Below are 115,343 nucleotides of genomic sequence, written 5' to 3'. Positions count from 1 at the left end.
GCTCACGTGATGGCCTGGCCGCAGCGCGTTCAGTCTGGCGCAACGCCGCTTGATTTTACGCGCATGGGGGCAATGACCTTTGCCGAGCCGGATTATGCACGCTATCCCTGTCTGAAGCTGGCAATTGATGCCTGCGAAGCAGGGCAGGCGGCCACCACGACGCTGAACGCCGCAAATGAAATTGCCGTAGCGGCATTTCTTGCCGGGCAGATCCGCTTTACCGATATTGCAGCGCTGAACATGACCGTGCTGGAGACGCTCTCCATTGCAGAGCCAGAGAGCGTTGAGGCGGTGCTGGAAATTGACCGGCAGGCGCGGGCAGCCGCATCGGCCAGCCTGGCTGGCTACGCGGTCGGTCGTTAATTCGCGGGCATGCTCCTGCCGCTATTTGTGGGGCGGGGGCGGAGATGGTATAGTCTTGGCCCGCTAATTAAAATCTGCGTTGCGGTAAAGCAGGCCGTGTAAGACACGGCTTTTTTGTGTCGGGCGGGTAAGATATTTCAGAAGCCACATGATTTCTGAGTAAAGGAAATAATTACGCGTTATGTCGTCCGAAAATCGAATAAACAGCGATGAACTGCTGGGGGAGAACCCCCGTCACGTGGCCATCATAATGGATGGCAATGGTCGCTGGGCTAAAAACCAGGGAAAACTGCGCATTTCGGGCCACAAAGCTGGCGTAAAATCCGTGCGTCGTGCCGTGAGTTTTGCCGTCAGCAGCAAGCTTAAAGCGCTGACGCTCTACGCATTCAGCAGTGAAAACTGGAACCGTCCGCCGCAGGAAGTCATGGCGCTGATGGAGCTGTTTGTCTGGGCGCTGGACAGCGAAGTAAAAAGCCTGCATAAGCATAACGTCCGCCTGCGGATCATTGGTGACATTGGCCGGTTTAATGGCCGTCTGCAGGAGCGAATTCGCCGTGCAGAAGAACTTACTCAACAAAATGATGGACTCACTCTCAACATTGCCGCGAATTATGGTGGCCGTTGGGATATTATTCAGGGCGTCAGAAAAATCGCTGAGCAGGTGCAGGAAGGTCTGATTCGTCCAGACCAGATTGAGGAAGCGTCCCTTAGCCCTCATCTTTGCCTTAACGAGCTGGTGCCGGTGGATTTAGTAATAAGGACAGGTGGTGAGCATCGGATTAGTAACTTTTTGCTGTGGCAGGTCGCCTATGCAGAGTTCTTTTTTACCGACGTTCTCTGGCCTGATTTTGATGAACAAGTTTTTGAAGGTGCACTGAATGCTTTTGCACAACGAGAGCGTCGCTTTGGCGGCGCAGCACCCGGCGGCGCCTGAGCGCACTGGGGGTAATCTTTGCTGAAGTCTCGCCTGATTACCGCGTTTATACTTATCCCAATTGTCATCGCTGCGCTCTTTTTGCTGCCGCCACTGGGATTTGCGCTCATCACCCTGGTGGTCTGTATGCTGGCCGCCTGGGAGTGGGGACAGTTCGCAGGCTTCGCCTCACGTTCCCAGCGCATCTGGCTGGCCGTGCTGTGCGGCTTGCTTCTCGTCTTCATGATGTTCACCCTGCCTGCCTGGCAGCACTCTGTTCACCTTCCTCAGATTGCCGTTTCACTCTGGGCGGCGATGGTCTGGTGGGGGGTGGCGCTGATTATGGTACTCCTGTACCCCGGATCCGCCGCCTTCTGGCGAACCTCCCGCCCGCTGCGCCTGCTGTTCGGGCTGCTGACCATCATCCCATTCTTTTGGGGCATGCTGACGCTGCGCCAGTACCACTACGATGCCGACCATTTTGCCGGCGCCTGGTGGCTGCTGTATGTGATGCTGCTGGTCTGGGGAGCCGACTCCGGCGCCTACATGTTTGGCCGCCTGTTTGGCCGGCATAAGCTGGCGCCAAAGGTCTCCCCGGGTAAAACCTGGGAAGGCTTTCTGGGGGGGCTGGTGACGTCGCTGGTTATCGCCTGGCTATTCCGCCTCTGGACGCCGCTTAACGTACCAATCGTCACGCTGCTGAGCTGCACGGTGGTCGCCGCGCTGGCCTCGGTGCTGGGCGACCTGACAGAAAGCATGTTTAAGCGTGAAGCGGGCATTAAGGACAGTGGAAATCTTATCCCAGGCCATGGCGGTATCCTCGATCGTATAGACAGCCTCACCGCCGCCGTACCGGTGTTTGCCTGCCTGCTGCTGCTGGTCTTCGGGACGCTATAAGGGACGTTATGCTGAGCATTCTATGGAGTTTGGGCGCGTTTATCGTCGCACTGGGCGTGTTAATTACCGTTCATGAGTTTGGCCACTTCTGGGTGGCGCGCCGCTGCGGCGTTAAGGTTGAACGCTTCTCCATAGGTTTTGGCAAAGCCCTCTGGCGACGCCGTGATGCGCAGGGAACCGAATACGTTCTCGCCCTCATCCCGCTCGGCGGCTATGTGAAAATGCTCGATGAGCGCATTGAAAGCGTGCCGCCCGAGCTTCGCCATCGCACCTTCAATAACAAAACGGTCCTGCAACGCGCTGCCATTATCAGCGCAGGCCCCATCGCTAATTTCCTCTTTGCCATCTTTGCGTACTGGCTGGTTTTTATCATCGGCGTTCCCGGTGTAAAACCGGTAATTGGTGAGATAGTAAGCAATTCGCCGGTTGCGGCAGCCCAAATTACACCTGGAATGGAACTTAAAGCCGTTGACGGTATCGAAACGCCAGACTGGGATGCTGTGCGTATGGCACTGATATCTAAAATTGGCGACACGCAAATGACGTTGAGCGTCGCCCCATTTGGCAGTACACAGATATCGGAAAAGCGGGTCGATCTTCGCAACTGGCAGTTCGAGCCAGACAGACAGGATCCGGTCACGTCACTGGGTATTCAGCCACGCGGCCCGCAGATTGAAACCGTACTGGCTGAGGTACAGGCTAACTCGGCAGCAAGTAAGGCGGGTTTGCAAGCGGGCGACAGGATCGTTAAAGTCGATGGTCAACCGCTGGACCAGTGGCAACATTTTGCCGCCCTCATACGGGAAAATCCCGGTAAAGAGATGGCGGTAGAAGTGGAAAGGCAGGGCGGTTCAGTGACGGTAATGCTGACCCCGGAAGCCAGGGTGGGCAATAAGGCTCAGGGTTTTGCGGGGGTTATCCCGCGCATCGTTCCGCTTTCAGCTGAATACAAAACGGTGCGTCAGTATGGCCCGTTTGCCGCGACAGGCGAGGCCAGCGCAAAGACCTGGCAGCTCATGAAGCTGACGGTCAACATGCTGGGCAAGCTGATTGTGGGTGAAGTGAAGTTAAATAATCTCAGCGGGCCGATTTCAATCGCCCAGGGCGCTGGGATGTCGGCAGAATATGGTTTGATCTATTACCTGATGTTTCTCGCATTAATCAGCGTAAACCTCGGTATTATCAATCTGTTCCCTCTGCCGGTACTAGATGGTGGACATTTGTTGTTCCTGGCGATCGAAAAGATCAAAGGTGGGCCGGTGTCTGAGCGAGTTCAGGACTTCAGCTATCGCATCGGCTCTGTATTGCTGGTGCTGTTAATGGGGCTTGCACTTTTCAATGATTTCTCGCGGTTATAGGCGTTCAGAAATAAGCGAGCGAAGGCCAGAAAAGACGAAGCCCGGTGCAAAAGTGCGGTTTACTCAGGTAGACGCGCAGGTTGAGCAAGGTTTCTAAGCAGGATGGCCGATGTGTAGCAATTTCTCCTCTAAGCGACGGGAACCAGTTAGGAAGAATGCATAACAACGATGGCGATGAAAAAGTTGCTCATAGCGTCGCTGCTGTTTAGCAGCGCCACCGTATACGCGGCAGACGGCTTCGTGGTGAAGGATATTCATTTCGAAGGCCTGCAGCGAGTCGCCGTCGGGGCGGCATTGCTCAGTATGCCTGTCCGCGTGGGAGACACCGTCTCCGATGATGATATCAGTAGCACCATTCGTGCCCTTTTTGCGACCGGGAACTTCGAGGATGTTCAGGTTCTGCGCGACGGCAATACGCTGATCGTTCAGGTTAAAGAGAGGCCAACAATTGCCAGTATCACCTTCTCCGGTAACAAAGCGGTGAAGGAAGATATGCTAAAGCAAAACCTTGAAGCTTCCGGCGTGCGGGTAGGGGAAGCCCTCGATCGCACCACCCTCTCATCCATTGAGAAAGGGCTTGAGGATTTCTACTACAGCGTAGGTAAATACAGCGCAAGTGTGAAAGCCGTGGTCACGCCGCTTCCACGCAACCGCGTAGACCTGAAGCTGGTATTCACCGAAGGTGTTTCTGCCAAAATCCAACAGATCAACGTGGTCGGCAACAAAGCCTTCAGCTCGGAAGAGCTGATCTCGCGCTTTCAGCTCCGCGATGAGGTGCCATGGTGGAACGTCGTGGGCGATCGCAAATACCAGAAGCAAAAGCTGGCGGGCGACCTTGAGACCCTGCGCAGTTTTTATCTGGATCGCGGCTATGCCCGTTTTAATATCGACTCCACTCAGGTCAGCCTGACGCCGGACAAGAAAGGGATCTACATCACCATTAACATCACCGAAGGCGACCGCTACAAGCTGTCTGGCGTGGTGGTGAATGGCAGCATGGCAGGTCACTCAGCGGAAATAGAAGCGCTGACCCGGATCAAACCTGGCGAGCTGTACAACGGTGCTAAAGTCACCAAAATGGAAGACGACATCAAGAAGATGCTCGGTCGTTACGGTTACGCCTACCCACGGGTGATGACGCAGCCAGAAATTAACGATGCGGATAAAACCGTTAAGCTGCACGTCAACGTTGATGCGGGCAACCGTTACTCCGTGCGTAAAGTCCGTTTTGAAGGCAACGATACCTCGAAAGATTCCGTCCTGCGCCGTGAAATGCGCCAGATGGAAGGCGCATGGCTGGGTAGCGATCTGGTCGAGCAGGGTAAAGAGCGTCTGAACCGTACCGGCTATTTCGAAACGGTTGAAACCGATACCCAGCGTGTACCGGGATCGCCCGATCAGGTCGATGTGGTTTACAAGGTGAAAGAGCGTAATACCGGCACCCTGAACTTCGGCGTCGGCTACGGCACCGAGAGCGGCGTCAGCTTCCAGGTTGGGGTAACCCAGGAGAACTGGCTGGGTACCGGTAACACCGTTGGCATCAGCGGGACCAAGAACGATTATCAGACCTATGCGGAATTCTCACTGACCGATCCGTACTTTACGGTTGATGGCGTGAGTCTCGGCGGACGCGTTTTCTATAACGACTTTAAGGCTGATGATGCCGACCTGTCTGACTATACCAACAAAAGCTATGGTTTAGACGGCACGCTGGGCTTCCCGGTTAATGAAAACAATACGCTGCGCGTCGGTCTGGGCTATGTGCATAACGACCTGTCAAATATGCAGCCGCAGATTGCCATGTTCCGCTATCTGCGCTCGGTGGGTCAGAACCCGGATCTTTCCGGTCGTGCCGACTACTCTGCCGATGATTTCACCTTCAACTATGGCTGGACGTATAACGACCTTGACCGCGGATTCTTCCCAACCTCTGGTAACCGTACCAACCTGAACGGTAAGGTCACCATTCCCGGTTCGGACAACGCCTTCTATAAGGCCACGCTGGATACGCAGCAGTATGTGCCGCTGAACCAGGACCGTACCTGGGTGCTGTTAGGACGCGGACGCGTTGGCTACGGTGATGGACTGAATGGCAAAGAGCTGCCGTTCTATGAAAACTTCTACGCCGGTGGTTCAAGCACCGTGCGTGGTTTCCGTTCCAACACCATCGGGCCGAAAGCGGCTTACTACAATAACAACTCGTCTACCTGCTCAGGCGCTTATGCCCTGTGTAGTTCTGATGATGCGGTGGGCGGTAACGCCATGGCAACGGCCAGCGCGGAGCTGATTACGCCGACGCCGTTCCTCAGCGAGAAGTACGCTAATTCGGTGCGTACCTCCCTGTTTGTAGATGCGGGTACGGTCTGGGATACCAAGTGGGAAAACACCGCAGATACGCGTGCGGCGGGTATTCCTGACTACAGCGATCCGGGCAATATTCGAATGTCTGCAGGTCTGGCACTTCAGTGGATGTCCCCGCTGGGACCCCTGGTGTTCTCGTACGCGCAGCCATTCAAAAAGTATGATGGAGATAAAGCCGAGCAGTTCCAGTTTAATATTGGTAAGACCTGGTAATCTGGCTTGCACGGAAGCGATTAAAGTAGCGCGCTGTTCCCCGGCAGCCCTCAGGGCTGCCTAAACGCGCAACACCTGTGTCGAAGACACAAACGTTGATGGTAAGGAGTTTATAGTGAAAAAGTTGTTGTGTGCCGCAGGCCTCTCTATCGCTCTGGCGGTTTCCGCCGGCGCCCAGGCTGCTGATAAAATCGCAGTGGTGAACGTTTCCAGCATTTTCCAACAGTTACCGGCGCGTGCGACAGTTGCGAAGCAGCTTGAAAATGAGTTTAAAGGCCGTGCAACCGAGCTACAGGGTATGGAACGCGATCTGCAAACTAAAATGCAGCGCCTCCAGCGTGACGGCTCTACCATGAAGGCCAGCGAACGCAGCCGCATGGAAAAAGACGTTATGGCACAGCGTGAAGCCTTCTCGACTAAAGCTCAGGCTTTTGAGCAGGACAACCGTCGTCGCCAGGCTGAAGAACGTAATAAAATCCTGAGCCGTATCCAGGATGCCGTGCAGAAAGTGGCCGATAAAGAAGGCTACGACGTTGTTATTGATGCAAACGCTGTTGCTTACGCAGGTAAATCCAAAGACATCACTGGTGATGTTCTGAAACAGGTTAAATAATCAATGTCTTCAATTCGACTGGCTGATTTAGCCCAGCAGTTGGATGCAGATTTGCACGGAGATGGCGATCTCGTCATCTCCGGCATTGCTTCTATGCAATCCGCCCAAACCGGTCAAATCACTTTCCTCTCTAACAGCCGTTACCGCGAGCAGCTCGCAGCCTGCCAGGCATCCGCCGTGGTGCTGACGGAAACGGATCTGGACTTTTTCAACGGCGCGGCGCTGGTGGTGAAAGATCCCTATCTCACTTATGCCCGCATGGCGCAGATCCTGGATACCACGCCTCAGCCCGCTCAGGATATCGCGCCCGGCGCGGTCATTGATAGCAGCGCTCAGCTTGGCAACAACGTTTCCGTTGGCGCGAATGCCGTGATTGAATCTGGCGTTATCCTGGGCGAGGGTGCCATTATCGGCCCTGGCTGCTTTATCGGCAAAAACACCCGTATTGGTGCCGGTTCACGTCTGTGGGCCAACGTATCAATCTACCACGACGTACAGATTGGTGAACGCTGTCTGATCCAGTCAGGTACGGTTATCGGTGCTGATGGTTTTGGTTATGCCAACGATCGCGGTAACTGGGTAAAAATTCCTCAGCTCGGCACGGTCATTATCGGCGATCGGGTGGAAATTGGTGCCTGCACCACCATCGATCGCGGTGCGTTGGATAACACTCAGATTGGGAATGGTGTTATCATTGATAACCAGTGCCAGATTGCGCACAACGTTGTGATTGGCGACAATACCGCTGTTGCGGGTGGCGTCATCATGGCGGGCAGCCTGAAAATTGGCCGTTACTGCATGATTGGTGGTGCAAGCGTAATTAATGGTCATATGGAAATTTGTGACAAAGTTACGGTCACCGGAATGGGAATGGTCATGCGACCAATCACCCAACCTGGGGTATACTCCTCCGGGATTCCACTGCAACCCAATAAAACCTGGCGCAAAACGGCAGCGCTGGTGATGAATATTGATGAAATCAGCAAACGTCTGAAATCCATCGAACGCAAGGTCATTAAAGACTAAGCGGCTTATTGCCGGCTCAGCTCCAGCTTTCACTATCAATTTGGTCCGGCGCACTGCGTCAAATCAGAAAGATATAAAAAAAAATGTTAAGCATGGAAAGCCTGGCGCACGGGAACTGATTCGCGGCCTGCGTATGATCTGAGGATCTTTGCAGGCCGTGTTATTGATGCCATCAGAATTTTTTTTAGGACAGGAAGAGTATTTTGACTACTGAAACTCATACTCTGAAAATTGAAGAGATTATTGAACTGCTGCCGCACCGCTATCCGTTTCTGCTGGTCGATCGCGTACTTGACTTTGAAGAGCACAAGTTCCTGCGGGCAGTGAAGAACGTCTCGGTTAACGAACCGTTTTTCCAGGGCCATTTCCCTGGTAAACCGATTTTCCCAGGCGTGCTGATTTTAGAAGCCATGGCTCAGGCGACCGGTATTCTGGCTTTTAAAAGCGTCGGTAAGCTTGAACCCGGCGAGCTGTACTATTTTGCCGGTATTGACGAGGCGCGCTTCAAGCGTCCAGTCGTGCCAGGCGACCAAATGATCATGGAAGTCACCTTCGAGAAAACACGTCGTGGTCTGACCCGCTTTAAGGGCGTGGCGACCGTTGACGGCAAAATTGTCTGCGAAGCAACGATGATGTGTGCCCGCAGCCGGGAGGCGTAATTCGTGATTGATGAAACCGCAGTTATCCACCCCTCTTCCATTATTGAAGAGGGGGCCGTTATCGGCGCCCGCGTAACTATTGGTCCCTTTTGTTTTGTTGGGGCTAACGTGGAGATTGGAGAAGGTACCGTTCTTAAGTCTCATGTGGTGGTCAATGGACACACCCGTATTGGCAAAGACAATACCCTTTATCAGTTTGCTACCGTTGGCGAAGCTAACCAGGACCTGAAGTATGCCGGTGAGCCTACTCGCGTTGAGGTGGGCGACCGCAACAGCATTCGTGAGAGCGTAACAATTCATCGTGGTACGACACAGGCTGACGGCGTGACGCGTGTCGGCAGTGACAACCTGCTGATGGTCAACGCCCATATTGCTCACGACTGCGTGATTGGCGATCGCTGCATTCTGGCGAATAACGCGACTCTGGGCGGGCATGTTACGGTAGATGACTTTGCCATTATCGGTGGGATGACGGCGGTTCATCAGTTCTGCATTATCGGCGCCCACGCAATGGTGGGCGGCTGTTCCGGCGTTGCGCAGGACGTGCCGCCGTTCGTGATTGCCCAGGGCAATCATGCCACGCCGTTTGGTATCAACCTGGTGGGTCTGCAGCGCCGTGGCTTCAGTAAAGAGGGGCTGCACGCGATTCGTAACGCCTACAAAATCCTTTATCGCAGCGGTAAAACGCTGGATGAGGCAAAGCCTGAGATCGCCGATATCGCGCGTGAGCATCCTGAAGTCCAGCCGTTTTACGACTTCTTTGCCCGCTCGACGCGAGGTCTGATTCGTTAACTCATGCCTCAGCCATTAACGATTGCCCTTGTCGCCGGAGAAACTTCCGGCGATATTCTTGGTGCCGGTTTAATCCGTGCGCTAAAACAGACGCACCCGGATACCCGTTTTGTCGGGGTGGCCGGGCCGCTGATGCAGGCCGAAGGGTGCGAAGCCTGGTACGAAATGGAAGAGCTGTCGGTGATGGGCATCGTCGAGGTGGTGGAACGTCTGCCGCGTCTGCTGAAAATTCGCCGCGACCTTACCCGGCGTTTTAGCGAGCTAAAGCCGGACGTCTTTGTCGGTATTGATGCGCCTGATTTTAATATCACCCTCGAGGGGCGACTTAAAGAGCGCGGTATCCGGACTATTCATTACGTCAGCCCTTCCGTATGGGCCTGGCGGCAAAAGCGCGTTTTTAAAATTGGCCGCTCAACCGACATGGTGCTGGCCTTCCTGCCGTTTGAAAAAGCGTTTTACGACCGTTTCAATGTACCCTGCCGGTTTATTGGTCATACTATGGCTGATGCCATGCCGCTCCAGCCCGATAAGCTCGCGGCGCGACGGGCGCTGGGTATCGCCGAAGGGGCTCGCTGTCTGGCCCTGTTGCCCGGCAGCCGCAGTGCAGAGGTTGAGATGCTAAGCGCTGACTTCCTGCGAACGGCCGAAATACTGCGAAAAAAATGGCCCGATCTGGAAATCGTGGTGCCGCTGGTGAATCCGCGGCGTCGCGAGCAGTTTGAAAAAATTAAGGCCGGGGTTGCGCCCGACCTACCCATGCATCTGCTGGATGGGCAGGGGCGACAGGCGATGATTGCCAGCGATGCGGCGCTGCTGGCTTCTGGCACCGCTGCGCTGGAGTGTATGCTGGCAAAATGTCCGATGGTGGTGGGCTATCGTATGAAGCCGTTCACCTTCTGGCTGGCGAAGCGCCTGGTAAAGACCGACTACGTTTCGCTGCCGAATCTGCTGGCAGGACGCGAGCTGGTCAAAGAGCTGTTGCAGGAAGAGTGTCAGCCCGAGCGTCTGGCGGCGGCGCTGACACCGCTGCTGGCAGAAGGTGAAACCCGTCAGCAGCTGCTGGCAACTTTTGCGGGCTTGCACCAGAAAATCCGCTGGAATGCCGACGAGCAGGCTGCTTCGGCCGTACTGGAGCTGTGCCCATGAGTCATTTTATCTACCCGCTCGCCACCTGTATTGCCGGCGTGGACGAAGTGGGGCGCGGGCCGCTGGTAGGCGCGGTGGTTACTGCCGCTGTGATCCTCGATCCGGCGCGGCCCATCATTGGGCTGGCTGACTCGAAAAAATTATCGGAAAAGCGCCGTCTGGCGCTCTACGATGAAATCTGCGAAAAGGCACTGAGCTGGAGCCTGGGGCGGGCAGAGCCGCAGGAAATTGACCAGCTGAATATTTTGCACGCCACGATGCTGGCGATGCAGCGCGCGGTGGCCGGGCTGCATATCACGCCAGATTATGTGCTGATCGATGGCAACCGCTGTCCGGCGCTGGCGATGCCTTCACTGGCCGTCGTGAAAGGAGACAGCCTGGTGCAGGAAATTAGCGCCGCCTCGATAGTCGCTAAGGTCACGCGCGACCGCGAAATGGCCGAGCTGCATCTGCAATTTCCCGAGTATGGATTTGCGCAGCATAAGGGCTATCCAACGGCGCTGCATCTTGAGAAACTACGCCACTACGGTGCCACGCCTCATCACCGCCGCAGCTTTGCGCCAGTGAGAAATGTGCTGCTGGACGCCGACGTGGCGGCCTCTGCCGGACGCGTACGCTAATTTTCACTCCTTAGCTTTTGATGGGATCAACTATGGCCGAACCTCGTTTTATTCATTTACGCGTTCACAGCGACTACTCCATGATCGATGGCATAGTCAAAACGGCGCCGTTAGTGAAAAAGGCGGCGTCACTCGGCATGCCTGCGATGGGTATCACTGATTTCACCAATCTGTGTGGGCTGGTGAAGTTCTACGGCACGGCACACGGTCAGGGCGTGAAACCCATTATCGGCGCTGACTTCAACGTCGCCAGCGAGGCGATGGGCGATGAACTGTCACACCTTACCGTACTGGCCGCTAACAACACCGGCTACCAAAACCTCACGCTGCTGATCTCACGTGCCTACCAGCGCGGCTACGGTGCCGCCGGCCCGGTCATTGATCGTGACTGGCTGATGGAGCTGAGGGAAGGGCTGATCCTTCTTTCTGGCGGGCGTCGCGGCGACGTAGGTAAAATGCTGCTGCGCGGTAACCATGTACAGGCCGCAGACTGTCTGGCGTTTTATCAGCAGCATTTCCCGGACAGCTATTACCTGGAACTGATCCGCACCGGCCGGCCGGACGAGGAGAGCTATCTCCACGCGGCCGTTGAGCTGGCGATTGCCCAGGGCATTCCCGTTGTCGCCACTAATGAAGTCTGTTTCCTTGAGGCGGAAGACTTCGATGCGCACGAAATTCGCGTAGCCATCCATGATGGCTTTACCCTGGACGACCCTAAGCGCCCGCGAAACTACAGCCCTCAGCAATACTTACGCACCAGCGAGGAGATGTGCGAGCTGTTCTCGGACATTCCTGAAGCGCTGGAAAACAGCGTGGAAATTGCTAAGCGCTGTAACGTCACCATCCGCCTGGGGGAATATTTTCTGCCGCAGTTCCCGACGGGGGAGATGACCACCGAAGACTTTTTGGTGATGAAGTCCCGTGAGGGCCTGGAAGAGCGACTGGCTTTCCTGTTCCCCGATCCTGAGGTCCGTGCAGAGAAGCGCCCTGAATACGACGAGCGCCTTGAAATCGAGCTGAACGTTATTAATCAGATGGGTTTCCCCGGCTACTTCTTGATCGTGATGGAGTTTATCCAGTGGTCAAAAGACAATGACGTACCGGTAGGGCCGGGACGCGGCTCCGGTGCAGGTTCGCTGGTTGCCTACGCGCTGAAAATCACCGATCTCGATCCCCTTGAATTTGACCTGCTGTTCGAACGTTTTCTTAACCCCGAACGCGTGTCGATGCCCGACTTTGACGTCGATTTCTGCATGGAAAAACGCGACCTGGTGATTGAGCACGTCGCCGAAATGTACGGGCGCAAGGCGGTATCGCAGATTATCACCTTCGGTACGATGGCCGCGAAGGCGGTTATTCGTGACGTGGGGCGCGTACTGGGCCATCCCTACGGCTTTGTAGACCGTATTTCTAAGCTGGTACCGCCCGATCCGGGCATGACGCTGGAAAAAGCCTTTGCCGCCGAACCTCAGCTGCCGGAAATCTACGAGGCGGATGAAGAGGTAAAAGCGCTGATCGATATGGCGCGCAAGCTGGAAGGTGTGACGCGAAACGCCGGTAAGCACGCCGGTGGCGTGGTGATTGCCCCGACGCAAATTACCGACTTTGCGCCGCTCTACTGCGATGAAAACGGCAACCATCCGGTTACCCAGTTCGACAAGAATGATGTTGAGTACGCCGGTCTGGTGAAGTTTGACTTCCTGGGGCTGCGAACGCTGACCATTATCGACTGGGCGCTGGAGATGATCAACGCCCGTCGGAAGAAGCAGGGGGAGCCGCCGATAGATATTGCGGCCATCCCGCTTGAAGATAAGAAAAGTTTCGATATGCTACAGCGCTCGGAAACCACGGCGGTTTTCCAGCTTGAATCGCGCGGCATGAAAGACCTGATCAAACGCCTGAAGCCAGACTGCTTTGAGGATATGATCGCGCTGGTGGCCCTTTTCCGTCCCGGTCCGCTGCAGTCAGGCATGGTGGATAACTTTATTGACCGTAAGCACGGGCGTGAGGCTATCTCTTATCCTGATATTCAGTGGCAGCACGAATCACTGAAGCCGGTACTGGAGCCGACCTACGGCATCATCCTCTATCAGGAACAGGTAATGCAGATAGCCCAGGTGCTGGCGGGCTACAGCCTGGGCGGCGCGGATATGCTGCGCCGTGCGATGGGTAAAAAGAACCCTGAAGAGATGGCTAAACAGCGCGGCGGCTTTGAAGACGGCGCGAAAGCGCGCGGTATTGACGGCGAGCTGGCGATCAAAATCTTCGACCTGGTGGAAAAGTTCGCGGGTTACGGTTTTAACAAATCGCACTCCGCCGCTTATGCGCTGGTCTCCTATCAGACGCTGTGGCTAAAGGCCCACTATCCGGCCGAGTTTATGGCGGCGGTCATGACCGCCGATATGGATAACACTGAGAAAGTCGTCGGGCTGGTGGATGAGTGCTGGCGCATGGGGCTTAAGGTGCTGCCGCCGGATATTAACTCCGGCCTGTATCAGTTTCACGTTAACGATGACGGCGAGATCGTTTACGGCATTGGCGCGATCAAAGGCGTCGGCGAAGGCCCCATTGAAGCGATTATTGAAGCGCGCAACAAAGACGGCTATTTTCGTGAGCTGTTCGACCTCTGCGCCCGTACCGATACCAAAAAGCTGAATCGCCGGGTGCTGGAAAAACTGATTATGTCGGGCGCGTTTGACCGGCTTGGTCCACACCGTGCCGCGCTGATGAGCGCGCTGGGCGATGCGCTGAAGGCTGCGGACCAGCATGCGAAGGCAGAAGCGATTGGTCAGGCAGATATGTTTGGCGTGCTGGCAGACGAACCCGAGCAGATCGAGCAGTCCTACGCCGATGTGACGCCGTGGCCGGAACAGGTCCAGCTGGATGGCGAACGCGAGACGCTTGGGCTTTACTTAACCGGGCACCCAATCAATCAGTATCTGAAAGAGATTGAGCGTTACGTAGGCGGAATGCGCCTGAAAGACATGCATCCGACCGACCGTGGCAAAATGACCATGGCCGTCGGTCTGGTGGTGGCGGCCCGCGTGATGGTAACAAAGCGCGGTAACCGGATAGGCATCTGTACGCTGGACGATCGTTCCGGTCGGCTGGAAGTGATGTTGTTTACAGATGCACTCGAAAGGTTTCAGCACTTGCTGGAAAAAGACCGTATTCTGATCGTCAGCGGGCAGGTCAGTTTTGATGACTTTAGCGGGGGGCTTAAAATGACCGCCCGCGAGGTGATGGACATTGATGAAGCCCGTGAAAAATATGCACGCGGGCTTGCTATCTCGCTGACGGACAGGCAAATTGATGACCAGCTTTTGAACCGTCTCCGTCAATCCCTGGAACCCCATCGTTCGGGGACCATTCCGGTACATCTCTACTATCAAAGAGAGGATGCGCGGGCGAAGCTGCGCTTTGGCGCAGCGTGGCGCGTGTCGCCCAGCGATCGTTTATTAAATGAATTGCGATCGCTGATAGGGTCGGAGCAGGTGGAACTGGAGTTTGACTAAAACAGGATTATTATGAGTCTTAATTACCTGGATTTCGAACAGCCAATCGCAGAGCTTGAAGCGAAAATTGATTCGCTCAAGTCGGTTGGCCGTCAGGATGAAAAACTGGATATCAATCTGGATGAAGAGATACAGCGTCTGCGCGAAAAAAGCGTCGAGCTGACACGTAAAATCTTCTCTGATTTAGGGGCATGGCAGGTTGCACAGCTGGCTCGCCACCCTTTACGTCCTTATACGCTGGACTATGTTCGCAATGCTTTTACTGACTTTGACGAACTGGCTGGCGATCGCGCCTATGCGGATGACAAAGCCATCGTGGGCGGCATTGCCCGCCTTGACGGGCGTCCGGTGATGATCATTGGTCATCAGAAAGGGCGTGAAACGAAAGAGAAAATTCGGCGTAACTTCGGTATGCCAGCCCCTGAGGGCTACCGCAAAGCGCTGCGTCTGATGGAGATGGCTGAGCGTTTTAATATGCCGATAATCACCTTTATCGACACGCCGGGCGCTTATCCGGGCGTCGGCGCAGAAGAGCGCGGACAGAGTGAGGCCATTGCGCGCAACCTGCGTGAAATGTCTGGCCTGACCGTCCCGGTTATCTGCACCGTTATCGGTGAGGGCGGCTCCGGCGGCGCCCTGGCGATTGGCGTGGGTGACAAGGTTAATATGCTGCAATACAGCACCTACTCGGTTATTTCGCCGGAAGGCTGCGCCTCGATTCTGTGGAAAAGCGCAGATAAAGCGCCGCTGGCCGCCGACGCGATGGGGATAATTGCACCGCGCCTGAAAGAGCTGAAGCTGATTGACAGCGTGATACCTGAACCGCTGGGTGGGGCGCACCGCAATCCGCTCGCTATCGGTGAGTCGCTTAAGGCGCAGCTGCTGGAAGATCTGGCAGAACTTGATGAGTTGAGCAAAGACGAGCTGCTCGATCGCCGCTACCAGCGTCTGATGAGTTACGGCTACGCCTGATCCCGCCATCCGCTGCGGTCAGCACTTATCTGACTGCATCGGTGGTCCGGCAGCCTGAATTTGGCTGGAGGGGGATCAGCAGGGCGCAGCCTGATCCAGGTTGGAGTGGTTACCCACAGAGTCAGGATAATTTCTGGCTACGTCTGACCGGGCACGTACGCCGGGCGATATGGCCGGGCGATATGAGGTGTGACAACAGAATCAGGCTGTCGTTAAGGCGGGTTTGAACCAGCGTACTGACGGGAAATATTCCGGTGACGAAGCCCTGGCTTAAGCCCGCCTTTTTGCTCTTATAAACTTGCGGCATTCACTTCTGAGCCACCCTCTTTCAGCTCCATCTTCAGCTCCACCTTCCTCCTTCAGCTTCCTCCTTCCTCCTTCACCTTCCACATTCACCTGCTACTGCTATTAGCCACCTTTCACCAAATAACTGACTTAATCTGCGCTTTTATCAACCATCACTCGCCACGCCTCACGGGGCAGGATAGAAAAACCTCTTATTTTCAGTCCGTCAGCGAGAGCATGATTGCGGCGATCGCTGGTCACTTCGGCCAGCCCCTCGCGCAGCGCCGCCACGCTTTCCGCCGGTAGGGCGGCGGAGGCAATCAGCGGCAGGCCAGGTACGCTGGCGGTCTGACCGACGATCTTTAGCCCACTCAGCTCATCGGCAAAATCCTGGCTTAGCAGCGCCCAGCTCACGCAGTCAATGGCTGCAATGTCTGCTTCCCGATTTCGTAGCATCGCCAGCGAGCGATGGTGGCTTCCTGATGCCCGTGCGGTGGTGAAGAAAGCCGGGCCGCCGGTCAGCCTCATCAGAGCGTGCCAGCCTGAGTGCGACTCCTGGCTGTTATAGGCCAGGATGCGCCCGCGAAAATCCCGCAGTTCACGACCCGACTCCTCCCTGCGTACCACTATCCAGCTACGATAATTCGCGCCCTCGCAGCCCGGCGCAGCATAGTGAAATGCACCTATGACCTGCACCTGTGGCAGTGCTGTCATAAGGGGATAGCCGCAGGTCTGACTCAGCAGCAAATCGCTGCGCTGCCAGTGGGGGAGCAGCTCATCAGGCCAGCTCAGGGCGCACGGTAGGGAGATAGCAGGCGCGGCGGCCCTCAGCCGCTGCCAGAAAGCGTCCAGCTTCTCAGGACGAAATGGATACATCGGCAGCGAGGCTATCATTATTATTCCTTACGCGTAGTAGGTGGCGAAAGAGCGTTATAACCAAGGATAGCGCAGAGGGAGGGAGAGCCGCCTTAACAGCACGCTGAGTGTAAGCAGATGTTACGCTTTTGAACGAATATCAATTAGCAATTTTAATGGTTTGAGCACCCTCTGGTGAAAACCTCGAAAAAAGCGGGGTTAATAAGAATAGTCTGCTAATTATTAATTGTTTCAGCTTAATTATTTTAGTGGAGTCAGGTTTATGATGAAGGTTGTTAATGGGCTTTTCCTTACATTTCATGAATATTTGCTGTTGGCTAAAATGTGGTGCCGCTCCGGTGTATAGGCAATTATATTAGTCGCGTTAATGTGCATAACGCAACCGTTGTTTAAGCCCCACACAAGGAAGCTAAAAATGAATCCAATTACCCGTCGCAGTTTTGTCGCATTCGCCGCCGGTGGCACGGTCGCGCTGGCCGCAGGTAAGGTCCATGCTCACGATGGCACCGTCAATGCTCAACCCTGGACCGGCCAGATGGGCGGCAGCGATCCTGGCCCTCAGGATCCCATCCGTCAGGCGGAAAATCCGGACATTGTTAACCCGCCTGCGACCGACAGCGGCACTCTGCCAAATCTGCGTTTCTCTTTTAGCGATTCGCACGTACGCAAAGGGACCGGCGGCTGGACACGACAGATTACCGAGCGTGAACTGGGTATATCTAAAAGCATCGCCGGGGTAAATATGCGCCTCAATAGCGGTGGCATCCGCGAGCTTCACTGGCATAAGGAAGGCGAGTGGGCCTATATGCTCTACGGCAAGGCGCGTATCACCGCGCTCGATACCGATGGCCACTGGTTTGTGGACGATGTCGGCGTGGGCGATCTGTGGTATTTCCCGCCCGGCGTACCTCATTCGATTCAGGGGCTGGGTCCGGATGGCTGTGAGTTCTTGCTTGCCTTTGACAATGGCGGCTTTGATGAAGACAGCACATTCCTGCTTAGTGACTGGTTCAAACACGTCCCTCCCGGGGTGCTGGCAAAAAACTTTGGTGTCCCGGCTGAAACGTTCAGCAAGCTGCCGTCCCCCTCGGATGAATACATATTTGCAGCTCAGGTTCCCGGCCCACTCAGCGGAGATGCCATCGCTGGCGCAACGCGTTCCAGCACCGCGTTCAGCCACAGAATGATGGCGCAGCAGCCCATTACGCTGAAGGGCGGCACGGTACGTATCACCGATTCCTCGGTGTTCAAAGTATCGAAAACCATCGCGGCGGCGCTGGTTGAACTGGAACCCGGTGCCATGCGTGAACTTCACTGGCATCCGAATACCGACGAGTGGCAGTACTACCTTGAAGGGGAAGGGCGAATGGGCGTATTTGCGTCTTCCGGGCAGGCCCGCACCTATGATTTTCGGGCGGGAGATGTCGGATACGTGCCGTTCGCCATGGGTCACTATGTTGAAAACACCGGCACGAAACCGCTGCGCTTTCTCGAACTGTTCAAAAGCAGCTACTACGCGGACATTTCTCTTAACCAGTGGCTTGCCTCAACCCCGCCGGCACTGGTAAAACAGCATTTGCATCTGGATGACACCTTTATGCATGCGCTGGATAAAACCAAAAAGCCCGTGGTGGAATAGCCTTAACGCCAGGCGGGCGCGCTGCGCGTCTGCCTGAATAGCGGGACGAATTGCGTCTGCCTGATTGCGGGCGCAAATCGTTTCTGCCTCCTGTGTGTCATCCCTCTGTCACCTTTTAGCAGTAGCCTGGCCTGCGGCAAGATATCCCTCAACTTAAAAAAGGAACTGCAATGCGCATTCGTTACTCACTGCTGGCCGTTGCCCTGACGGTCAGCCCGCTGACCCAGGCCAAAACGTCAACCCTGACCCTGGACCACCTGCGCGTCATCGCTGATATGACGACCCCCGGCAGCGAAAATATGCAGTTTGTCGCACTTGAGTCGGCTGTCCAGCAATCGCTGATTAACGCGCTAAAAGGCGATGCCAGCACCCTCACGCGTGACCAGCCTGAAAAGGTCAGACAGGGTGAAACGCTGGCGGATAAAAAGTGGCTGGAAGAAAGCGATTATGACTTTGGAAAAAAGGAGAACCAGCAGGCGGGCATTGCGCTACTGAGCGCGTTTCCCGCCCTGCCGAAAAGCACCCTCGCCGCCAGCCTGCAAACGGTTGAAGAGGTTAACCTCAACGCGAGCGCCAGCCTGCGCCATCAGGCGCTGGTGGATGCAGAAGGGCAGGATCATCTGTTCTTTCTGGGCGATGCGCTGGGGCCAAAGCTGGGCCAGGCTTTTCTGGCCGCCTATAAAAAAGGCGAGCTGAGTAAGGCGGCTGCGCTCATTAAAGCCAGCGAGGTCAGCACCAGTGCGGCAAAAAAACAGTTTAGCAATCCGCGCCCATTTCTGATCCCCGGAAATACCATCCATCTCGTGCCGGATACGGTGATAGTGAAAGACAATAAGCCCTATAGCGCGAGTGAGGGGTCTTATCCCAGCGGGCATACCAATACCGCCTATACCGATGCCCTGCTGCTGGGGGAGATGCTGCCGGAGCGCTTCGTGCCGCTGATGGATCGCGCGTCCCGCTACAGCTATTCGCGCATGGTGCTGGGCGTACATTATCCCATCGACCTGATTGGTTCACGCATGGTGGCCCAGCGCAACGTGGCGCATTATCTTAACGACGCGCGGTATCAGGCGCTTTTCGTTCAGGCTAAGCAGCAGCTGCGGCGCGCGCTGGAGAAGGAGTGTGGCACTACGCTTGCGATCTGTGCAAAGTCTGCCGGGGTCGCCGATCCTTATACTCAGCCGCCGTTGCAACAGTTCTGGCGCTTCAGCATGACCTGGGGGCTGCCGCGTGACCCGGTGACGCCATCACCCGTGGTGGTGCCGGCGGGTGCAGAAGTGCTGCTGGAAGGGCCTCTGCCACACCTGAGCGCGGCTCAGCGTCGTCAGCTGATGGTTTCCACCGCGCTGGCTGGCGGCTACCCGCTATCGGGCACCACGCCGGAACAGAACTTCTGGCAGCGACTTAACCTGCCCGATGCCGTCAGTGCGGCGCAGTAATACCCGGCTTGCTGAAAACAAAAAACCCACGCAGGGTGGGTTTTCAACGCTACCGCTAACAGGCCACGCGCAGCGGCGCGGCGCAAAAATCAGGCCTGAGGCGCGTTGCCGCTGCTCATTTTCATCAGATCTTTGTCGACAAAGAACAGACCTTCGCCGCTGTCGCTCACCAGCGCCAGCTTATCCAGCACGGATTTAAACAGCTTCTCTTCTTCATGCTGCTCGGCGACATACCACTGCAGGAAGTTGAAGGTGGCATAGTCCTGTGTGGTCATAGCGGCATGGACCAGCTCGTTGATTTTTGAAGTGATCAGCTGCTCATGCTCGTAAGCCTGTTGCAGCACATCATTCAGGGAGTTGAAGGTAACCGGTGGGGCAACGATAGTGCCCAGCACCGGCATGGCGCCGGTATCGCTCAGGTAGTTGAAAAGGCGCTGCATATGCTGCATCTCTTCGACTGAATGGTCGCGCAGGAATGCGGCTGCGCCTTCAAATCCTTTATCGGCTGACCAGGCGCTCATCTGTAAATAGAGGTTGGCAGAATAGAATTCAAGGTTTAACTGATCGTTCAGTTTTGCAGTCATATCGGCAGTCAGCATGGTGGCTCCATTAGCAAAAGAGGGGGTGAATCGGTAACAGGTGAATTGAGCGCATTATGCACGGGTGTTGCCGAAATAAAAACCGTTAGTTTTATTTTTTACCCTTTTTGAGAGTATTGATAACCTTATGATAGTTAACTGATAATTATTATCGCTCAGCTGTGAATAATTCCATTTTGTGAATGGGTCTGATAATTATTCTTATTGCGAACCTGGAGGGAAAATAATATCCGTTACCGATAACAGTAAAGGGGCAGGGCGCTATTTTAAAGGGAGAAAACGTATTCCCCCCTTCGTCAGCAGGCAGGGTCAGGAGGCAGCGATCAGGCGGTCAAGAATCGCCTGAGCCGTCGTGACATCGGTCACCAGCGCGTTAATCATTTTAGCGCGAACGGCACCGATAATTCCGGCAGCCTTCTCCGGCGTGGCCGCCACGCCAATCGATAACGGCGTAGTGCGCAGCTGCTCCGGTGAGGCCGCGATCATCCGCGTTTCCCCCTCCCAGTGCAGTATGTCTCCGCTTTCCGTCACATAGTGGCGCAGGACATCCCCGGCCGCCTGACTGAGCGCCTGTTCATCCGGCGTTACCGTGGAGCTTTCCGCCGGATGGTGGGCGTGAGTAAGGCCTACGCCGACTATGGCGACGTCGAGCCTGTCCCACAGTGAAATAATTTGCTGGACGCCGGGGTCGCGCAGAAACGCATCACGAAGAGAGGATGAAGAGATATAGGGCGCATGCAGAAAATGCGGCGTCCCACCCATCTGTCCTGCAGCCTGGCGAACAAATTCATTAATTTGAAAATGGGCTTCCGCCTGCTGCATCCCGCCATTGAGCGCAACCGTCAGCACGCCGGGAAGCCGAGGCAGTCCGGCCAGCGTCACCTCGCGCACGGCGCGTCCCCAGCCAATGCCGACCACCGAACCGGCAGCCACACCGGCCTGCGTCAGCAAACCGGCCAGCGGCGCGCTCAGCGAACCCAGCACGTTAGCGGGCGGCGCATCCACCACCGCGGCGCGCTTCAGGCCCAGCTCCTGAATCAGCCTGGCAGTTAAATCCTCAGACGAGGTCAACTCGATAACCTCAATCCTGACGATCCCCGCTGCTTTTGCCTTCGTCAGCAGGCGCGAAATGGTGGCGGTAGACACCCCCAGCTTCTTCGCAATATCGACCTGTGCCATATCGGACTGATAGTGCAGTTTGGCCACCATATGCATCATCGCTCGCGTAGTCGCGGCGTCTTGTAAAAGAGGCTCTTTCAGCTTGTAATTCCTTTCTGCAATGTATTACACCCCCACACGTTGATTGGAGAATTATTGCGCAACCCCTGTGAAATTGCAATGTGCTGAACCGGCTAAACCCTGATGGGGCGCCGCATGTCAGCGTAAGTCCCTCAGGGTTTAGCCGCGGCAAAACGATTAAAGAGGCAGTAAACATGTAGTCAAACTCAAACCATCTAAGGAGTTTTTAATGTCCCATATGTCTACGTCAGAATTAAGAGGGTATCAACAAATCTGCGGCAGTAATGGTGCCATGCTGGTAATCGCCTGCGATCAGCGGGGCGCCATGCGCAGCCTGCTTACCGCCGACCCTGACCAGCAGAAAGCGATTTCCGAACGGCAGCTGGGCCGTATCAAAGCAGATATTACGCAGTGTCTGGCCAGTCAGGCGTCGTGCGTACTGGTCGATCCGGTCTGTACCGTTCCCGGCCTGGTGGACCACGGGATAATCGCCCGTGATACTGCGTTACTTATCGGCCTTGACGCCTCCGGCTGGGATACGACTGCGGCAGGTTATCGTCACTCCCGGCTGGTGGAGGGGATAACGGCACGACGGGTACGCGAGCTGGGAGGCAATGGCGGAAAAATCATGGTGTGGCTACGCGCCGACCGTCCGGAAGCGAATGAGCATAATATTGCTCTCCTGCGCCAGTGTATTGCAGATTTCAGTCGTGAAGACTTGCTGCTGGTGGTTGAATTCCTTACCTACCCGCTTGAAGGTGAAAGCGAGACGGATTATAAACGTCGTATTCCCTCTTTAATCTATGAAGGCACGAAAATTTCGCTGAAATGTGGCGCAAAAGTGCTGAAAATCCCCTACCCTGGATCGGCGCAGGCCTGTGCTGAGATTACCCATCTTGCCGGTGACGTGCCCTGGGCCGTACTCTCGGCAGGCGTCGATCACAGTACCTTTCTGGGGCAGGTAGCCGACGCTATGAGCAATGGCGCTTCCGGCGTGATCGCTGGCAGAGCCTTATGGAAAGACTGTATTTCGCTGGACAGCAGTGAAACCCGTAAAAAACTGCAAACCGTGGCTGTACCCCGGCTGAAAGAAATTCAGGCGGTGATTGGCCAGTATTTTCCCGGGAGCGATCGCATTCCTGATAACACTAAGGAGTCAGTGAATCATGTCTGATCGGCAGCTGGCGCACGCCCACCAGGACAGTCCACAAAGTAAGCGTGTGGTTATGGTTAATGGTATTCCCGCCTCGGGTAAAAGCAGCATTGCCCGCGCCCTTGCCAACGCCACCGGCTGGCCGCTGCTTTCTGTGGACGGTATTAAAGAACCCTTTATGCAGCAGCTGGAAAATGTCGACCGTGTGCTTAACCGTCGTCTGGGTCTTGCCAGCTATCAGGCAATTTGGCATATCGTGGCTTCAGCGCCGCCAGGCTGTACCTTTATTGTCGATGCCTGGTTTGGATCCCAGCCAGAGCAGCGCCTGCGGGAGTTTTTGCAGGGTGCCGAAGTAACAGCGCTGGCAGAAATCTGGTGCCATATTTCCGGAGAGCTGGCCGCGCAGCGTTATACCTCACGACTGGCCCAACGGCTACCCGGCCATCCCGGCGCGGAATATATTCCCGAGCTTATCGCACTGGCCGAATGTGCGGGCCCCATGAAAATAGGACCAGTTTTTATTGTGGATCAAATGGGTGATATCGACATTAATGACGTCATTAGCTGGACAGGGGAGGCCTTGAATAAAAGTTATTAATTAATTATTTTTATTTGTCAGGGCTGTTAACTTCTCTGAGATTAATTGCTATATGTATTTGACTGGGTTTTGATTTTATTACCAGCAGGACGTCGCGTTTCTAATTTTAAATCCCCAATTCGATAGCGATTCATTTTAAATAGTAAATGTGTAAGTTGATCGCGTTTTTAATTTTTCAGGTCCGTATATTAAATTATTATTTAATTATATGAGTAGAACAATGATGCTGACTGACTGGATCAATGAAAGCAATTTGAATATGTTCATACGGGTCAACGACTGGCAGCAGGCCGTCGCGCTGGCCGTAGAGCCGATGATTGCCAGGGGGGAAGTGGAACCTCGCTACCTCAACGCCATTTATGCCATGCACCGGGAGATAGGGCCTTACTACGTGCTGGGCGAGGGCATTGCCATGCCCCATGCCCGACCGGAGGAAGGCGTGATTAACACCGCGCTTTCACTGGCAATCGTTTCTGAAGGCGTGAGTTTTAATAGTCCTGACAACGATCCAGTTTATATCATTTTTGCGCTGGCGGCGAAAGACAGTCATTCCCATATAGCGATGATAGCCAGTCTGTCACAGCTATTTTGCGAGGAGGAGATCGTAGAAAAAATGAGAAATGCCGGGAGCAAAAAGGACGTATTGAAAATTCTTAGTCAGTTTTAACAGGCGTTAAAAGATAAAAGGTAAGCTTAAAATAAAAAAATCAACCCGCGTTAGGTCGTAGCGGCAAAAAACTGAAGACGAAACTACAAGGAACTTCTAATGAAAAAGTTATCTATTCTTGCAGTCTGCGGGGCCGGACTGGGCAGCAGTTTTGCCTGTGAAATGAGTATTAAGGCTGCGCTTAAAAATCTTGGTGTCGATGCGGATCTCTCACACTGTGATATTTCAAGCGCCTCATCATCAGGAGCCGATATTATTATGACCGGAGAGAATTTCCGTACTCAGTTTCAGCATTACACCATCAGTGCGACAATTATTTATCTCAAGCGGCTGGTGTATAAAAATGAAATAAAATCAAAGCTGGAACCTGTTTTAAAAGAGAAGGGCTTTCTTAGATGATGATATTTAAAAAAATCGTTACCTTATGCCGCGAAAGTAAACAGGGGGTTTATTTATGTCTTTTCTTAACTTTATTGTCCACGATGTGCTGGGTCAGGCAGCAATATTAATCGCACTTATCGCCATGATTGGTCTTATCTCACTGAAAAAAAGCCCCGGCCAGGTCATTACCGGTACGCTTAAAACGCTGCTGGGGTTTCTGGTGCTGCTGTCGGGCGCGAATATTATCGTCGCGACGTTAACCTTTCTGGGGGATATATTCCAGAAAGGCTTCAGCATGCGCGGTGTGGTCACCGATGTAGGATCGATTGCCGGTATCGCTCAGCAGACATTGGGGCGTGAAACGGCGCTTATTATGGTTATTGCCTTTATTGTTAATATCGCTATTGCGCGCTTCACCCGCTTTAAATATATCTTTCTTACTGGTCAGGCTTCCTTATGGATGGCGACCGTCTGTTCCGTCATTGGCTATATGGGCGGGCTGCGTGGTGTGGAGCTGATTGTATTGGCGGGCGTACTTGCCGGGCTGATGGCGGTATTTATGCCCGCGCTTGCCCAGCCCATTGTACGTAAAATTACCGGGGGAGATGACTTCGCCCTTGGGCACTTTTGTACGCTTGGCTACATCGTACAGGCGGGCGTTGCAAAGGTCGCGGGTAACCCGGAAAAGAGCACCGAAGATCTGGCCTTGCCGCAGGCGCTCTCCTTTTTACAGGACACCTATCTGTCTATGATGGTGGTAATGATCCCGATCTATCTGGTGCCGGCTATTGCCGCCGGGCCAGAGGTCGTTGGCCTCTCGTCGAATGGGGTAAACTACCTGGTATATGCCTTTCTGCAGGCCATCCAGTTTGTGGTCGGGGTCTATGTGCTGCTTGCCGGAGTACGCCTGCTGCTCCCCCTTTTAGGACAGTTCGGCATGGAGAACGTGACCTTTAGCGATTCCGATGTCATTGGTATCGGCCTGATATATGGTCATATTCTTAACTTCTTCCACTGATGTTAACGGTAAAGAGGGTACAATGAACCCAGAAATCAACGAGATTTTGCAGCGCGGCATGCCTGCTCAGGCCTGTGCAGAAGCCCTGAATGCGCTGGGCAAGCGCTATGCAGATCGCCAGGATACTGATGCAGCCATTCTGTGCTGGGAGAAAAGCGTCGAGTGCTACGGTAAGCCCGGCTTTGCGCAGGCCCAGCTGATGAAAGCCTGGAATGCGAAGCGGCGCGCCTGTTCACTGGCCGGCGATGGTGCAGGCGTTGAGCATTACTCGGTCAAAATCGATGCGCTAATGCAGCAGAGTAAGGATGCTATTCGTTACGGATCCTGATGTTTAATCTGACCGGGAGCCTGGCTGCCCGGTTTTTTACCCCTGAGTTTTAAATTCCTGCAAAATATTATTCTCTATTACTCGTTGTTTTTATGCGTGTCAATCGTTCACCGACGAGCAGGATATTTTTGTGGTGGGGGAATGATAACCTTCAGCTGCGGAGCTATTTATTTTTAATGTGTGTTAAATTCCTGCCCCCCGAAAAAACAAAATAATTTCGTCGGGTGCAGTAAGGGAAGCTTTTTTTGCATGAGCTTGCGGTTAAAGGAGGGAGTTTATTTTCAATCTAATGACTAAATGAGAGATAAAATAAATTATTTACAAGGCGTGTCAGAATTCGATTAAATGCTTTATTTCCATTTCCAGTCCTCGCGCAATAATAGCGATAACTTCAAGGGTGGGATTTCTTAAACCTCGTTCAATTCCACTGACATAGGTACGATCCAGGCCACATTTATGTGCAAACGCTTCTTGAGATAAGCCTGCCTGTAGCCTGAGCTGTTTTACTCTTTTACCGAAGAGAACTTTAGGGCTATTTAGTGTTTCCATGTCCTCATCATCACCTTAAGTTGTCAATAAGTCCACGGACTATTAGTCACATTTAGTTAAGAGCATGGTATAGTGTGATGACTATAGTCTACATAACGGTTCTTTTTTAAAATAAACCTGAGGGAAATTATGAACAGAGAGGATTGGCACCCGGCAGACATTATTGCTGCATTAAAGAAAAAAGGTACCAGCCTGTCCGCCTTATCACGAGAATCGGGGCTGGCCTCCTCAACGTTATCTAATGCACTGCGCCGTCCCTGGCCAAAAGGGGAAAAGCTTATCGCCGACGCGCTAAACGAAAGACCGGAAAGCATCTGGCCGACGCGCTATAAAAATAACCTGTGAAACGGTAGCGGTCAGCATACCCTGTCTCTGTCTGCAGGCCGCTCACGGATAGGGTGCTGACAGCGCCCTCCATGTGAGGGCCAAAACCGAGTCATCTGGTGTGGCGCTGTAGGTTGCGTTGGTACCGCCTGTCTCAGGGCGTAAGAGGAAAATTACTTAGCTGCCACCAACATTCAGGGTGGTGCGCCAGCTGGCGATAATACTTTCTGATCGAAATGGGTGACAGCTGCGCAAATGAGTCTGCGGTTAAAGCGGGCAGAGCGAGCTGTCTTTGCTGCCAGTCAGTCAGGCAGTATGCTGTAGGGTTGAAGACGGCTTCGTGCAGGCCCTCGCGTAGCGGCAGGGAGACATCCCTTATCGCTTCTTCGGTTAACCCGTCAATCCCCTCAGCCCTCTGCATGATAAATTCCGCAATATAACCCAGCAGTTCCTCAACCGACCGCGATGGAGACTGTAGGGCAAACAGCAACCCGGCAACGCCCGACACCTGATGAAAACGGCAGCTGACCACGTAGCCAATATTTTTCTCTACCCGGTACTGTTGAAAAAAGCGGGGTTCAAACAGAACGGCCATCAGCTGCCAGGCGGCCAGGCATGCCGCCGTCGACTCCGTTAACGGGCAGAAGACCACTGCAGCGGCATCCCGACTTTCGGTGGGGCATTGCAGTGATCTTCCCGGCACCCGGGCAGCTGGTATGAGCGGCTCAGGGTTCACTTCGGCCGGAAAGCGGGACAGCAGCCTGGCCAGTGCCAGGCTCAGCGCCTTATCCCCGCCGTAAAGCGTTGCAGACCAGCGCAGGTGGGGCAGGTGGGGGCCATTATCCTCCGCTGCACCTTCACCACGAATCAGGCCGGGAAGCTGCGCCAGCAGACAGCGTACTGCAATATCTGAGGTCAGCCGCTGTCGGGCACGCCGGGCCAGCCGCTCCCCTGTACGGATAGCGGAGGCGCTGGGGGCAATCAGCTGCGGGATCACGGCATTCAGCGCGGAGGGCAGCAACTCTGAATTCCCCCGCAGCTGGAGCAGCCAGATCCCCTGCCGGCGGCTGAAGCTGAGTTCGCCGCCGTTATGCAGGCAGTCGCCGCTTACCGTCTGGAGCGAAGAGGTAACAATGGCCGCCACGCGCGGTGACAGCGGCTGATCGGGCAACGGGCTGAGTAGCAGACAGGGAATACCGCTGCCCGGGACGCTGTGCAGCGCGACCGACTCTGACGGCAGGATGGATGGCGAGGGCAGGGATGCGCCGGAATAAAATGCCATCACCGGCAGGGCGGCAACCCCAGGCCCGGCGTTTAACAGCGGGTTAGCCCCCCCGGACTCTGCGTTCATTAGCGGGTTATCTCCCCCGGACCCTGCGTTCTCCTGTTGGCAGGCAACCCCAGGCCACTCAACCGCATTGAGTTCCAGCCAGAAGCCCTGCACCTCTCTCCGATCGGCGATAATCTCGGGTGATACCTCTAACCGGGTCATCCGCTCCGGGCGCAGCTGGCTCAACAGATGTTGCCAGCGTGCCGCAAGTCGCTCCGCTTTTGATTCCGGCGGCGGCAGGGAAAAGGCCCGCGCCCGCAGCTGATCGAGAGGTTCATGCTGCCTGAAGCGTTGAAGGGCCAGGGCAGCATAGTGGCTTAGCCCGCCAGCGGGGAGATCCTGTAGCATCACCAGCCAGCGGGTAAAAAGGACCTCAAGAGAGCGTCGCAGCGTAGCGCTCTCGCCAGCCGGTTCGCAGAGCTGGAATTCAATGGTCAGCACCGACTGAACCGGACTGCGCCAGGGTTCCAGCAGCCGTAAATCGTCGCAAAGTCCCGCGGCCCGTAGCGTAGCCAGCAGGCTGTACGCGGCGGTATCCTGCAGCAGCGCCTGCAGCAGAGAAAAGGTTTCGACGGCGGGATCGTCAATAATAAAGCTGTAGAGCATCAGGTGGGCAGCGGCGTGATGCAGCGCGAACGCCCGGTGGGGTTGCAGCGCAAGCCGGGGAACGTCGTCAGTGCACGGGGTACGCCGCGCAAGCCGGGGGGCGTTGCTGATGCAGTGGGTACGCGGCGAGCTGCTATTCGCCATTCCGTCTGCGGGAGGACGCGCGCCCGCCATAGCGGAGCCGGAAGCCGTAAGCGGTATGCGCAATATCCGGCGCGGGGGTGCCAGTGCCGGGTCCGGGCGAAACAGATTGCCCCACCGTTCCGCCAGCGCGCGCTGCTCCGCGAGCGGCTGCGGCCCCTGGAGCCAGAGCGTCAGTCTGCCAGCGTGAAAGAAGCGTCGGTGGTAGGCGCGCAGCGCACGCTGTAGCGCCGCGTTGTCTTCGCCAAAGCTGGCCTGATTACCTACCTGGAAGCGGTGAAGGGGATGCGGCTGCGCAAAGGCGTGGCTCAGCGCCGCGCTGGTCAGGGTCTCGGTGTGAGAAGCCAGCATACGATATTCCGCGTCAATCACCGCCACTTCCTGGGCGATAGCTTCAACGGCCATCAGAGGAAAAGCCAGCATATCGACCAGACGTGCCAGCGCCGCGTCCAGCTGCGCCGGATTGACCCCGACAAACCAGGCGGTGGAGGTGGTGAGGGTGGTCGCATTCAGCTTTCCACCCTGCGCGGGTACCCAGGCCATCAGTCGGTCGCTTTCCTGAAAGCCTTTACTGCCGGTAAACAGCACGTGTTCCAGCAGATGGGCCAGGCCCGGCCACGCAGCGGGCTCATGATGGCTGCCCGCTGCGAGCTGCAGTAGGGCCGCCGATTGCGTGGCGGCGGGATCCTCGATCAGCCTGACGCGTACGCCGTTAGCCAGCCGGATCCTCTGCTGCCTGTCAGCCGGGGCCATATCGCGCGATCAGCCTTTAAAGATCAGCTGGGAGTTGACGCGATTGCGGAACTGCAGCTGGTTGATCTGGATATTGGTGCAGTTGGCCTGTTCGCGCGCCGCAAGGATTTTGCCATGGTGTGGCGATTTGCCACACACCGGATCGGTATTGTCCGCATTGCCGGTCAGCATCCAGGCCTGGCAGCGGCAGCCGCCAAAATCGCGATCTTTCTCATCACAGGAGCGGCAGGGTTCCGGCATCCAGTCAAAGCCGCGGTATTTGTTAAAACCGAACGATTCATACCAGATTTCCTGAAGGGAATGCTCGAGCACCGACGGGAACGCGATCGGCAGCTGACGGGCGCTGTGGCAGGGCAGAGCCATCCCCTCCGGCGTGACGCTGAGGAAAATCGCTCCCCAGCCGCCCATGCAGCCTTTTGGCCGCTCTTCATAGTAATCGGGCGTCACAAACAGCAGGTTAGCCAGATTGCCGCTGGTGGTCATGGCCTCGCGATAGCGCTGGACGACTGCCTCCGCGCGGGCAATCTGATCGCGCGTGGGCAGCAGCCCCTCGCGGTTAAGCTGCGCCCAGCCGTAAAACTGACAGGTCGCCAGCTCCACGTCATCGGCTTCCAGCTCAATGCTCAGATCGATAATACGGTCTGTCTGATCGATATTGTGCCGATGCAGCACAAAGTTCAGCACCATCGGATAGCCGTGAGCCTTAACCGCTTTGGCCATCGCCAGCTTGGTCTGGAAAGCCTTTTGCGATCCGGCCAGCGCCGCATTAAGCGTCTCATCGCTGGCCTGGAAGCTGATCTGAATATGATCCAGCCCCGCCTCAGCAAAGGCGTCAATTTTCTTTTCGGTCAGGCCGATGCCGGAGGTGATCAGGTTGGTATAGAAGCCCAGATCGCGCGCGGCGCGGATCAGCTCGGGCAGATCCTTACGTACCAGAGGTTCACCGCCGGAGAAGCCCAGCTGAACGGCACCCATCGCGCGGGCCTGTTTGAAGACGTCGATCCACTGCTCAGTCGTCAGCTCTTTTCCCTGCCGGGCAAAGTCCAGCGGATTAGAGCAGTAAGGACACTGCAGAGGGCAGCGATAGGTCAGTTCTGCCAGCAGCCAGAGCGGCGGATTGACCTGGGGTTTAAGCAGGTTCACGGAAAATAATCCACTTTTGTTCAACGGCCTGAACGAAGAACTCTTTCACATCTTCGTCCACGCCGCCGGCGTCAGGAAACTGTGCGTTAAGCCCGGCGATCAGGGTGGCCAGCGAACGCGCGCCGTCAACCCGCTGTAAAATCGCGGCGGCGCTGTCATTCAGCTTTGCCATCCCTTCCGGGTAGAGGATAACGTGGCATTCCTGGGTTGGCTCCCACTGTAGCCGGTAGCCACGGCGGAAGGAGGGAATGTGCTGTTCGTTAAGGGACATTATGGCAGTCTCTCATTGTGCCAGACGATCTTGTCGGTCACGGTGTGATACGGAGGCCGGTTCATCTCATAGGCCATGGTCATAGCATCCAGCATGCTCCACAGGATATCCAGCTTGAACTGGAGGATCTCCAGCATACGCTGCTGTTTCTCAACCGTGGTGCACCATTCAAGCGCCAGCTGTAAACCGTGTTCGACATCGCGATTCGCCTGGCTCAGACGGCTGCGGAAGTAGCCGTAGCCTTCCTCTTCAATCCAGCTATAGTGCTGCGGCCAGCTGTCGAGCCGCGACTGGTGGATCTGCGGCGCGAAGAGTTCGGTCAGCGAGCTACAGGCCGCCTCCTGCCACACTGCCCGGCGGGCAAAGCTGACGTAGGCATCCACGGCGAAGCGCACGCCCGGCAGCACCATGCGTTCAGAGAGCAGCACGTCGCGATCCAGCCCGACCGCCTCGCCCAGGCGCAGCCAGGCTTCGATACCGCCTTCGCTGCCTTCCTGACCATCGTGATCGAGAATACGCTGGACCCATTTACGGCGGGTCAGCGGATCGGGACAGTTCGCCATGATCGCCGCATCTTTCAGCGGAATGCTGGTCTGGTAATAGAAGCGGTTCGCCACCCAGCCCTGAATCTGCTCGCGGGTACATTTCCCGTTATGCATCGCAATATGCCAGGGATGATGGATGTGGTAGTAGGCGCCTTTGGCGCGCAGGGCCTGCTCAAAGGCCGCGGGGGTCATTGGCTCGGCAGGTAGGTTATCTGGCTTCATCTTCATCTCGCTAAAGGTCAATGCGCATACCATCCCAGCTTACCTCGATTCCCAGCTGCGTCAGCGCCTGACGTTCAGCCGAGTCCGCATCAAGGATCGGGTTGGTATTGTTGATATGAATTAAAATTTTGCGCGCAGCAGGCATCGAGGCCAGCAGCGCAATCAGCCCCTGCTCCTCGGCCAGGGCCAGGTGACCCATGTCCTTACCGGTATTGCGGCCGACGCCGGTAGCGGCCAGTTCATTGTCGTGCCACAGCGTACCGTCAATCAGCAGGCAGTCAGCCTTTTTCATCCAGCCCAATAGCTCGCTGTCCGGTTCGCCCAGGCCGGGCGCATACAGCAGCGTTTTACCGCTGCGGGTATCTTCGATAAACAGCGCGACATTGTGGCCAGGCAGCGGTTTTCCCCGGTACTGCGAATAGGGCGGGGCGTTGCTCAGCAGGGGGATCGCGGTAAAGGTTAGCGCCGGGCAGACCGCCACAGAGAATGGCTCGCCGGGGTTAATCGCATGATGGACAAGTCCGCCGTTCCAGTGCGTCAGCATGGTGAAGACCGGGAACCCCTGGGTCAAATCGTCATGGACTTCCGGCGTGCACCAGACCTGATGCGGACAGCCTTCACGCAGGCTCAGCAGTCCGGCACTGTGATCGATCTGACTGTCGGTCAGAATGATGGCGCCGATAGCAGTGCCGCGCAGCGCGCCGGTTTTATTGAGCGCCGGTGTGGCTGCAATTTGCCGGGCGATATCCGGCGAGGCATTACACAGCACAAAGTTTATGCCGTCGTCACTCAGGGCGATAGAGGATTGCGTACGCGCCGTGGCGTTCAGGGTGCCGTTACGCACGCCCTGACAGTTGCTGCAGTTGCAGTTCCACTGGGGAAACCCGCCGCCCGCCGCAGAACCGAGAACGTTAATCTGCATGTGGTAACCAGAAAGAGAGTAGAAAAGAATGCCCACGGCAGGCCGCGGGCATAGGGAGATTAACGGTTAGAGATATACAGCGTAACTTCCAGACCTAAGCGTAAATCAACAAATTTAGGTTTAGTCCACATGGTGAAGCTCCTCATGGTGTTAACAGATAGTTAAGGTTCTGCGAAGGTAAGTTCAGCAGGGTTGGGCCTGATGTCAAATACCGAAATTCCGGCGCGGCAAATGGTGCGCCTATGCCAAAACGATATCAACCCTGTATGCCGCAGGGGTATTGCCTAAGGATAGTGCAAGATGTTCCATTTGGTTCATTTTCCCCAGGTTTTCTTTAATACGGCCAGCCAGTTCTGCCAGCTGATTTTCTCAATCAGCGACTCAGCGTAGCCGGCAGCGCGCATCGCCGCTATCAGTCGCGGCAGTCCGGCCACATCGCCAAGGGCATCCGGTACGCTGATGCCGTCAAAATCGGAGCCAAAGCCCACCCGGTCTTCCCCAAGGATCGCCATCAGCCCTTCCAGGTGGCGGAGGATATCCCCCAGCGGCGTGTCACCGTTGCGCTGCCCATCCTCGCGTAAAAAGGCGGTGCCGAAATTCACCCCAACAAAGCCATCGCTGTCGGCAATAGCCTGAAGCTGGGGCGCGAGTAAGTTTCGCGGCTGCGGGCAGAGCGCGTGCACGTTGGAATGGGTGGCGACCAGCGGCGCGGTACTGTGACTGGCGGTCTGCCAGAAGGCTTTCTCATTCATATGCGACAGGTCAATTAGCAGCTTCTTCTGATTACAGACGCGGATCAGATTAAGGCCTTCCGCCGTCAGGCCCTCTCCGCTGTCGGGCGAGCCGGGGAAACCACCGGTCACGCCGGTGCCAAACCGGTTTTGCAGATTCCACAGCGGACCAATGCTGCGCAGGCCAGACTCAATCCAGCGGTCAAGCTGGCTCAGCTCGCCGTCAAGCGCCTCTGCCCCCTCGATATGCAGCACCATCGCCAGCACGCCCTGCGTAATACAGTGCTCAATCTCGTGGGCGTTACGGCAAATTTTTGCCCGGCCGCCCGAGCGCGCTTCAACTGCCTGCAACAGCGCTATCTGCGCATCCGTAATGGCCAGCGGGTCGTGCAGCCGTTCACCCTGGCCGGCCTGATGCTGTTGGGTAAAGCTTGCGGGCGGGACAAAAACCGCAAACAGCCCACCCGCAAAGCCGCCCTGACGCATACGCGCTAAATCGAGATGACCGCTTAGCGCGCCGTCAAGAAACCGTGCAACGGGATCGGAGGCGCTATCCTCCAGCCACAGACGCAGCAGCAGGTCGTTATGGCCATCGAAAACCGCCTGAGGGCGTGCAGCGAGGTTGTCAGTCATCATAGTGAAACCCAGGCTTTGTTAAGTGCGAGACAAAATTACGTGTAGCCGTAAATTATAGGGGTTTGGTGCTCAACGGAACGGCTTCACACGTTAAGGACCTTTTTCCGGGATATCAACATATTATCGACCATTAAATACACGCAAAAAATGGCGTCTTTTAATCAAAAAATGACATTTATCGGACATTGCTATCCGCAAATTCATTTTCCAGGTAGCCTTTCTCACCTAACGTGATTTTTCGCTCGGTTGAGCATCAGACCCCTTAAAGGCCGAGTTTTCTCATACCACGCCTGACACCCGATTCCGCTTAGGCAGTTCGCTCCAGGCCGGGCTGTATGCAAGATCCTCCGTTCAGCCCGACGGCTGTTTCAGCATCAGGAACAGCTTCTCTACCGGCTGAGGGGGGCTGAGCAGAAACCCCTGGAGCTTATCGCACCCGGCTGCTGCCAGCGCCAGCCGCTGCGATTCCGTTTCGACACCCTCAGCGGTGATGCGCAGGCCCAGCGAATGCCCGAGGGCAATTACCGATTCAACAATAGCGTTCGCCTGAGCCTGAATACCCAGAAGCTGAATAAAACAGCGATCAATCTTCAGGGTGTCGACAGGAAACTGCATCAGATAGTTCAGGCTGGAGTAGCCGGTGCCGAAATCATCGAGGGCGATGCGATAACCGGTGCGGCGCAGGCGTTGTAGCAGCTCCAGCACCTGCTGTTGCTCCCCAAGCAGCACGCTTTCAGTGATCTCCAGCTCAAGCTGGTGCGGGCTGATGCCGTGCTGCTGTACCGATGCGCTGAGATGCGCAAAAAAGTTGGGCGACAAAAACTGTAGCGGGGAAACATTAATCGATATCGTCAGCCCCGGACAGCGCTGCGCCATCAGACAGGCCTGGCGGATCACCCAGTCTCCAAGCGGCAAAATCAGCCCTGTCTCTTCGGCGACCGGGATAAAATCCGCCGGGGAAATACTGCCCCAAACGGGATGCGTCCAGCGTAGCAGCGCCTCCACGCCGAGCATGTTCTGCCCGCTGCTATCCATAATCGGCTGATACCACAGCGCCAGATCGCCGGATCGGTTTAGCGCCAGGCGCAGTTCTTCCGCCAGCAGCTGGCGCTTCTGGATGGCTTTCCCCAGCGGAGGGGCATAAAGGCGATAGCATCCGCGCCCGTCAGATTTCGCCGCATAGAGGGCAATATCCGCCATACGCATCAGTTCAAGCCGGTGTTTGCCGTGTCGCGGCGCCAGGGCGATACCGATACTGACTCCCACCCACAGATGGATCCCCTGTAGCGTAATGGGTTCGGTGAGCAGCGTGATAATTTGCTGACACAGGCGCGTGACGCTTTGTTCGTCCTGCCCAAGATCAACAATCATCACAAACTCATCGCCGCCCAGTCGGCCGATAACGTCCTCTCCGGTCAGCAGACCTGCGAGTTGCTGACTGACGTTGATCAACAGCGCATCCCCCATCTGATGGCCGTAGGTATCGTTAATCATTTTGAAACGATCGAGATCGAGTAGTAGCAGAGCAAACTCGCCGCGCCCAGCAGGCAGTGCTGCCAGCCGACGCTCCAGCTCCGCTTCAGTAGCGTTTCGGTTTGGCAGTCCGGTCAGCCCGTCCCGCATGGCCAGCTGCTGCGCATGAGATTCGCTGGCCCGAAGCCTGTTCAGCGAGTCCGCCAGTCGCTGCTGCGAGTGCCACAGCCGCCGGGTCATCAGAATGCACATCAACGTGATCGCCAGTACGGCCAGGCTGACCAGCGGCGCGGTAACCAACAGCATCTGGCTGCCTGGCCGCATCGGCTGCCAGGAGACGTCACTGACGGGCAGATTCTGCGACGAGGTAAGGGTAAATCCGGCGCTGTTAGGCATATCGGGTGAACGGGAAGTAAAGCGAAAGTCCCTGACTACGCCACGATGCTCCAGAAAGTCGATAAAACTGTCGTGCAGATAGCGAATGAAAATCAGTTTTTGGCCGTGGCCCGCCGGTATGACACCGGCGGCCATTTCGGCCACGCGCTGGCGAACGCGGACAACGTCGCCGGTGAAAGGGGATGCGTCCCCGGCACCGGACGCACTCAGCTGCGCCAGCCACGGGGTCAATGAGTCTGCCACCTCCTGGTAACGTTCGGCAGAAACGGATTTCCCCGCCAGCCAGGCGGCCAGCGGGCGGTTCCGGGCATCCAGCAGGTAAACCTCATCGTCCCCGGCAAGCCTGTAAAGCCAGCTTCCCAGGGAGAGCGGGGCAGACTGAGGTGAATGAAGCTGCGTGGGTAGCGCTTCCCAGTTAAGCAGGTGACGGTGCTGCTGCAGGAATTCACTCAGATGCTGGGCGAAGATATTTTCGATGACCTGCTTTTGCTTTTCCAGAGCTTTAGCATTGCTCAGGGTGGTGACCCACCAGGCGGTAAATCCGCAGCCAGTAAAGGCAAACAGCACCACGGCCACCATCGGCGAAAGAACGCTGCGGATAAACTGGCGTCGTAATCCAGCAGTCTGGTCCTGAACATCGGTCATTTCTCGTCCTGCACAGACATGTCTGTCATCGCTTAGCCCTGATACAACATGATAATGACATTACCTTATTATGCACTTTCATTAAAGTTACCTGCTGTTTAGGCAGGTAACTCACGGCCAGGGCGCGGCGGCAGAAGGAGGACAGGGGCGAACGGACGGACTGGCCCTTAATGTGCGGTCTGGTTGCTCATGGGATCGGCGGTGACCGGCATGGGGGCCACGTCTGGCGGCAGGAAGATATGATCCATAATATTTCTCACCAGCGGGGCGGCGGTGACGCCGTTGATGCCGCCGTTTTCGAGGATCAGCGCCATCGCCACTTTCGGATCGTTAAAGGGCGCGAACGCGGTATAAAAGATGTGGTCACGCAGCCGGATGGGGATCATTTTCGCGTTGTAGATCTGGTTCTGCTTCAGCCCAAATACCTGTGACGTGCCGCTTTTCGCTGCGATGCCATAAGGGGCCGTATGGAAGTATTTATAGCCGGTGCCGTTGCTGGCGTTTGCCATACCGAACATCGCGTGGCGCACCAGGCTCCAGTAAGGCGATTTGGCATCGCCAATCTGCTGTGGCGGCAGGGTGGGTTTCCAGGGGATAACGGTGCTGCCCTGTTTTTCCTCGTAGAGCAGGTGCGGCTGGATCGCCCGGCCATTATTAATAAGCGTAGCCATTGCTTTGACCATCTGTACCGGGGTGGCTATCCAGTAGCCCTGACCAATCCCCACGGAGACCGTATCCCCCTGATACCAGCCTTTTTTATGCACTTTAAGCTTCCATTCGCGACTCGGCAGCAGGCCATTGTACTCTTCGTTAAGATCGATGCCGGTGGACCTGCCGTAGCCGAACTGGCTGAGCATAGTGTGGATACGATCGATGCCCATCATAAAGGCGACCTGATAGAAAAAGGTATCCGCCGACTCCTCAATCGCGCGGGTGACATCCAGCATGCCGTGGCCGGTTTTTTTCCAGTCGCGATAGCGCCGTTCGGTACCCGGCAGCGTCCAGGTGGGCGCGCCGAAAAAGGTGGTTTGCGGCGTGATCACGTGGTTTAGCAGGGCAGACATCGCCATATAGGGTTTAACGGTGGAGGCGGGCGGATAAAGCCCCTGGGTAACGCGGTTAATCAGCGGCAGGTCTTTATTTTCCAGCAGCGCCCGGTAGGCTTTGCTGCTGATACCTTTCACAAAGGGATTAGGATCGTAGCTGGGGCTGGAAACCATCGCCAGTACGCCGCCGTCGCGGGGATTTTCAATCAGCACGGCCGCGCGCTGGCCGACCAGCTGGGATTCCACATACTGCTGAAGATGCAGATCGAGCGTCAGAGTGATATTTTTCCCCGCCACCGGCGGCACCTCTTTCAGCACGCGGATGACCCGACCGTGGTTATCCACCTCGACTTCCTGATAGCCCGTTTTCCCGTGCAGCACGGATTCGTAGTAGCCTTCAATGCCCTGCTTACCAATATTATGATCCGCCGCGTAATTCTCGCCGACGCCCGCTTTGTCCAGCCGCTTAAAATCATTGTCGTTAATTTTAGAGACGTAGCCCACCACGTGAGCCAGGTCAGGTCCGTAGGGATACTGCCGGTCTTCGTAACTGTTGATTGTCACGCCGCTGAATTTGAACTGATTGACCGAGAAGCGGGCCACCTCTTCATCGCTCAGCTCGGTTTTCAGCACCACGGGCTTATAGCGGCTACTGGCGCGGAGCGATCGGGTAAAGGTGTCGATGTCATCGGGCGAGAGGTTGATAAGCGGCGAGAGCTGGTTCAGCAGGGCCTGTATATTCTGGATTTTGTACGGCAGAACCTCAATGTCGTACCAGGTGACGTTTTTTACCAGGGGAATGCCGTTGCGATCGAAAATGAGCCCACGGGTTGGCGCAATAGGGATCATTTTGATGTCGTTCTGGTTGGAGCGGGTTTGGTAATACTGATTTTGCTCGATTTGCAGGTGCCAGAGATTGACGACCAGGGCAGTGAACCCGGCCAGAACCAGTGCAAAAGCCACTAATGCCCTGCGAACAAACAGCTTTTCTTCTTCTGCAAAATCTCTGAATTTCATTACCCGGCAGTCGCATTGTTCTTTATTGTTAAGCGGGCTAATGATAGAGATACCCTCACAAATCACGACCTGAAAGATGCATATCCGGCCGCTAAAGTGTGTCATTTGTTATCCATGTTACAAATCAGACACGTTATTCGCGCGGCAGAGGCACATACGGTAAAACCCGGATCCCGTCTATGCTTTACCCTGGTCCGCAATGACGCCACCCTTATCTGCGGGTGGTGCATGCCGTTTTTCAATCCGAACATCGATTCAGAGGCTTCTATGTCTGCGCTTTTTACCCCATTCACACTTAAAGACGTGACCCTTCGCAACCGCATCGCGGTGCCGCCTATGTGCCAGTACAGCGCCGTTGACGGCGTCAGCAACGAGTGGCATCGGGTGCATTACAATGCCCTTGCGCGCGGAGGTGCAGGGCTGGTGATCGTTGAAGCGACCGCCGTATCGCCGGAAGGACGGATCACTCCCGGATGCCTGGGGATCTGGAATGACGAGCAGGCAGAGAAGCTGGCGCAGATCGCGCGTGAAATTAAGGCCTCGGGGGCAGTGCCGGGCATTCAGATTGCGCACGCCGGACGTAAAGCCAGCGCGAATAAACCCTGGGAAGGCGATGACCATATCGCCCAGGGCGACGCACGCGGCTGGGAAACCCTGGCGCCTTCTGCGGTGGCGTTTGGCGCGAATCTGCCTCAGGTTCCCCATGAAATGACGCTGGACGATATTGCCCGCGTTCGTCAGGACTTTGCGGATGCCGCCCGCCGCGCACGTGAGGCGGGCTTTGAGTGGCTGGAGCTGCATTTTGCACACGGTTACCTGGCCCAGAGCTTCTTCTCGGTCCACTCCAATCAACGCCAGGATGGCTACGGCGGGAGCGCCGAAGGGCGCGGTCGCTTCCTGCTGGAAACGCTGGCGGCTGCGCGTGAGCAGTGGCCGGAAAACCTGCCGTTCACCGCTCGCTTCGGCGTGATTGAGTTTGACGGTCGGGATGAAGAAACCCTGTCAGAATCGATTGCGTTGACCAAACAATTCCGCGCGGGCGGCCTTGACCTGCTGAGCGTCAGCATTGGCTTCTCTACGCCGGAGGCGAATATTCCCTGGGCCCCGGCCTTCCTGGCGCCGATTGCCGCTCGCGTGCGCGAAGAAGCGCAGATCCCGGTCGCCACCGCGTGGGGTATTGATTCACCGCCGATTGCCAGTCAGACCATCGAAAAAGGCGAGCTGGACCTGGTGATGGTCGGCAAGGCGCATCTGGCTAACCCGCACTGGCCGTACCAGGCCGCGCTGGCGCTAAAGCAGGATCAGCCCTCCTGGGTCCTGCCAGCGCCTTATGCTCACTGGCTAAACCGCTATCGCGTTAGCGAGTAGTCGCCTCATCGGCGGGGGCGTTGATCGCCCCCGCTATTGCCCGACCCAGATCTCCCGTCTTCCCCGTCCCGCCCATATCCGGCGTCAGTGCCTGTTTATCCGCGCTGTTGGCCAGTACGTTTTCAATGGCTTTCACCACCGCAGCGGCGGCCTCATCGTGGCCCAGATGCTCCAGCATCATTGCGCCGCACCAGATCTGCCCGACCGGGTTAGCAATCCCTTTTCCCGCAATATCCGGTGCGGAGCCGTGTACAGGCTCAAAGAGGCTGGGAAAGGTGCGCTCCGGGTTGATATTGGCCGACGGCGCGATGCCAATCGTCCCGGTACAGGCTGGACCGAGGTCAGAGAGAATGTCACCAAACAGATTGCTGGCGACTACCACGTCGAAGCGATCAGGATGCAGTACAAAGTGGGCCGTGAGGATGTCGATATGGTACTTATCCATTCTGACCTCAGGATAATGGCGACTCATCTCCTCCACCCGACCATCCCACCAGGGCATGGTAATGGCGATGCCGTTGGATTTGGTCGCGGAGGTCAGGTGCTTCGCCGGGCGCTTTTGCGCCAGCTCGAACGCAAATTTCAGGATGCGGTCAGTCCCTGTACGGGTCATCACGGTTTCCTGGATAACAATCTCGCGCTCGGTGCCGGGGAACAGGGTGCCGCCGACGCTGGAATACTCTCCCTCGGTATTTTCGCGCACCACGTAGAAATCTATTTCACCTGGCGCACGGTTCGCCAGCGGCGCTTTTACCCCGTCCAGCAGGCGGACCGGGCGCAGGTTGACGTACTGATCGAACTGACGGCGAAACTGTAGCAGCGATCCCCACAGGGAGACGTGATCCGGTACGATCGCCGGCCAGCCAACCGCGCCAAAGTAGATAGCATCAAAGGATTTTAAGGTGGTAAACCAGTCATCGGGCAGCATTTTGCCATGCTGCTGGTAATAGTCTGCGCTGGCGAAGTCAAACCACGTCCATTCCAAGGTGATGCCAAACTGCGCCGCAGCGGCGTCCATCACCCTGACACCCTCCGGCATCACTTCTTTACCAATACCGTCTCCGGGAATAACGGCAATTCTGTATGTGGCAGCGGTCATAGCGGGCTCCGTGATGAAAAGGGTTCAACCTGAGTACGGATTATTATTATGCAGAAATTGCGCGGTGGGTATCGATAGGATTGTCGCGAAAAGTAGAAAATTCAGCCGTTTTCCGGCTCAGAACGGAATTTTATGCGCGCCTGGCGCAGCCAGGGCGCAGAGGAATACCACGTTACTTTTTAGCGCCGTCGGGAATAAAAACGTTCAGGCAGCGATCGACGCCCTGCTGCATTTCACGCTTCTGAGCGGCACGCATTTTTTGATAGTGGGTAATGGCGTCATTGGCGGAGGCCACGTCAAACTCCACCTTATTCACCGCGTAAGAGGAATTTTCATTCGCAATCACCTCATTGAGCTTCTCTCTGAACGCATCAGGCCCTGGCGGCACGCCAATATCATTGATCACCACGCAGGCGGCGGCGTAGTAGTGCGGGTCCGGCTTATGGGGTCTGAAATTAACGTAAAGCGCGACGGCGACGGCAATCACCAGAATAAGGGTGCTGAGGGTACGGGTGTTGATCATAGCGGTGGTCCTGGGAAATGAAGCGGTAAAGCTTAGCGCTTCATGACGGGGGCAGCCAGTGATAATCACGCCGCTGCGCCAGCGGCATTCAGCGACCCTGGCGGTTTATTGTGCGGTAGCGTCCGGGACTTTGCCCGGTGATGCGTCTGAACGCCGAGCTGAACGCTGTGTCTGAGCCATAGCCCACCTTTTCGGCAATAGTTAAGAGAGCCTGCTCGCTATGGACCAGTTCATGGCTTGCAACGGCCATGCGCCAGCGGGTCAGATACTCCAGCGGCGGCAGCCCGACCAGCGTTTTAAAACGCTGACTGAAAGCGGTGCGCGACATGCCGACATGCTGGGCCAGCTCTTCCACTTTCCAGCTTTTGGCTAAATCTGCGTGCATCTGCGATAGAGCGGCAGCGATACGGCGGTCGCGAATGGCGCTAAGCCAGCCCGCTGCGTCGTCAGAGGAGGCCAGATAAGCACGCAGAAGCTGGACCAGTACGAGGGTTGCAATACTCGACGCAGAGATAGCCGCGCCCGGCTGAGCTGACTGCGTTTCGCTGGCGAGCAGGCTCATAACGGCGGTGAGCGGGCCAGTGCGCAGGCGGTTTGCCGGGAGATGAATCAGCGGAGGCAGCTGCTTAAGCAGAATATCACTGGTGCGATCGTCAAAGGTGAATTTTCCCCCGGTCACCACCACCCGATTATCGCCATTGCCATAGCGCACCACGCCATCTGCTTCACGGCAGGATGCAAAAATGCGGCGCCCATCAAGCGGGATACAGTGGGGATCGGTCGCGGTATAGTAGGTCATCTCGCCGGTTAACAGGTAGAAGTCACCGGTTGCAATCTTCACCGGCGATTTCAGCCCGTCGATCCAGAGCCAGAAACCGCCTTCCAGCGCGCAGCCAAACTTCATCTGCTGTCGGGAGGGGAAGGACATTGCCCACCTGCCGCAGCCCTCGAAACGGGCTGAAAGTGCGCTTTTCACTTTAAGCAGCGCAAGAACGTCGGATAGCGGATCCATAGTCAGACCTGAACGATGCCATAAGAAAAGCGGTGAATTGATTATAGTTTGTTAAGTGCAGGCGTGTCACTCTGGTTTTTTCTCTGACGGAAAAGGCTGATACGATGAAATATGCACAGTTGGGAACCACGGGCGTTTTTGTTTCACGCCTTTGTCTGGGTACCATGACGTTTGGCGGTGCCGAAAATGCCGTAACTACCGCAATGGGTCGTCTTACGCAAAAGGAGACGGAGGTCATTGTTGGCAGCGCTCTTGATGCGGGCATAAACTTTATTGATACCGCCGATGTATACGGGGGAGGGGCGTCAGAGGAGCAGCTGGGACAGGCGCTGAAGCTTCGCCGCCACGAAGTGGTGCTGGCTACCAAAATGCATGCCCGCGTTGGACCGGGTCCAAACCAGGTCGGGCAGTCGCGTATCCACCTGATGAATGCGCTGGAAAACAGCCTTCGACGACTTAAAACCGATCATATTGATCTCTATCAGCTGCATAATTTCGACCCTTATACGCCGCTGGAAGAGGTGCTCCGCACCCTGGACGATGCCGTCAGTCAGGGCAAGGTGCGCTACATTGGCTGCTCTAATTTTGCTGGCTGGCAATTGATGAAAGCCGCGGGGATCGCGGAGCTTAGGGGCTATACACATTTTGCCTCTGTCCAGTCATGGTACTCGCTGGCGGGTCGTGATATTGAGCGTGAGCTGATCCCTGCCGTGGCCGATTCAAACGTAGGTTTGCTGTGCTGGAGTCCGCTGGCGGGTGGCCTGCTTTCCGGGAAATTCGACCGCAGCGGTACGTCGGATCCGGGTGCAAGACGTGCGCAGATCCAGTTTCCACCGGTGGATGAAGACAAGGCACTGGTCATTATCGACCAGCTGAAAATTATCGCTGAACGGCATCAGGTCAGCGTTGCGCAGATTGCGCTGGCATGGGTACTGGCTCAGCCTGCCGTGACCAGCGTGATAACCGGCGTCAAACGTCCGGATCAGCTCGCCGATAACCTCGGTGCCCTTGATGTAACGCTAAGCGATGACGATCTGGCCTTGCTGGATGAGGCCAGCAGACCCCCAGTCAGCTACCCGGGATGGATCCAGAGCTATAACGGTAAAGGGCGGGTACCAACGGGTTATACGTACGACGGTGCGTCATGGCAACTGGGCGAACCGCCATGCTGACAGTCTGCTTGCTCAGGATGGCTTTACCCTGCTGAATGAAGTGAACATCGTTGCCGCAGCGTCCGGCGGGCGGCAACAAAATCATTCGGCAGACGCTACTGGCGAATAAGCCGTCCTGCGGGCGGCACCGTGTCAATGTTGTTGCGGTTTAATGCGCGCGGCAGGGTTTCCAGTAGCTGCGGGGAATAGCGCTGGATATAGTCCGTTTTAGTGCCGGGCAGGGTCAGCGAGCTTTTCATATTTATTTTTCTCTCCTTTCATCAGACAGAAATATATTTCCTGAACAGGGCGCGTGTGCCATAAATAGGGCCGGTTCCTGCGATGGCATAGACCATTTTAATCAGGAACTGCGAGATGATAATCGACTTAATGACGTCGGCGCTCAGGGTGTTATAAAACGCCAGCGTGCAAAATATAATGCTATCAAGCGCAGCGGCAACCGTTGAGCTGGCGATAACGCGAACGAACAGATAGCGCGATTGCATCAGGGCTTTAATTTTGCATAACAGCCAGGAGTTGACGTTTTCAGAGACGATGTAGGCCACGGAAGAGGCAATCAGCACGGCGGCGATACTGTCGACGATTTCACTCCAGGCCGCGCCCAGTCGCCACTCCTGCAGGCCAGGCAGCGCGGCGGTGACCATCAAACCCAACACAAATAATATATTGGCGATAAAGGAGAATATAATCGCTCTGCGCGCCAGCCGTAGCCCGTAAAATTCATTGAGGATATCTACCAGAATAAAAGTGAGCGGGTAAAGGAAAACGGCTGGTGGAACTATCATATGCAGCCAGGGAATATTAACGGGCTTTACGCCGGTAACCGTACAGAATATATAAATCACGCTAAGCGAGAGCGCGATAATCATATACGCAAACCATGAACGATCGCGCCGGTCCTTCATATCGTAGGCGGTGACGGTGTTTTCTCCGGCATACATTCGTCGGTAAACTTCCCGGAGTTCATTGCGGTTGAGATCCTCTGAAATCTCACTGGTTTCCAGTTCGCTTAACGGAATGCTTACTCTCTTACCGGTGGACAGTATCATCACATTCGCCCGCACCGCATCAAAAGAGCGGCTAAATCCCAGCAGTTTATATATTTGGTTATCTGACAAAATAGCTTCCTTTTTACGCGATGCGTTCTTCGACCACGGTGCCTATTAATCTACTCTCTTCACGGGGAATAACGCTTACGGAGCCCGGTACTTCCCTGAGGTAAAAGCCCTTTCCGGCAGAATAGAGCAGGGAAGGTTGATGATTATCCGGCAGGGAATACCGTTTGATGATTAGCGTGTCACCGGGAAAGAAGGTGTTACCTATCGACGTCTCCACTTTTATGCCAATCAGATTGGGGCCCTCAGCAAAAGCCCAGGTGACGGGATAGCGCATGATTAGCTGGCCCACCCGGGTCTCCATGCATGCTAGCAGGTGTGACTGCGGAATAAGGGGAATAGCGGCGGGGTTCTTATTACCGTCAACGGACAGCAGATTATCAATTCTGTCCAGCTCCTCTATGGAGCAGTGCTCGATAACATCGCAGGCGACGCCAAAAAAATCTGCAATACGGGTCACCGTCGAGGGCTGGACCCGATTGATTTTGCCGTCGAGAATTCGATAAAGCGTGTTGCGCGTGACGCCTGCGCGTAACGCCAGCGAGGATTTATTCTCCCCACGCTTCCTCATCATATACTCAATATTACTGATAATATTAGATTTTCTTTTTAGTGCTGATATTTTCATCAATGTCAAACGTGCTTTTTGTAAACGCTTTGTTATGACAGTACAGGATACGATAAGGGTTTTCCATGTGAAAGTTTAATGGGATACGCGTATCTCATTCTGCCATTAAAAATAAATACTTAAAAAACAGTATATTAATTAATACGTGGTCATTTTGCTATGCTTTTTGACCACTTTGTTGTTGACCAGATAACATGACTGATGCTTAACTGATTCATAAGGCATGACAAAACAGATCCAGTAATTATCCTAACTAAAATAAAGACATATGATCGTAACGAGCGATACTTTTAAGCCACACCAGGGAAATTTTTTTTAAAGCCGCACTATTTAGCCCGACAGGCGGCGAGTGAGAATTCATTTGCGGTGGCGAAGCCGCGCAGGCCGCCGACCAGCACCGACATAAGCTGGGTACCGACCTGCTTCTCCGTCAGGCCAACGGTATCAAGCAAATCGAAAATTTCACGCGGATCAAAGAGGATATTCCACAGAAAAACCGCTTTATCGCCAATATCGGGAAGGTCCATTTCCCCCATCGCTTCCCTGAGTGCAGGGCGTACGGCATCAGCCTGGACCAGAAGATATTCGGCCCCTTCCCACAGCCGCTCCAGGTAACCCCGGCGGTTACGCATCGGCACCATTGCGGCACCGCGTTCCCGTACCAGCTTAATCCAGTAGCGGCTGACGTTTTCCAGCTTCTCCAGCCCGGCACAGGTTTGTCTGCGGCTGAACTCCAGTAGCAGCAAACCCACATCATGACGGTAGGTATTTAGCACTTCTTCAACAGAGGTAAACTGACGATAGGCGGTGGCGACGGAAACGCCCGCCTCGGCGGCAATTTCCGTCATGCTTATCGGATTTTCAGAGCGTTCAAAGAGCCTGGCCGCCGCCTGAATCAGGTTTTTACGATTTCGTTCTGTATCGCTGCGCATCATTTTTCCCGTCATTGTCGATCCTTGTTAATCATCCCTTACTTCAGCCCGGCCAGCCCCCGCTTCAAACGGCGGACACCTTCGCTGATCGCTTCACTGCTGGCGGCATAGGAGAGCCGCAGATAGCCCTCACCCGCAGCGCCAAATTCACTGCCTGGCCTGACGGCAATGCCCTGTTCACGCAGTAATGCCACCATATCAATAGCGGGTATCGGCAGCGAATAGGAGGGGAAGCAGTAAAATGCGCCTTCCGGCTCGTTCAGCGCCAGTTCCGGGATGCTCCGCAGGCCGTTCATCATCAGCTGGCGACGTTCGCGGTATATATCATACATACGTTTGACGTCATCTTTACACTCCCGGATAGCGACCAGCGCGGCGCGCTGAACGGCACTGTTTACCGAACCGTTTACAGTATTATGCACGCGTGCGGCGGCTTTGATCATCGCGGATGGCCCCGCGAGGTAGCCGACTCGCCAGCCGGTCATGGCAAAACTTTTTGAAAACGTCTGGCAATAGAGCGTCCGGCCTCTGAATTCCGGCACCTGGAGCACCGAGGTAAAGGGGCGGTCGGTGAAAACCAGATCGCTGTAGGCTTCATCGGCAATCACCCGCGTATCGTGCAAGGCCGCCCATTTTGCCAGCGCCTCAATTTCATCGCGACGGTGGACAATCCCGGTCGGGTTGCCAGGGTTACAGAAGATAAACAGCTTTGCCCCCTCCAGCACCTGGCCGAGACGCGTCAGATCCCAGTGTAGATCGGCCTGGCACGGCATGGGCACGCAAATACCGCCCGCCATATTGACCAAATCGGCATACAGGGAGTAGGTCGGATCGGGGATCACTACCCGGTCGCCGGGATTAACCATGGAGAGTATTGCCGCAGCCAGCCCGGCAGTGCCGCCGTGAGTAACCAGAATCTCGCCGTCAGCCACGGGATTACCGCTCTGTGCCGCGACCTCTTCTGCCAGCGCCTGGCAGAGCGCCTTATCACCCAGCAGGGGAGCATAGTGCGTATAGCCGTCGTTCAGGGCATCCACCGCCGCCTGCACGATGCGCGCCGGCGTTGCAAAATCGGGTTCCCCCATTGCCAGCGAGATCATATCGCCGGTTGAGGCCGGTTGCTGCACGCGTAGCGAGCTACGCTCAATGCGAAGTACCGCCTCAGCGGCCTTAAAGTCAGATACAGACATGGTTTTTACCTCTGCGTAATGTCGGGTTCAGCGGCTCTTTTCGCGCTCGGCCTGGCACGAAGGGGGGGCATTTTTCCAGCGACTCACCTCAAGATCGCCGGAAATATCCCGCTGGTAGGTCGGTGCAACAATCAGTTCTTCAATGACCGTGCGTGACGGGAGGCTGGCGCAGAGCAGGATGGCTTCAGCGACATCCTCCGGCTGAACCATATTTTCGCGAATGTGCACGTCGGGCGGGTTGGCACGGTTATCCATAATCGGCGTATTCACCTCGCCGGGCAGAATTGAGGTTGAGCGAATGCCCTCGTTGCGGAACGTGTTATGCAAATAGGTCATAAAATTTCGCACGCCCGCCTTGGCCGCACCGTAGGCTGCGCCGCCCAGCAGATTGGGTCTTAACGCGGCCAGTGAGGAGACGGTAATAATAGTGCCGTTCTGTTGACTGAGCATGCCGGGAAGGACCGCCTGGGTCAGCAGAAAAACCGCTTTCAGATTGACCTCCTGCACCTGATCCCACTCCTCCTCTTCGATCCATCGGGCATTAAGCGTCCTGCTGGCGCTGCCGGCGTTGTTAACCAGAATATCGACCCGGCCAAACTCACCGATCGCCCAGCCAATGAGCGCGTTAACCTCGGACCTGCGGGCAATATCCGCCGCGAAGGCCCACAGCTGGCCCGGGCGGCGATTTTTGGTATTGAAATCACTCTTAACATTCTGACTATTATGACTGTTTAGGTCGTTCTGCCCGCTCTGCAAACTCGCGCTCAATTCGGCCACCACCTTATCCAGCACGGCCTGGCGGCGCCCCACCAGCACCACGCGCGCGCCGCGCGCCGCAAAGGCCGCCGCTGCTGCCTTGCCGATACCGCTTCCGGCACCGGTGATAATCACAACTTTTTCCGTCAGTGATTGCATACTCGTTAACCCCTTTTTAAGTCGTTGCTGTCCACGCCGTAATCCCGTCGTGCACCTTCGTCGGTAATGTAGCCCTCCTGGAGATCCCAGAGCATGGCACTGTGGCAGCGTTCGGCCACCGGCATTTTCCCCCCGCCGCCCGGCATCTGTATGGTCACTTCTCCGCCTGCGGGGATATCATGACGGCCGACTGGTTTTTCCAGCGGCTCGCCGCCGATCGCCACATAGTTAGGTGCGCCCGGGGCCGCGCCAAGTACGCCTTCCGCGGGATGTCGCTGCCGCGAATAAAACATGCTGTGCGATACGGGAAAACGGCTGGTATTACGGATAACCATGCGCTGCGCCACGCCGCCCCGGTAGCGACCTGCACCGCCGGAATCCGGCACAATCGCCTTCTCCAGAAACAGCAGCGGGGTGGCGGACTCGATCAGCTCCACCGGCGTGGAGGACATATTGCCGGGGAACCCGGTTACGATGCCATCCGCCGCCGGACGCGCGCCGGTTCCGCCGTTTACACACAGGCTTTCAACGAAGCGCTGCCCGTCGTCAAACTGACCGGCAAATACGTCGCAGGTGACCGGCGCACTGCCGGAGTGGCCCATGACGCGGTCAGGCATAATATCGGCAAGGGCAGAGAAGATGGCGGCGTGGGCCATATGCCCCACGCGGTTACGCATTTCCACGGCACAGGGTGGCCGGGCGTTGGCAATAGAGCCTTCCGGCGCGGTGACGGTAATAGATTTAAAGCAGCCCTCGTTATTTGGCAGGTTTGGCTCAAGCAGGCACTTCAGCGGATAGACGCTGTAGGCATAGGTGAATGACATGGGGCAGTTGCTGCCAAAGGGGGATTCCGCCGAGGATCCGGCATAATCAATCACGATCTCGCTGCCATTAACGATAACGGCCACGTTAAGGTGAATGTCTCCTTCGTAATCACCGATATCGACAGCCGCTTCATAGCGACCATCCGGTACGGCCTCAATCGCCCTGCGCATAGCCTGTTCGGTCAGCGCATGAATCTTTTCTGCCAGTGGCGTAACCGAGGTGATGTTGAGATCGTCCATCAGCCCCAGTATCCCGCTGGCACCCACCTGGTTGGCGGCCAGCATGGCATGCAGATCGCCCTCTACCCGATCGGGGGAGCGAACGTTAGCCAGAAAGAGATCGAGCAGCTGCTGATTGACTTCTCCCTCATGCATCAGTTTGCTGGGTGGGATCAGAAAGCCTTCCTCGAACATATCCCGCGATGAGCCCATATTCAGCGAGCCGCCGATATCCGACATATGCGCAGCCGACCCGGTAAAGGCGACCAGCTTCCCGGCGCGAAACACCGGGGTGACTACGGTGACATCATTAAGATGACCCGTGCCCAGCCAGGGATCGTTGGTGATCAGGCTGTCCCCCGGCCTGAGGGTGTCGGCCGGAAATTTCGCCAGCAGATGCCGCACGGTCGCCGGCAGCGTGCCAATAAACACCGGCACGCTGGTTTTAGGCTGAGCCAGAGAGCTGCCGCTTTCATCCATCAGCAGGCAGGAGTAATCGCCCACTTCGCGAATGATGCTGGAAAAGGCCATATTGACCAGGGTGGCCGCTGCCTCTTCAGAAATGCTTACCAGCCGATCCCAGGTGATGCGTAAGCCGACAGGATCGTCGAGAAACTGTAAATTATCAGGGGTTGCAGAAGTCATCAGTTCAGCTCCATCAAAATATTACCTTGCTCATCCAGCCAGGCCGTCGCGCCGGGACCAACATAAATCGCACACTCTTTTTCCTGTAGCAGCGCCGGGCCGGAGATGGCCTCACCCACAACCAGCAGGCTGCGCGGGATCACGCGGCAGGGAGTGAACCCTTCCTCGCGACCGGAGTAAACCTGTAACCGCTTCTCCTGCGCTTCGGGTTCTGCGTGATGCAGGCGATCGGAGGTATTCAGCGCGGGCGGGGTCATCTGTACGCGGCCACGCCAGTTCACCACCTCCACTCCCTGACCCGGCAGGGTGCGGCCAAAACGGGCAAAGTGCGCGGTTTCGAAGGCTTCGGTCAATGCCTGAACGTCGCCGTTCTCCAGAAAGCCCGCGGGGAGGGGAACGGTCAGTTCCGAGCCCTGACCTATATAGCGAACCCCGGCCAGTCGCTGCTGGCTGGCGCTGGCCGGATCAACATTGGCTGCGGCCAGCGTGCTAAATGCTTCGTCAAACCCTTCGGCAAATACGGCCCGGATACGGGCGATATCTACATCCTGCTGTAGAGAGCAACGATCGCTGCGAACAAAATCGGCGCTCGGTGGGGCGGTCAGTAGACCAAATGCGGAGTAGACCCCCGCGCCATTAGGAAAACTAACGCGCTTTATGCCCAGCTGTTTTGCCAGTGACCAGGCGTGGCTGGGACCGGCGCCACCAAAGGCCAGCATGGTCATTTGCGAGGGGTTAACATTCTTCTCAACCGAGTGGGTGCGCAGCGCTTCAGACATCTTGCTATTCGCCACTTCGTGGATGCCCCAGGCCGCATCTTCAATGCTCAGGCCCAGCGGTTCCGCGACCCGACGAATCGCCTGGCGCGCCGCCGGGACGTCCAGACGCATCCGGCCTCCAAGGAAGGCGTCCGGGTCCAGCAGCCCCAGCACCAGATTGGCATCGGTGACCGTCGGGTGCTCGCCGCCGCGACCATAGCAGGCCGGACCCGGCCAGGCGCTGGCGCTTTCCGGGCCAATCTCCAGCAGACCCAGCGAGTCAACGCGGGCAATGCTGCCGCCGCCCGCGCCGATTTCAATCATATCCACCACCGGTAATTTGACTGGCAGGCCGCTCCCCTTAAGCAGACGGTCCGCGCGGCCCACCTCATAGTCGGTAGTAATTGAGGGTTCCCCCCCGTTGACCACGCAGGCTTTGGCGGTGGTGCCGCCCATATCAAATGCCAGCAGCTGTTTGATCTGGTTACGACGGGCAAAGGCTGCGCTGGCGACGATACCGCCTGCCGGCCCTGATTCGATGATGCGGGTCGGATAATCTGCCGCGACCTGCGGCGCCATCAGACCGCCGTTGGAGCCCATCACCAGCCACTCACAGGTGAAGCCCCCTTCGCGCAGTTTGTTCTCGAGGCTCGCCATATAGCGGCGGGCTTTCGGCTGCACAAAGGCGTTCATCGCGGTGAGCACGCCGCGATCGTATTCGCGGATCTCGCGGGAGACTTTGTGCGAAACTGAAATTGAGACGCCGGGCAGCGCGCGGCTGAGCAGCGATTCCAGCTGATTTTCATGGTCGGGCCAGGCATAAGCGTGCATACAGAGTATGGCAACGGCCTCATAGGCTTTTTCATGCAGCTCCGCCGCCAGTGCTGCCACCTCTGCCGGATCGAGGGCCGCGATGACCTCACCCCGCGCGGTCACACGTTCGGTAATTTCGTACGCCTGCGATCGCGGTAACAGGGGCTGAGCGGGAGCGCCGTTCAAATCGTAGATGTCGTAGCGATATTCGCGTCCGAGCACCAGCACATCGCGAAAACCCCGGGTGACCACCAGGGCGGTTTTGGCACCGCGCCGTTCAAGCAGCGCGTTAATCGCCAGCGTGGTGCCGTGCGTGAGGGTATGAATATCACTGGTTTTCAGTCCGGCAAGCGCGACCAGCTGCGTGAGTCCGGTATAGGCGCCTTCGGAGGGATCCTCCGGCGTGGTCAGCGTTTTATGCCGGATCGTTTCGCCGTTACTGTCATTGATCAGCACCAAATCGGTAAAGGTGCCGCCGATATCAAACCCGATACGCCAGGGGGACGCATTTTTCATAATGACCTCAGAGTGCAGAGTGGTTGCCGCAGCATGCAGCCGTTATTCATCGTTAAGCGGTTTGCCAGCCGTTTCTTTCAGATAGATCGCACTGATCAGGGTCAGGGCAGCGGTAAATATCACCATATAGCTCGGGATGCTGGCGATGCCGGTCAGGCCAATCAGCCACGTCATCAGCAGCGGCGCCGAGCCACCGAAAATCACGGTCGAGAGATTGAAGCCAATGCTATAGGCGCTGTAGCGCACGTTAGTGGGGAACATCTCCGCCAGCGTGGCCTGAATGACGCCCGCATGACCGGCAAAGGCCAGCGCCAGCAGGATGGCCGCCATACAGGCCAACGGCATCATGCCCAGCGTTAGCAGCCAGAAACACGGCCAGGCCAGCACGGCCATGGCGATGGCCGAGGCAATCAGCAGCGGTCGACGCCCGAGGCGATCCGAGAGCCATGCCATCATCGGAATAGCAGCGATAATGGTCAGCAAGCCGCAGGCGGTAACCATCAGACTTTGTACCTGCTGAAAGTGCATCACCTTGTTCAGGTAGGTCGGCATATAGACGAACAGAATGTAGTAGCCCGGTCCGTTAACGGCGGGCAGGGTGATGGCCAGCCCAATCGCCTTCAGGTGGCGCTTTGAGGTCAGGACTTCACGGATAGGATTGCGCTTTACGCGCTGGCTGGCTTTCACCATCTGAAAGTGGGGTGTGTCCTGGATGCGGGTGCGGATATAGACGCCGATCATCGCCATCGGGATCGCCAGAAGGAAAGGCACGCGCCACATCCAGCTGTTTACTGCTGCAATACCGAAGACGTTGATCATGCTGACGATCAGCAGGCTGCCGAACAGAAGGGCGATAAAGGATCCCATCACCAGCGGCGACATCACCACTGCCCGTCGGTGATCCTCGGCGTATTCGGCCACAAAGGATCCGGCACCGGAGACTTCCCCACCGGCAGAAAAGCCCTGCACGATACGCAGCAGAATTAGCAGTACGGGTGCGGCCCAGCCAATGGTCTGGTAGCCAGGCAGCAGTCCGATGGCGGCGGTCGCCAGTGAGATCATCAGCAGCAGAATAGCCAGCAGCTTCTGACGACCCAGACGATCGCCAAGGTAGCCACAAATCAGTCCGCCAAAGGGCCGGACCACAAAACTGACCGTGAACCCAAGATAGGTCAGCATCAGCCCCGCATCGGTCATGCTTTTATCGCTGGCGGAGAACACCAGCACCAGCGAGCTGACCAGTAAACCGTAAATGCCGTAATCGTACCATTCCACAAAAGAACCGACGCCGCCGGCGAGCGAGGCGCGGCGTACGACGTTATTTTTCGTCACTCCATTCCGTGGCAACGCGTAACGCATGGGTACTGCATGTGATTTATTCATCGTTTTGCCCTGTGTACGTGTTGAAAAGCGGCCGGGCCTGCTGTTAAAGCCGGTCGTGGGGGTATTGTTATTGGTATTGACGGGTGACTTCTGCCGTCATTTCTGCTTCACGTCTCGCAACTTCCTTCACGGCCATTAACACCGCTTCGGCACGCCAGAGCGGGATAATGATGATGCCGTCATCGTCGCCAACCACAATGTCCCCGGCGGCGCAGACTACGCCACCAAGCGCAACGGGTTCCCCGATGACGCCCGGCCCATTTTTAAACGGACCCGCGGGCGTAATGCCGCGGCTGTAGGTGGGAAGCCCGGTAGCGGCAATAACTTTGCGATCGCGTACCGCGCCGTCAATGACCTGAGCCGCTGCGCCTGCATGCTGGAAACGCTGCGTTAACTGTTCGCCTACCAGCGCGCGGTCGGTGTGGCCCTGACCGTTGATCATCACCACATCGCCCGGCTGGATAACATCCAGCGCTTTAATCACGGCGGCGTTATCACCGGGCGTAACCAGCACCGGCAGAGCAAAGCCGACAAAATGCATGCCTTCACACAGCGGAACGATGCCGGCATCGCACATATTTAGCCGCTCCATCGCATCGCCGATGTTAGCGACGGGGAAATCAGCAAAGGCGGCCAGCCATTTTTTATCCGGGCGTTGCCAGGTTTGGGAAATACGAATTTCAGCGGTTTCCAGTGACATTTCTGTTGCCCTCAAAGTGAAAAGAAATTATCAACTGAGAATCTTTTATCATTTTAAAAATTCGCTTTGCAACGTATTTTTTTTGAGCGGCGAGGCGTTAAGCGAGGCGGTGCATACTGACGTTTACTCTTTCTTGTGTTGTGTAATGTGTTGAATTATAGGATTTATTTTATTTATTCTGAGCATGTTTTGGCCGGATTTTATATTTATTACCTTTAATTTATAAAAATAATAACCCCCATATTTTTTACTTATAATAACTTTTGATTTAGCGCACAAAATAGGTGCGAAAAAACTATTTATAATGATCTCTCTCACATTTATGGTGCAAAAAAATACGGCCTTTAAATTATTTGCTGTGCAGGTCGCTAGTTGTCGTGGAGAGGAGATAATTTTTTGTTGCGATAGCGGCACCAATATAGTGCATAGCCTTTGTCGCCGCAGGGCCTCGGGCTACGCAGACGCAGTTAAAAACCTCTCCACCTCCGGGCCCAGCGTATAAAACGTTCGGCAGTGAAGCCCCTGGGAGGGGTTTACGGCGTCCCGGCGTTCTGACCCGCAACAGCGCCTGTCATCAAAGCGGATGTTGACCTGCCTGCAAAAAATGAGGGTAAAGCTCTGAACAGGGTACTAATGATAAAAATATATTTATAGTAACGATGCTAAAATTTGTATTCACAAAATTAAATCGACCAAATGATAATACCCCGCGTGATTAGCCAGGGTGATAAATGCGATTTTAATCAATGAATTGTATTTATTTTAACTTCGATTGTTTTTACCTCTTTCATTCATAGGTTCACTCTAAGTTATTTAAACAGCAAATAAAATTAATGTGTATTACTGTTCGCAGTGTCAGGCAGATATTCTGAGTTCTTAACGTACCGGAGGTTGTCCATGTTTACAGGTGCTAATGATAAAAGACGGTACGTCATAATGGGTGAAGCAGCGATAAGCCTGCTCTCCATGAAGGTGGAAATCAACATGGCCGCGCTACTCGGCAGGCTGGCAGAAATGGGGGAGAATGAAGAGGATGATGAACGTCTGCTGGAGATTTGGGCCACCCGGAGGTGGCTGCAGCGTTTCAGACAGAGCGGCCAGTCGACAGAAGCCTTTTCTGATGTATCTGACCGGGTTCCACGCTCCGGTAAGCTGGACGGCATGCCAGATTTCAGCCTGGATAAGGTCGTCATAGCGCGTAAAGCCTGACGAATGACCGGCCTGTCTGCATTGTGCTGGCGGGAAGACCCTTAATAATGCCAGGCAGGTCACCCCATTTCATATTCCTTAACCTGTACAGCAAAGTGTAATTTGTGCTGTAACCTTTACTTTTTCCGTGCTGTTTGAATGTCGTTTATAATCCATTGATAAAAAAGGCTAAGCATTTTTTGCAAAAAAATAAAGGTATCGTAAAAACGTTATCACTGTACAACTTTAAAAAAGGTGTATAACTTTAGCGCTCAGCAACATCAACACTTTATAAACTTAACGACGTAGAGGCATTTACATGCGCCAGGACAGCTCAAATCCAGTAGTTGAAGCCGATATCAGACGCTATTTTAACGAATCTGTAATGCCAACGCAGCAGGAAACCATGGGGCAAATCGTGGTTGAGATCCTGCGGGCGGGTGGAAATCTAAATCGTAAAGCTCTCTGTACCAAACTGCTGCGTCGTCTTGAACTCGCCTCCGGTTCAGAGCAGGAAAAGCATCTGCAGGAGCTTATCGGTATGCTTTTTGGCCGTGGAGAGTAGGTTTTACGTTCTCAACAGAATCCGAGAAGTGGCATGTTAAGAAATAAACAAGAAAAGCTGGCTGATATTTTGCTCGGCGAAGCCGTACTTGCACTCCTTAGCGGTGCTGCGCCCGTCAGCACCACAGCGCTGCTGGAACAGCTTCAGGCAATGGCTGCGGCCGAAAAAGACGCTGAAATAAAAAGCGCCTGCAAATTCGCCATCAGCGAAGTCAGACGTTATCTCGCCGCCGGGCGAACTCAGGCTGTACTCAATGACAGCGATTGCGATACTGTTATTCATGTATTGAATAATGACGGTCCGGCAGACGGCACGCGACGGCATTAAGCTTTACCCTCTCCCGCAGGACGGGGACGTCATAACGTTGTTAATAAGTGCCTTCCGTCAGAACATTATCCGGGAGGCGACTACCTCCAGCATATTCTTACCCACTGGTTGGTGTACTTCTTCGCTTCTGATAATAAATCGTGACACTTTGCTGATGCCCAGTCAGTGCGGGTAAATTCTCGCGTGACAAGATCTCCACCGTCCACCGTCCACCGTCCACCGTCCACCGTCCGCCTGTTACCCACTGTCTGCCGAATAGCTGCGGTCAGGTCCGCGCTCTGCTTTGCTGTGCAAGCCGGTTGCGCGATAAACAATGCATAGCTGGCATGGACCGCCACAGGGCGCTCTGGCTGGCGCAGCCATGCGCCCAACGCCCTGTTTATTCGCCGGGCTCGACCTGGTGTACGCCACTGAATACCTGTTGGAGTGCTAACTGACCATCCCCTTCTGAAAACCCCCATTCCGATCTTCCCTGCCAGCGGGTTGGCACCATTCTCAGATGACAAAGCACCCCTGTCTGCGGGCACCAACGTAATAATAAGACACCTTTATAACATAAGAAAAATTTGTAATTTAACCCGTAGGTTGTGTAGGCTTATATTGACGCGCTGACAGAGCATATGATTAGGAAATTCACGGAGAAACAATGACAGAACAGATGCATGGTGTGACGTTTTTTTTTGCGCTTATCCATTCTGCGATCCTGATGGCAGGCGGTGGATTAGTTTATGGGTTATTAAGACTTAAGATAAACAGATATGGCAGAAGTCTTCCCCGGGGTATTGCGCGGGTGCTTCTATTGCTGTGGTGCGTGACCTGCCTGATGCCTGTCGTCACCCATACCATGGCATGGCGTGGTGCTGCTGGGGGAGAGGGGTATAGCGACTTCACTATGCAGCTGATGATGTCTCTTGCCAGCCCGCAGAGTGAGGCGTTAGTGGCCGTCGTACTTATCGCGCTGGGTGCGCTTATGGCAAGTGTAGGGCTACGCCGCAGGCCGTCAGGCGAAAGGCCCTGAAATTTTTTTACGTCAACCTGTGTCTGGGGTTTTTCACGGGGGTTGCTGATAAACCAGCATAAAGTGTTATCTGGTGACCTTATTTTGACGGAATGTACTGCCGTCTTACAATTTAATTTCCCTCCTCAATCAAATTTTTAGCATTGCTGCCGATAACCGTAGCTGTACAACTAACTAAATTATTGTACAGCGCAGAAACTCACCAGAGGATATAGCAATGCTAAAAAATATAATGAGAAAAAAGGTCGTCAAGACCGTAATACAGCCTGAAATACCCGTCGTGAATGAATTACAGCCCGCCCGCTGTCAGGACAGTAACGATCACGTTTTACTGCAAAGCCTGATGGCGATATCCGGGCAAGGGGTATGGGCGATCGAAGGTGAAAATTATCAGCCGACAACCCGCGTCTGGCTTTCATCCAAAGCGTGCGGACTGCTTAACCTGCCCTCGACATCCAGCATGACGTTGGCTGCTCTGATCCAGCGGGTTCATGAAGATGAGAGAGAGGCTTTCCAGCTGTTTATCCGACACGCGGTGAATCATGCTACCGGCAGGGAAGCAAAGCCGGTCAGGTACCGTATTCTTGTAGAGGATCAGAGCTGGCAGTGGTTTAGCGTTGCCGCACAATACGTTCCGGGTGATGCGCATTCTGTCGCCATGCTAACGGGGATAATGGAAAATATTCAGGATGCTGTCGATCAAAGCAGCGAATATGAGATCCTTTCTACGCGCTTCAACCTCGCAAGAGAGATGCTGAACGATGGATTATGGGATCTTGATATCATCAATGGCAATCCAATGAATCCCTCTAACGTCTTCTGGTGGTCCCCACAGTTCAGAAAATTATTGGGTTTTGAAACCGTTGAAGAGTTCCCGGATGTGCTTGAAAGCTGGGCTTCACGCCTGCACCCGGAAGATAAAGGCTTTACACTGGATGCTTTTGGCGCCCATCTGATGGATAAAAGCGGTCAGACAGGTTTTGATATTGAGTATCGTTTAATGCTTCGCAGTGGCGAATATCGCTGGTTCCGCGCCCGTGGACAGACCCGACGCTCTGCGGATGGAACGCCACTGAGGGCGGTTGGCGCGCTGATTGATATTCAGTCTCATAAGGACCGTCTGGTTCAGGACGAAATAGAAAAGGGCAGGCTGGAAAGTGCCGCAGAAACGGCGAAAGAGATTGCCGAACTGGTCTCAGAAAATGGCAATATCGCGGCGCAGATTAAGCTGATATCACTCAACGCCAGTATTGAAGCAGCCAGAGCAGGAATACATGGGCGGGGTTTCTCTGTGATTGCCAGCGCCATACGAGGACTGGCAGAACGTACGGCTGATATCACCGATCAAATTTCCCGACTACAGAAAAGAATCAGTCATAAGCCCTGATTGTATATTGCTGTTAAGCGATGAGTCGCCCACCAGAGGCGGCAGGTTAAGTCCCGCAGGGGGCTTTTCTTCTCATTTTTTTCGGATGCAGACGTAAAAGGTGAGCTCGTCCCTGAGTCACCTGCACCTCGGTAGGCGCTTATGAGCCTTTAAAGCATATAATAAACAGGCGCTTTGACAAGGCTGAACTTTGGTTTAAAATGCTTTCATATCAAATAGTTAGCTTGTTAAGTTTTTAAATGCACGATAAAACAATCACTTAAGTAAACAATATTCGTTACTAAGAATCGTCTCATTTTAGGTCCAGCCTAATTTGCACTTTTGCTGCTAACTTTATCTTTCAGGCTGGCTAGAGTCCGCGCCAGCGGCCAGAAATCGCATGAAAACAACGTACCCGTCGCGCTCAGGGTTTTTCTGAGTAGGGTCAAATCCGCCAGATCCGTCTTGTCACTGCAGTAAAGAACGACGTTCCCGCTGGGCACGCGACAGCAGAGCACTGTGCGAAACTGATCTGTCAGCGACCTGAACAGCGGTGAGTTCAATATGGGCATCTGATGGAAGTTAAGAATAAGCCAGCCGTCCGGGCGCAGGTTTCTGATACAGCTGTCGAAGAAAAGCGCGTTTTCCTGAAGAGGAAGCATCGCATCAGCAGTATACAAATCAGAAAATATATGGGAATAACGTTCTCCCCTTTGCCGGGAGATAAAAGCTTCCGCGTCATCAACGTGATAGGTAATGTTGTTATTTTCTGGCAGCGAGAAATATTTCCGTGCCACATTCAGCACTGTCTTTCTCAGTTCAACTACGCTGATTTTTAATGACGGGTCATAGTGGTCCAACGCCCGAACCAGACTTCCTCCGCCGAGGCCAAGAATAAGCAGCGAATCCGCCGGGCTTAGCGTAATACCCATTAGCATCGCTTTGATATAATTATGAACGGGCAGCCAGGGCGTATCAATCCGCATTCGGGTTTGTTCATATATGCTGTAGAAGCTCATGATGCGGTATTTACGATCGTCTGTTACCGTCACGTTGCCGTAGTCATCATATTCTTTACAGACCTGCTCGCCTTTGATAGTAAAAAGATCTGTGTCGCCAAAAAATATATTTTCTTTCATTTCAAATCCAGGGCCAATCCTTTTGCGTCGCGGAAGGTGATTAACGTGCGGGAGGAATACAATGATTACGCTATTCAGCGTAGTGAATCCCGAAGCTGCCAGTAAAGCCAACTTTCCAGTGCTTTTGGCTCAAGCGCTTTTGAGTAATAGTAGCCCTGTGCCTGATCGCAGCCGTAGCTTTGCAACAAATGACTCGTATCCGCATCCTCCACGCCTTCAGCAATAACAATATAATCGAGATTTTTAAGCATCTGAATGACGCTGCGGGCAATAATTCGCGTGGCGGTATTGCCAGATAATTCACGAATCAGCGACTGGTCGAGTTTAATAACATCAAGCGGCATTCTTCTCAGATAGCTAATATTGCTATAGCCTGCGCCGAAATCATCCAGGGCGATGACGAATCCGCGCAGCTTAAGCATTTCAAGGCCCTGTAAGGCGGCGCGATTTTCAACAATACGATCGGTTTCCAGACACTCGATCCCCAGCAGAGCCGTTGGCAGGCCAGCCTGGAACATTTTCTCCTCAAGCCGGTCAGCGAAGCCATCCTGAGAGAAATCGGCGATCCTGATATTAATGGATACCGGCAAAAGCAGGGCGGTTGCCTGCCACGTTGCAAGCTGCTTAATGACCCCGTGGATGACCCAGTCGGTCAGTTTAGCCATCAGCTCGGTGTTATCGATTAGCGGCAAAAATAGTGAGGGGGGGAGTTCGCCATAGGCCGGATGGTGCCAGCGGATCAGCGCTTCGAGCCCAACGGGCTTACCGCTCGACATGCTTACTTTGGGCTGGTAGACAAGATAAAGTCCTGCATCCTGCTCCAGCGCGCTTGCCAGATCGTCAACAAGCGAGACGGCCGCATATTTTCGCGAGTTGATGACATCGTCAAAGGTACAGGCAGGGATTTTCAGGTTTATGCCTTCATTCAGCGCGCTGATGCCCCTTCTGAGAATTTCATGAGCGGGTTGAGCAGCCGGGTCGAAGGTGACTTCGCCGGTGTAAACCGCCAGCTCGATAGAGATCGTTTCTTCAACGTGCGCACATACGCCCTGTAGCTTTCGGCTAATCTCACTGGCGGTATACGCGCCAGACGCAGGGATGAGAATGGCGAACCGGCCGGTGGCAACCGTATAAAGCATCTGGCTTGGTGCCAGCCTGAGGCGTAGGCGCAGTAGTATCGCCATATCGCGCAGCAGCGCTTCAACCGCTGCCATCCCTAATGATTTAGCCAGCTCATAGGCGCGAGACATCTCCATACAGTCGATCAGTACCAGACGGTATTCACTTTTTTGTCCGCCTGGCGCCAGTAGCTGGAGATCGCGTAATAGCCGCTCTCTGTTTGGCAGGTCTGTCGCCGGGTCGACAAACCCAGCCGAGTGCCAGGCTTCCAGGAAAGAGATCACCAGCCCCGCCAGGAGTCTTAGCGTTTTAATTTTCTCGTCGCTGAAAGGGTGGGCAACGGTATCCGTTACACATAATGTGCCAAGCGTAACACCATCGCGGTTTTTAAGGGGAACGCCAGCATAGAACCGGATATAAGGATAACCCAGTGTCAGGGGATGTTTAAAAAAAAGCGGATCGTTATAGGTATCCGGGATAATAAGTTCACGCCCGCTTTCAAAAACGAACCGGCAAAAAGCATCTTCTCGCGGGCCTTTACGTAGGGGGAAATTGTGCGCGGCTTTAATGTATTGGTTTTCATCATCCAGTACGGAGATGAAACTTCCAGGTATACCTAATGCCTGTCCGGCAAGTTTAACGAACCTGACCAGCACGTCATCCCGGCTTTCATCGTGCCTTATCAGAGCATTGATTGCCCTGCACTTATTATCTTCGCCAGTCAGATTGAACAGCATGCCCGCCTCCTCCCCTCACCCGGTGAGAGGATAATGACCAAAAAACCAACGCTTTGTTTTATAATATGAAATTATTGAATTCAGCTTTCGCTAATTCTATTCTTTTTTTCGGATTAAGTCATCAGGCAGATATGTAAAAAATATGCAATTTTTTGGGAGGGGCGTTATTAACGGGTTTCAGGCACTAAAACCGCTGTGAGGGGAAAAGACGATTTGGCTTAAAGGATAATCTGCGTCTCAAAAATGCGTATTCAGATTTACATTATGCCTTTTCCTGGCCTTTTCCCCCAGTATGAAACTGTGGCTTAAAAAGAGAAAAAATAAATTAACGGTTTTTTCTGGTCGCCGCCAGCCATTTTCTAATATCATCATTATTGGACCCCACTTCTTTAATGGCGCGATGTAGGGTGTCCTGCGTTGTATTAAGTTCATGTGTCCAGAAAGATATTTCCCACTGTTCATTAGCGTTAACTATCTGTCGATTGGTCGGTTCCCGGCGTTTAAAATATTTACTCATCGCTGCATTCTCCTGGCGAACAGTACATGATATTAATCGAACTGAGAGATTAATGGGTGATTAATACTTTACAGGAGCCCAGAAGCAGCATCAGGAGATAATTCCTGAAAATAATATTTAGCCGTTTTTATGGAATAATCTTAGTTCTGTCGCCTGAGCAACAAAATGAATAAATACTTTTCCTCTTTTGTAAAGAGGAATAGGTGCTTTCTATCCGATCCGGAAAAGCCACCTGTCCAGACTTAAGAAAAGGTCTAAAATTAAAATGTTACAATTTGGTTGGCCGGAAAAAGAAAATTTGCCTGCGCCTCTTTTAACGCGCATTTTTTTGTTGCCTGTATGCCAGGCAAGCGATTTATCAGCGCATTATGTATTGCAAAACTGTGGCAGGAAAATGCGTTTCGTTATTTATCCCCGGTCTGTTACAATCGTTAAATACTTGTCACCTTTTTACTACCTGACTATTAGCCAGGCGGATATTAAAAAATGAATCAGTACAGATATTACCAGACCTCCCTGGAGAACAAACGGAGTTTACATTATATCCATCACGAAGGCTGTCCGTTGCTTAGAAAATGTAAAGGTGTTTCTTTTTTAGGCACTTTCTATTCTATGAAGCATGCAAAACAATATGCCACTACTCATCATCTTAACGGACATGCCTGTGTTGACTGTATGATGATTGAAATCGGCAGTGATGCAAAATAACCTGAGGGTGTGCCCCTTTTTTCTCCCTGATACCTCATCTTATGGGGTTTTACTCTCTTCCTGACGCTGTTCCTGCATCCGGGCGTGCCTGGCCTCTCATCTCTTCCTGCGGAGTTACTCCTTTAATATCCCTTTCTGATAAAAAGCCCTGAAAAAACAGCGTATCGGGGAATTTTTTAAGTAAACCCATAAAGATGCTGCACGTTAAAACCTAAAGTAAAATTTATTAAAAATTATTATAAATCAGTAAAGTGGCGCATTATTATTGCCGCTGGTAGTGTGGGTGGTAGATAAATTATAAAAAAATCCCCCAAAATTAAGAAGATAACGCTTGCAGCCTGCTCCCCTCCTGAAGCATGGCTAATGTATTCCTTTTAACTGCCGATATTGTTACTGGTGAATTTTACGTGCTGGATAAAAGCGCAAGCCTTTGTCCCCTCTGGTTCAACAGGATGATGACATCATGCCTCTCTTACCTTTTTTTTATAATTTGAAAGTCAGCGCGAAACTGGGTTTCGGCTTTTTTATTGCTATCGTTGCGATGATCGCCATGGCCGTGATTACCGCCAGCTGCCTGAATACTATTCAGGACAACGCCAGCCGTCGCACCATCACGGTGGATATGGTCGGCACTTTCGATAAAGCCCGGCTTAACCGCACGCTGTATCAATATACTAATGAGCAGCAGTATGCTGATAAAAATGCGCAGGCACTGCAGGAGCTGGGAAAACAGTTTAGCCATGTCAGCGCATTTAAATGGTTACCGGAGGGGAAAGAGGCTCTGCGCGGCGTGAAGGCGGCGATGGAGATCTATGTAAAGCAGCGAAACCTCCTTTTCGCGGATATGAAAGAGATGATGGATCGCAGCGAGGCGCTGCAAATCCTTCCCTTTTATATTATCGCCAAACAGCTTGATAAGATCGCGCTTCGCCCGGACATGACCACCGATGAGGCACTTAAGCTACAGCGTCTCTCATCAGAGCTGAAAGAAGTCGCGATGCTGACGGCCTCCTTTTCCCGCCTGCCGGATAGCAGCTCGGCGGAACTGATTCAGGCGCTGGAGATAGCCGCAGCTGATGCCGTGCCGGTGGCGACCGATACCAGCGATACTGTCACGTTAAAAAGTCATGCGATGGCGGCCTTACAGCAGGGCCAGCAAAGCGTCAGCGCCTATATTACCATCTGGCATCAACATAATACTGCCGCTAAAACGCTGGTTCAGGATGGTCAGAACTTTGATGCCGCGATTGCCGCACTCTTTGACTATCAAAAAAATATCTCATCCCGCTTTGTCAACCAGTCAAAATGGACCATTGGGATCGTGTCAATCACCGGCATGATCCTCAGTATACTGATTGCCTGGCAAATAACCCGCAGCATTACCCGACCCTTATCCGCCACGCTGGGTCTGGCGCTGAAAATCTCCAGCGGAGATTTGAGCCAGGAGATCGTTTCACAGCGTAAAGATGAGCCGGGCCTGTTATTGCAGGCCGTTAATGAGATGAGTCGCAGCCTGAAGGACATTATTCTTAACGTCCGTAATGGGGTGGAGCATGTTAACCACGCTTCATCAGAAATTGCCGCCGGCAATGAAGAACTCTCCTCACGAACCGAAGAGCAGGCTGCTGCCGTGTCACAAACCGCCTCCAGCATGGAAGAACTCTCTTCTACGGTGAAACTAAACAGTGAAAATGCGCTGCATGCCAGCAGGCTGGCCAGTGACGCCACGCAGATTGCAACCAAAGGCGGCAATGTTGTCGAGGGCGTTGTGCAAACAATGGAAGAGATACGCGTAAGTTCGCTGCGCATATCGGAGATAACCTCAGTGATCAACGGCATTGCGTTCCAGACGAATATTCTGGCCCTGAATGCCGCCGTTGAGGCGGCGCGCGCGGGCGAAAGCGGACGTGGATTCGCCGTGGTGGCCGGAGAGGTCAGGAATCTTGCACAGCGTAGCGCCTCTGCGGCGAAAGAGATTGAGGGGCTGATTAAAGAGTCGGTCAGGCAGGTTAATGCCGGCAGCGCGCAGGTTGATAACGCCGGTAACACGATGAGCGACATTATCAGGGCGGTGGCACAGGTGAGCGAGATAATGCACGAAATCGCGGCGGCGTCGGATGAACAGAACCGGGGCATTGCCCAGATTAACCAGGCCATGGCGGAGATGGATACCACAACGCAACAGAACGCCTCCCTGGTGGAAGAGTCCGCTGCGGCGGCTGACTCTCTGCGCGAGGAAGCCGGTCGGCTCGACAGCGTTATCTCTGTGTTCACTACCGGAGAAGCCCCGGCTGCGCTGAAGGTTGCGCCGAAGGCAATCCACAGACCGGCTCTCAGCGCTGGCCTGCCCGCACAGACCGATGCCGATGCGCGCTGGGCGTCCTTTTAAGCTCCAGCTTTCACCAGGTTTATAACCTTAAAGTTATGGCGTGTTTTGCCGATAACACGCCATCAAAGAATAAGTCAAATAATATGAGCCTGCAGAGAGCCGTCCTATGAGTTCGCATACATCGCTACACTGTACGACTACGGAATATGTTCTTGATAATAACACCACGCTGATGACCACCACGGATCCTCACGGAAACATCACCTATGCCAACAAAAGTTTTGTCGAGGTGAGCGGCTATGAGCAAAATGAAATTGAAGGTCAGCCACATAATATGGTGCGCCATCCGGATATGCCCAAAGCCGCATTTAAGGATATGTGGTTTACCATAAAGCAGGGCCTGCCCTGGACAGGGCTGGTTAAAAACCGCAGGAAAAATGGCGACTACTATTGGGTGCGCGCCAATGTCGTGCCCATTATCAGAAATAACACCATCACCGGCTATATGTCGGTGCGCATCAAGCCCGCAGCAGCGGAAATTGACGCGGCGGAGCGGCTTTACGCCAGAATGCGTGAAGGGAAATTGCAGCACCATCGGCTGTATAAAGGCTTGCTGCTGAAGACGGGAATAGCAAAAGGCTTTTCGGCGCTGAAAGTGATGCCGCTGCGCTGGCGTATCCGCAGCAGTACCGGCCTTTTCTGGCTGTTTACCCTGTTAAGTTACCTGATGACCGGCCTGCATGGTCAGGCGCTGGCCTTCGCTGCCGGCTCTTCCCTGCTGGTCGGTATCGGCGTCAGCGCATGGCTTGAATGGCAGATAGTGCATCCGCTGGAAAAAGTGAGCAGCGTTGCGCTGAATGTGGCGACAGGCGCAGAGACGCAGGTCGATCCGATTGACCGCGTTGACGAAATAGGCATGACGCTTCGTGCCGTCGGTCAGCTGGGGCTGATGTTTCGCTGGCTGGTTAATGATGTGCAGGAGCAGGTGACTGACGTGCACCACGCCAGCGATCGGCTGGCGACGGACAGTGAAAAAATAGCCATGCGCACCGAACACACTGCCGACAGCGTGCAGCAGACCGCTGCCGCAATGGAGCAGATCACCCGTGCGGTGGAGAACAATGCCGCCAGTACCGACAAGGCAAACAGTTTCTCCGTGACCGTCAGTGATGCCGCGTTTAAAGGGCGGGAATCCATGCTCAGCGTGGTCGACACCATGAATAAGATAGCGGGCAGCTCAACCCAGATTTCGACGATGATTGCGCTTATTGACAGTATTGCCTTTCAGACCAATATTCTGGCGCTTAATGCAGCGGTCGAAGCGGCGCGCGCCGGTGAGCAGGGCAGAGGCTTCGCCGTGGTCGCCAGCGAGGTGCGTAACCTGGCGAATCGAAGTGCAACGGCCGCGCAGGAGATACGTCAGCTAATTGAGGCCAGCACACAAAATATTCAGACCGGCACGCGGCAGGTCAGCGATGCAGGCGAAGCGATCACCCAAATGGTGGATAAGGTGCAGAACGTAAAAGATCTGCTGAATGAAATCAGTCTGGCAACACATGAGCAGGGCGCCGGTCTGAGCCAGGTGGCGCGGGCGGTGGAAGCGCTGGATCAGAACACCCGACAGAACACCGCTCTGGCAGAGGAGAGTATGCGGGGAGCATCGGGGATGAAAGTCCAGGCCAGACGTCTGGTGAATGCGGTTAAGGTCTTTAGCTAAGGCAGAAAGCGGTGCCGCCCCCGGATGTGGAGGGCGGTGCCGCGCATTTTTACGGCGCGGTGCTGTCGGGCAGCCAGCGCACGTCCGTGGCCTCTTTATCGTAGTGCAGAGAAGAGGGCAGGGTGATCAACTCTATCAGCACGCCAAAGGGCGTGTGGCAGAACCAGGTCTGATTGCCTTCACCCTCTTCCTGCGCAAAGCAGGGATTGGGGCCGTCAAACATCTCCGCGCCGTGACGCCGCAGCGCTTCTCCGGCCTGGTTGATATCATCCACGTAGATTGAGAAGTGGTTAACGCCCGCCTGACTGATATTGGCGGCCTTATTATCGACGCCGGGATCGATCTGAAACAGTTCGACATTGCAACCATTGCCAAGCCGCATCATCACCAGACCCACCACCTTCATCTGCGGCGGAAAGCCGTTCAGCGGCGTCATATCTTTACCCTCTACCTGCTTGTCAGGCTGGCCTGGCGGCACGATACGGTATAACACGCTGGCGCCCAGCGCGTTAATGAAAAATTGCTCGGCGGCGGGCAGGTCTGAAACGGTAAGGCCAATATGCTCAATTCCTCTGACAATCATAATCTTTCCCGGTAGTTAACGAATGTTTACCAAGCATAGATAAGAATGAATAGTGTCGTGGGGCCTGTTCATGTCTCGTCACAAAATCGCTGCCCGCTTGCCACGGCGTGATGCGGCCCGGTAAAAGGCTGAGCGACCCGCTGCGTTAGCTAAACACCGCGACCGCCTTGCCAAGGTTTTCCGCCTGCTCCTCAAGTGACTGGGCCGCAGCGGAAGCTTCTTCAACTAAGGCAGCATTTTGCTGGGTGACTTCATCCATCTGGGACAGCGCAACGTTGATCTGAGAGATCCCCATGCTTTGCTCCTGGCTCAGGGTGGAAATCTCCTTCGTCAGGTCATTCACTTCCCCGACAGAGTGTCTGACCTTCTCCATGCGCTCATTGACCTGCGTAGCCTGGTCTGCGCCGCGCGCAATCAGCTGGGCCGAACTTTCGATCAGCGCCTTAATCTCTTTGGCTGAGGTGGACGATCGCTGAGCCAGCGTTCGTACCTCACTGGCCACCACCGCAAAGCCACGGCCCTGCTCACCGGCTCGTGCGGCCTCGACGGCGGCGTTAAGCGCGAGGATGTTGGTCTGAAAGGCAATGCCCTCAATCACGCTGGTAATGTCGGAAATTCGCGTGGAACCCTGACTGATCTCCTCCATGGTGGAGAGCATGGTTTTAACGGTGATATCGCTGTTTTGAACCTGCTGTCCGGCCTGGCCGGCGAGCTGGCTGACGCGAAGCATGCCTTCTGTGGTCTGCTTCACCGCTTCGGTCATGCTCTGCATGCTGACGGTGGTTTGCGTTAACGAGGCGGCCTGTTCCTCGGTACGCGAAGAGAGGTCAATATTTCCGGCCGCGATTTCACGCGAGGCCACATTTACCGACTCGGCTGAGGAGATAACCGTCGCCAGCACTGAACGAAAGCGCCCGGTCAGGGAATTGAATGCCGTTGCGGCCTGGGCCAGCTCATCGCGCCCTTTAACGGGCAGGGTGCGGCTCAGGTCGAGCGAGTCACTGATTTCGGCCAGGGTGTTTTTCATCAGATGAAGCCCCTGGCGGATCCTGAACATGGTGACGAAGCCAAAAATACCGGGCAGCAAAATACTGGTTAACACCAGCGCCAGCATCATGCGTAAAGAGTGGCTGTACGCTTTGTCGCCTTCCTGCTTCAGGCGGTCGCCCAGCTGAACGTTCCAGGCGATCTGCTCCTGAAGATCCTTTACGACCCGGCCAATGGCCTGTGCCATACCGTCCGGACTGTCAAAGCGGGCCAGCGCCTGGACATTGTTATCATGGCGTGAGTAGGCATAAAAATCGGGCAGCATCCGCTCCACCGTGGCCAGATCCTCTGCGGTGTGCAAAGCCAGCTCGCCGTCATGCTGGTCTTTGAGGTTATTCTGGCGGTAGGCAGCGATCAACGCTTTCATCCTGGGTAGCAGCGTGGCGATACTGCTTTCTGACGTCGACCACTGCGCATCGTTATTACCCAGCATATGGCGGTTTAACTGCAGGCGGAGCGCGCCAGCCTGGCTAACAATTTTGTTGATATCAATTATGCTCTGAACGTTGTTATGCTCAACGTAAGTAAAGCGTGCCTGTGAGGCTGACAGATCATACAGGGCGTAGCCGGATAAAATCATTATCGCGGCTAGCAGACAGCCAAAGGCGAGTGAAAGACGCTGTGTAATAGTCATAAAAGTTTCCATGGTGCAGGCGAAAAAAGAAAAATGTTAATGCTTTCCGCCCCTGCGTTTAAGGTGAAACAGGCGGGGTTTGCAGGCCTTACAGATGACCCCTCCGCCTGAGGCGGATCGATCGGTCAGACTGGTTATCGGCAATATATAGCGGTAAATTATATTGTGCGCGACTTAATAGTCGGTAAAATAGGTAACCCCATGTAACTGTCACCTTACCCGATCGGACACAAAGCCGGAGAAAAGCGCCGCTTACTGCTATACCTGGCCTGTGAATTAAGAGTGAGGGCCGTTGAAATAAGAGCCTTTCCCCGTTAACAAGGGGCAAGACCGCTGAAACACGTTTGTTCCTCCTGGGATGGGCGAACAAACGTGCGCTGATGTGAAAGGAACTGTTCATAATGCTGTCGACGTTGATTTACCGAAGTCGCCTGAGTCCAGGCGTCACGCTGCCGGGACTTTATCAGCTTGCTGATAAAGCACGAGTCAATAATGCCTCTCTGGAGATAACGGGCATTCTTCTGTTTGACGGTGATTATTTCCTCCAGATCCTTGAAGGCCCTCTCAGTGCCGTGAATACTCTCTTTGAACATATTTGCGAGGATCCCCGGCATTATCATATCGTCCAGCTGATGCGCGATTATGCTTCTGCGCGCCGCTTCGGTAATCTGGGTATGGAGCTTTTAGATTTGCGTGACCATGCGCAGGAAACGGTGATGCAGACGGTATTACAACATGGAACCTCGAAATATCAGCTCAGTTACGACGACAGGGTGTTAAAGTTTATTGAAACCTTTGTCACCGGCGGCGGCAGAGATGACCGTCCGGCAAATGATGATGCGCGTCAATGGCATCTGGTATCAGAGGCGCGTTTTCAGACGGCCGACGACACGCCCTCAGACTCCGCTCCCTGTCAGTTTGCTTTTCAGCCCATCGTGGAGCCGCTGAAGCGAACGATAAGCTCGCTGGAGGCGCTGATCCGCAGCCCCTCAGGCGGCCCGGCACAGGACTATTTTGCTTCGCTTCCCCCTGAAAAGCTGTATGAAGCCGATCTCCAGTCAAAATACTGGGCGCTGAAGCAGGCAAAAAAAATGGGCATCGGGCGTAATAAAATTTCACTCAACCTGCTGCCTATGTCGCTGGTGGTGGTGCCGGATGCGGTTGATATCCTACTCGATCAGATTGCCCGCAATGGGCTGATCCCGGATCAGGTTATCGTGGAAGTGACCGAAGATGAGGTGATATCCAGGTTTGACGAGTTTGAGCGGGCGATGCGTCAGCTGCGCTGCTCGGGGATTAGCCTGGCCATTGATGACTTTGGCGCAGGGTTTGCGGGATTATCACTGCTGTCCCGTTTCCAGCCCGACAAGCTAAAAATTGACCGCAGTCTGATTACCGATATTCATCATGACGGACCGAAACAGGCTATCGTTCAGGCGATTATCACCTGCTGTTCGGCGATGGAAATTGGCATCGTGGCCGAAGGGGTAGAGAAGATTGAAGAGTGGCGCTGGCTGGAAGCGGCAGGCATTCAGCGTTTTCAGGGGTATCTTTTTGCCCGGCCTAAGCTTGGCGGCATCGCACCTGTCGCCTGGCCTTACCGGCGAGAATCTTAGCCTTATGGCCGGGACCCGGCGTCTGCGTACGGGGTGACAAATAAAAAGAGCCTCCGGAGAGGCTCTTTTTACGGGCGGAAGCTTACTTAGGAAATTCGCTCATTTCCTTCACTTCGCTTTTGTTGATCTGCTGGTGCTTACCGTTAGCATCGGTATATTGGATCAGGCCCGTTTTGCTATCTTCCGCAGGCTTGCCATCGCTGACTAACGTGCGGCCGTCATTGGTGTGAATAGCATAACTGCTACGCGTACAACCGGAGAGCGCGGCAATACAAACCAGCGCGGCAACAGGCAAATAGATCATTTTTTTCATGTGTTGCTCCTGCTTATTAGTTATTTAATTCACTCATGTTTTTAACCTGATTACGGTTAATCTGCTCGGTCTTACCCGTCTGGGCATCCTTATAGGAAACCAGTCCGGTATCGCTATCCACCTGCGGCTTACCATCGGTCACGATAGTTCTGCCATCGGTGGTCTTAATTGCCTGGTTTGAAGAACACCCGGCAACAAAAAGCAGTGATAACGCAGTCAGCGTTGCTACAGAGAGTAATTTTACATTCATATGTTCATCCCAACATTAAGCACAGTGAAAAAGATAACTGTAAGGTATTAAGCGTAGACGATATTTTAATTTTTTCCTCTCTGTCACCCTGTCATCCCGCAGATTTAGCACCCACTGCAAAAGGGGAATAACGGACAGAACCTCCTTCCTTGTTGGACGCTGCCCGGACAGGACCAGAATTTACGCGCACTCATCGCGCTCCGGACGTTATTCGCTATCGGTCTGCGGCGTTTCAACCGCACCGACTGGCGGCATCCTTTTCGGGTCGGCTTTGGCGTCCTGTTTCGCTTTAAGGAAGCTAATAATGTTAGCGTCCATCTTCTCCAGAATATCGGTTACCTGCGCAATCTCCTGCGCTGAAATACCCCGGCAGGTGACCTCAAGCAGCCCTCGCATATCCGCGTCGAATTTTTCCAGCTCCTGACGTGAGGTAGGGGTGAGGAAGAGATTCAGGATACGGCGATCCAGGCGGCTTTTACGTCGCTCAATCAGCGCCAGCGCCTCCAGATCGTTCAGTACGCGCGCAAGCGTGATGGGGGCAACATCAAGGATATCTGCCAGCTCGGCCTGTTTAATGCCTTCATTTCTCTCCAGGTGAAAGAGCACGCGCGCCTGTGCAATGGTCAGATGCTCATGATGAAAGAGTGTTTCACCCAGCTTAAGCAGGTTGCGGCGGATATCACCCAGTAAAAACATAAAATTCTGGGAATTCAAAATAGTTCCTATAGTTTTTGATAATGATTATAAGCTATGCTTACAATCTTAACGTGAGAGGGCGTTCCACATGGTGGTGTACCCCGGCTTATTAACCCCACTATTGGCTCATTTTAGGATGCAGTAAATCACCATGTCAGAACCTCAGCTGTTAAAACCGTTACCCGACTGGACGGATGATGAAAAACCGTCGATGCCCGGATCGCCTTCAACGCCCTCTCACTCGTTCCCCATCCGCATTGCGTACGGACTGGTGGCCTTACTGATTGGATTAACCGGTGGGCTGGGAACGGCCCTTGTCAGTGCCAATCTGCCTGCCATACAGGGTTCACTGGGTCTGACTCCCGTTGAAGGGAGCTGGCTGACCGCCGCCTATCTGATGGTCAACGTCTCGGCAAACCTGCTGGTGTTTAAGTTCCGTCAGCAGTATGGCATGCGCCTGTTTGCCGAGATCGGTCTGACCCTCTATGCCGTATTTACCTTACTGCATCTGTTTGTGGACAGCTTTGCCATGGGGATGATGGTACGTGCCGCCAGCGGATTCGCTGGCGCATCGGTCAGTTCTCTCGCCATTTTCTATATGTTACAGGCCGTTGGCAAGGCGCGTATGGTGAATGGCCTTATTCTTGGGCTGGGTATCTCCCAGCTGGCTACGCCGCTGGCATGGATCCTGTCACCTGCGCTGAGCGACGTTGGGCAGTGGCATGTGCTCTACCAGTTTGAAGCCGGCCTGGCAATCTGTTCGCTGGCCGCCGTCGTTTCACTCAAATTGCCACCGGGCATTCTGATCAAAACCTTTGAAAAAACGGACTTTATCACCTTTCTGCTGATTGGTTCAGGGCTGGCCCTGTTTTGTGCCGTGCTGATACAGGGCGTCAATCAGTGGTGGTTTAATGCCCGCTGGATCGGCCTCGCGCTGGCGGCGGGCTGGGTGCTTATTCTAGGCGGCGGGGTGATTGAGCATTATCGCCGGGCGCCGCTTATCCAGACGCGCTGGCTGCTTTCCGTCTCCACGCTGCGCTTTGCGTTTGGCGCATTCACTATGCGTTTTCTGCTGTCGGAGCAGACCTACGGCGCGGTCGGGATGCTGCGCAGCTTTGGCATGGTTCAGGATCAGCTACAGATCCTCTATGTCGCTATTCTGGCCGGACTGCTGGTCGGCATTATCGGCAGCGCCGCACTGTTTAACCCCAAGACCATGGTGCTGCAAATTTTGCTGGCGGTGGTGCTGATTATTATCGGCAGTTCGCTCGACCATCTCTCCACCAACCTGACGCGTCCAGTCAATATGCTGTTCAGCCAGTTTCTGATCGCCATGGCATCCGGCATCTTTCTGGGACCGATGATGCTCATGGGAGTAATGAGCGCACTGAAAAATGGCCCGGCCTGGATTGTCTCTTTTGCCGTCCTGTTTTCGGTTTCGCAAAACTTCGGCGGCCTGGCCGGACCAGCACTGCTGGGAACGATGAAGGTTTATCGTCAGCAGGCTTACACCACTCAGCTGCTTGAGGATTTGCAGCCGACGCGGCCACAGGTGACCGGACGCACCACCCTTTACAGTAACAGCTACGCGGGCACCCTGACCGATCCGCAGTTGCGAAATGCACAGGGCGGCGCGCAGCTTTCACAGGTTGTGAGTCAGGAAGCGAGCATCCGGGCGTTTAACGATATTTTTGTCCTGACCGGCACGATGGCAATGGGCTTCCTCGGCTGGTCCCTTTTTCACGTGCTGCGGCTTGCCCGGCAGAAAAAAAACGCCTCCACCTCCTCCCGTTATGAACCCGATAAGGAAAAAACTGATGCCTGATAGCCATCATGAAGCGCCGCGCAAAGCATCGCCAGCGCGCGAAGACGTCAGCGCGGAACCCGCCACGCCACCTAAAATCATTAAACCGCAGCGGCGGACGCTGATTATTATGGCGTTTGTGGCGCTTGCGGGCGTGCTGCTTATCCTCTCTGCCTGGCGTATCTGGCCTTTTAATAGTGGCCTGATGCGCACGGATAACAGCTATGTGCGCGGCAAAATGACCGTTCTGGCGCCGCAGGTCAGCGGTTATGTGACCGGGGTGCTGGTAAAGGATTATGAAACGGTAAAGGCGGGACAGCCGCTGGTACGCATCGATCCGCGAAACTATCTGACGAAACGCGATGAAGCGGCAGGTCAGTTAAAAAATGCGCGGGCAGAGCTGGCCAAATCCCATCAGACCCTGGCGCAAAACAGGGCGACCATTGGCGCAAGGCGGGCAGATTTAGAAGCGGTGAAAGCTGAAAACCAGCGTTCGCTGCTGGATGAAAAGCGCGTGCGTCGCCTGGCCGAAAATGGTTCCGTATCGACGCGTGAGCGGGACCAGGCCGTGGCACAGGCGCGGCTTGCCCGGGCTAACGTTGCTAAGGCCGAGGCCGATCTCAGCATTGCGGTAGAGACTGAGAAGTCGACGCAGGTCGCGCAGGAGGGGCTGGCTGCACAGGTTGAGATTGCCCAGGCGCGGCTGCGCCAGGCAGACATCGATCTCTCTAATACCGTTATTGTCGCACCGCGTAATGGCACGCTGGGCGAGGCGAGCGTACGTCAGGGACAGTATGTTACCGCCGGGTCACAGCTGATGTATCTGGTGCCTGATGATATCTGGGTGGTGGCGAACTTTAAGGAGACACAAATTCATAATATGCAGAAGGGAATGCGGGTGACCTTTAGCGTGGACGCGCTGGGCGGTGCGACGCTCTCAGGGCATATTAGCGACTTCTCACCGGCGACCGGTTCTGAGTTCAGCCTGCTGCGCGCGGATAATGCGAGCGGCAACTTTACTAAAGTGGTGCAGCGGCTACCGGTTAAGATCCTGGTCGATAAGGGACAGCCCCTGTTTGTCCATCTGCGTCCGGGAATGTCAGTCGAAACCAGCGTGGATACCCAGCAGCAGCCAGGAGAGCGTGAGAAATGAGTCAGCCTGCCCACCTTTTTCGTGCCCTGCTGCTGGCTACTGCGGCGCTGTTAAGCGGGTGTATTCCCGCTTATCAGGCGCCGCCCTCTGACGCAAAGGTCAATTTGCCCGCCGCCTGGCGAGACAATCCGGCGTTTTATATGACGGCCCCGGGATCGCCCGCCTGGTGGACCGCCTTCAACGATCCTCAGCTGACAACGCTGGTGACGGAGGCGCTGCAAAATAATGCCGATCTTGCGGTGGCTGCAACCCGGGTAAGAGAGGCACGGGCCTCCCTTAGCCAGGCGCGTTCAGGCTTTTTTCCCTCGGTTGATCTTGCCGCCAGCGGTCAGTCGGCACGCAGCCTGACGGTGCTTGGCCCTGGGGAAAGTCGCTCATGGCAGCCCCAGGCTGAGCTGTCGTGGGAGGTTGATTTATGGGGCAAAACGCGTGCGGAAAATCGTGCCGCCCGGGCGCAGCTGGAAGCGAGTGAAGCCGCGCAGAAGGGGGCGATGCTCTCCGTCGCGTCGGCCACGGCAGAGTCTTATATTGGTCTGCTGGGCATGGATCAGCAGCTAAAACTTACCGAGGACACGGTGGTATCCCGCCGTAAGGCGCTGGATCTCATTCGTTCTCAGGTCGATGGAGGCTATGCTTCTGCGCTGGAGCTGACGCAGGCGGAGTCCGAGTATCAGTCCGTCTTACAGTCTGTTCCGCGTCTACAGCAGGCCCTTCGCCAGCAGGAGAATGCGCTGAGCGTGTTGACGGGGCGGGTGCCTGGCAGCATCCGTAAGGGGAGTTTGCAGCATCTTGCCGTTCCGGCGCTGCCGGGAATTGTGCCGTCAGAGCTGCTTCGTCGGCGTCCGGATATTGTGGGAGCCGAAAAAAATCTGGTGGCCTCTGATGAGACGCTTCGCGCGCGGCGTGCCGATTTCCTGCCCCAGCTTAATTTGAGTGCCTCCATCGGCGAGGTGTATACCAGCGGACTGAATTACGATCCGGTGCGTATCTGGAGCTATGGCGGCAGCGTGCTGGCCCCGCTGTTTACCGCCGGACGTTTGCAGGCCCGCTATGATGTGGCGGTGGCCCAGCGCGATCGCGCAGCCTGGAGCTACCGCGCCACGCTGTTGCAGGCGCTGGACGAGGTCGAGGATGGCTATGCCGCACAGCATTACTTGCAGGCGCAGCGCGCGCACAGCGATATGCGGGTCGCCACGTTAACCCGCTCGCTCAGCGTAGCGCAGGACCGTTATCAGAATGGCTATGCATCCTATCTGACGGTGCTGGATGCCCAGCGGAGTTTGTATAGCAGCCAGCTGGATAATATTTCTCTGCTACAGGATTATCTGGTGAGCTATGTGACGCTTTATCGCGCGCTGGGCGGGAACATAAGCCAGGCGAACGGTAATGGCCAGCACCAGACGCGGGCGGAGCACAGCCTGGCAGATTTACGGCCTTAGAGGTCACAAGCGGTAAGCCTGTCCGGGCTTACCGTGCATCCATGCGGCCAACGGTCTGCCCGGCGACGTGGCGGCACCCGTTACACTCCTGGGTACACCTCTTTTCCCGCCCGATAAATTATTCCAGAACGGCTTGTTGCATTAAAATGCTAATTTAAATTACTGAGCGTAAATTAATCTTTAGTAAAGCTGGTGATGTTTCAATATTAAACAGGCAGATTTAAAATGAACAGCTAACCCAGCCTTAAACGATTTATTAACTTGTCTTATCGAAGTTCGCTAAAAATAATAACGTTATATTTACGCTTCATTTCAGAATGTAAATAAAAAAACCGTGTAAATATCGGCCGTTTATATCGTCTCATTTATTTATCCTGTATTTCATCATCAATAAAAACCGCCCGCTGCCGATAATAAGACGGACGGATGCGCCGCATCTTAAAAAAGTCATCAGTTAATTAACCAGATAATATATAGGGTATTTAAGTATCCTTTTGATATTCATCATAATTAAACAGAATTCACTTTTACGGGGTTACATGAAATATTTACGCAACATTAAAGTTAAAGTGATGATGCTCGCGGTGTTGATCGTTTTTACTGCGCTTTGGGGAGGCGTGTCATTCTTCTCCCTGCATGCATTAAACGCACTCAGAGAAGAAGTGGACCTGACCAATGTTCAGCAGATGAACAGCGACATTATCAATGGCGCCAGCGACACTTATTACCAAATTAAGCTGGCGATGGATCGGGCAATGGTCGATAAGGCAACAGGTGATGCGCAGCACTATCAAAAGATGCTGGACCAGATTAACGGGCATATCACTTTTCTGCAGGGCGGGCTGGATAAGTTTAAGGTAACGAATCATGCCAATATCAGCAGTGGATCAATTGACAAGATTTATACCAGTTCGCTGACCCTGTTTACCCAGGCGATTGTGCCGATGTTTGAGGCGGTCAAAGCCAATAATAAGCAGGCTTATACCGATCGGGTTGAGCAGCAATATTTTTCACAGCGTATTGATTTTACTCGCGCTATCACCGCCTACAATCAGGAAATTAACGACCTGAAAGCGACCGCCAACGATCGTATCAGTCAGTGGGTGTCGCTGGCGAAGCTGATCATTATTATGGCGATGGTTGGTGGTGTGCTGATCCTGCTGTTGACTGAGCGCTATCTGACGCTGTTTATGGCACGTCCTCTTAACTGGGTGAAGCAGCATCTTCAGGTGCTTTCCGAAGGGCATCTGGATAAGGATACCGTCACTCTGGGAAATAATGAGGTGGGGCAGCTGCTTCCATTGCTGGATATTATGCAGGCAAACTGGGTGAAGACGGTGTCACAGATCCGCCGTAGCGCAGAGGAGATCCATCAGGGCAGCAGTGAAATTGCCGCCGGAAATATCGATCTCTCCTCACGAACCGAGGAGCAGGCCGCTGCACTGACGCAAACGGCGGCGAGTATGGAAGAGCTGAGCGCCGCCGTTCGTCAAAATGCTGATAACGCAGCAAAAGCCAGCGTGCTGGCGCAGACGACCTCCTCGGCCGCTAATGACGGAAGCGAAGTGGTGCAGACGGTGATCGGCAGTATGCAGAGCATTACCGGCAGTTCGCGTAAAATTTCGGACATCATTAGCGTGATTGACAGTATCGCTTTTCAGACCAATATTCTGGCGCTGAATGCGGCGGTAGAGGCCGCGAGAGCGGGTGAGCAGGGGCGTGGTTTTGCGGTGGTCGCAAGTGAAGTGCGCAATCTCGCACAGCGTAGCGCGGCCTCGGCCAGGGAGATTAAAGCCTTGATAGATGAGTCCGTTGCTAACGTCGATAATGGCTACCGGCAGGTTTCGCTGACCAGTGATTCAATGGACAATATTCTTAAGTCCGTGACCAGCGTGACCGCGATTATGGGGGAGATTGCTCTGGCATCCAGTGAGCAGAGTAAAGGTATTGCCCAGGTGGGCACGGCGATTTCGCAGATGGATGCGGTTACCCAGCAGAATGCCGCACTGGTCGAGGAGTCATCGGCAACCTCAACGCTGCTGGAGGAGCAGGCCCGGCATTTAACCGGTATTGTTTCCATTTTCAAACTTCCGGCTGATGCTTTAGCCGCGCGGGCGAACGGCAGGATGTCCCGGTAGTTTCAGGGCGTTGATTGCCGTATCAGCGATGGCTGTGACGGTGGCGGTGACGGTAGCGGTAGCGGTAGCGGTGGCGGGGGAGCATCCCTGCGCTTGCCGGGCGTCCTCACGCCACGCTTCGCGTGGTGCCTTTGGCTCCGACTCCAGGCCGGACGGCCCGGTCGCGAGCGGGCGTCCTGCCCGCCGCTCCCTGAGTGCAGCATCCCTGCTGCCCTCACCTGGCCCTTCATCTGTGCCGCAGCGCTGTGGAGTGCCCGTCAACCGCAGGGATGCTCCCCCTCTCTGGCTTCTTAGTTGCTTTAAGGCACCTCCATTTTCCTGTTTGTATGATTTTTAAATAAATCTGTCCGCTTTTAAACCTGCGGTAGGCCCCCGTTCCTGCCGGAACCGAATTATTCGAAGCCAGGACGATGCAAAGAAGAGAGGTGGGCAGATATCGGGTGTTTTGCTCGCCTGCCACCGGTGACTACCCGGTTATGTGATGAGAGTCAGGGCTGAAGGTGGCCTCAATGACTTCTTAATTTATTGAAAATAAAGGGAGTATTAAATTTATTTGTTTTACCCGTATTTGACGTTGCATATGGAAATGATCATTTCCATAATAAGCGTTAATTTGGAAGCGATTACTTCCATATTGGTCGGCATCAGAGCGAAGGCTTGAAAGGCCATTAAATAACCCGGAGGATCACATGGTAGATCATGCATTCACTACAGAATTAACGCGGCTGTCAGGTTTTCAGCATCACTTTGAAACGGTACGCGGCGTACGTCTTCACTTCGTGGAGTGCGGCAATCCACAAGGCGACACGCTGGTGCTGCTGGCGGGGTATCCTGAGAGCTGGTATTCCTGGCGCAAAGTCATGCCGTTGCTGGCTGAGAAATTTCGCCTGATTGCCATTGATTTACCGGGCCAGGGCGATTCAGATAAGCCGACTGACGGCTACGATACTGAGACGGTAGCCCGTTATGTACACGGGCTGCTTTCGCAGAGAGGCATCACGCATTATGGTCTGGTCGCGCATGATGTTGGCGCGTGGGTGGCATTCCCTTATGCGGCAATGTATCAGAATGAACTTTCCGGGCTGGTACTGATGGATGCCGGGATTCCGGGTATTACTCTGCCAGAAATGCTGCCCGCAGCCCCGGATCGTTCATGGAAAACGTGGCATTTTTCCTTCCATATGCTGCCTGACTTACCCGAAGCGCTTATTGCGGGAAAGGAGCGGGTCTATCTCGACTGGTTTCTGCGTAGAAAAACGGCCAGTCCCTTCAGTTTTAGCGAAGAGGATCTTGATGAGTACGAGCGTATTTTCACCCTGCCGGGTGCCCTGCGCGCCGGGCTGGCTTTCTATCGTTCAGCGGCTCATTCCGCAGAGCAGAATAAGGCGCTGGCCGCAGGTGGGAAGCTGACCGTTCCACTACTGGCGTTGAGCGCCGATCAGGGTTCGATTCCCGATATGAGCGTGCCGCTTAGCCCTTTTTTCGCCAATGTAGCAGGGAAAACCATTAACCGCTGTGGTCACTTTATTCAGGAGGAGCAGCCGGTTGCCGCTGCCGCTGAGATAAAAACTTTTTTTACTCCATAGCCTGGCGTCGTTACCGAAAGCGTCTTAGCTGAAAGTCTCCTCGTTGGGTACAGAGACCCGGTTCACTATAGGTTCAGCGATGCTGCATGCGATTGTTGTCTGGCGTGAGGACGCCCGGCAAACGCGGGGATTATCCACCGGCACCGCAGATTTCACAGCCAGCATAACCAACCGGCACACGCTTGGGTTGCCCACCGGCACCCACGGGACGGGGTATTTTTGTTTGCTTTTGTTTTAACCTTTCCACTGGGAGTTCAGTCACGTTCCCCTTAACCAGAGTCTCATATTCTTTTGTACACGCAGAGGTGGCCATGTTTACTGAAGAAAGACGAAATCAAATTCTGGCGTGGCTCGATGAGCAGGAGCGCGTCACGGTGAACGGCCTGGCCAGCGCGCTGGGGGTGACAAAAGAAACCATCCGCACGGATTTAAATACGCTGGCCCGTCAGGGGCTGATCCAGCGCTGTCACGGCGGCGCAATTATTATCCGACGTAACATGCAGGCGCGTTTAATCAGTGAAACGGGCGGCGATTTTGAAGTGCTGCTCCAGCGCCTGGAAGGGCGTCGGCAGCAGCGACCCGTACAACCCAGAGGAAAAAAGATGCGCGGCAAGGTGTGTATTTTAGGATCGTTTAACGTGGATATCGTGGCCCGTGTGGCGCGTTTTCCGAAAGGTGGGGAATCACTGCTGGCATCAGGCAGCACGCTCGGGCCTGGCGGCAAAGGGGCGAATCAGGCCATGGCGGCCAGCCGGGCCGGTGCTCGCGTGCATTTTGTTTCCAAAGTGGGTACGGACCAGTTCAGCCAGTTTGCTTTTGACCACCTTTCCGCGTCGGATATTCACTCCTTTAAGCTGTATCAGACCGCTGATGAACCCACCGGCAGCGCCATTATTTACGTCTCGCAGGAAAATGGCGAAAACATGATTGCCATCTATTCGGGAGCGAATAAAACCCTGACGGAGGGTGAGATCGCCGAAATGACACCCGAACTGTCACAGTCCGATGTGCTGCTGGTCCAGCTGGAGAACAACTTCTCCGCCACGCTTAACGCGATCAAGCTGGCTCATACCCTCGGCGTACGGGTGATTATGAATCCGGCCCCTTTTTCGAACGATGTGCTGGCCTGCCTGGAATATATTGACGTGATAACCCCGAACGAAACCGAGGCATCGCTGCTCTCCGGCGTCGAAGTGGTGGATGTCGACAGCGCCAGGGAAGCGGCGCTGGCTATCGTGCGCCTCGGTGCTAAGCGCGTGATCATCACCATGGGATCGCGCGGCGCACTGATCTGCGAGGATCAGCAGTTCCAGCATATTCCCGCTTTCCCGGCGGTGAGCGTGGATACCACCGGCGCAGGCGATGCCTTTAACGGGGCTTTCGCCGCAGCGCTGGCGGCGGGGGAGAGCATCACCCAGGCCGCCACTCGAGCTTCAGCTTTCGCGTCGCTGGCCGTGGAGCGGGAAGGTGCTTCTAATATGCCAGATCGGGAGCAGGTCGCCGCCCGTCTTAATCAACGCTGAAACCAGGCATTTATCACAGCGGCATACGCTGCTGGCAGGAGAAAATAGTGAAAAAAATTGAAGGCATTGTGCCGGTGATGTTGACGCCGTTTACCCCGGATAACCAGATTGACTACCCGGGGATGACAAAACTGATTGAGTGGTACCTGACCCAGGGCGTGGATGCGCTATTTGCCGTGTGCCAGTCGAGTGAAATGCAGGCGCTCTCGCTGGCCGAGCGGGTTGCGCTGGCGCAGTTTGTCGTCGCACAGGTGAGGGGACGGGTGCCGGTTATCGCTTCCGGCCATATCAGTGATGATATCGCCCGGCAAAAAGAGGAGCTGCTGGCGATGTCCCGTACCGGGATAGATGCCCTGGTACTGGTGACCAACCACCTTGATCCGCAAAATCAGGGCAGCGAGGTTTTTTATCAGACCATCAATACTCTGTTGGACACCCTGCCCACCGATCTGCCGCTGGGGCTGTATGAGTGCCCGGCCCCTTACCGTCGGTTACTGAGTGATGAGGAGTTCCGTTTCTGTGCCGAAAGTGGTCGCTTTGTGGTGCTGAAAGACGTCAGCTGCGATCTGGAAACGGTAACGCGCCGCGTGGCGATGGCGGAAGGTACGCCGCTGGCGGTGATCAATGCCAATGCGGCCATTGCCTGGCCTGCCATTCAGGCGGGATCGAAAGGATTCAGCGGCGTTTTCACCAACTTCCATCCTGAACTTTATCACTGGCTCTATCACCAGGGTGCCAGCCAGCCGGAAAAAGCCCACGAGCTGTCGCTGTTCCTCTCGCTCAGCGCGGTGACGGAAACCCTGGGCTACCCGAAAAATGCCAAAATCTGGCATCAGCGTCTCGGCACCTTCGACAGCGAATTCTGCCGGGTAAATAAAGACGACGTACTGGAAAAATTCTGGGGACTTGGCGTGCTGCTGGAGCAGATCCAGCAGGGTACCGCGCTGTGGCAAAAGAAAATCGCGCAATAATCCGCGTACGGGATGGCGCAAGGCCATCCCTCTGATCCTGCTGCCCGCCAATAATAACGATACGGGGAACAATCATGACTCTTTGCGACCGCAATAACCGGGCGAGAGAAAGACTCGCTTTTGATCCAAATAACACCCGCGCACTTCTTTGTCCATTTCGACAGGGAGATGCATGATGAAAGGAGACAGCACCACTGTTATCAGTACATCCAGTGCTGCCAGCGCATCAGCCCCGGCGATGACGCAGATGCCCGCTATCAGCCGTTTACGCTGGGGCATTGTGTTGATTCTGCTGCTGGCGGCGATCGTAAACTATCTCGATCGCGCTAACCTTAGTATTGCCAATACCACCATCGCCGCCGAGTTCGGCTTCTCGCAGACCGAAATGGGCCTGCTGCTGTCGGCCTTTTTGTGGCCCTATGCGCTGGCTAATCTCCCGGCTGGCTGGCTGGTCGACAGATATGGGCCAAAGCGCATGTTCGCCTGGGCGCTCTGCCTGTGGTCCAGCTTTACCGTGCTGGCGTCCTTCGTCAACAGTTACAGTTTCTTCTATGGCCTGCGTATGATGCTGGGCATTTCAGAATCGCCGTTTTTTACCTCCGGCATCAAAATTACCCATCGCTGGTTTGGCGACCGCGAGCGTGGCCTGCCGACGGCGATTATCAATACCGGTTCGCAAATTGCCAACGCCATTGCGCCGCCCATTCTGACCGTACTGCTGCTTACCCTGGGCTGGCGCGGCATGTTCGTGGCGATTGGACTGATGGGGCTACCGCTGCTGCTGGCCTGGTGGAAATTTTATCGCGATCCCGATGCACGGGAAGATGCCCTGCTGCACGCCGGGCAACGCAGCGTGGCGCAGCCGGAAGAGCAGGTTCGCACCCGCTGGGGCGCACTGTTTCGCTATCCCGCTACCTGGGCGATGGTCATTGGCAACTTCTCCATTATGTTCACCATCTGGGTCTATCTGACCTGGCTGCCGAGCTATCTGGAGAAATCGCTCGGCTTCAGCCTGCAAGCCACCGGCTGGATTGCCTCTATCCCGTTTTTTGCCGGGATCCTCGGGGTGCTGGTGGGCGGCATCCTCTCCGATCGTCTGGTGCGTCGCGGCGTGGCATCCATTACGTCGCGCAAGATCCCGATAGTATTGGGAGCGGCACTGGCAGCCTGCTTCGTTGCGCCTATCCCCTTTGTGCACAGTACGCCGCTGGCGATTACGCTGCTGGCGCTGGGCTACTTTTTCTCGCAAATGCCGCAGGGCGCGCTCTGGACGCTGGCGAGTGATATCGCGCCGAAGGAGCAGGTGGCATCGCTGGGCGCTATTCAGAACTTTGGCGGGTTCCTTGGCGCGGCGATGGCACCGATTGTCACCGGCGTGATCCTGGATATGACCGGTAAATTCACCAACGTATTTTTACTCGGTGCCATCCTGCTTTTTATTGGCGCACTCAGCTACGGGCTGTTTGTCCGCCGCCGCCTCCAGTCCTGATCGCTAATCCTCAATCTGCAACAATAAATAGCGTTCGGTTTAAATACCGGGCGCTATCATAAATAAACTGTGTCCGGCAACAGGTACAGACGTAAAGGACCAACCCGAATCGTCCAGGCAGGGTAACCTTTCTGTCATTTATGCCTGTTACAGGCACCATTGTGACGCGGGCAGTACAGATAAAATTTCAGTTACGAGGAGCAGGTAATGAGTCATAGCGGATCGGGTGAGGGCAGAGCAGTTGTATTAGGTGGCGGGGGCGTGGCAGGTATAGCCTGGATGACCGGGCTGCTTCTTGGTCTGCGGGACGAAGGGGTTGAACCCGGGCACACAGCTAACGTGTTGATCGGCACATCGGCAGGATCGACCGTTGCCGCACAGATTGCATGCGGCTGCGATCTGGACGATCTCTTCCAGCGGCAGACTTTACCGGAGAGGCAGGTTGCAGAGCTGGTGCCGAAGCCGCATCTGTTTGAGCTGCTCGGCAACGCGATGCCGGTGTTGTTCAGGCTTACCGATGCGGTTGAAAGGACGCGGCGCATTGGCGAACTGGCGGCCAATAGCACAACCGTGGACGAGGCGCAGCGCCGTGCGGTCATTGCCGACCGGCTGCCCTCGCATCACTGGCCCGACCGCCAGCTCAGGATCGTTGCGGTGAATATTGCGACCGGCGAGCCGCAGATTTTCGATAAAGATTCCGGCGTCAGCCTGGTCGATGCCGTTGCAGCAAGCTGTGCGGTGCCGGGCATGTGGCCCCCGGTGAGCATAAACGGTCAACGTTATATGGACGGCGGCATTCACTCGTCGGATAACGCTTATCTGGCGGCGGGCTACGCTAAGGTTTTGATTTTGTCTCCGCTGGGGACGCAGGGGATGACGCTACCCGGCAGTGCAAGCCTGGCGCGTCAGACTGAGGCGCTGCGCCAGGGCGGAGCCGCCGTTACCATTATTGAACCTGACGAGGTTTCTCGCGAGGCGATCGGCAAGAATCCGCTGTCGCCCGAAACTCGCCTTCCTGCTGCAATGGCCGGACGTGCGCAGGGTCGTGCTATCGCCGCCAGCCTGGCAGATTAATATTTTGTATTTTCCGTACCTGCTGGAATATGCCCGCGAAGTGTAACGAATTATATAGCCTTATAAGAAGGATGATCTTCTTCTTATTAAGGCTTTTTTATGAAGCTGTTTTTTTGTGTTTAAAGATAGCGCTTAAAAATAAATCGTGTAAGAACGCAGCACCCTGTGAGGACTTGTAAAGAGGAAACCGAATAATAACTGGAATAGCGCTTTATAGTATTACCTCCCTTTACGCCACGCACAATGCAGATATGGCGTGGTTCCTTTCTTGCCGCCTCAGCTTGCGCAGTGATGCATCCGGTTTTCTTCCTTTCACCCTGGCGTCACCTGTAACGCCATTTTGAAAATAAGGTTAACGCGTTTTCAGGGTTCTTAGCCAACAGGCTAACTCATTATTATTTTTCGCCCCAACTTTACTCATCAGGCTTCTTTTATAAAAACTCAGCGTTTTTCTGTCGATTTTTAAGGTATGTACTATATCAGAACTTGCTGTACCCACATGGAGGTAATAGGCAATCCATGTCTCCAATGAATGAAAGGAATGTAAGTCTCTTACCTGGAAAGACTTTGCGCGTTGATTATTTCTTCTCGAGGCTTCGTGCATTATGAATTTCTATCTGTTCAGAGTGTGCGTATACGCTAACGGCAAGCCCAGATTATGACAATAGCTTTGAAGGCTGTTTAAGATAAATTGTTATAATAAAATAAAAAAACACCATTTAATAGAAGGTGTAGCAATAACTTCCCCATACAGCGCTAAGGTTTTAAGAGGAGGTGTTGTTTTATGCGCAAAAGTTTAACGCGTTTCAAAATGCTATCTATTTCCAGGTTGTTATGTAACTAATATTATAGTTTGTGGCTAATGTATTGTAGTTAACACATTGATTTATATAGCTTAAATGGCATTTCATGCTTATCTTAATAGATTCTTTTTCATCTTTTTTTCTAAAAAAGAGGCGGTTTAAGATCCTTAGTTATCTTATATAAGAAATTAAAACTTGAGATGATATCTGGCAAATCTATGATGTGTCACAGAAGTCAGACCATTGGGATATCATATTTCAGAAATATCGGATGACTGCTTCTGATTGCAATTTAAACCTTTAAATTATCAGAGAATATTATGAGTATAAAAATTATCGTTCAAAGTATCGCACTGGCTGGAATCACCTGCACTACATTTAATGCATTAGCCGATCAGGCTGGTGATATCCATGTTCATGGAAAAATAACGCTAGCGGGATGTAGTGCATCTGTGACATCAGGACAGGATCTCGACTATGGTTCGGTACCCTGGTCTTCTTTATCTAACTCAACAGTTACGACTCTGGATGCTAAGGACGCGACGCTGGCTATCAGCTGCACCGATGCCAAGCAGGCTGCCGCCTTTTATATTACAGATACACGTGAAGGTACAGCAGCGAATGGGGTGAACGCGCCACTCCAAAATGGTGGGACCAATATAATTGGTCATTCCGATAAAACCTACACTTTCGGGCTTGGCAATGATAGTGGTAATAATCCTATTGGGAATTATACGATCACCCCTACCGCAGTAACCGTTGATGGTAAAAGCTATAATAATTATGGATTTTTGAAGGACACATCACATATTTCGACTAACTTCAACGTTGTTAATCCTCTCAATAAGTGGAGCTATAGAAAAACAGAAGACTGGACGGCTACTGATGGCAAAAAGGTCATTACAGGAAATGACTACGTTTGGACTCTGGCGGTTCAACCGCAGATCAGTCCACAGAAAAATCTGGCGATGAGCGGCGAAATCCCGTTCGACGGTGTGGCTAAGATTAATGTTCGCTACTGGTAGTTGTTACTGACACATAGAGATAAATAATGGAAATTAATATCCCACCCCAGGGTGGGATATTATGCAATATTATAAAAATGAGAAAAATTATTTTATTCCTGCTGCTATTTCCATTAGTGGCAGTGGGCGCCGGGCAGCTAAATTTTGATGAAAATCTAATTAAACACGAAGGAATTACCGCTCAACAAATTGATGATGCTATCAATCAAAGTGTACCCTACAGTGGGATTAACCGCGTTAATATTATTTTGAACCGCTGGTCTGAAGGCCAGGGGGAAATATTCTATCGGGAAAAGGAGCGGGAAACAGGCATTGATGAGAAGTATTTTCTTAAGCTTGAATTGAAAAAAGATGCAGTAAAAAGCCGTTTCTCTGTCAATGGTAAACGTTATGTTGTACTGACGGCATCTGTTCGGATGCGTTACGACCGCGCAAATAACACACTTAAGCTAACGGTTCCCGGAATTTTTTTGCAAAACCCGTCAGGTATCAAAATTAACCGGGGAGGCATCGGTGCTATCATAAATTATGATCTGTATAGCAATAGTTATAAGTCAGGTGCTACGCATTCGCGTGGCCTGAGTAATAATTATGAGCTGGGGTTTAATGCTGAAAATACAATTGTGCGGTCACACGGCTACTACTCATCCTATACTAGTAATAGTTCTTCAAGAAGCAGCAATACCCTTCAGGATGTGTATATTGATAAAAATATTATGGATCATCGCGTACGTACAGGGCGTTTCTCTTCACCAGACACCAGTTTTGGCTCTGGCTATATTGATGGTGCTGCTATTTCATCGGGTAGCGGTAGCGGAACGGCTTTTGTCAGTTTTTATTATGATAGTTCAGAAATTTCTACCGCTGAATTCTGGCAAAATGATCAGCTAATCTGGAAGCAGCGCCTGAATAAAGGTCACAATGCGTTCGATAATATTCCGGTACTTACTGCGACAAAAGATGTAACAGTGCGTATTATGCGAAACGATCGTCTGATGGAAACCCGGATCCTCTCTCCTGCTCAGATAAAAACCGTAAATTCAGCAGAGGTGGGTTATTACTTCTTTGCAGGACGAAGCCTGTATGACGAACGTGAGATTACGCTGGGGGCGGGCGCTAATAAAAGCTTTAACAATATCCTGAGTCCCGCTATTTCATTCGTGGCGCGTCATAATTATCAGGGCGTTTCGCTGTCAAACAGCATGATAGCTAAATCATTTAATACATCAACGTGGCTGCAAACTGCGCAGAATGAACAACATAAGCTTGGGATAAATCTCACAACCTCATTCGACTGGCAGGGAACGTCGCTGAGCTTCTCACAAACTACTCCAAACTTCACCTCGCCGGGTCAGGCGTTAAGACGCTATCATGCCAGTCAGAAAAATAGCGTGGGGATTTCGCAATCTGTACCGATTTCAGGGCTTTTTTCAACTTCTTTCAGCGCCACTCGCTACAGCTACTACGACCAGCCCGGTAGAAACGTTTTAGCGTTTAACGTCACCACGCGAATCAAAAAAGCCACTATCAACATGGGCGTTAACTATTCATCCAGTGCGTCTAAGCAAAGTATGAATGATAAAATGAACGTTAGCCTCAATGTCAGTCTGCCCTTATTTATTGGATCGAGGCAGGTCGATATCTATTCATCTGCTTACCATAATGCCAATGGAACGGATTTTGATAATAGCATGTCAACCCGTGTTAATGATCTCTATTCAGTGAGTGCAGGTAGTCGAAAAAGTATTGGGGATTACCGATCAACCCGAAACTATATTGATAACACCTTTAACACCGCCTATACGCACGCCATGCTGGACTTCTCACAAGGCATTCAAAGTAACCAGCGTTCAGAGCAGTTATCGGCAATGTTTTCAGGTTCAATTGGCATTAACCGTAGCGGAATAATATTTTCCCCACAAAAGATAAAAGATACGTACGCTGTGGTCGATACGGGACTACATCATTTCGTGACTATCAGATCAAAAACATCCTCCGTGCAAACGAATCATGATGGTAAGGCAATTATTCCCCGCCTTCTTGAGGATCGTGAGGACTATGTTCAGGTCGATCCTAAAGGGCTTGACTCCAGCGTGGTTATTGAACAAAACCGACGTGATTTCATTAGTATGCGCGGATCGGTTACTTACCTGTCTTTCCATGCCCGCGAGAGTAAAACGTTGCTGTTGCATTGGGTCGATCCACCAAAAGAAATCAAGCAGTATTTTGATTTTTATGACAAAAATGGGAAATTTATTACCAACTTCATCGATCGAAATATTCTACTCGTCGATCAGACCTGGATTGAAACGATGAAGAAAGAGGGGATGACAACCCCTGCTAATTTACATCAAACCTGCAAACTTATAACAAACCTGGAGAAACACAATGAAAGTATTATTGATGCCCGCTTTAACTGTACGAAATAAAATATCAGGAGTGATCCTGTCGTTATTTCTAACCACTTATGCACATGCCGGTATAATGCCCTCTTCTACGGTGGTGATGATCCCCGATGGAGAAAAGGAAGGAGCGATAGATATCAAAAATACTGGTAATGACAGTATTTTGCTTTACAGCAAAATCGTTAAGTTAAGTGATGACGATTTGGGCGGCGGCACACTTTATACCTCACCCCCTACAATCGTTGTTGGGCCTGGTGACACACAAACCGTACGGCTTATTTTTAAGAGCAATCGTGCTTTGGATCGGGAACATCTTGCCCGTGTTGTATTTAGCGGACTTCCTCCGCGTAAAAACGATAAATCACCGCGAGTCCAGTTCGCGATAGCTCAGGATCTGCCGGTCGTTGTCGGCGTGTTGCCCTCCATTATGGAAAAGGATTTATGGACGATGATTGATTATCGTTTCAAAGGCAATCAGGTCTGTCTGCATAATCCAACCAGGAAGGTGTTTCGGTTCAATAACACAATGAAACTCAGCAATCCAGTTGAAAATATTGTCTTTCAAAACACCTATCTGCTGCCTGACTCGGAGATCTGTACAAAAGCAAGGGGTAAGTTATCCCCCTCAACCAGCCTGCATTTTACGACGGTTTCAAGCTTCAATCTTAAAATATCGGATCATGAAATAACGCTAAAAAACTAAACGGACGGGCAGTAATCTTAGTCATACTGAGATTACTGCCCTTCTTAAGATTCTTTTCTACAGAAATAGAGCGGTACGGGGCTGGTATAGACCATCCAACCTGTTATACCGATATTTTTGATGACGCTTACACTTTGCGTGCCAGGTTTTATGTAAAGGGATGACAGGCATCCCGCCATTTCCTTATCACTGATGTCGTCATGAACACCTTTTAAAACAGTCTCAGTTGTCATGGTATAGCGAGAATTTTCTTCAATATATCGATAATTAATAGTACGTTCAATATTACCTACCACTTTACCCTCCCGGTAAAGCCTTCCGATCAGCGTGTCTGTGCCTTTGCCATGCTCGAGCTTTCTGCTGATTAGCAGACTCATTTTGTCAGTGTCATTGTGGATAGTGTAATTACTTACGCATTCAATGTTGCGACTGAGGGCAATAAGATACCACCATAAGAAAAGGAGGCCAGCACTAATTGTACAGAATAAAAAGATAAGCGCGGTTTTTAGTTTATTCATCATCTAATCTCGTAATATATTCAGAGATGCACTGACTTCCACTCAGGTAGCCAAGTTTCTTTTTACAGTTTATCACAGAGACCATTCCGCCCTCACTATATTTAGTAAGATAGTTGTAACGGGCATATTTACAGGTCTTATTAAGCTGATGTACCAATCTAATAGCGCGCCCGTCCGTTTCCCCATCACTATTTATATAATACTCACAGTCTTTATAATCAGTCAGATACTGGTAATTGATACTGCTGAAATGAGAGCTGGTACTTACATAAAGTAATATGCTACATGTTAGCAGGACGCAGGTCAGCGCAGATAATAAATACCCTAATTGCAGGCCAGCTTTTAAGGGCACTCCCGCTTCCTCAACCTGAAGAGTACTTACCGCTTCAGGTGATGATGCCGGACCCTTACCCGGCACTGCGGGGTTCAACTCGGGAGCAGGAACTGCATGCTCAAAGTGAGTTGCATCTGACAAATCGCGTTCCTCGGGGTTTGTTTCTGCTGATTCAGGTGGCGATATAATCAATTTGTGTTCTTTTTTTTCCTGAATAAGAGAGTCGCTATTCAGAAACGTTACCTTTAGCAAAGGAGAAAGAATAAACCCGCGCCGGGGCATAGTTCGTATACTATCTTCCTTTAAGCCACACTGGGAGAGTCCACGCCGAATGACTGAAATATTTTGATACAGCGTATTAGCCGTCGCTTCCATACCAAAGCGTCGCCAGGCGTAGTTGAATAGCGCCTCATGAGTGACCAGTTCGCCCTGCTTTTCAAGTAAAAGTAGCAAGCAGTACGATGCCGGCGTGCTGATAGAAACTTCCATGCTCGCTGATTTGAGATTTTTTTTCTCCGGCATAAATTCAATGCAATCCTCTAATACAATTACTCTGCTCATGGTTATTATAGTTCTCGTTTCATTAAGGGCAGGTGAATGAAGCTTTCGCTAAAAACGCTTTAATTGTAACTTTACTTACAGATTAAATCACCCCCGGTGTTATACTGAAAAACACCGTCTGGGTTACCCATAAGAAAGGGTCGAGGCGTAACAGAATGACTGGCAGTATAGCGTCAGGCTTGTTCTGACCTGCCAGTAACAAGTGTGCTAACGGAGGGAAGATAAGGGGTTAAATATCACGACTTATCATAAATATAGCGCAGATGCGTTTACTGAAACCTGCCTATTGAAGAAAAAAAGATTGAGTTTATACTGTCGGGCAGGTCACAAGAAAATTAAGAGAAATGAAAAATGAATCGCGCGGCTTCTTTCTTTCAGAATAATGCAGTATCCATCGCGCTGTGGATGGTGGTGTACTATATTTCAGGCGTTATTTCACTAAAAGTCGATGCCATCGATGCAGAAATTTCGATTGTCTGGTTTCCCGCTGGGGTGGCAACAGCGGCTTTTTTGTGCGCCAGGTGGCGTTTATGGCCGGTGCTGTTACTCTCCTTTATTTCAATTAACATCATCCTCGACAATGCATTCGATAATAAGTTAACCCTTTCAATAATCTACGCCATTATTGCTATGCCAGCGAGTATGCTGATTGCCTGGATTACACGTTACTTTTCCCGCCCAGGCGACGATCTGCATATTATTCTCTTATGGCTTTTTGCAACTATTTTAGTCAGCTTTGTTGATGCGCTGCTTTTTTCAACTGGACTGAATTTCTTCAGAAATGCCAACTTCAAAGAGATTTTTTGGGGTGGTTTTATCGCTGATACGACGGGGATTATATTTGCTACGACGGTGATTATGGGGTTTATGAACACCCGCCTGCGAACCAGCACTTCGATAATAAAAAACATTTTTCCGGGTCTTATTGTCTGGGTACTATTATGCCTGAGTAGTTTGCTGATATTTAATAATACAGTTAAAAGTTTTTCCCATAATAATTTTCATCTTTACAGCGAGGCCCTGATTTTTTCACTGGCCTGTATACCGGTCCTGTTCGCCGTTTTAATGTCACTGCTGTGGGGCAATCGGGGCGGCTCACTGGCGCTACTGACGCTGTCCGCCATTGCGATGTATTTTACCAATAATAAGCTGGGTCCTTTCTTTATGAAAGGGCTGTATCCACATGAGCCGCTGATGCTTATTCAGGGCTATTTAACCGCAACCACGCTGTTAATGGTGTTTATCAGGGTCATTACCCGGGATATTTCGCACCTTGACGCGGCGGACGGCATTCAGACAAAGCAGTATGCCGTTTATCAGCTAAACCTTGCGACCGGCGAGATCGCCTGGGGCAACCTCAGTGGTGAATTAACCCGTATTGATAAGAAAGCCCTTTCACACCGGGAAACGCTGATGCAGCAGGTTCATCAGGATGACAGGGATATTCTGGCCGCCCACTGGGCGGGTGCAGATGCTGACACCAATCTGCCGATTATCCAGTTTCGGCTCAGCACCGATGAGGGGGCCTGGATCAGAGTCACCGACAGTGGAAGCCTCTTTTTTAGCCAAAATACGCCGCAAATGATTGTAGGGAAATGGCGTGTAACGAAAACCCTGCCGCTTTTCAAAACCGACCTTATGGATAAGTAAAAATGGTGCAGATCGCCTTGTTACTCTTTGGTGCTGAATTTGTCAGAACCAAGTCAAAATATCTTTGGTTTATCGGCCTGCTGTGGGGCACGTTGGGCGCGCTGGTCTTTTTCGACGGGCTGGATGGTCAGCTCTATTTTCCACTGAAAACCTTTGGCTTTTTATTGATGATCGAGAGCATTGTCACCCTGAGCGTTGCCTCCAGCGGAGCTGGGGCGCAGAAAGCGGTGCTCTATTTTAAAGGGGTAACGTTCCTGTTTTGTGCGCTGGTCATCGTTATCAACCAGAAATACAGCAACCTGCTGCTGTCGGTTATGTTTGGTTTTTCATTCTTCATTATCGGCCTTTTTGTGGGCGTCTCGGCCTGGGTCGTTCGCTATCCGCGCTGGCAGCTGAATATTTTTTACGGCCTGGTACAGATGTTTTTTGCCTTCTTTCTGTTTATTCATAACCAGGCTGCCGTCTCATTCTTCCTCGGTTTCTTAATGGCCGGCAGCGGCCTGAACTGTTTATTTACCGCCGGGCGGGCAAGACGTATACGGCATGCCAGCTCGGTGTTCCAGCTGATACAGCCTCAGGGTACCTTAGGACACAGGGAGTGGACGCTTGAGGAGAGTGCAGCGCTGGCGGCGCTGGCTGAAAAACAAACCGGCTTATCCGGGAATATGCTTATCGTGCATATCTGGACGCCGGAGGGATCGGCAGAACATACCCCGGTTTCCCGGCCGGTGATTAACCGCTATATCGCGGCCGTTGATGAGGATGGCGTGATCTCCACGGGGCATGCAGCTCTTGAGGTGCCCTCACTGCTTTACATCAGCCTCTATCCTGCGGAAGATATTGACCGCTCCCCTTCAGAGTTTTTCCGCGTATTGAAGGCCACCCAGGACAATGACGTTAAGGGATCCTTTCAGCCCAGCTACGAAACCGAAGCCGCCGACTGGTGCCACTCGGACAGGCAGGTTATTTTCACCAACTACAATATAGCCTCGCTGTCGGCTTTCTGGCAGATCTATTCCCGGCATGAGATTTATAACCTGACCTACCGTAACTGCTCCAGCAGCGTGGCCTATGCGCTGGAGGCTGCCCTGGAGGGCGTTCTCTCATCACGGAGCAAGAGCTGGGCCCATACCCTCAAAATATTCTTTATGCCTGAACTCTGGATCGCTTCTCAGGTTCGCAAGCGCGCCCTGATGATGGCCTGGACGCCCGGTCTGGTGATGGACTATGCGCGCGCGCTTAGCGCGGTAGTCCATCCCGTTGCGCTGCCCTGGTCACAGAGGATGCCGTGGAAGTGGCGCTACTCCCACCAGCAGGGCCGCGCTGGGAAATAGCCGCCAGCGGCCGCGTTCAGAACGTCCAGACCAGCCCCGAATTTAACGTCCAGAAGTGGCTCTGGGAGACCATAGGGCTGTGGCGCAGGGGAGCGGGCAGAAAGGTGATGCGTGGCTGCAGGTAAAAATGCAGGTGCGATGTGACATGCCAGTCAGCGGCCACCGCCAGCCAGGGTGAAAACGCCTGGCCGGGTGAAAAGGCGGACATACCCGAGCGGGACGCTTCTTCCCGGCTAATGCCATAGTAATAGCGAGCCTGCTGGGCATTAAGCCAGTCGACCCCGGCCTCTGGGTAGATATCCACGCCGGTGAGGGAAACCTGGCCCGCCCAGGCGAGCGTGCCCAGCAGGCCGTTACTTTCTCCCAGCGTGTCCGTTGAAAGCTCTGCCCTGAATGCGCCGACCGGGGTGATGCGCTGGTAGCTTACTCCGCCCATCATCGTCGCGTGACGGTTGTCCAGTTCGCGCATGCGGGATGCGTGACTTCTTTTCGGGTCAAATTCCATATCGAGATAATAAAGCCGTGCTTTAAGCTGATGTACATCGTCATTAATCGCATAAACCCCGGCTTCCAGCCCATCAACATACCAGTGGGCATTGTCATAGCCGACATAGGGCAGGGCAGACCAGGTGGTTTTATAATTACGCCAGGGCAGGGCGTTAACCTCTCCCTGCACACCCAGGGATAAATCCGCGGCGCTGGCTCGTGCGGCCAGAGCAGTAAAAATAATAAAGAGCGTGATTAAATATTTAATGGCTGATTTCATTTTCATCTGGGTTCTTATATTCAGTCATAAAAAAGAGTGTAGTCGCGATAACCGCGGCGATGATCCTTATCGGGTACATTTGGTCCCGGAACAATTTGAACGTAGAATAGCCGCTGAAGATATCAACAATCCGCGTGCACTCGCGCCCAGACAGGATAAAGAAGGCACAATGTTTAATATTTACGCAATTTTATTTGTTTCTATTGTGGCCGAAACGCTGGCGACAACCATGATGAAAGCCTCCGAAGGATTTACCCGGCCCCTTCCGAGCATGCTGGTGGTTATCGGCTATTCGGTTTCATTATACGGCCTGTCTCACGTCGTGAAATCGATGAATCTCGGCATTGCCTATGCCATCTGGGCTGGTATGGGCATTTTTCTGGTGTCGGTTATGTCATTTTTCCTCTACAAGCAGAAGCTGGATCTGCCTGCGCTGACAGGCATTGCCTTTATTGCTGCCGGCATCATTATTATCCAGCTTTTCTCCAAATCCGTCGCTCACTAATGTTGAGCGCGAATAAACGGTTATCACAACTGCTGCCAAAACTTTAGCATTGGCTGACAATAACTGAGAATTAAAAGCGTAAGTTCTTTCCATCACACTGATTCGGGGAGAAAAAATGAAGATTTCACGGTTTGTTGTCGGTTTATTTCTGCTTGGCGTATCCTCGGTTTCACTGGCTCAGTCTGCACCCCTGACGCATCAGCCCTGTCAGGGCAGACCGGTGCCGCACCAGTTCACCTTCAATAGTGCGGACACGGCTGAATTGCCGGATGAGAATATTCATCTGCCGGAAAGCGTTTTCATACGCTCATTCGATAGCAAAGCGGGCTGAAGTGCCAGCCCGCTTTGCCGAATGGCGTAGGGATGCCGTGTGTTTTTCCTTAATCCACATAGCAAACCGGGCAGCTGGGTGTCGTTTGGGTATGTGGACTATCATGGCAGCCGGTCAGCGCAAATATCACCGGTATGACGAATGCAATGACCGGCAATAGCCCGGTAAGGTGTGCGGGCACAAAGATATGATGAAAAACCTGCAGTGCATAATGCATGAATGTGTTGGTCATAACCTGCATCCTCCGTTGAGATGCGGCTATTTCATCAACAGTGTGTCAAGATTCCCTGTAGTTATTATCAAGAGACGGTCAAGTTTCGCTTTTTTTATCGGCGTCGGCGATTGTAACCGGTAAAAGCAGGGTGATTTGCAGACCCCCACCGGCCGGTAAGCTGGCGTAAACCGTGCCGCCACAGGCCTCACACACGGCTCGCGCAATAGACAGCCCTAAGCCACTGCCGCCGGAGTGCCTGGCGCGTGAAGATTCAGCACGGGTAAAGCGCTCAAACATGGTCAGTAAGAAGGCTTCCGTCACGCCCGGCCCCCAGTCCCTGAAGGTAATTTCACAGGCTTCCGGACGACGGCTTACGGCAACTTCAAGCCGCTTGCCTTCACAGGCGTAGCGCAGGGCATTTTCCATAATAATCGTAAAGACCTGCCCGAGACGAAAGCTATCGCCTTTAAAGGGGACGGGGGACGAGGGGCTGATGGCGATCGCCATGCCTGCCGCCCCGGCCTGCGGTTTTAGCCAGGCAGCCCGCTCCTGGAGCAGCTCGACCAGGTCCAGTTCATTGTGGGTTAATAACAGGCGCCCGGCATCCGCGAGCGACAGCAGGTGCAGCTCATCGGTGAGGGTATTAAGCAGGACCAACTGTTTCATAACCATCTGCAACTGCGCAGGCTCGGGTTTAAACACGCCGTCAATCATCCCCTGTAGCCGCCCGATAGCGGCCGTCAGGGGAGAGCGCAGCTCATGGGCCATGGCCACATGAGAGGCGCGAAGCTCCCGATCGTATCGTTCAAGCTGGTGAGTCATAGTATTGAAATTTCGCGTGAAACGAGCAAGTTCCGCCGGGGCTTTGTCGACAATGCCCACCCGGGTTGAAAATTCCCCCCGGGCAATCGCGCCCGCCGCCGTTGCCAGCCTGCTGAACTGCAAAGAGAGCGGACGCGCAGAGCGGAGCCCTAACAGCACGATAAAGGGAATGGCAATCACCACCAGTACGCCCAGCATCAGCCAGTCTGCCGACGCAACGTTGGGGGCCGAGTAGCTGATCCCCCAGCCGGTATCCATCAGATGGTGAAAACGCGCCAGGTCGCGCTCCGGGTGCTCAAGCAACAGTGCAAACTCCCTGCGCTTCGCCGGTGGCATATGGTGGAGCACCCAGAGATTCTGAATAACAAAGCGCAGCCACATACTAAAGGCAATCAGGACCACTGAACCAATGGCGAGCGTCAGTACCCGCAGACAAATCCAGCGCCAGAGTGTTTGCTGCTGTGGCGTCTTCATGGCTGACGGAACCGGTAGCCGACGCCACGAACGTTATGTAGCACGTTAGTGATCCCCGCTGATTCAAGTTTCTTTCGCAGATTGTAAACGTGGGTGTCCACCACGCGCTCCAGCGCCTCGCTGTCCGGCAGACAGTGCTCCAGCAGCTGCTGGCGGGAGAAAGGCTGAGTTTGTGCCCGCATGGTAAAGGCCAGTAAAGCGAATTCCGTTGGCGTAAGCTCCAGCCACTGCTGGCCCTGCTCCTCATCATCGACCACTGCCGTCAGCGCCAGCGGATCTACCTCAAGATTCAGCCAGCGAAGCCGCGTCGCGCTCTGTGCATGGGCCGCTGTGCGGCGCAGCACCGCCTGGACGCGGGCGACCACCTCTCCCGGATTATAGGGTTTGACCACGTAATCGTCGGCCCCGTAGCGTAGCGCACCGATTTTATCCGACGGGTCGCTCATCGCCGTCACCATAATAACCGGAATGTCGGTCCTGCGGCGCACGGCGGCCAGCACCTCGGTGCCGTTCATACCGGGTAGCATCACATCCAGCAGAATGAGATCCGGCTTCCAGCGATGTGACATCTCAAGCCCGGCCAGTCCGTTGCCAGCAATGGACACCTGATAGTTTTCCCGCAGGAGGTAGGCTTCAAGTACGCCCGCAGCATCGGCATCATCCTCGATAATCAGTACGCGTTTCATCTCTGTTCCCTCTCCTGATGATGTTATGTTTTATCCCAAAGCGATAAAAGGGGACGGTATCAACCCTGCGACCTTAAGCCGATCGCTAACAGAGCCGTACGCCCGAATACCCGACAAAGAAAGAATGATAACCAAAAAATTCAGGCGGCACATTAACGCACATGCAACGGTGCGGCCGCCTGTCAATAGTAGTCATTCTCACGGTGACGAGCGAAGATATTATTTCCACACTGATGTATTCAGCTTTTTTAATTAGTTGCTGGCTAATTTTTATTCGTCGTGCAGCCTGGCTTATGGCATTTATGGCTAATAAAAAATAAGCAGTAGCTGATAAAGTGCCGAATTATTTTTAATCAGAAAAATATCATGAAAAAAATATTCGAATATACTTCACTGGCAGTCTTGATGACTTTGCCCTATCTGCTGGTGATGATTGACAATAAAATATTCGAAAATGAAGTGGGTAAGTATTCAATTACAGCTATAACGCATACGCTATTTCTTGCAATAGACATCATTCTGCTGTGTAAAATAAAACAGGAAAGCGATCTTAATCATGGTTTGTATTTAATTATAGGCTTATTCACGGCGATGCTCATCAGAGAGAATCGGGAGGTTATACGCGATCTCTTTAATCACCATCTGAAATGGTACATTCCGGCAATACTGTTCTCACTCTATTTTTCATATAAGGCGCTGAGCGAGGGCGTTAGAAAACCCTTTGTCGCTTTACGGGAAATGCACATGAACGGTTATTATAATTACATTATCTGCGGGCTTTTAATTGTGCTGGTCTGGTCAAGGCTGATTGGCAATCGCTTTGTCTATCAGGATGTCAGCTATATTGACTATAGCGAAGGACTAAAGAATACGGTAGAGGAGCCGACGCAGAGCTTAGGCTATCTGATTATTATGTTTGGCCTGGTGATGCTCCTTAAAACAAAACGGCAGGCGGGAAGGCAGCCTTCCCTCACTCAGGAAAATCACTAAGAGTTGATTGAAGTTCAAACCTGACGCCCATAAAAAATCCCCGCTTACGGGGATTTTTTATGGGCGTCAGAAGAGTTGCGGCGGGCTGGGTACCGTAGTGGATTAAAAGCTGCCCTTTGTCGGGCCAGAGCAGTTTTGTACCACAATTCCCCTGTTAAGTGCTCATAGTCAGAGATGATCCGACGAGTGCAGAGGCTTAAGGCGGGTATGCTTTGCCACCGTCTGCCTGCTGTGAACTATCCGGCCAATAATCACCACGGTCAGAGCCAGCACGGCGGTGGCAATCATCTCGGCGCGATGTTCAACCGAGAAGATCATTACCGTCAGAATGGTAATAATAAACCCGATGGTCAGCCACGTTAGCCCCGGGAAAAGCCAGACCCGATAGGTGATTTCCTCCCCTCTGGCTTCGCGCTGCCTGCGCATCACCAGATGAGACGCAGCAATCACCAGATAAACCAGCAGGGCAACGGCCCCTGAGCTGGCGAGCAGGAACTCGAATACGGCAGCGGGGGCGAGGTAGTTCGCAATCACGGTAATAAACGCTGCCGCGGTGGAGAGCAGTACCGCCACCCGTGGCGTGCCTTTTGCATCCGTTTGGCCCGCGGCGCGCGGGGCATCCTTACGGCGGGCCAGCGAATAGAGCATGCGTGAAGACGTATAGAGCGCAGAGTTCAGACAGCTGCACACCGCCACTAACACCACCAGATCAACAATCAGCCGGGCGTGAGGGATATTCATCGCCTGTAGCACGGTCTGATACGAGCCAACCTTAGCCAGCGCGGGCGTGTTCCAGGGAACCAGCGCGACGACAAAGAAGATCGACAGAAGATAAAACAGGGCGATGCGCCAGATAACGGAATTGGTTGCTTTGGTGACCTCGGTCCCCGGGTTTTTTGACTCGGCGGCGGCGATAGTGACGATTTCGGTTCCCATAAAGGAGAACATGGTGGTCAGAATCGCGGCCATAACCGCACCCACACCGTTGGGCATAAAACCGTGCGTATCCCACAGATGAGAAACGCCGCTGACGCCGCTGTGGGGGAGCATCCCCGTGACCGCCAGCGCCGTGACAATAAGGAAGGCGACAATGGCAATAACCTTAATCAGCGCAAACCAGAACTCAAACTCGCCATAGTTCTTTACGCTTAGCAGGTTGGTGCCGGTCAGGACAAGGGTGATCGCCAGGGTAAACATCCAGATGGCGATCTGCGGAAACCAGGCATTCAGAATGGTGGCGGCGGCGTTTGCCTCAAGCGGGATCACCAGCACCCAAAACCACCAGTACAACCAGCCAATGGTAAAACCGGCCCAGCGGCCAAGCGCTTTATCCGCATAGGTCGAAAACGACCCCGTATCGGGGCTGTCGACCGCCATTTCGCCCAGCATACGCATAATCACCACCACCAGCGCACCGGCTGCCAGGTAGGCAAGCAGGACGGCAGGCCCCGCAGCGGCAATGGCGTGACCGGAACCGACGAACAGACCGGCACCAATAACACCGGCAATCGACAGCATACGGACGTGGCGTGGTTTCAGGCCGTGTGACATTGCACCATTTTCAGATGGGAACGCTGACATGATTTTTCCTCCGGTACATCCAGAGCCTGCCGCAGCGGCAGACCCTGTTTGATGGGTAAGGGGGTCCGCACGGCGGACCCGGTATCAGGCCGTGACGGCAGGGCTTGCGCTGTCAGCGGTATGCATCCCCAGCACCTGGGACAGGATCGCCAGCGCCTGGGTAAACTGTTCGTCGGGGATGGTCAGTGGGTAAAGGAAGCGGATCACATTGCCAGCCGGGCCACAGGTCAGCAGCAGCAGGCCCTGATCCATGGCCTGCTGCTGCACCGCCTTCGCCGCGTCCGCATGGTAAAACTCCACGGCCACCATCGAACCGACCCCTCTGACGTCGCTGATTCCACAGTCGGACTTCTGCGCCTGATGCAGGAACGTCATCAGCCGGGCGCCGAGATCCTGCGCCCGCTCACAGAGCTGCTCCTTTTCGATAACGTCGAGTACCGCGTGTGCGGCGGCAACGGCCAGCGGATGACCGGCATAGGTGCCGCCCAGCCCGCCCGGCGTGGGGCTATCCATCACCTCTGCACGACCCGACACCGCTGAAAGTGGCATCCCGCCCGCCAGGCTTTTCGCCATGGTGATCAAATCGGCTTTTACCGGATGATGCTCCATCGCAAACAGCCTGCCCGTACGGCCAAAGCCGCTCTGCACCTCATCGGCAATCAGCAAAATGCCGTGCCTGTCCGCCAGCTCGCGCAGGCGAAGTAAAAACTCCGTAGGGGCGATGCGAAAGCCGCCTTCACCCTGGACCGGTTCCAGCACGATAGCCGCCACGTCTTCCGGCGCGATATCCTGACTGAAAATGTCGTGCAGGCTGTTGAGAGCATCGTCCACGCTAATGCCATGCGCCGCGCTGGGATAGCGGCCATGCCACACTGAGGCGGGCATCGGGCCGAAATCGCGCTTATAGGGCGCGACTTTTCCGGTCATCGCCATGGTCATAAAGGTGCGGCCATGAAAGCCGCCGCCAAAGGTGATAATGCCGTGTCGTTTAGTGTGGGCGCGGGCTATCTTCACGGCGTTTTCCACGGCTTCGGCGCCGGTGGTGAAAAACGCCGTTTTGGCTGGCCCGGCGATTGGCACGGCACGGTTAATGCGCTCGGCCAGCTCAACGTAGTTCTGATAGGGGGTGATCTGGAAGGCGGTATGGGTAAAAAGCTGTAGCTGACGCGCAATCGCGTCTTCAACATGCGGATGACGATGTCCGGTATTCAGAACCGCGATGCCGCCCGCAAAATCGATCCACGCCCGTCCGGTATCGTCCCACAGGGTGGCGTTTTCAGCGCGCTGGACATACCAGTCACAGAGGACGCCGACACCACGCGGGATTGCCTGCTCTTTTCTCTGCTGCATACTCTTTTTTTTAACGCTCATCGTACGTCCTCGCGATAATGTGTTTACAAAACTTAAATAACAGGTCTATTTACGGGTGAGTTGCCATTTGATACCAGAGCCATTTCAGCACCAGGGAGTAGAGCCAATTGCGTACGCTATACGCGGATCACATATCTGAACGCCTGCAGCTTATGCAGGAAGGAACACTCCAGCAGCGGCTGCTTAAGTGCCTGCAGGCCGCTATTCTGGAAGGGGTCTTCCCCCCTGAAAGCCGCCTGCCCGCCACGCGTGACATGGCGCGGGAACTGGGGGTATCGCGTAATACCGTGATTTTCGTCTATGAAAGTCTGACCTCGCAGGGGTATGTCACAGCCCGCACGGGCAGCGGGACGTGGATTGCCGCCACGCTGCCAGAGAGCTGCCTGCAAAGTGGCGAGACCCTTACCGCTGTCACGGCTAACGCCAACCCGCTCTCGAGGCTGTCAAAGCGAGGCGCCAGCCTTATCGGCCATGCCACCGCTTCCCCGCATCAGTGGGGGGCATTCGTGCCCGGCGCGCCGGACGTTACGGCGTTTCCTCACAAGCTTTTCAGCCAGATCCAGGCGCGGCTAAACCGCCAGCCCAGCGTTGACCGGCTCATCTACAGCAGCGACGGCGGCTGCCCGGATCTGCGGCAGGCGCTGGCCGGTTATCTGCGCATTGCCCGTTCGGTAAAGGCGGATGCCGACCAAATCCTGATAACGGAGGGCATACATCAGGCGGTCGATCTGGTTTCCCGCGTACTCTGCGATCGGGGCGACTGGGTATGGATCGAAGAGCCGGGATACTGGGGAACGCGCAATCTGCTGCGGATAAACGATTTAAAAATCCACCCGGTGCCGGTGGATGATCAGGGGCTGGTGGTCGACTTACCCGCTGGCACGCCGACGCCCAGAATGATATTCGTTACCCCTTCTCACCAGTATCCGCTGGGGGTGCATCTCAGCCCGGAAAGAAGGTTGCAGCTGCTGGCGCTGGCGAAGCGGCACAACAGCTGGATAGTGGAAGATGATTACGACAGCGAATTCCGCTTTTCCGGGCAGCCTTATCCTTCGTTGCAGGGCCTTAAGGCGGATGCGCCGGTGATCTACATGGGAACCTTCAGCAAAACGCTCTATCCGGCACTGCGCATTGGCTACATGGTGGTGCCTAAAGCGCTGATCGCCCCGCTGCGGGTAGCGGCCTCGGAGCTTTATCGCGGCGGCCACCTGCTGGTGCAGCGGGCGCTGGCAGAATTTATTGAAGAGGGACACTACGCGGCGCATATCCGCCGCGTGCGGCTGCTCTATCAGCAGCGCCGCCGTTTTCTCTGCAAACTTATCAGGCAATATCTCGGCGATCGCTTTCTGGCATCCTGCGATCATGACGCCGGGCTGCACCTGGTCATAAGATTACCCCGGGGCAGCGACGATGTGGCCATCGCGGCGCTGGCCCTGCGGCGGGGCGTCAAGGTGCGGCCCCTTTCCCAGTACTATATGCAGCTTCAGCACGAGCGCGGCCTGCTGCTCGGCTATGCCTGTGTGAATGAAAAACAGGCGCTGCGAGCCTTTGGAATATTAAAATCCTGCCTGACTGACTCGGGGATTTCGCTATGTTGAGGCGTGATAATGACGGACGTTGAACGGTTAAAGCAAAAATACCCGGGAGCCAGCGCATGGGCATTTGGCGATACCCCGGAAATGGCCGTGGAGAAAAGAACATCAGGCGTTTTTTGAAGGGTCGGTGATTATGCGGTGGCTATGGAACGGGTGGTGGAGGAATTTATAGTCGTGGAGGTGGTCAGCTAGCCGGGCATCAGGACAGGGGCCTTGTCTGTATAAGGGCTGGCCCCTGTTGCTGATAGGTGTTACGGGTTCGGCAGGGCTGTCATTATTTCAGTTACCCGATGCCTTTCCGGACGGTGTTGATTGTTTATCGCCATGGCATCTGGAAAACCAGGCGGCGATAACCTGCATCGCATCCCCTACCGCATCGAGGGCACCGCCCATCTCGATAAAACCATGAACCTGGCCCGCATAATGTCGATGCAGCACCTCAACCCCGGCATTAATCAGCCTGTGCGCATAGGCAATGCCTTCGTCGCGCAGTGGATCAAAGCCACCGGTGATCACCAGGGCAGGCGGAAGGCCCGAGTGATCGTTAGCCAGCAGCGGGGAAGCCTGCCAGTCATTAGCGTCGGCGGCGAAAGGCAGATAGCTTTTGACCATTTTCTGCATCGCGTTCGCATTTAAAGGAGGCGTTTGTGCCTGCTCGACTCGTGATAAACGTTGCTCGCCCTCAGCACTGTTATCGGTACTGGGATAAATCAGCACCTGACAGCATAGCCCTGGCCCTGACATCTCACGATTGGCCAGACTGGCTACGGCAGAGAGGCTACCGCCAGCGCTGTCACCGGCGATACCGATACGGGCGGGGTCCAGGCCCAGCGTTTCAGCGTTTTGCAGGATCCAGCGGCTGGAGGCAATGACGTCTTCAGGCCCGGCAGGAAAGGGATGCTCGGGCGCTAACCGATAATCTACCGCGACGATGATGCAGCCGCATGTCTCGGCCAGTCGGCGGCATACCTTGTCGTGAGTATCCAGGCTACCAATAACCCAACCCCCGCCGTGCAGATAAATTAATCCGGGTTGAGGCGTGCTATCCAGGTCCAGCGGTCTGTAAAGACGAAGCGGAATGGCTCCGGCTGGGCCCGGGGCAGAGAGGTTTTTTACCTCGGCCATATTCCGGGCCTCGCCACCCAGCTGTTCACCGACCGTGGCATAAAAAAGACGCATTTCCGCCGGCGTCAGTTCATCAATTGAAGGGCCGTCGGTCTTAGCCATTTCAGCCAGTACCCGTTTTACCTGCGGATCCATAGACATAGAAGACTCCGGTATTGAGGGAATACTTAAGCATAACCCTTTTTACCCGCAATGCTCCTCGCTATAGCGCACATCTCCACCTAACCAGCAGCCTTCGGCTTCGCCCTGTGAATTAAAGCGGAAGGTCACCTCTATCTGCGACGGGCGGCCCATCGCCTGTCCCTGACAGATAATCACCTGCTTTTGCTGAGGGTCTATCTGCCCGCCGTGGCGCAGGCCAAATGCCAGTGCCGCAGCGGCAATTCCGGTCGCGGCATCTTCCTGATAGCCTGAGGATTTGGGAAACTGACGAGCAAAGAACCTGCCCGGATTGTCCCTGTCGGGGGCGTAAGGGTACAGGCCGGTTGAATCAAGATGCTGACAGAGTTCGGCAATAAAGCTAAAATTTGGCTGTAAATTATGTAAAGTCTGACTGTCTTTGAGTGGCACAAGCGTTTTAATCCGGCTGGTGCAGGCGTTGATGACAGGTACATCTGCCAGCTGATCGGGTTTGATGCCGAGCAGCGACAGAATTTCTGGCTGTAATACTTCGCTACGGGGTATAGCTGAAATCTGCCCCTCGGGCTGGGTGATTTCAACCCTGAATTCATCTGCAATGGCACTGCGCACGATGCGGGCATAAACCTTGCCACTGCGCGTAAGAATGGTCGCTTTATCCCGCGTTAATATCCCCAGCCTGGTCATCAGCCACACCGTTCCGACGGTAACGTGCCCGCACATCTCCATTTCATGATTGGGAACCCAGAAATGCAGCGAAAAATCATAATCGCTGCCCACCGGTGCCGCTTTAACAAAACCGCTTTCATGACCGGTTTGGCGAGCGACAGCCTGCATATCCTCGTCGCTCATCGCGCTGGCATTTAAGACGACTGGTGCCGGGTTTCCCCCATGAGGTCCGGCAGCAAACACATCGACCGTAACGACCTTTCCGGCGGGCAACGCAGTCAGCGACGGTTGTAAACTCATCATTTAGTTTTCCCCTGTAAAAGTCAGCTCTTATGGCCGGGCTGGCTCTCTTCTGGCTGACAGAAAAAGCAACACTCCGCGCGGGCGGTGTTTAGCCCGGCGCTTACGGCGCGCGCCCGCCATCAACAGGTAGTGTAATGCCCGTAATAGGTTTTGCCCGGGCTGAGAGCAAATAGGTGACAGCCTGCGCCACATCTGCCGATCGGCAAAATTGGCGAGGACGTGAACAGGTTAGAGACCCGGGGTAGCCTTGCAATAATTCAACATTTTTCCGCCCCGATGTACAGATACTCGTTAAGCCGCAGCAGCCTAAAAAACCGTATCTTTGGGGTTGGAATCAACGGGTACAGTAATTAAGTGAATAACAAAAATTTTACTTTGAAGACGCTTATGAACACTCCTCTTGCCCGGTAGTGAGCGGATCAAGATTTTTTAATAAAAATTAAAATCAGATTATTCATGCAGGCGATGATTTTTTGTACGGCTTTTAACATTAAGTTAAATTGATCATTTACCGTACATCCTTATTCCATAAGGATTAAAGGGCTTATGCTAGGAAAATTCTTATAAATCAAACAGATGATCTTTGCTTGCTAAACGCAGTGTGTGTAATATTTTGTTACATATTTTTATTTCCACTGCCCTGGTTAACATTCTTACACTCGCGTCTATAGGTTATTATCCGAAATTATTCGCTTTCAGATAAATACCCAAAATACAGTGTCAGCCTGCTGGTGAATGGATTGTGCTTGCTTTTAACTCCAGGGTTTTGATTCACGTCGGATGACGTGATCGTGGAGGGTATTCTGGCCGGGTAAGTCTTTCTTATTATTTCTCACTGGCATTGACCGTTTCTATAACTCCATAGAACAGGGATAGTCATGTCTAACTCCTATCAGTCCGAGATCCCCAAAGCCCGCGTTAATATCCAGTTAAGCCTGCACACGGGCGGCGCTCAGAAAAAAGTCGAATTGCCCCTCAAGCTTATGGTGGTGGGGGATTACAGCAATGGTGCCGAGCAGCGCCCGGTGTCTGAGCGTGAGACTGTCAGCATCAATAAAAATAACTTCGACAACGTGTTATCTGAATACTCTCCCTCAGTAAACCTTTCCGTAAAAAACACCCTGGCGGGTGACGGCAGTGAAGAAAACGTCAGCCTTTCCTTCAGTGAAATGAAAGACTTCGAACCTGAGCAGATTGCCCGTCAAATCCCGCAGCTCAGGGCCATGCTCGCCATGCGTAATCTGCTGCGCGACCTGAAGGCTAACCTGCTGGACAACGCGACATTCCGCAAAGAGCTGGAAAAAATTCTGCTCGATCCGACGCTCAGCGCTGAACTCAGAGCCGAGCTGTCTGCTCTGGCACCGAAACAGCCATAACGGTCACGATACTTAACGGATTAATGAAGGAAATGCTGATGTCTGTAAAAAATGAGAATGCTGCGGGTGGCGAAAGCATCGTGCTGGAACGTCCGGAAGTCGGGGGTGTGTATGCCTCCCTGTTTGAAAAAATTAACCTGAGCCCGGTATCAACGCTGAGCGCGCTGGATATCTGGCAGGATAGCCAGGCGATGTCCGATGCCACGGCTGACGAGCGGCTAACCGCCGGTATGCAGGTCTTTCTGGAATGCCTGACTAAATCGGGTGCAAAAGTCGGGAAGCTGGACAGGTCTCTGATTGACCACCATATCGCTGAGCTCGATTACCAGATTAGCCGCCAGCTGGATGCCGTCATGCATCATGAGGAATTTCAGAAAACAGAAAGCACCTGGCGTGGACTGAAATCCCTGGTCGACAAAACAGACTTCCGTCAGAACGTCAAAATCGAGCTGCTCGACCTGTCAAAAGAGGATTTGCGTCAGGATTTTGAAGACGCGCCGGAAATTATTCAAAGCGGATTGTATCAGCACACGTATACCGCAGAATACGATTCTCCGGGTGGCGAGCCGATTGCCGCACTCATTTCCGCCTACGAGTTTGATGCCTCTGCGCAGGACGTGGCGCTGCTGCGAAACATATCAAAAGTGTCCGCGGCTGCCCACATGCCCTTTATTGGCTCGACGGGACCGAAATTCTTTTTAAAAGACAACATGGAGCAGGTTGCCGCCATCAAGGATATTGGCAATTACTTTGACCGTGCTGAGTATATTAAATGGAAATCCTTCCGCGAGACGGATGACTCCCGCTATATCGGTCTGGTCATGCCACGCGTACTGGGTCGCCTGCCGTATGGCCCGGATACCGTGCCGGTGCGCAGCTTTAATTACATTGAAGAAGTGAAGGGGCCGGATCACGACAAATACCTGTGGACCAGCGCCTCCTTCGCCTTTGCAGCCAACATGGTGAAAAGTTTTATCAACAACGGCTGGTGCGTGCAAATCCGGGGCCCGCAGGCCGGTGGTGCCGTTCAGGACCTGCCCATCCATCTGTACGATCTGGGTACCGGCAATCAGGTAAAGATCCCGTCTGAGGTGATGATCCCGGAAACCCGCGAATTTGAATTCGCCAACCTCGGCTTCATCCCGCTGTCGTACTACAAAAACCGCGACTACGCCTGCTTCTTCTCAGCGAACTCCACCCAGAAACCGGCGCTGTATGACACCGCCGATGCGACGGCCAACAGCCGCATCAACGCGCGTCTGCCGTATATCTTCCTGCTGTCACGTATCGCCCACTACCTGAAGCTTATTCAGCGTGAAAACATCGGCACCACCAAGGACCGTCGTCTGCTGGAGCTGGAGCTCAACACCTGGGTCCGCGGCCTGGTGACCGAAATGACCGATCCGGGTGACGAACTGCAGGCTTCCCATCCGCTGCGCGACGCCAAAGTGATCGTGGAAGATATCGAAGATAACCCGGGTTTCTTCCGCGTGAAGCTGTATGCGGTGCCGCACTTCCAGGTCGAAGGGATGGACGTCAATCTGTCGCTGGTTTCCCAGATGCCGAAGGCGAAAGCGTAAGGCGAGAGGTAATCAGGGATGAAGATTTATCGCCCGTTATGGAACGAAGGGGCCTTGCTGGCCCCGCAGCAGTTTCAGCAGCAGTCTGAGTGGGACGCATTTTCCCGCGCGGGATTGTCCACGTTGATCAGTTCCTTTCCGTGGGGCGTTGAGCGGATTGAACTCAATGAAGCCCTTCTGGCTTCCGGTCTGATTCAGGCGCAGGCGATGCGCCTGTGGTTACCTGACGGCACGCTGATTGATTCCCAAAGCAGTGACCTGCCTCCCGAGCCACGGGAAGTCATGCTGCCTGCTTCTGGTCGGGCAGACAGCGTGACCGTTCTGGTTGCTCTACCGGTAATGCAAGCCGGCATTGTTAATGTCCAGACGGAGACCGCTCAGGCTGAGCGCCCGCTGCGCTATCGCGAAGAGTGGGTAACAATTCAGGATGCTTTTGGTCAGGAAGAAGAGCCGATAGCCGTGGCCCGGTTTAATCTCGCCTTACGTTTTGATCATGAAAGTAACGATGCCTGGCAGACCTGCGCGGTGGCTCGTCTGCTGCGTGATGGTAAGGGAGGCTGGCGTCAGGATCCTGAATTTGTGCCGCCGATGGCCCTGTTCTCAGCAAGCCACGTTTTGCACGAGCGGCTGGTACTGCTTAACCGGCAGCTGCGATCCCGTCGTCAGCGCCTGATGGCCATGCGCCGTGAAAGTAACGACCGGATGGCGGATTTTGCCGTGGCTGATGTGTCTCTGTTCTGGCTGCTTAATGCACTGAACACCCACGCCCGTGTCCTCTCCGAGTTTGAGCGTTACCCGGCCCGCCATCCGGAGCAGGTGTGGGCAGAGCTGGCGCGTCTGGCCGGTAGCATGCTGACCTTTTCTCTGGACCGTGACCTTGATGCCATTCCGGGCTATGACCATCAGGCTCTGGAAAACACCTTCCCGCCCCTGTTCGAACTGATCGGTGAACTGCTGGAAGCCAGCCTCCCATCACGTGTCGTGGCGGTGAAGATGATCCGTCAGGACGAGCAGACCTGGAAAGCAGTACTGCACGATATCCGCCTGCGCGAAGAGGCAGATTTCTATCTTTCTGTCCGTTCAAATCTGCCTGCCTGGCAGGTTGCCGGGAAGTTTGCCGAAATGGCAATGGCGGGGACTCCTGATGACGTCGGGCAAATATCCGGTGTGGCGATGGAAGGGATCGGACTGATTCCATTGAGCCGTGTCCCTGCTGCATTGCCGGTACGACTGGAAAACCAGTATTTCGTGCTGGATATGGAGAGCCGTGCGGCACACGACATGCTGGAGCAGGGCGTCTGTCTGTTCTATGTGCCGTCGCTGCTGGGTGAACTGGAGCTTGAACTCTTTGCGGTGCTGCGCTCATGAGAAACGATATCGATATCGACAGTCTTCTGGCGGACACCTGGCTTACCGTGGCGCAACTCCGCCACGGAGCCAGAGTGCCAGATGGTCAGGCGCTCTATAAAAACTGCTGTGCGCAGGTGGAAAGCGTCAGAGAAGCGCTGGAGCAGGCCGGGTATGACAGCGAAAGCATCACGCATATCTCCTATGCGCAATGTGCTCTGCTGGATGAAGCGGTGATGAACCGCAAACCGGTTGCAGCTTCGTCAGGATCCGATGCGCCCGATCCTGAGTCTGAACCGGCCGCCGAAACCGAAGCAGCGCAGAACGTAAAGATTGATGAAGGGGCGAAAGCCTGGCGCGCCGCGCCGTTACAGGCGCGTTATTTCGGCTCGCTGCGTGCCGGGGGAGCCCTGTATGACCGTATCGCTGAGGTTTTACGTCAGCCCTCTCCGGTTCCGGCAGTCCTGGTCTGCTACCAGCGGGTGCTGGCGCTGGGGTTTCAGGGGCAATTCAGTCTGTCCGGTGTGGGGCAGAAGCAGCGTGAAGAAACACTGGCTTCCCTGAATGATCGCGTTCCGCCGCTGGAGCCCGGCGTGTCCCTGTTAGTCCATAAGACCGGGAAACGCCGTTACAACCTCCTGCGTTCTGTGTGGTTCTGGATAATGATCTCCGTGCTGCTGACGGCCTCTGTCTGGGTCGGCGGCCATCTGTGGCTACAGGTTCTGCTTCATCAGCAACTGCCGGAGCTGCACTGATGCGAATACCTGTACTGTTACGGGCGTTATATCCGGTGCTGATTTGTCTGGCTGCAATGCTCTGGCTGATTTGGGGATTCCTGAATGGTGTCGGACTGCTAAAAGGCAGCCTGACAGTTGCTACCTGCATTGCGGCGCTGGTGATTACGTGCAGGCGCTATGGGCGGCTGGGCTCTATGAAAGCGCAGGAAGAAAGCGGATTTTATCCTCCGGAGGGGTTTACCGGTCCGGTTTTGTTGGTCTGTGGTGACCTCAGTGACAACCTGTTTTCTGCCGGACCCTGTCGCACCACCGCGCAGGGCTGCTATCTGCAGGTAGGTATACCGGAGAGTCTGAGCGCTTTTGCTGACAGATTACTGGTTCGTCAACCGCGCATGGCTGGGCAACTGGTTGTCATGTACCGGGTTATGCCTGATTTACATGATGATAAAGGGTTACTGTGCGCCTCCCTGAAAGCTCTGCGTCAACAGGTGAAACAGCTGAAGAACCTTTCCGGCCATACGCCACCGGTGGTGCTGACGGGGGAGTTTTCAGGCCCGGAAACGCCATGGATTGTGCTCAGGGGAAAAATGTCTCTGGTCTGCCTGGTAGATGAGCCTGCCCTGACACTGGATGAATGGCAACGGCTACCGGAGAGCGTGACCCGTTTGCCGTATCTGACTCAGATGGTAAGCCTGCTAAAGCAGGTGGTTTTGGATGAGCTGTCGAAACCAGACCGGCTCTGCCCGCCAGTAGTACCGCTAGCAGTGGTGCTACGCAGTGGCGCAATCAGAACCCTCTCTGGCTCCATGTGGCCGCAGTGGCTTTTCCGTCATACAGCATTGCTGCCACCGCCGCAGGTCATCTCTTATCCCGCGTTGTGGCACTTTGCCGATCCGGTACTGCCGCTGCTGGCACCTTTTGCCATGCCGTTGCAGGGAGGCCAAACCGGGCGCCGGGTGGTCATTGCCCTGTTTCTTTGTACGCTGGCAGCAACAGGCTTGTCCGTCATGCATAACCAGTCTCTCATCGGTCGGGTCAGTTCGGACCTGCAGCGCTGGTACGCTATCCCGATGACGCATTACGTCCCTAAAGCCCAGTCACTGCATGCCCTGCAGCAGGATGCACTGTTGCTGGAACGCTGGCAGCGGCAGGGTGAACCGCAGCGGTATGGTCTGGGTCTCTATACGGGTGAGTACTTGTGGCTGCGTGTTCAGCAGGCGATTGACACCTGGGTGCCGCCGCCGCCCCCGCCAAAAACCAAACCGAAGCCGGAACCGAAAATTATCCGTCTCGACAGTATGTCGCTGTTCGATTCCGGCAAAGCGGATCTGAAAGATGACTCGACCAAAGTGCTGGTGAACTCCCTGGTAGGCATAAAAGCCAGGCCGGGCTGGCTGATAGTGGTGGCGGGTCACACCGATAACACCGGCAGCCAGCAGATCAACCAGCCGCTGTCCCTGAAGCGTGCCGAATCGGTGCGTAACTGGATGCGCGACACCGGCGACGTGCCGGAAAGCTGTTTTGCGGTGCAGGGCTATGGCGACAGCCGCCCGGCAGCGACCAATGACACTGCGGAAGGCCGCGCGCTCAACCGCCGTGTCGAAATCAGTCTGGTTCCACAGGCCGACGCCTGTCGAATTCCAGGCAACACCAACGCGTCATCGCAGGATGATGGCGTGCACGACCATGAAATGGAGAAATAACACATGGCTATTCCTGTTTATCTTTGGCTGAAAGACGACGGCGGTGCGGACATTAAAGGTTCCGTCGATGTGAAAGAACGTGAAGGCAGCATCGAAGTGATTGCACAGGATCACTGCCTGTACATCCCGACCGACAATAACACCGGCAAGCTGACCGGGACCCGTATTCACACCCCGTTTCTGTTCACTAAGGAAATCGACTCCTCCAGCCCGTACCTGTACAAGGCGGTGACCACCGGTCAGACCCTGAAGTCTGCCGAATTCAAGTGGTACAAGATCAACGATGCGGGCCAGGAAGTGGAGTATTTCAATACCAAACTGGAAAACGTCAAGCTGGTGAAAGTCGCGCCGAAAATGCACGACGTCAAGGATCCTTCCTTCGAGAAGCATAATCACCTCGAAGCCATCGAACTGCGTTACGAAAAAATCACCTGGACCTACAAAGACGGCAACATCATTCATTCCGATAGCTGGAACGAACGCGCCACCGCCTAAGTTACTCGTCATATTTCGCGCGGTAACGGCGCTGGCTGCGTTCGCTCTCCCCGGTCACTTACCGCTGTAAGCTCCCGGGGATTCGCGAACTTGCCGCCCTGTTACCGCACGAACTATTGAGAGTAACCACTCATACGGGCAGTCCGCTCTGCCCGCCTTTTTCTTTGCTGAGCGCCTGCGTGACGGACGTTGAGCAAAGAAACCCACAAACTGCCAGCCCGACCGCGTGCGCTTTGGTCCCCTTCACGGGAAACAGCGATGGGCGGTAGCGTGTCCAGGAACCGACAAAGAGAGAACTTCATGGAAAATCCAGCCATCCTGCTGCGACGTCTGAACCCTTACTGTGCCCGTGCGATGGAAGGCGCGGCTTCGCTTTGCCAGACCCGAGCGCACGCGGAAATCCAGCCAGAGCACTGGCTGCTGAAACTGCTGGAGCAGGGCGAAGGTGACCTGACGGTGCTGGCGCGTCGCTACGAGTGGGATATGGATGCGCTGTGGCAGGATTTGCTCGGCTGGCTGGATAATCAACCGCGCTCGGTACGCAGACGCCCGCAGTTATCCGCTGATATCCAGAAACTGATGCAGGAAGCCTGGATGCTGGCCTCGCTTGCCGGAGAGAAGAGTATCCGCAGTGTTCACCTGCTGATGGCGCTGACGGAAAACCAGAAACTTGCCCACTGTGATGGTCTGTGGCCACTGCTGACGTTCGGGATGAGCCAGCTCTCCCGGCTGCTGCCGCTGCTTGATGCGCAGTCTGATGAGCGTCCGGATTTGCAACTGGAAGCCGAACTGACCCAGGATCACGGCAGCGAGGTGGAATTTGTCGGCCGTCCTGCCGGGGCAGAGCTGAAAGAAGGGGAACTCAACCCGGCCCTGCAAAATGCGCTGGATAAATTCACCCTCGACGTTACCACCAAAGCGAAAGAGGGCAACATCGACCCGGTGTTTGGCCGCGATACGGAAATTCGCCAGATGGTCGATATTCTCTCCCGCCGCCGTAAAAATAACCCGATTCTTGTCGGTGAACCCGGCGTGGGTAAAACTGCCCTGGTGGAAGGTCTGGCCCTGCGTATCGCCGAAGGCAACGTTCCGGAATCGCTGAAAACCGTCAGCCTGCGCACGCTTGACCTCGGCCTGTTGCAGGCGGGCGCAGGTGTGAAAGGCGAGTTCGAACAGCGGCTGAAAAACGTCATCGATGCGGTGCAGCAGTCGCCGACGCCGGTTCTGCTGTTTATCGACGAAGCGCACACCATCATCGGTGCCGGCAACCAGGCGGGCGGCGCGGATGCGGCCAACCTGTTAAAACCGGCGCTGGCGCGTGGCGAGCTACGCACCATCGCCGCGACCACCTGGAGCGAGTACAAGCAGTATTTTGAGCGTGATGCGGCGCTGGAGCGTCGTTTCCAGATGGTGAAAGTCGATGAGCCGGACGACGAGACAGCCTGCCTGATGCTGCGTGGCCTGAAATCCCGCTATGCCGAACACCATGGCGTGCATATCACCGACGCTGCCGTGCGCGCCGCGGTCACGCTTTCCCGCCGTTACCTGACCGGTCGTCAGCTGCCGGACAAAGCGATTGACCTGCTCGATACCGCGGCGGCACGCGTGCGTATGAGCCTGGATACCTTACCGGAAGCGCTGGTTCATCTGAAAGCGCAGCTAACGGCGCTGGAGCTGGAAGAGAAGGCGCTACTGGAGGATATGTCGGTCGGTGGCAATACACACAGCGACCGTCTGGCCGTCATCGAACAGCAGCGCCAGGAGAGAACCGATGCCCTGGAGCAGCTTGAAACCCGCTTCACGGAGGAAAAAGGCCTCAGTGAACGGTTGATGGCCTGCCGTCAGTCTGTCCGTTCAGAGCCTGTCTCTTATACACATCTCCGAGCCCACGAGAATGGTTCTCATATCTAGGGGGGAGTCTTCC

The 115,343-nt window shown here is 54.2% G+C and carries 103 protein-coding genes and 3 pseudogenes (1 of these 106 running past the window's edge); 57 read left to right on the top strand and 49 right to left on the bottom strand.

The annotated features are described in order from the left end of the window. The 13 genes from ispC to accA all read left to right on the top strand — a co-directional run. Positions 1 to 363, top strand: the 3' portion of a protein-coding gene (gene ispC, locus ACLRGG_RS03595) for a 1-deoxy-D-xylulose-5-phosphate reductoisomerase (RefSeq protein WP_416248462.1). Its footprint begins 840 nt before the window's first position; only the last 363 of its 1,203 coding nucleotides appear in the window; its start codon lies off the left edge, out of view; it ends in the stop codon at positions 361 to 363. 181 nt (positions 364 to 544) lie between these two features. Next, positions 545 to 1,297 (top strand): (2E,6E)-farnesyl-diphosphate-specific ditrans,polycis-undecaprenyl-diphosphate synthase, encoded by a 753-nt coding sequence (gene ispU, locus ACLRGG_RS03590; protein ID WP_416248461.1) that lies wholly within the window; start codon positions 545 to 547, stop codon positions 1,295 to 1,297. Positions 1,298 to 1,315: 18 nt separating this feature from the next. Then, on the top strand, positions 1,316 to 2,173 hold the full coding sequence (cdsA, locus tag ACLRGG_RS03585) for a phosphatidate cytidylyltransferase (RefSeq protein WP_416248460.1): 858 nt from the start codon (positions 1,316 to 1,318) through the stop codon (positions 2,171 to 2,173). A gap of 8 nt (positions 2,174 to 2,181) precedes the next feature. Then, positions 2,182 to 3,531: a sigma E protease regulator RseP gene (gene rseP, locus ACLRGG_RS03580; RefSeq protein ID WP_416248459.1), complete on the top strand. Its 1,350-nt coding sequence runs from the start codon at positions 2,182 to 2,184 to the stop codon at positions 3,529 to 3,531. A gap of 168 nt (positions 3,532 to 3,699) precedes the next feature. Next, a complete protein-coding gene (gene bamA, locus ACLRGG_RS03575; RefSeq protein ID WP_416248458.1) occupies positions 3,700 to 6,105 on the top strand; it encodes an outer membrane protein assembly factor BamA in 2,406 nt (801 codons plus the stop codon). Between the two features lie 115 nt (positions 6,106 to 6,220). Continuing rightward, entirely contained in the window at positions 6,221 to 6,718 is a 498-nt protein-coding gene (gene skp, locus ACLRGG_RS03570) for a molecular chaperone Skp (protein ID WP_067706535.1), read from the top strand. Between the two features lie 3 nt (positions 6,719 to 6,721). Then, a complete protein-coding gene (gene lpxD / locus ACLRGG_RS03565; protein ID WP_416248457.1) occupies positions 6,722 to 7,744 on the top strand; it encodes a UDP-3-O-(3-hydroxymyristoyl)glucosamine N-acyltransferase in 1,023 nt (340 codons plus the stop codon). Positions 7,745 to 7,947: 203 nt separating this feature from the next. Next, positions 7,948 to 8,403: a 3-hydroxyacyl-ACP dehydratase FabZ gene (gene fabZ / locus ACLRGG_RS03560; RefSeq protein ID WP_067706528.1), complete on the top strand. Its 456-nt coding sequence runs from the start codon at positions 7,948 to 7,950 to the stop codon at positions 8,401 to 8,403. Positions 8,404 to 8,406: 3 nt separating this feature from the next. After that, positions 8,407 to 9,195 carry an acyl-ACP--UDP-N-acetylglucosamine O-acyltransferase gene (gene lpxA, locus ACLRGG_RS03555; RefSeq protein WP_416248456.1) on the top strand — a complete coding sequence of 263 codons (789 nt, stop codon included), beginning with the start codon at positions 8,407 to 8,409 and terminating at the stop codon, positions 9,193 to 9,195. Between the two features lie 3 nt (positions 9,196 to 9,198). Further along, the gene (gene lpxB, locus ACLRGG_RS03550; protein WP_416248455.1) at positions 9,199 to 10,341 is read left to right on the top strand and encodes a lipid-A-disaccharide synthase; all 1,143 of its coding nucleotides are present in this window, start codon (positions 9,199 to 9,201) and stop codon (positions 10,339 to 10,341) included. Beyond that, on the top strand, positions 10,338 to 10,961 hold the full coding sequence (gene rnhB, locus ACLRGG_RS03545; RefSeq protein ID WP_416248454.1) for a ribonuclease HII: 624 nt from the start codon (positions 10,338 to 10,340) through the stop codon (positions 10,959 to 10,961). Before lpxB ends, rnhB begins: the two co-directional genes overlap by 4 nt. 32 nt (positions 10,962 to 10,993) lie before the next feature. Beyond that, positions 10,994 to 14,476 (top strand): DNA polymerase III subunit alpha, encoded by a 3,483-nt coding sequence (dnaE, locus tag ACLRGG_RS03540; RefSeq protein ID WP_416248453.1) that lies wholly within the window; start codon positions 10,994 to 10,996, stop codon positions 14,474 to 14,476. Between the two features lie 12 nt (positions 14,477 to 14,488). Continuing rightward, the gene (accA, locus tag ACLRGG_RS03535; protein ID WP_067706516.1) at positions 14,489 to 15,448 is read left to right on the top strand and encodes an acetyl-CoA carboxylase carboxyl transferase subunit alpha; all 960 of its coding nucleotides are present in this window, start codon (positions 14,489 to 14,491) and stop codon (positions 15,446 to 15,448) included. Between the two features lie 435 nt (positions 15,449 to 15,883). On the opposite strand, the gene ACLRGG_RS03530 is transcribed toward accA, so the two are convergent. After that, positions 15,884 to 16,627: a phosphate/phosphite/phosphonate ABC transporter substrate-binding protein gene (locus tag ACLRGG_RS03530; RefSeq protein ID WP_416248452.1), complete on the bottom strand. Its 744-nt coding sequence runs from the start codon at positions 16,625 to 16,627 to the stop codon at positions 15,884 to 15,886. Positions 16,628 to 17,024: 397 nt separating this feature from the next. On the opposite strand from ACLRGG_RS03530, the gene ACLRGG_RS03525 reads away from it, so the two are divergent. Next, positions 17,025 to 18,248, top strand: a complete 1,224-nt coding sequence (locus ACLRGG_RS03525) for an oxalate decarboxylase family bicupin (protein WP_416248451.1) — start codon at positions 17,025 to 17,027, stop codon at positions 18,246 to 18,248. Positions 18,249 to 18,418: 170 nt separating this feature from the next. After that, a complete protein-coding gene (locus tag ACLRGG_RS03520) occupies positions 18,419 to 19,687 on the top strand; it encodes an acid phosphatase (RefSeq protein ID WP_416248450.1) in 1,269 nt (422 codons plus the stop codon). A gap of 89 nt (positions 19,688 to 19,776) precedes the next feature. Here the strand turns inward: ACLRGG_RS03520 and ftnA are convergent, their stop codons facing one another. Then, positions 19,777 to 20,286, bottom strand: a complete 510-nt coding sequence (ftnA, locus tag ACLRGG_RS03515; RefSeq protein WP_416248449.1) for a non-heme ferritin — start codon at positions 20,284 to 20,286, stop codon at positions 19,777 to 19,779. 309 nt (positions 20,287 to 20,595) lie between these two features. Further along, positions 20,596 to 21,495: a sugar-binding transcriptional regulator gene (locus tag ACLRGG_RS03510; RefSeq protein WP_416248448.1), complete on the bottom strand. Its 900-nt coding sequence runs from the start codon at positions 21,493 to 21,495 to the stop codon at positions 20,596 to 20,598. Between the two features lie 259 nt (positions 21,496 to 21,754). Between ACLRGG_RS03510 and ACLRGG_RS03505 the strand changes: the two genes are divergently transcribed. The 6 genes and pseudogenes from ACLRGG_RS03505 (at position 21,755) to ACLRGG_RS03480 (ending at position 25,670) form a co-directional block, all read left to right on the top strand. Beyond that, the gene (locus tag ACLRGG_RS03505; RefSeq protein WP_416248447.1) at positions 21,755 to 22,699 is read left to right on the top strand and encodes a tagatose-bisphosphate aldolase; all 945 of its coding nucleotides are present in this window, start codon (positions 21,755 to 21,757) and stop codon (positions 22,697 to 22,699) included. Further along, on the top strand, positions 22,692 to 23,276 hold the full coding sequence (locus tag ACLRGG_RS03500) for a P-loop nucleotide/nucleoside kinase family protein (protein ID WP_416248446.1): 585 nt from the start codon (positions 22,692 to 22,694) through the stop codon (positions 23,274 to 23,276). The genes ACLRGG_RS03505 and ACLRGG_RS03500 overlap by 8 nt, the downstream gene beginning before the upstream one ends. A 259-nt stretch (positions 23,277 to 23,535) precedes the next feature. Further along, positions 23,536 to 23,943, top strand: coding sequence for a PTS sugar transporter subunit IIA (locus tag ACLRGG_RS03495; protein ID WP_416248475.1), 408 nt, complete (start codon positions 23,536 to 23,538; stop codon positions 23,941 to 23,943). A gap of 99 nt (positions 23,944 to 24,042) precedes the next feature. Then, positions 24,043 to 24,342, top strand: coding sequence for a PTS sugar transporter subunit IIB (locus ACLRGG_RS03490; RefSeq protein WP_416248445.1), 300 nt, complete (start codon positions 24,043 to 24,045; stop codon positions 24,340 to 24,342). Between the two features lie 55 nt (positions 24,343 to 24,397). Further along, positions 24,398 to 25,240, top strand: a pseudogene (locus ACLRGG_RS03485) (PTS transporter subunit IIC); the annotation flags it as partial. 124 nt (positions 25,241 to 25,364) lie between these two features. Further along, the gene (locus ACLRGG_RS03480) at positions 25,365 to 25,670 is read left to right on the top strand and encodes a hypothetical protein (protein ID WP_416248444.1); all 306 of its coding nucleotides are present in this window, start codon (positions 25,365 to 25,367) and stop codon (positions 25,668 to 25,670) included. A gap of 330 nt (positions 25,671 to 26,000) precedes the next feature. Here the strand turns inward: ACLRGG_RS03480 and ACLRGG_RS03475 are convergent, their stop codons facing one another. Beyond that, positions 26,001 to 26,219, bottom strand: coding sequence for a helix-turn-helix domain-containing protein (locus tag ACLRGG_RS03475; protein WP_416248443.1), 219 nt, complete (start codon positions 26,217 to 26,219; stop codon positions 26,001 to 26,003). A 129-nt stretch (positions 26,220 to 26,348) separates the two neighbouring features. Here ACLRGG_RS03475 and ACLRGG_RS03470 point away from each other — a divergent pair, with 129 nt between their 5' ends. Continuing rightward, positions 26,349 to 26,564 carry a helix-turn-helix domain-containing protein gene (locus tag ACLRGG_RS03470; protein ID WP_416248442.1) on the top strand — a complete coding sequence of 72 codons (216 nt, stop codon included), beginning with the start codon at positions 26,349 to 26,351 and terminating at the stop codon, positions 26,562 to 26,564. Between the two features lie 133 nt (positions 26,565 to 26,697). Here the strand turns inward: ACLRGG_RS03470 and ACLRGG_RS03465 are convergent, their stop codons facing one another. The 9 genes from ACLRGG_RS03465 to mrdA2 form a co-directional block, all read right to left on the bottom strand. Next, positions 26,698 to 29,373 carry an insulinase family protein gene (locus tag ACLRGG_RS03465; protein ID WP_416248441.1) on the bottom strand — a complete coding sequence of 892 codons (2,676 nt, stop codon included), beginning with the start codon at positions 29,371 to 29,373 and terminating at the stop codon, positions 26,698 to 26,700. 9 nt (positions 29,374 to 29,382) lie between these two features. Next, positions 29,383 to 30,516, bottom strand: a complete 1,134-nt coding sequence (gene pqqE, locus ACLRGG_RS03460) for a pyrroloquinoline quinone biosynthesis protein PqqE (protein WP_416248440.1) — start codon at positions 30,514 to 30,516, stop codon at positions 29,383 to 29,385. Continuing rightward, on the bottom strand, positions 30,503 to 30,787 hold the full coding sequence (pqqD, locus tag ACLRGG_RS03455; RefSeq protein WP_416248439.1) for a pyrroloquinoline quinone biosynthesis peptide chaperone PqqD: 285 nt from the start codon (positions 30,785 to 30,787) through the stop codon (positions 30,503 to 30,505). The genes pqqE and pqqD overlap by 14 nt, the downstream gene beginning before the upstream one ends. Next, complete coding sequence (pqqC, locus tag ACLRGG_RS03450; protein ID WP_416248438.1) at positions 30,787 to 31,554, bottom strand: pyrroloquinoline-quinone synthase PqqC; 768 nt, start codon at positions 31,552 to 31,554, stop codon at positions 30,787 to 30,789. Before pqqC ends, pqqD begins: the two co-directional genes overlap by 1 nt. A 10-nt stretch (positions 31,555 to 31,564) precedes the next feature. Continuing rightward, positions 31,565 to 32,476, bottom strand: coding sequence for a pyrroloquinoline quinone biosynthesis protein PqqB (gene pqqB / locus ACLRGG_RS03445; protein ID WP_416248437.1), 912 nt, complete (start codon positions 32,474 to 32,476; stop codon positions 31,565 to 31,567). Between the two features lie 59 nt (positions 32,477 to 32,535). Next, positions 32,536 to 32,607, bottom strand: a complete 72-nt coding sequence (pqqA, locus tag ACLRGG_RS03440; RefSeq protein WP_071822147.1) for a pyrroloquinoline quinone precursor peptide PqqA — start codon at positions 32,605 to 32,607, stop codon at positions 32,536 to 32,538. Positions 32,608 to 32,790: 183 nt separating this feature from the next. After that, positions 32,791 to 33,840 (bottom strand): dipeptidase, encoded by a 1,050-nt coding sequence (locus tag ACLRGG_RS03435; RefSeq protein ID WP_416248474.1) that lies wholly within the window; start codon positions 33,838 to 33,840, stop codon positions 32,791 to 32,793. A gap of 354 nt (positions 33,841 to 34,194) precedes the next feature. Continuing rightward, complete coding sequence (locus tag ACLRGG_RS03430; RefSeq protein WP_416248436.1) at positions 34,195 to 36,357, bottom strand: putative bifunctional diguanylate cyclase/phosphodiesterase; 2,163 nt, start codon at positions 36,355 to 36,357, stop codon at positions 34,195 to 34,197. Between the two features lie 167 nt (positions 36,358 to 36,524). Next, positions 36,525 to 38,420: a peptidoglycan DD-transpeptidase MrdA2 gene (mrdA2, locus tag ACLRGG_RS03425; protein WP_416248435.1), complete on the bottom strand. Its 1,896-nt coding sequence runs from the start codon at positions 38,418 to 38,420 to the stop codon at positions 36,525 to 36,527. A 267-nt stretch (positions 38,421 to 38,687) separates the two neighbouring features. Between mrdA2 and ACLRGG_RS03420 the strand changes: the two genes are divergently transcribed. Next, positions 38,688 to 39,788: an NADH:flavin oxidoreductase/NADH oxidase gene (locus ACLRGG_RS03420; RefSeq protein WP_416248434.1), complete on the top strand. Its 1,101-nt coding sequence runs from the start codon at positions 38,688 to 38,690 to the stop codon at positions 39,786 to 39,788. Here ACLRGG_RS03420 and ACLRGG_RS03415 read toward each other — a convergent pair. The 3 genes from ACLRGG_RS03415 to ACLRGG_RS03405 form a co-directional block, all read right to left on the bottom strand. After that, the gene (locus ACLRGG_RS03415; RefSeq protein WP_416248433.1) at positions 39,778 to 40,887 is read right to left on the bottom strand and encodes a tartrate dehydrogenase; all 1,110 of its coding nucleotides are present in this window, start codon (positions 40,885 to 40,887) and stop codon (positions 39,778 to 39,780) included. The genes ACLRGG_RS03420 and ACLRGG_RS03415 overlap by 11 nt on opposite strands. Before the next feature lie 172 nt (positions 40,888 to 41,059). After that, positions 41,060 to 41,410: a hypothetical protein gene (locus tag ACLRGG_RS03410; RefSeq protein WP_416248432.1), complete on the bottom strand. Its 351-nt coding sequence runs from the start codon at positions 41,408 to 41,410 to the stop codon at positions 41,060 to 41,062. An 88-nt stretch (positions 41,411 to 41,498) separates the two neighbouring features. After that, positions 41,499 to 42,422, bottom strand: a complete 924-nt coding sequence (locus ACLRGG_RS03405) for an AraC family transcriptional regulator (RefSeq protein ID WP_416248431.1) — start codon at positions 42,420 to 42,422, stop codon at positions 41,499 to 41,501. Positions 42,423 to 42,526: 104 nt separating this feature from the next. Here ACLRGG_RS03405 and ACLRGG_RS03400 point away from each other — a divergent pair, with 104 nt between their 5' ends. After that, positions 42,527 to 43,594: an aldo/keto reductase gene (locus tag ACLRGG_RS03400; protein ID WP_416248430.1), complete on the top strand. Its 1,068-nt coding sequence runs from the start codon at positions 42,527 to 42,529 to the stop codon at positions 43,592 to 43,594. A gap of 95 nt (positions 43,595 to 43,689) precedes the next feature. Here ACLRGG_RS03400 and ACLRGG_RS03395 read toward each other — a convergent pair whose 3' ends face one another. The 10 genes from ACLRGG_RS03395 to ACLRGG_RS03350 all read right to left on the bottom strand — a co-directional run bounded on the left by ACLRGG_RS03395 (position 43,690) and on the right by ACLRGG_RS03350 (position 54,232). Continuing rightward, a complete protein-coding gene (locus ACLRGG_RS03395) occupies positions 43,690 to 43,833 on the bottom strand; it encodes a hypothetical protein (protein ID WP_416248429.1) in 144 nt (47 codons plus the stop codon). 21 nt (positions 43,834 to 43,854) lie between these two features. After that, a complete protein-coding gene (locus ACLRGG_RS03390; RefSeq protein ID WP_416248428.1) occupies positions 43,855 to 44,712 on the bottom strand; it encodes a queuosine precursor transporter in 858 nt (285 codons plus the stop codon). Between the two features lie 13 nt (positions 44,713 to 44,725). After that, entirely contained in the window at positions 44,726 to 45,283 is a 558-nt protein-coding gene (locus ACLRGG_RS03385; protein WP_416248427.1) for a helix-turn-helix domain-containing protein, read from the bottom strand. Between the two features lie 380 nt (positions 45,284 to 45,663). Further along, positions 45,664 to 46,284 (bottom strand): TetR/AcrR family transcriptional regulator, encoded by a 621-nt coding sequence (locus tag ACLRGG_RS03380; protein WP_082804167.1) that lies wholly within the window; start codon positions 46,282 to 46,284, stop codon positions 45,664 to 45,666. Between the two features lie 23 nt (positions 46,285 to 46,307). Continuing rightward, a complete protein-coding gene (locus tag ACLRGG_RS03375) occupies positions 46,308 to 47,459 on the bottom strand; it encodes a pyridoxal phosphate-dependent aminotransferase (protein ID WP_416248426.1) in 1,152 nt (383 codons plus the stop codon). Positions 47,460 to 47,486: 27 nt separating this feature from the next. Continuing rightward, positions 47,487 to 48,374: an SDR family oxidoreductase gene (locus tag ACLRGG_RS03370; RefSeq protein ID WP_416248425.1), complete on the bottom strand. Its 888-nt coding sequence runs from the start codon at positions 48,372 to 48,374 to the stop codon at positions 47,487 to 47,489. A gap of 5 nt (positions 48,375 to 48,379) precedes the next feature. After that, a complete protein-coding gene (locus ACLRGG_RS03365; RefSeq protein ID WP_416248424.1) occupies positions 48,380 to 50,062 on the bottom strand; it encodes a hydantoinase B/oxoprolinase family protein in 1,683 nt (560 codons plus the stop codon). Then, positions 50,062 to 52,149, bottom strand: a complete 2,088-nt coding sequence (locus ACLRGG_RS03360) for a hydantoinase/oxoprolinase family protein (RefSeq protein ID WP_416248423.1) — start codon at positions 52,147 to 52,149, stop codon at positions 50,062 to 50,064. Before ACLRGG_RS03360 ends, ACLRGG_RS03365 begins: the two co-directional genes overlap by 1 nt. Before the next feature lie 42 nt (positions 52,150 to 52,191). Next, positions 52,192 to 53,481 (bottom strand): MFS transporter, encoded by a 1,290-nt coding sequence (locus ACLRGG_RS03355; RefSeq protein WP_416248422.1) that lies wholly within the window; start codon positions 53,479 to 53,481, stop codon positions 52,192 to 52,194. Positions 53,482 to 53,599: 118 nt separating this feature from the next. Continuing rightward, positions 53,600 to 54,232 (bottom strand): RraA family protein, encoded by a 633-nt coding sequence (locus ACLRGG_RS03350; RefSeq protein ID WP_416248421.1) that lies wholly within the window; start codon positions 54,230 to 54,232, stop codon positions 53,600 to 53,602. Between the two features lie 936 nt (positions 54,233 to 55,168). Here ACLRGG_RS03350 and ACLRGG_RS03345 point away from each other — a divergent pair. Next, positions 55,169 to 55,441: a hypothetical protein gene (locus ACLRGG_RS03345; protein WP_416248420.1), complete on the top strand. Its 273-nt coding sequence runs from the start codon at positions 55,169 to 55,171 to the stop codon at positions 55,439 to 55,441. Positions 55,442 to 55,739: 298 nt separating this feature from the next. Next, positions 55,740 to 55,985, top strand: a complete 246-nt coding sequence (gene ycgZ, locus ACLRGG_RS03340; RefSeq protein ID WP_416248419.1) for a regulatory protein YcgZ — start codon at positions 55,740 to 55,742, stop codon at positions 55,983 to 55,985. A 36-nt stretch (positions 55,986 to 56,021) separates the two neighbouring features. Here ycgZ and ACLRGG_RS03335 read toward each other — a convergent pair whose 3' ends face one another. Next, entirely contained in the window at positions 56,022 to 56,309 is a 288-nt protein-coding gene (locus tag ACLRGG_RS03335; RefSeq protein WP_416248418.1) for a hypothetical protein, read from the bottom strand. Between the two features lie 649 nt (positions 56,310 to 56,958). Here ACLRGG_RS03335 and ACLRGG_RS03330 point away from each other — a divergent pair. Next, positions 56,959 to 57,330: a hypothetical protein gene (locus ACLRGG_RS03330; protein ID WP_416248417.1), complete on the top strand. Its 372-nt coding sequence runs from the start codon at positions 56,959 to 56,961 to the stop codon at positions 57,328 to 57,330. A gap of 280 nt (positions 57,331 to 57,610) precedes the next feature. Further along, entirely contained in the window at positions 57,611 to 58,717 is a 1,107-nt protein-coding gene (locus ACLRGG_RS03325) for a methyl-accepting chemotaxis protein (RefSeq protein WP_416248416.1), read from the top strand. Positions 58,718 to 59,025: 308 nt separating this feature from the next. Here ACLRGG_RS03325 and ACLRGG_RS03320 read toward each other — a convergent pair whose 3' ends face one another. The 3 genes from ACLRGG_RS03320 to ACLRGG_RS03310 all read right to left on the bottom strand — a co-directional run bounded on the left by ACLRGG_RS03320 (position 59,026) and on the right by ACLRGG_RS03310 (position 62,208). Further along, the gene (locus ACLRGG_RS03320) at positions 59,026 to 59,835 is read right to left on the bottom strand and encodes a spermidine synthase (RefSeq protein WP_416248415.1); all 810 of its coding nucleotides are present in this window, start codon (positions 59,833 to 59,835) and stop codon (positions 59,026 to 59,028) included. Between the two features lie 74 nt (positions 59,836 to 59,909). Next, a complete protein-coding gene (locus ACLRGG_RS03315) occupies positions 59,910 to 61,691 on the bottom strand; it encodes an EAL domain-containing protein (protein WP_416248414.1) in 1,782 nt (593 codons plus the stop codon). Between the two features lie 325 nt (positions 61,692 to 62,016). Next, entirely contained in the window at positions 62,017 to 62,208 is a 192-nt protein-coding gene (locus tag ACLRGG_RS03310) for a DUF3606 domain-containing protein (protein ID WP_416248413.1), read from the bottom strand. Positions 62,209 to 62,473: 265 nt separating this feature from the next. On the opposite strand from ACLRGG_RS03310, the gene ACLRGG_RS03305 reads away from it, so the two are divergent. Further along, positions 62,474 to 62,698, top strand: coding sequence for a hypothetical protein (locus ACLRGG_RS03305; RefSeq protein WP_416248412.1), 225 nt, complete (start codon positions 62,474 to 62,476; stop codon positions 62,696 to 62,698). Between the two features lie 267 nt (positions 62,699 to 62,965). On the opposite strand, the gene ACLRGG_RS03300 is transcribed toward ACLRGG_RS03305, so the two are convergent. Next, complete coding sequence (locus ACLRGG_RS03300; protein WP_416248411.1) at positions 62,966 to 63,106, bottom strand: hypothetical protein; 141 nt, start codon at positions 63,104 to 63,106, stop codon at positions 62,966 to 62,968. A gap of 273 nt (positions 63,107 to 63,379) precedes the next feature. Here ACLRGG_RS03300 and ACLRGG_RS03295 point away from each other — a divergent pair, with 273 nt between their 5' ends. Beyond that, positions 63,380 to 65,305 carry a methyl-accepting chemotaxis protein gene (locus ACLRGG_RS03295; protein ID WP_416248410.1) on the top strand — a complete coding sequence of 642 codons (1,926 nt, stop codon included), beginning with the start codon at positions 63,380 to 63,382 and terminating at the stop codon, positions 65,303 to 65,305. Between the two features lie 106 nt (positions 65,306 to 65,411). Beyond that, on the top strand, positions 65,412 to 66,962 hold the full coding sequence (locus ACLRGG_RS03290) for a methyl-accepting chemotaxis protein (protein ID WP_416248409.1): 1,551 nt from the start codon (positions 65,412 to 65,414) through the stop codon (positions 66,960 to 66,962). 49 nt (positions 66,963 to 67,011) lie between these two features. Here the strand turns inward: ACLRGG_RS03290 and ACLRGG_RS03285 are convergent, their stop codons facing one another. The 3 genes and pseudogenes from ACLRGG_RS03285 to ACLRGG_RS21405 all read right to left on the bottom strand — a co-directional run. Beyond that, positions 67,012 to 67,545, bottom strand: a complete 534-nt coding sequence (locus ACLRGG_RS03285; protein WP_416248408.1) for a VOC family protein — start codon at positions 67,543 to 67,545, stop codon at positions 67,012 to 67,014. Positions 67,546 to 67,690: 145 nt separating this feature from the next. Next, positions 67,691 to 68,407, bottom strand: coding sequence for a methyl-accepting chemotaxis protein (locus ACLRGG_RS21410; protein WP_503827125.1), 717 nt, complete (start codon positions 68,405 to 68,407; stop codon positions 67,691 to 67,693). A 60-nt stretch (positions 68,408 to 68,467) separates the two neighbouring features. Further along, positions 68,468 to 69,226 (bottom strand): annotated as a pseudogene (locus tag ACLRGG_RS21405) (MCP four helix bundle domain-containing protein); the annotation flags it as partial. A 401-nt stretch (positions 69,227 to 69,627) separates the two neighbouring features. On the opposite strand from ACLRGG_RS21405, the gene ACLRGG_RS03275 reads away from it, so the two are divergent. Beyond that, complete coding sequence (locus ACLRGG_RS03275; RefSeq protein ID WP_416248406.1) at positions 69,628 to 70,842, top strand: diguanylate phosphodiesterase; 1,215 nt, start codon at positions 69,628 to 69,630, stop codon at positions 70,840 to 70,842. 82 nt (positions 70,843 to 70,924) lie between these two features. Here the strand turns inward: ACLRGG_RS03275 and ACLRGG_RS03270 are convergent, their stop codons facing one another. The 3 genes from ACLRGG_RS03270 to ACLRGG_RS03260 form a co-directional block, all read right to left on the bottom strand. Next, a complete protein-coding gene (locus ACLRGG_RS03270) occupies positions 70,925 to 71,155 on the bottom strand; it encodes a YgdI/YgdR family lipoprotein (RefSeq protein ID WP_345830695.1) in 231 nt (76 codons plus the stop codon). Positions 71,156 to 71,171: 16 nt separating this feature from the next. Then, entirely contained in the window at positions 71,172 to 71,405 is a 234-nt protein-coding gene (locus ACLRGG_RS03265; protein ID WP_067706384.1) for a YgdI/YgdR family lipoprotein, read from the bottom strand. A gap of 207 nt (positions 71,406 to 71,612) precedes the next feature. Continuing rightward, positions 71,613 to 72,119: a MarR family winged helix-turn-helix transcriptional regulator gene (locus tag ACLRGG_RS03260; protein ID WP_416248405.1), complete on the bottom strand. Its 507-nt coding sequence runs from the start codon at positions 72,117 to 72,119 to the stop codon at positions 71,613 to 71,615. Between the two features lie 133 nt (positions 72,120 to 72,252). Here ACLRGG_RS03260 and ACLRGG_RS03255 point away from each other — a divergent pair, with 133 nt between their 5' ends. The 4 genes from ACLRGG_RS03255 to ACLRGG_RS03240 all read left to right on the top strand — a co-directional run bounded on the left by ACLRGG_RS03255 (position 72,253) and on the right by ACLRGG_RS03240 (position 78,635). Next, entirely contained in the window at positions 72,253 to 73,926 is a 1,674-nt protein-coding gene (locus tag ACLRGG_RS03255) for an efflux MFS transporter permease (RefSeq protein WP_416248404.1), read from the top strand. Further along, complete coding sequence (locus tag ACLRGG_RS03250) at positions 73,919 to 75,058, top strand: HlyD family secretion protein (protein ID WP_416248403.1); 1,140 nt, start codon at positions 73,919 to 73,921, stop codon at positions 75,056 to 75,058. Before ACLRGG_RS03255 ends, ACLRGG_RS03250 begins: the two co-directional genes overlap by 8 nt. Further along, positions 75,055 to 76,497, top strand: coding sequence for an efflux transporter outer membrane subunit (locus ACLRGG_RS03245; RefSeq protein ID WP_416248402.1), 1,443 nt, complete (start codon positions 75,055 to 75,057; stop codon positions 76,495 to 76,497). Before ACLRGG_RS03250 ends, ACLRGG_RS03245 begins: the two co-directional genes overlap by 4 nt. A gap of 539 nt (positions 76,498 to 77,036) precedes the next feature. Next, positions 77,037 to 78,635 (top strand): methyl-accepting chemotaxis protein, encoded by a 1,599-nt coding sequence (locus tag ACLRGG_RS03240; RefSeq protein WP_416248401.1) that lies wholly within the window; start codon positions 77,037 to 77,039, stop codon positions 78,633 to 78,635. On the opposite strand, the gene ACLRGG_RS03235 is transcribed toward ACLRGG_RS03240, so the two are convergent. After that, a complete protein-coding gene (locus ACLRGG_RS03235) occupies positions 78,600 to 78,896 on the bottom strand; it encodes a hypothetical protein (protein WP_416248400.1) in 297 nt (98 codons plus the stop codon). The genes ACLRGG_RS03240 and ACLRGG_RS03235 overlap by 36 nt on opposite strands. A gap of 428 nt (positions 78,897 to 79,324) precedes the next feature. Between ACLRGG_RS03235 and ACLRGG_RS03230 the strand changes: the two genes are divergently transcribed. The 5 genes from ACLRGG_RS03230 to ACLRGG_RS03210 all read left to right on the top strand — a co-directional run bounded on the left by ACLRGG_RS03230 (position 79,325) and on the right by ACLRGG_RS03210 (position 85,278). After that, positions 79,325 to 80,221, top strand: coding sequence for an alpha/beta fold hydrolase (locus ACLRGG_RS03230; RefSeq protein ID WP_416248399.1), 897 nt, complete (start codon positions 79,325 to 79,327; stop codon positions 80,219 to 80,221). 311 nt (positions 80,222 to 80,532) lie between these two features. After that, positions 80,533 to 81,744: a ribokinase gene (rbsK, locus tag ACLRGG_RS03225; RefSeq protein WP_416248398.1), complete on the top strand. Its 1,212-nt coding sequence runs from the start codon at positions 80,533 to 80,535 to the stop codon at positions 81,742 to 81,744. A 47-nt stretch (positions 81,745 to 81,791) separates the two neighbouring features. Continuing rightward, on the top strand, positions 81,792 to 82,715 hold the full coding sequence (locus tag ACLRGG_RS03220) for a dihydrodipicolinate synthase family protein (RefSeq protein ID WP_416248397.1): 924 nt from the start codon (positions 81,792 to 81,794) through the stop codon (positions 82,713 to 82,715). Between the two features lie 172 nt (positions 82,716 to 82,887). Next, positions 82,888 to 84,204 carry an MFS transporter gene (locus ACLRGG_RS03215; protein ID WP_416248396.1) on the top strand — a complete coding sequence of 439 codons (1,317 nt, stop codon included), beginning with the start codon at positions 82,888 to 82,890 and terminating at the stop codon, positions 84,202 to 84,204. A gap of 207 nt (positions 84,205 to 84,411) precedes the next feature. Next, entirely contained in the window at positions 84,412 to 85,278 is an 867-nt protein-coding gene (locus ACLRGG_RS03210) for a patatin-like phospholipase family protein (protein WP_416248395.1), read from the top strand. A gap of 352 nt (positions 85,279 to 85,630) precedes the next feature. Here ACLRGG_RS03210 and ACLRGG_RS03205 read toward each other — a convergent pair whose 3' ends face one another. Continuing rightward, positions 85,631 to 85,882, bottom strand: coding sequence for a LuxR C-terminal-related transcriptional regulator (locus tag ACLRGG_RS03205; RefSeq protein ID WP_416248394.1), 252 nt, complete (start codon positions 85,880 to 85,882; stop codon positions 85,631 to 85,633). A 519-nt stretch (positions 85,883 to 86,401) separates the two neighbouring features. On the opposite strand from ACLRGG_RS03205, the gene ACLRGG_RS03200 reads away from it, so the two are divergent. Genes ACLRGG_RS03200 through ACLRGG_RS03190 form a run of 3 tightly spaced genes read left to right on the top strand, consistent with a single transcriptional unit; the run spans position 86,402 to position 90,214 of the window. After that, on the top strand, positions 86,402 to 87,106 hold the full coding sequence (locus ACLRGG_RS03200; protein ID WP_416248393.1) for a DUF1120 domain-containing protein: 705 nt from the start codon (positions 86,402 to 86,404) through the stop codon (positions 87,104 to 87,106). Positions 87,107 to 87,132: 26 nt separating this feature from the next. Beyond that, complete coding sequence (locus ACLRGG_RS03195; RefSeq protein WP_416248392.1) at positions 87,133 to 89,535, top strand: fimbria/pilus outer membrane usher protein; 2,403 nt, start codon at positions 87,133 to 87,135, stop codon at positions 89,533 to 89,535. Then, on the top strand, positions 89,495 to 90,214 hold the full coding sequence (locus tag ACLRGG_RS03190) for a fimbria/pilus periplasmic chaperone (RefSeq protein WP_416248391.1): 720 nt from the start codon (positions 89,495 to 89,497) through the stop codon (positions 90,212 to 90,214). The genes ACLRGG_RS03195 and ACLRGG_RS03190 overlap by 41 nt, the downstream gene beginning before the upstream one ends. A 44-nt stretch (positions 90,215 to 90,258) precedes the next feature. Here ACLRGG_RS03190 and ACLRGG_RS03185 read toward each other — a convergent pair whose 3' ends face one another. Then, complete coding sequence (locus tag ACLRGG_RS03185; protein ID WP_416248390.1) at positions 90,259 to 90,735, bottom strand: YqeJ family protein; 477 nt, start codon at positions 90,733 to 90,735, stop codon at positions 90,259 to 90,261. Then, positions 90,725 to 91,627, bottom strand: a complete 903-nt coding sequence (locus ACLRGG_RS03180; RefSeq protein ID WP_416248389.1) for a winged helix-turn-helix domain-containing protein — start codon at positions 91,625 to 91,627, stop codon at positions 90,725 to 90,727. The genes ACLRGG_RS03185 and ACLRGG_RS03180 overlap by 11 nt, the downstream gene beginning before the upstream one ends. Positions 91,628 to 91,978: 351 nt before the next feature. Here ACLRGG_RS03180 and ACLRGG_RS03175 point away from each other — a divergent pair, with 351 nt between their 5' ends. Next, on the top strand, positions 91,979 to 93,277 hold the full coding sequence (locus ACLRGG_RS03175; RefSeq protein WP_416248388.1) for an MASE1 domain-containing protein: 1,299 nt from the start codon (positions 91,979 to 91,981) through the stop codon (positions 93,275 to 93,277). A gap of 2 nt (positions 93,278 to 93,279) precedes the next feature. Next, entirely contained in the window at positions 93,280 to 94,611 is a 1,332-nt protein-coding gene (locus ACLRGG_RS03170; protein WP_416248387.1) for an HdeD family acid-resistance protein, read from the top strand. Between the two features lie 16 nt (positions 94,612 to 94,627). Here ACLRGG_RS03170 and ACLRGG_RS03165 read toward each other — a convergent pair whose 3' ends face one another. Further along, a complete protein-coding gene (locus ACLRGG_RS03165; protein ID WP_416248386.1) occupies positions 94,628 to 95,383 on the bottom strand; it encodes a MipA/OmpV family protein in 756 nt (251 codons plus the stop codon). A 163-nt stretch (positions 95,384 to 95,546) separates the two neighbouring features. On the opposite strand from ACLRGG_RS03165, the gene ACLRGG_RS03160 reads away from it, so the two are divergent. Then, complete coding sequence (locus ACLRGG_RS03160) at positions 95,547 to 95,882, top strand: DMT family transporter (RefSeq protein WP_416248473.1); 336 nt, start codon at positions 95,547 to 95,549, stop codon at positions 95,880 to 95,882. Positions 95,883 to 95,997: 115 nt separating this feature from the next. Beyond that, positions 95,998 to 96,213 (top strand): hypothetical protein, encoded by a 216-nt coding sequence (locus ACLRGG_RS03155; RefSeq protein ID WP_416248385.1) that lies wholly within the window; start codon positions 95,998 to 96,000, stop codon positions 96,211 to 96,213. A 49-nt stretch (positions 96,214 to 96,262) separates the two neighbouring features. Here the strand turns inward: ACLRGG_RS03155 and ACLRGG_RS03150 are convergent, their stop codons facing one another. The 3 genes from ACLRGG_RS03150 to ACLRGG_RS03140 form a co-directional block, all read right to left on the bottom strand. Further along, positions 96,263 to 96,445, bottom strand: a complete 183-nt coding sequence (locus ACLRGG_RS03150; RefSeq protein ID WP_416248384.1) for a hypothetical protein — start codon at positions 96,443 to 96,445, stop codon at positions 96,263 to 96,265. A 78-nt stretch (positions 96,446 to 96,523) separates the two neighbouring features. Continuing rightward, the gene (locus tag ACLRGG_RS03145; RefSeq protein ID WP_416248383.1) at positions 96,524 to 97,723 is read right to left on the bottom strand and encodes an ATP-binding protein; all 1,200 of its coding nucleotides are present in this window, start codon (positions 97,721 to 97,723) and stop codon (positions 96,524 to 96,526) included. Continuing rightward, a complete protein-coding gene (locus tag ACLRGG_RS03140; RefSeq protein WP_416248382.1) occupies positions 97,720 to 98,409 on the bottom strand; it encodes a response regulator in 690 nt (229 codons plus the stop codon). Before ACLRGG_RS03140 ends, ACLRGG_RS03145 begins: the two co-directional genes overlap by 4 nt. A gap of 366 nt (positions 98,410 to 98,775) precedes the next feature. On the opposite strand from ACLRGG_RS03140, the gene ACLRGG_RS03135 reads away from it, so the two are divergent. Then, entirely contained in the window at positions 98,776 to 99,399 is a 624-nt protein-coding gene (locus ACLRGG_RS03135; protein WP_416248381.1) for a hypothetical protein, read from the top strand. A 168-nt stretch (positions 99,400 to 99,567) separates the two neighbouring features. Here the strand turns inward: ACLRGG_RS03135 and gabP are convergent, their stop codons facing one another. Next, positions 99,568 to 100,980 (bottom strand): GABA permease, encoded by a 1,413-nt coding sequence (gene gabP / locus ACLRGG_RS03130; protein ID WP_416248380.1) that lies wholly within the window; start codon positions 100,978 to 100,980, stop codon positions 99,568 to 99,570. Positions 100,981 to 101,064: 84 nt separating this feature from the next. After that, on the bottom strand, positions 101,065 to 102,351 hold the full coding sequence (gabT, locus tag ACLRGG_RS03125) for a 4-aminobutyrate--2-oxoglutarate transaminase (RefSeq protein ID WP_416248379.1): 1,287 nt from the start codon (positions 102,349 to 102,351) through the stop codon (positions 101,065 to 101,067). Between the two features lie 107 nt (positions 102,352 to 102,458). Here gabT and pdxR point away from each other — a divergent pair, with 107 nt between their 5' ends. Beyond that, positions 102,459 to 103,949, top strand: coding sequence for a MocR-like pyridoxine biosynthesis transcription factor PdxR (gene pdxR / locus ACLRGG_RS03120; protein WP_416248378.1), 1,491 nt, complete (start codon positions 102,459 to 102,461; stop codon positions 103,947 to 103,949). Positions 103,950 to 104,225: 276 nt separating this feature from the next. Here the strand turns inward: pdxR and ACLRGG_RS03115 are convergent, their stop codons facing one another. Beyond that, positions 104,226 to 105,212: an alpha/beta hydrolase gene (locus ACLRGG_RS03115; RefSeq protein ID WP_416248377.1), complete on the bottom strand. Its 987-nt coding sequence runs from the start codon at positions 105,210 to 105,212 to the stop codon at positions 104,226 to 104,228. A gap of 42 nt (positions 105,213 to 105,254) precedes the next feature. Beyond that, on the bottom strand, positions 105,255 to 106,181 hold the full coding sequence (locus ACLRGG_RS03110; RefSeq protein WP_416248376.1) for a PhzF family phenazine biosynthesis protein: 927 nt from the start codon (positions 106,179 to 106,181) through the stop codon (positions 105,255 to 105,257). Between the two features lie 878 nt (positions 106,182 to 107,059). Here ACLRGG_RS03110 and tssB point away from each other — a divergent pair. From tssB to ACLRGG_RS03075, 7 genes and pseudogenes are all read left to right on the top strand, one after another. Beyond that, positions 107,060 to 107,557 (top strand): type VI secretion system contractile sheath small subunit, encoded by a 498-nt coding sequence (gene tssB / locus ACLRGG_RS03105; protein ID WP_416248375.1) that lies wholly within the window; start codon positions 107,060 to 107,062, stop codon positions 107,555 to 107,557. A gap of 32 nt (positions 107,558 to 107,589) precedes the next feature. Next, on the top strand, positions 107,590 to 109,137 hold the full coding sequence (gene tssC / locus ACLRGG_RS03100) for a type VI secretion system contractile sheath large subunit (RefSeq protein WP_416248374.1): 1,548 nt from the start codon (positions 107,590 to 107,592) through the stop codon (positions 109,135 to 109,137). An 18-nt stretch (positions 109,138 to 109,155) separates the two neighbouring features. Continuing rightward, positions 109,156 to 110,505: a type VI secretion system baseplate subunit TssK gene (tssK, locus tag ACLRGG_RS03095; protein WP_416248373.1), complete on the top strand. Its 1,350-nt coding sequence runs from the start codon at positions 109,156 to 109,158 to the stop codon at positions 110,503 to 110,505. Next, positions 110,502 to 111,239 carry a type VI secretion system protein TssL, short form gene (tssL, locus tag ACLRGG_RS03090; RefSeq protein ID WP_416248372.1) on the top strand — a complete coding sequence of 246 codons (738 nt, stop codon included), beginning with the start codon at positions 110,502 to 110,504 and terminating at the stop codon, positions 111,237 to 111,239. The genes tssK and tssL overlap by 4 nt, the downstream gene beginning before the upstream one ends. Continuing rightward, complete coding sequence (locus ACLRGG_RS03085) at positions 111,239 to 112,924, top strand: OmpA family protein (RefSeq protein ID WP_416248371.1); 1,686 nt, start codon at positions 111,239 to 111,241, stop codon at positions 112,922 to 112,924. The genes tssL and ACLRGG_RS03085 overlap by 1 nt, the downstream gene beginning before the upstream one ends. Positions 112,925 to 112,927: 3 nt before the next feature. Next, positions 112,928 to 113,419: an Hcp family type VI secretion system effector gene (locus tag ACLRGG_RS03080; protein WP_416248370.1), complete on the top strand. Its 492-nt coding sequence runs from the start codon at positions 112,928 to 112,930 to the stop codon at positions 113,417 to 113,419. Positions 113,420 to 113,719: 300 nt separating this feature from the next. Beyond that, positions 113,720 to 115,297, top strand: a pseudogene (locus tag ACLRGG_RS03075) (Clp protease N-terminal domain-containing protein); the annotation flags it as partial. Between the last annotated feature and the right edge of the window lie 46 nt (positions 115,298 to 115,343).

The sequence above is a fragment of the Erwinia sp. PPS120 genome, from assembly GCF_047918655.1.
In the GTDB taxonomy this organism is placed as follows: domain Bacteria; phylum Pseudomonadota; class Gammaproteobacteria; order Enterobacterales; family Enterobacteriaceae; genus Erwinia; species Erwinia tasmaniensis_A.
This window is presented reverse-complemented; position numbering and strand designations above follow the sequence as displayed.

Coding starts and splice junctions, on each gene's coding strand:
- ACLRGG_RS03520 (WP_416248450.1), top strand. CDS start 18,419: ATGCGCATTCGTTACTCACTGCTGGCCGTTGCCCTGACGGTCAGCCCG.
- ACLRGG_RS03470 (WP_416248442.1), top strand. CDS start 26,349: ATGAACAGAGAGGATTGGCACCCGGCAGACATTATTGCTGCATTAAAG.
- ACLRGG_RS03145 (WP_416248383.1), bottom strand. CDS start 97,723: ATGAAGACGCCACAGCAGCAAACACTCTGGCGCTGGATTTGTCTGCGG.
- ACLRGG_RS03210 (WP_416248395.1), top strand. CDS start 84,412: ATGAGTCATAGCGGATCGGGTGAGGGCAGAGCAGTTGTATTAGGTGGC.
- bamA (WP_416248458.1), top strand. CDS start 3,700: ATGGCGATGAAAAAGTTGCTCATAGCGTCGCTGCTGTTTAGCAGCGCC.
- ACLRGG_RS03270 (WP_345830695.1), bottom strand. CDS start 71,155: ATGAAAAAAATGATCTATTTGCCTGTTGCCGCGCTGGTTTGTATTGCC.
- tssC (WP_416248374.1), top strand. CDS start 107,590: ATGCTGATGTCTGTAAAAAATGAGAATGCTGCGGGTGGCGAAAGCATC.
- tssK (WP_416248373.1), top strand. CDS start 109,156: ATGAAGATTTATCGCCCGTTATGGAACGAAGGGGCCTTGCTGGCCCCG.
- ACLRGG_RS03080 (WP_416248370.1), top strand. CDS start 112,928: ATGGCTATTCCTGTTTATCTTTGGCTGAAAGACGACGGCGGTGCGGAC.
- ACLRGG_RS03195 (WP_416248392.1), top strand. CDS start 87,133: ATGGAAATTAATATCCCACCCCAGGGTGGGATATTATGCAATATTATA.
- ACLRGG_RS03465 (WP_416248441.1), bottom strand. CDS start 29,373: ATGGCCCCGGCTGACAGGCAGCAGAGGATCCGGCTGGCTAACGGCGTA.
- ACLRGG_RS03310 (WP_416248413.1), bottom strand. CDS start 62,208: ATGAGTAAATATTTTAAACGCCGGGAACCGACCAATCGACAGATAGTT.
- ACLRGG_RS03395 (WP_416248429.1), bottom strand. CDS start 43,833: ATGAAAAGCTCGCTGACCCTGCCCGGCACTAAAACGGACTATATCCAG.
- ACLRGG_RS03525 (WP_416248451.1), top strand. CDS start 17,025: ATGAATCCAATTACCCGTCGCAGTTTTGTCGCATTCGCCGCCGGTGGC.
- dnaE (WP_416248453.1), top strand. CDS start 10,994: ATGGCCGAACCTCGTTTTATTCATTTACGCGTTCACAGCGACTACTCC.
- ACLRGG_RS03160 (WP_416248473.1), top strand. CDS start 95,547: ATGTTTAATATTTACGCAATTTTATTTGTTTCTATTGTGGCCGAAACG.
- ACLRGG_RS03085 (WP_416248371.1), top strand. CDS start 111,239: ATGCGAATACCTGTACTGTTACGGGCGTTATATCCGGTGCTGATTTGT.
- ACLRGG_RS03510 (WP_416248448.1), bottom strand. CDS start 21,495: ATGGTGGCCAAACTGCACTATCAGTCCGATATGGCACAGGTCGATATT.
- mrdA2 (WP_416248435.1), bottom strand. CDS start 38,420: ATGAAATTCAGAGATTTTGCAGAAGAAGAAAAGCTGTTTGTTCGCAGG.
- ACLRGG_RS03430 (WP_416248436.1), bottom strand. CDS start 36,357: ATGACCGATGTTCAGGACCAGACTGCTGGATTACGACGCCAGTTTATC.
- ACLRGG_RS03505 (WP_416248447.1), top strand. CDS start 21,755: ATGTCCCATATGTCTACGTCAGAATTAAGAGGGTATCAACAAATCTGC.
- ACLRGG_RS03380 (WP_082804167.1), bottom strand. CDS start 46,284: ATGACGGGAAAAATGATGCGCAGCGATACAGAACGAAATCGTAAAAAC.
- ACLRGG_RS03230 (WP_416248399.1), top strand. CDS start 79,325: ATGGTAGATCATGCATTCACTACAGAATTAACGCGGCTGTCAGGTTTT.
- ACLRGG_RS03360 (WP_416248423.1), bottom strand. CDS start 52,149: ATGAAAAATGCGTCCCCCTGGCGTATCGGGTTTGATATCGGCGGCACC.
- ACLRGG_RS03165 (WP_416248386.1), bottom strand. CDS start 95,383: ATGAAAATGAAATCAGCCATTAAATATTTAATCACGCTCTTTATTATT.
- accA (WP_067706516.1), top strand. CDS start 14,489: ATGAGTCTTAATTACCTGGATTTCGAACAGCCAATCGCAGAGCTTGAA.
- ACLRGG_RS03295 (WP_416248410.1), top strand. CDS start 63,380: ATGCCTCTCTTACCTTTTTTTTATAATTTGAAAGTCAGCGCGAAACTG.
- ACLRGG_RS03190 (WP_416248391.1), top strand. CDS start 89,495: ATGAAAGTATTATTGATGCCCGCTTTAACTGTACGAAATAAAATATCA.
- ACLRGG_RS03475 (WP_416248443.1), bottom strand. CDS start 26,219: ATGGAAACACTAAATAGCCCTAAAGTTCTCTTCGGTAAAAGAGTAAAA.
- ftnA (WP_416248449.1), bottom strand. CDS start 20,286: ATGCTGACTGCCGATATGACTGCAAAACTGAACGATCAGTTAAACCTT.
- ACLRGG_RS03480 (WP_416248444.1), top strand. CDS start 25,365: ATGAACCCAGAAATCAACGAGATTTTGCAGCGCGGCATGCCTGCTCAG.
- gabT (WP_416248379.1), bottom strand. CDS start 102,351: ATGAGCGTTAAAAAAAAGAGTATGCAGCAGAGAAAAGAGCAGGCAATC.
- ACLRGG_RS03305 (WP_416248412.1), top strand. CDS start 62,474: ATGTTACAATTTGGTTGGCCGGAAAAAGAAAATTTGCCTGCGCCTCTT.
- ACLRGG_RS03435 (WP_416248474.1), bottom strand. CDS start 33,840: ATGACTGACAACCTCGCTGCACGCCCTCAGGCGGTTTTCGATGGCCAT.
- ACLRGG_RS03345 (WP_416248420.1), top strand. CDS start 55,169: ATGGGTGAAGCAGCGATAAGCCTGCTCTCCATGAAGGTGGAAATCAAC.
- ACLRGG_RS03200 (WP_416248393.1), top strand. CDS start 86,402: ATGAGTATAAAAATTATCGTTCAAAGTATCGCACTGGCTGGAATCACC.
- ACLRGG_RS03495 (WP_416248475.1), top strand. CDS start 23,536: ATGTTCATACGGGTCAACGACTGGCAGCAGGCCGTCGCGCTGGCCGTA.
- ACLRGG_RS03315 (WP_416248414.1), bottom strand. CDS start 61,691: ATGCTGTTCAATCTGACTGGCGAAGATAATAAGTGCAGGGCAATCAAT.
- pqqC (WP_416248438.1), bottom strand. CDS start 31,554: ATGAAGCCAGATAACCTACCTGCCGAGCCAATGACCCCCGCGGCCTTT.
- ACLRGG_RS03490 (WP_416248445.1), top strand. CDS start 24,043: ATGAAAAAGTTATCTATTCTTGCAGTCTGCGGGGCCGGACTGGGCAGC.
- ACLRGG_RS03150 (WP_416248384.1), bottom strand. CDS start 96,445: ATGACCAACACATTCATGCATTATGCACTGCAGGTTTTTCATCATATC.
- ACLRGG_RS03530 (WP_416248452.1), bottom strand. CDS start 16,627: ATGATAGCCTCGCTGCCGATGTATCCATTTCGTCCTGAGAAGCTGGAC.
- tssL (WP_416248372.1), top strand. CDS start 110,502: ATGAGAAACGATATCGATATCGACAGTCTTCTGGCGGACACCTGGCTT.
- ACLRGG_RS03415 (WP_416248433.1), bottom strand. CDS start 40,887: ATGACCGCTGCCACATACAGAATTGCCGTTATTCCCGGAGACGGTATT.
- rbsK (WP_416248398.1), top strand. CDS start 80,533: ATGTTTACTGAAGAAAGACGAAATCAAATTCTGGCGTGGCTCGATGAG.
- ACLRGG_RS03170 (WP_416248387.1), top strand. CDS start 93,280: ATGGTGCAGATCGCCTTGTTACTCTTTGGTGCTGAATTTGTCAGAACC.
- ispU (WP_416248461.1), top strand. CDS start 545: ATGTCGTCCGAAAATCGAATAAACAGCGATGAACTGCTGGGGGAGAAC.
- ACLRGG_RS03335 (WP_416248418.1), bottom strand. CDS start 56,309: ATGCCGTCGCGTGCCGTCTGCCGGACCGTCATTATTCAATACATGAAT.
- pqqD (WP_416248439.1), bottom strand. CDS start 30,787: ATGTCCCTTAACGAACAGCACATTCCCTCCTTCCGCCGTGGCTACCGG.
- ACLRGG_RS03350 (WP_416248421.1), bottom strand. CDS start 54,232: ATGTCACTGGAAACCGCTGAAATTCGTATTTCCCAAACCTGGCAACGC.
- ACLRGG_RS03370 (WP_416248425.1), bottom strand. CDS start 48,374: ATGCAATCACTGACGGAAAAAGTTGTGATTATCACCGGTGCCGGAAGC.
- lpxD (WP_416248457.1), top strand. CDS start 6,722: ATGTCTTCAATTCGACTGGCTGATTTAGCCCAGCAGTTGGATGCAGAT.
- gabP (WP_416248380.1), bottom strand. CDS start 100,980: ATGTCAGCGTTCCCATCTGAAAATGGTGCAATGTCACACGGCCTGAAA.
- ACLRGG_RS03275 (WP_416248406.1), top strand. CDS start 69,628: ATGCTGTCGACGTTGATTTACCGAAGTCGCCTGAGTCCAGGCGTCACG.
- lpxB (WP_416248455.1), top strand. CDS start 9,199: ATGCCTCAGCCATTAACGATTGCCCTTGTCGCCGGAGAAACTTCCGGC.
- ACLRGG_RS03245 (WP_416248402.1), top strand. CDS start 75,055: ATGAGTCAGCCTGCCCACCTTTTTCGTGCCCTGCTGCTGGCTACTGCG.
- pqqB (WP_416248437.1), bottom strand. CDS start 32,476: ATGCAGATTAACGTTCTCGGTTCTGCGGCGGGCGGCGGGTTTCCCCAG.
- ACLRGG_RS03185 (WP_416248390.1), bottom strand. CDS start 90,735: ATGATGAATAAACTAAAAACCGCGCTTATCTTTTTATTCTGTACAATT.
- ycgZ (WP_416248419.1), top strand. CDS start 55,740: ATGCGCCAGGACAGCTCAAATCCAGTAGTTGAAGCCGATATCAGACGC.
- ACLRGG_RS03115 (WP_416248377.1), bottom strand. CDS start 105,212: ATGTCTATGGATCCGCAGGTAAAACGGGTACTGGCTGAAATGGCTAAG.
- rnhB (WP_416248454.1), top strand. CDS start 10,338: ATGAGTCATTTTATCTACCCGCTCGCCACCTGTATTGCCGGCGTGGAC.
- ACLRGG_RS03285 (WP_416248408.1), bottom strand. CDS start 67,545: ATGATTGTCAGAGGAATTGAGCATATTGGCCTTACCGTTTCAGACCTG.
- ACLRGG_RS03155 (WP_416248385.1), top strand. CDS start 95,998: ATGAAGATTTCACGGTTTGTTGTCGGTTTATTTCTGCTTGGCGTATCC.
- ACLRGG_RS03240 (WP_416248401.1), top strand. CDS start 77,037: ATGAAATATTTACGCAACATTAAAGTTAAAGTGATGATGCTCGCGGTG.
- ACLRGG_RS03205 (WP_416248394.1), bottom strand. CDS start 85,882: ATGCACGAAGCCTCGAGAAGAAATAATCAACGCGCAAAGTCTTTCCAG.
- ACLRGG_RS03140 (WP_416248382.1), bottom strand. CDS start 98,409: ATGAAACGCGTACTGATTATCGAGGATGATGCCGATGCTGCGGGCGTA.
- rseP (WP_416248459.1), top strand. CDS start 2,182: ATGCTGAGCATTCTATGGAGTTTGGGCGCGTTTATCGTCGCACTGGGC.
- ACLRGG_RS03405 (WP_416248431.1), bottom strand. CDS start 42,422: ATGGATCCGCTATCCGACGTTCTTGCGCTGCTTAAAGTGAAAAGCGCA.
- ACLRGG_RS03420 (WP_416248434.1), top strand. CDS start 38,688: ATGTCTGCGCTTTTTACCCCATTCACACTTAAAGACGTGACCCTTCGC.
- ACLRGG_RS03300 (WP_416248411.1), bottom strand. CDS start 63,106: ATGGGTTTACTTAAAAAATTCCCCGATACGCTGTTTTTTCAGGGCTTT.
- ACLRGG_RS03180 (WP_416248389.1), bottom strand. CDS start 91,627: ATGAGCAGAGTAATTGTATTAGAGGATTGCATTGAATTTATGCCGGAG.
- ACLRGG_RS03385 (WP_416248427.1), bottom strand. CDS start 45,283: ATGATGAGGAAGCGTGGGGAGAATAAATCCTCGCTGGCGTTACGCGCA.
- ACLRGG_RS03255 (WP_416248404.1), top strand. CDS start 72,253: ATGTCAGAACCTCAGCTGTTAAAACCGTTACCCGACTGGACGGATGAT.
- ACLRGG_RS03250 (WP_416248403.1), top strand. CDS start 73,919: ATGCCTGATAGCCATCATGAAGCGCCGCGCAAAGCATCGCCAGCGCGC.
- ACLRGG_RS03110 (WP_416248376.1), bottom strand. CDS start 106,181: ATGATGAGTTTACAACCGTCGCTGACTGCGTTGCCCGCCGGAAAGGTC.
- ACLRGG_RS03500 (WP_416248446.1), top strand. CDS start 22,692: ATGTCTGATCGGCAGCTGGCGCACGCCCACCAGGACAGTCCACAAAGT.
- ACLRGG_RS03365 (WP_416248424.1), bottom strand. CDS start 50,062: ATGACTTCTGCAACCCCTGATAATTTACAGTTTCTCGACGATCCTGTC.
- ACLRGG_RS03330 (WP_416248417.1), top strand. CDS start 56,959: ATGACAGAACAGATGCATGGTGTGACGTTTTTTTTTGCGCTTATCCAT.
- ACLRGG_RS03320 (WP_416248415.1), bottom strand. CDS start 59,835: ATGAAAGAAAATATATTTTTTGGCGACACAGATCTTTTTACTATCAAA.
- ACLRGG_RS03175 (WP_416248388.1), top strand. CDS start 91,979: ATGAATCGCGCGGCTTCTTTCTTTCAGAATAATGCAGTATCCATCGCG.
- ACLRGG_RS03265 (WP_067706384.1), bottom strand. CDS start 71,405: ATGAATGTAAAATTACTCTCTGTAGCAACGCTGACTGCGTTATCACTG.
- ACLRGG_RS03375 (WP_416248426.1), bottom strand. CDS start 47,459: ATGTCTGTATCTGACTTTAAGGCCGCTGAGGCGGTACTTCGCATTGAG.
- ACLRGG_RS03410 (WP_416248432.1), bottom strand. CDS start 41,410: ATGATCAACACCCGTACCCTCAGCACCCTTATTCTGGTGATTGCCGTC.
- tssB (WP_416248375.1), top strand. CDS start 107,060: ATGTCTAACTCCTATCAGTCCGAGATCCCCAAAGCCCGCGTTAATATC.
- ACLRGG_RS03215 (WP_416248396.1), top strand. CDS start 82,888: ATGATGAAAGGAGACAGCACCACTGTTATCAGTACATCCAGTGCTGCC.
- ACLRGG_RS03290 (WP_416248409.1), top strand. CDS start 65,412: ATGAGTTCGCATACATCGCTACACTGTACGACTACGGAATATGTTCTT.
- ACLRGG_RS03400 (WP_416248430.1), top strand. CDS start 42,527: ATGAAATATGCACAGTTGGGAACCACGGGCGTTTTTGTTTCACGCCTT.
- ACLRGG_RS03135 (WP_416248381.1), top strand. CDS start 98,776: ATGAAAAAAATATTCGAATATACTTCACTGGCAGTCTTGATGACTTTG.